The 112825-nt window shown below is 72.7% G+C and carries 110 protein-coding genes and 1 other RNA gene (2 of these 111 cut by a window edge); 53 read left to right on the top strand and 58 right to left on the bottom strand.

Features of this window, described 5'->3' with window-relative positions; genetic code table 11:
• Positions 1-941: the 3' portion of an acyl-CoA dehydrogenase family protein gene (locus FHX44_RS10405; RefSeq protein WP_147255300.1), read on the top strand. The gene continues 79 nt to the left of window position 1, outside the view; only the last 941 of its 1020 coding nucleotides appear in the window; the start codon falls outside the window, past its left edge; the stop codon is at positions 939-941.
• Between the two features lie 46 nt (positions 942-987).
• On the opposite strand, the gene FHX44_RS10400 is transcribed toward FHX44_RS10405, so the two are convergent.
• From FHX44_RS10400 to FHX44_RS10375, 6 genes are read right to left on the bottom strand one after another with little or no spacing between them, the layout of a single operon-like run.
• Positions 988-1899, bottom strand: a complete 912-nt coding sequence (locus tag FHX44_RS10400; protein ID WP_147255299.1) for a DUF3592 domain-containing protein — start codon at positions 1897-1899, stop codon at positions 988-990.
• 1 nt (position 1900) lies between these two features.
• Positions 1901-3589 (bottom strand): ABC transporter family substrate-binding protein, encoded by a 1689-nt coding sequence (locus tag FHX44_RS10395; RefSeq protein WP_147255298.1) that lies wholly within the window; start codon positions 3587-3589, stop codon positions 1901-1903.
• A 17-nt stretch (positions 3590-3606) separates the two neighbouring features.
• The gene (locus tag FHX44_RS10390; RefSeq protein WP_147255297.1) at positions 3607-5286 is read right to left on the bottom strand and encodes an ABC transporter family substrate-binding protein; all 1680 of its coding nucleotides are present in this window, start codon (positions 5284-5286) and stop codon (positions 3607-3609) included.
• A gap of 39 nt (positions 5287-5325) precedes the next feature.
• The gene (locus tag FHX44_RS10385; RefSeq protein WP_147255296.1) at positions 5326-7467 is read right to left on the bottom strand and encodes an ABC transporter ATP-binding protein; all 2142 of its coding nucleotides are present in this window, start codon (positions 7465-7467) and stop codon (positions 5326-5328) included.
• Positions 7464-8387 (bottom strand): ABC transporter permease, encoded by a 924-nt coding sequence (locus FHX44_RS10380; RefSeq protein WP_147255295.1) that lies wholly within the window; start codon positions 8385-8387, stop codon positions 7464-7466. The genes FHX44_RS10385 and FHX44_RS10380 overlap by 4 nt, the downstream gene beginning before the upstream one ends.
• 6 nt (positions 8388-8393) lie before the next feature.
• Positions 8394-9371 (bottom strand): ABC transporter permease, encoded by a 978-nt coding sequence (locus FHX44_RS10375; RefSeq protein WP_147255294.1) that lies wholly within the window; start codon positions 9369-9371, stop codon positions 8394-8396.
• Between the two features lie 183 nt (positions 9372-9554).
• Here FHX44_RS10375 and FHX44_RS10370 point away from each other — a divergent pair, with 183 nt between their 5' ends.
• The 9 genes from FHX44_RS10370 to FHX44_RS10330 all read left to right on the top strand — a co-directional run bounded on the left by FHX44_RS10370 (position 9555) and on the right by FHX44_RS10330 (position 16056).
• A complete protein-coding gene (locus FHX44_RS10370; protein ID WP_147255293.1) occupies positions 9555-10067 on the top strand; it encodes a helix-turn-helix transcriptional regulator in 513 nt (170 codons plus the stop codon).
• A 32-nt stretch (positions 10068-10099) separates the two neighbouring features.
• Positions 10100-11209: a peptide chain release factor 2 gene (gene prfB / locus FHX44_RS10365; protein ID WP_147255292.1), complete on the top strand. Its 1110-nt coding sequence runs from the start codon at positions 10100-10102 to the stop codon at positions 11207-11209.
• 49 nt (positions 11210-11258) lie between these two features.
• Complete coding sequence (gene ftsE, locus FHX44_RS10360) at positions 11259-11948, top strand: cell division ATP-binding protein FtsE (protein WP_147255291.1); 690 nt, start codon at positions 11259-11261, stop codon at positions 11946-11948.
• A gap of 4 nt (positions 11949-11952) precedes the next feature.
• Positions 11953-12855: a permease-like cell division protein FtsX gene (gene ftsX, locus FHX44_RS10355; protein WP_147255290.1), complete on the top strand. Its 903-nt coding sequence runs from the start codon at positions 11953-11955 to the stop codon at positions 12853-12855.
• A 40-nt stretch (positions 12856-12895) separates the two neighbouring features.
• Positions 12896-13381: an SsrA-binding protein SmpB gene (smpB, locus tag FHX44_RS10350; RefSeq protein WP_147255289.1), complete on the top strand. Its 486-nt coding sequence runs from the start codon at positions 12896-12898 to the stop codon at positions 13379-13381.
• On the top strand, positions 13378-14283 hold the full coding sequence (locus FHX44_RS10345; RefSeq protein ID WP_147255288.1) for an amidohydrolase family protein: 906 nt from the start codon (positions 13378-13380) through the stop codon (positions 14281-14283). The genes smpB and FHX44_RS10345 overlap by 4 nt, the downstream gene beginning before the upstream one ends.
• Positions 14284-14330: 47 nt before the next feature.
• The gene (locus FHX44_RS10340; protein ID WP_147255287.1) at positions 14331-14672 is read left to right on the top strand and encodes a hypothetical protein; all 342 of its coding nucleotides are present in this window, start codon (positions 14331-14333) and stop codon (positions 14670-14672) included.
• Positions 14673-14726: 54 nt separating this feature from the next.
• Positions 14727-15121, top strand: a transfer-messenger RNA (tmRNA) gene (ssrA, locus tag FHX44_RS10335).
• A 245-nt stretch (positions 15122-15366) separates the two neighbouring features.
• Positions 15367-16056, top strand: a complete 690-nt coding sequence (locus tag FHX44_RS10330; protein WP_147255286.1) for a helix-turn-helix domain-containing protein — start codon at positions 15367-15369, stop codon at positions 16054-16056.
• 28 nt (positions 16057-16084) lie between these two features.
• Here FHX44_RS10330 and FHX44_RS10325 read toward each other — a convergent pair whose 3' ends face one another.
• The 5 genes from FHX44_RS10325 to FHX44_RS10305 all read right to left on the bottom strand — a co-directional run bounded on the left by FHX44_RS10325 (position 16085) and on the right by FHX44_RS10305 (position 21133).
• The gene (locus tag FHX44_RS10325) at positions 16085-17113 is read right to left on the bottom strand and encodes a C40 family peptidase (protein ID WP_147255285.1); all 1029 of its coding nucleotides are present in this window, start codon (positions 17111-17113) and stop codon (positions 16085-16087) included.
• On the bottom strand, positions 17110-17592 hold the full coding sequence (locus tag FHX44_RS10320) for a poly-gamma-glutamate biosynthesis protein PgsC/CapC (RefSeq protein ID WP_147255284.1): 483 nt from the start codon (positions 17590-17592) through the stop codon (positions 17110-17112). Before FHX44_RS10320 ends, FHX44_RS10325 begins: the two co-directional genes overlap by 4 nt.
• Positions 17592-18785: a poly-gamma-glutamate synthase PgsB gene (gene pgsB / locus FHX44_RS10315; protein ID WP_147255283.1), complete on the bottom strand. Its 1194-nt coding sequence runs from the start codon at positions 18783-18785 to the stop codon at positions 17592-17594. The genes FHX44_RS10320 and pgsB overlap by 1 nt, the downstream gene beginning before the upstream one ends.
• Positions 18782-20212 (bottom strand): HAMP domain-containing protein, encoded by a 1431-nt coding sequence (locus FHX44_RS10310; RefSeq protein WP_147255282.1) that lies wholly within the window; start codon positions 20210-20212, stop codon positions 18782-18784. Before FHX44_RS10310 ends, pgsB begins: the two co-directional genes overlap by 4 nt.
• Positions 20213-20728: 516 nt before the next feature.
• Positions 20729-21133, bottom strand: a complete 405-nt coding sequence (locus tag FHX44_RS10305) for an SRPBCC family protein (protein ID WP_147255281.1) — start codon at positions 21131-21133, stop codon at positions 20729-20731.
• A 65-nt stretch (positions 21134-21198) separates the two neighbouring features.
• Between FHX44_RS10305 and FHX44_RS10300 the strand changes: the two genes are divergently transcribed.
• Complete coding sequence (locus tag FHX44_RS10300) at positions 21199-22533, top strand: MFS transporter (RefSeq protein ID WP_246170296.1); 1335 nt, start codon at positions 21199-21201, stop codon at positions 22531-22533.
• A 70-nt stretch (positions 22534-22603) separates the two neighbouring features.
• Positions 22604-23344 carry an SDR family oxidoreductase gene (locus FHX44_RS10295; protein ID WP_147255280.1) on the top strand — a complete coding sequence of 247 codons (741 nt, stop codon included), beginning with the start codon at positions 22604-22606 and terminating at the stop codon, positions 23342-23344.
• 41 nt (positions 23345-23385) lie between these two features.
• On the opposite strand, the gene FHX44_RS10290 is transcribed toward FHX44_RS10295, so the two are convergent.
• Positions 23386-24501 carry a winged helix DNA-binding domain-containing protein gene (locus tag FHX44_RS10290; protein WP_212612410.1) on the bottom strand — a complete coding sequence of 372 codons (1116 nt, stop codon included), beginning with the start codon at positions 24499-24501 and terminating at the stop codon, positions 23386-23388.
• Between the two features lie 162 nt (positions 24502-24663).
• Positions 24664-25515, bottom strand: coding sequence for a helix-turn-helix transcriptional regulator (locus FHX44_RS10285; protein ID WP_147255279.1), 852 nt, complete (start codon positions 25513-25515; stop codon positions 24664-24666).
• Positions 25516-25602: 87 nt separating this feature from the next.
• On the opposite strand from FHX44_RS10285, the gene FHX44_RS10280 reads away from it, so the two are divergent.
• Positions 25603-26385 (top strand): SDR family NAD(P)-dependent oxidoreductase, encoded by a 783-nt coding sequence (locus FHX44_RS10280; RefSeq protein ID WP_147255278.1) that lies wholly within the window; start codon positions 25603-25605, stop codon positions 26383-26385.
• Positions 26386-26430: 45 nt separating this feature from the next.
• Here the strand turns inward: FHX44_RS10280 and FHX44_RS10275 are convergent, their stop codons facing one another.
• Both FHX44_RS10275 and FHX44_RS10270 read right to left on the bottom strand, forming a co-directional pair.
• The gene (locus FHX44_RS10275) at positions 26431-27174 is read right to left on the bottom strand and encodes an SDR family oxidoreductase (protein WP_147255277.1); all 744 of its coding nucleotides are present in this window, start codon (positions 27172-27174) and stop codon (positions 26431-26433) included.
• Position 27175: 1 nt separating this feature from the next.
• Complete coding sequence (locus FHX44_RS10270) at positions 27176-28081, bottom strand: SDR family oxidoreductase (RefSeq protein ID WP_147255276.1); 906 nt, start codon at positions 28079-28081, stop codon at positions 27176-27178.
• Between the two features lie 112 nt (positions 28082-28193).
• Here FHX44_RS10270 and FHX44_RS10265 point away from each other — a divergent pair, with 112 nt between their 5' ends.
• Positions 28194-28772, top strand: coding sequence for a TetR family transcriptional regulator (locus tag FHX44_RS10265; RefSeq protein WP_147255275.1), 579 nt, complete (start codon positions 28194-28196; stop codon positions 28770-28772).
• A 12-nt stretch (positions 28773-28784) separates the two neighbouring features.
• Here the strand turns inward: FHX44_RS10265 and FHX44_RS10260 are convergent, their stop codons facing one another.
• Positions 28785-29660 (bottom strand): LysR family transcriptional regulator, encoded by an 876-nt coding sequence (locus tag FHX44_RS10260; protein WP_212612409.1) that lies wholly within the window; start codon positions 29658-29660, stop codon positions 28785-28787.
• A gap of 125 nt (positions 29661-29785) precedes the next feature.
• On the opposite strand from FHX44_RS10260, the gene FHX44_RS10255 reads away from it, so the two are divergent.
• Positions 29786-30694, top strand: coding sequence for an NAD(P)H-binding protein (locus FHX44_RS10255; protein WP_147255274.1), 909 nt, complete (start codon positions 29786-29788; stop codon positions 30692-30694).
• Here FHX44_RS10255 and FHX44_RS10250 read toward each other — a convergent pair.
• Complete coding sequence (locus tag FHX44_RS10250; RefSeq protein WP_147255273.1) at positions 30676-31086, bottom strand: RidA family protein; 411 nt, start codon at positions 31084-31086, stop codon at positions 30676-30678. The two genes, FHX44_RS10255 and FHX44_RS10250, sit on opposite strands and share 19 nt — an antisense overlap.
• A 78-nt stretch (positions 31087-31164) precedes the next feature.
• Between FHX44_RS10250 and FHX44_RS10245 the strand changes: the two genes are divergently transcribed.
• Complete coding sequence (locus FHX44_RS10245) at positions 31165-31551, top strand: winged helix-turn-helix transcriptional regulator (protein WP_147255272.1); 387 nt, start codon at positions 31165-31167, stop codon at positions 31549-31551.
• A gap of 34 nt (positions 31552-31585) precedes the next feature.
• Here FHX44_RS10245 and FHX44_RS10240 read toward each other — a convergent pair whose 3' ends face one another.
• Positions 31586-32284, bottom strand: a complete 699-nt coding sequence (locus FHX44_RS10240; protein WP_147255271.1) for an SDR family NAD(P)-dependent oxidoreductase — start codon at positions 32282-32284, stop codon at positions 31586-31588.
• A 113-nt stretch (positions 32285-32397) separates the two neighbouring features.
• Here FHX44_RS10240 and FHX44_RS10235 point away from each other — a divergent pair, with 113 nt between their 5' ends.
• A complete protein-coding gene (locus FHX44_RS10235) occupies positions 32398-33390 on the top strand; it encodes a helix-turn-helix transcriptional regulator (RefSeq protein WP_147255270.1) in 993 nt (330 codons plus the stop codon).
• A gap of 11 nt (positions 33391-33401) precedes the next feature.
• Positions 33402-34292, top strand: a complete 891-nt coding sequence (locus FHX44_RS10230; RefSeq protein ID WP_147255269.1) for a helix-turn-helix transcriptional regulator — start codon at positions 33402-33404, stop codon at positions 34290-34292.
• Positions 34293-34312: 20 nt separating this feature from the next.
• Here the strand turns inward: FHX44_RS10230 and FHX44_RS10225 are convergent, their stop codons facing one another.
• Positions 34313-35314, bottom strand: a complete 1002-nt coding sequence (locus FHX44_RS10225; RefSeq protein WP_147255268.1) for an SDR family NAD(P)-dependent oxidoreductase — start codon at positions 35312-35314, stop codon at positions 34313-34315.
• 73 nt (positions 35315-35387) lie between these two features.
• Between FHX44_RS10225 and FHX44_RS10220 the strand changes: the two genes are divergently transcribed.
• On the top strand, positions 35388-36314 hold the full coding sequence (locus FHX44_RS10220; protein WP_147255267.1) for an AraC family transcriptional regulator: 927 nt from the start codon (positions 35388-35390) through the stop codon (positions 36312-36314).
• 3 nt (positions 36315-36317) lie between these two features.
• On the opposite strand, the gene FHX44_RS10215 is transcribed toward FHX44_RS10220, so the two are convergent.
• The gene (locus FHX44_RS10215; protein ID WP_147255266.1) at positions 36318-37286 is read right to left on the bottom strand and encodes a GlxA family transcriptional regulator; all 969 of its coding nucleotides are present in this window, start codon (positions 37284-37286) and stop codon (positions 36318-36320) included.
• An 86-nt stretch (positions 37287-37372) separates the two neighbouring features.
• Between FHX44_RS10215 and FHX44_RS10210 the strand changes: the two genes are divergently transcribed.
• Positions 37373-38011 carry an HD domain-containing protein gene (locus FHX44_RS10210; RefSeq protein WP_147255265.1) on the top strand — a complete coding sequence of 213 codons (639 nt, stop codon included), beginning with the start codon at positions 37373-37375 and terminating at the stop codon, positions 38009-38011.
• A gap of 3 nt (positions 38012-38014) precedes the next feature.
• On the opposite strand, the gene FHX44_RS10205 is transcribed toward FHX44_RS10210, so the two are convergent.
• Complete coding sequence (locus tag FHX44_RS10205) at positions 38015-38293, bottom strand: hypothetical protein (protein ID WP_147255264.1); 279 nt, start codon at positions 38291-38293, stop codon at positions 38015-38017.
• A gap of 96 nt (positions 38294-38389) precedes the next feature.
• Here FHX44_RS10205 and FHX44_RS10200 point away from each other — a divergent pair, with 96 nt between their 5' ends.
• Positions 38390-38833: a hypothetical protein gene (locus tag FHX44_RS10200; RefSeq protein ID WP_147255263.1), complete on the top strand. Its 444-nt coding sequence runs from the start codon at positions 38390-38392 to the stop codon at positions 38831-38833.
• Between the two features lie 4 nt (positions 38834-38837).
• Here the strand turns inward: FHX44_RS10200 and FHX44_RS10195 are convergent, their stop codons facing one another.
• Positions 38838-39422, bottom strand: coding sequence for a hypothetical protein (locus FHX44_RS10195; RefSeq protein ID WP_147255262.1), 585 nt, complete (start codon positions 39420-39422; stop codon positions 38838-38840).
• Positions 39423-39552: 130 nt separating this feature from the next.
• On the opposite strand from FHX44_RS10195, the gene FHX44_RS10190 reads away from it, so the two are divergent.
• The 3 genes from FHX44_RS10190 (at position 39553) to FHX44_RS10180 (ending at position 41804) form a co-directional block, all read left to right on the top strand.
• Positions 39553-40155, top strand: a complete 603-nt coding sequence (locus FHX44_RS10190; RefSeq protein ID WP_147255261.1) for a dihydrofolate reductase family protein — start codon at positions 39553-39555, stop codon at positions 40153-40155.
• A gap of 103 nt (positions 40156-40258) precedes the next feature.
• Positions 40259-41497 carry a PP2C family protein-serine/threonine phosphatase gene (locus tag FHX44_RS10185; RefSeq protein WP_147255260.1) on the top strand — a complete coding sequence of 413 codons (1239 nt, stop codon included), beginning with the start codon at positions 40259-40261 and terminating at the stop codon, positions 41495-41497.
• 64 nt (positions 41498-41561) lie between these two features.
• A complete protein-coding gene (locus FHX44_RS10180; protein ID WP_147255259.1) occupies positions 41562-41804 on the top strand; it encodes a hypothetical protein in 243 nt (80 codons plus the stop codon).
• 25 nt (positions 41805-41829) lie between these two features.
• Here FHX44_RS10180 and proS read toward each other — a convergent pair whose 3' ends face one another.
• Together proS and FHX44_RS10170 are read right to left on the bottom strand one after the other, a co-directional pair.
• The gene (proS, locus tag FHX44_RS10175) at positions 41830-43239 is read right to left on the bottom strand and encodes a proline--tRNA ligase (RefSeq protein ID WP_147255258.1); all 1410 of its coding nucleotides are present in this window, start codon (positions 43237-43239) and stop codon (positions 41830-41832) included.
• A 37-nt stretch (positions 43240-43276) separates the two neighbouring features.
• The gene (locus FHX44_RS10170) at positions 43277-44269 is read right to left on the bottom strand and encodes a hypothetical protein (RefSeq protein ID WP_147255257.1); all 993 of its coding nucleotides are present in this window, start codon (positions 44267-44269) and stop codon (positions 43277-43279) included.
• A 176-nt stretch (positions 44270-44445) separates the two neighbouring features.
• Here FHX44_RS10170 and FHX44_RS10165 point away from each other — a divergent pair, with 176 nt between their 5' ends.
• Together FHX44_RS10165 and FHX44_RS10160 are read left to right on the top strand one after the other, a co-directional pair.
• On the top strand, positions 44446-45669 hold the full coding sequence (locus tag FHX44_RS10165; protein ID WP_147255256.1) for a sensor histidine kinase: 1224 nt from the start codon (positions 44446-44448) through the stop codon (positions 45667-45669).
• On the top strand, positions 45666-46346 hold the full coding sequence (locus FHX44_RS10160) for a response regulator transcription factor (protein ID WP_147255255.1): 681 nt from the start codon (positions 45666-45668) through the stop codon (positions 46344-46346). Before FHX44_RS10165 ends, FHX44_RS10160 begins: the two co-directional genes overlap by 4 nt.
• Here the strand turns inward: FHX44_RS10160 and FHX44_RS10155 are convergent.
• The 4 genes from FHX44_RS10155 to FHX44_RS42720 all read right to left on the bottom strand — a co-directional run bounded on the left by FHX44_RS10155 (position 46324) and on the right by FHX44_RS42720 (position 50760).
• A complete protein-coding gene (locus FHX44_RS10155) occupies positions 46324-46521 on the bottom strand; it encodes a hypothetical protein (protein ID WP_147255254.1) in 198 nt (65 codons plus the stop codon). The two genes, FHX44_RS10160 and FHX44_RS10155, sit on opposite strands and share 23 nt — an antisense overlap.
• Before the next feature lie 94 nt (positions 46522-46615).
• Positions 46616-47875, bottom strand: coding sequence for a kynureninase (locus FHX44_RS10150; protein ID WP_147255253.1), 1260 nt, complete (start codon positions 47873-47875; stop codon positions 46616-46618).
• Positions 47872-48738, bottom strand: coding sequence for a tryptophan 2,3-dioxygenase (locus FHX44_RS10145; protein ID WP_212612964.1), 867 nt, complete (start codon positions 48736-48738; stop codon positions 47872-47874). Before FHX44_RS10145 ends, FHX44_RS10150 begins: the two co-directional genes overlap by 4 nt.
• 48 nt (positions 48739-48786) lie before the next feature.
• The gene (locus tag FHX44_RS42720; RefSeq protein WP_147255251.1) at positions 48787-50760 is read right to left on the bottom strand and encodes an MFS transporter; all 1974 of its coding nucleotides are present in this window, start codon (positions 50758-50760) and stop codon (positions 48787-48789) included.
• Positions 50761-50999: 239 nt separating this feature from the next.
• Between FHX44_RS42720 and FHX44_RS10135 the strand changes: the two genes are divergently transcribed.
• Together FHX44_RS10135 and FHX44_RS10130 are read left to right on the top strand one after the other, a co-directional pair.
• Positions 51000-51893: a squalene cyclase gene (locus FHX44_RS10135; protein WP_425469183.1), complete on the top strand. Its 894-nt coding sequence runs from the start codon at positions 51000-51002 to the stop codon at positions 51891-51893.
• Between the two features lie 214 nt (positions 51894-52107).
• Positions 52108-52779, top strand: a complete 672-nt coding sequence (locus FHX44_RS10130) for a TetR/AcrR family transcriptional regulator (RefSeq protein ID WP_170308861.1) — start codon at positions 52108-52110, stop codon at positions 52777-52779.
• A gap of 93 nt (positions 52780-52872) precedes the next feature.
• On the opposite strand, the gene FHX44_RS10125 is transcribed toward FHX44_RS10130, so the two are convergent.
• The 5 genes from FHX44_RS10125 to FHX44_RS10105 all read right to left on the bottom strand — a co-directional run bounded on the left by FHX44_RS10125 (position 52873) and on the right by FHX44_RS10105 (position 59177).
• A complete protein-coding gene (locus FHX44_RS10125) occupies positions 52873-53505 on the bottom strand; it encodes a hypothetical protein (RefSeq protein WP_147255248.1) in 633 nt (210 codons plus the stop codon).
• Positions 53502-53747: a hypothetical protein gene (locus tag FHX44_RS10120; protein ID WP_147255247.1), complete on the bottom strand. Its 246-nt coding sequence runs from the start codon at positions 53745-53747 to the stop codon at positions 53502-53504. The genes FHX44_RS10125 and FHX44_RS10120 overlap by 4 nt, the downstream gene beginning before the upstream one ends.
• Before the next feature lie 118 nt (positions 53748-53865).
• Positions 53866-54735 carry a GlxA family transcriptional regulator gene (locus FHX44_RS10115; protein ID WP_147255246.1) on the bottom strand — a complete coding sequence of 290 codons (870 nt, stop codon included), beginning with the start codon at positions 54733-54735 and terminating at the stop codon, positions 53866-53868.
• 80 nt (positions 54736-54815) lie between these two features.
• Entirely contained in the window at positions 54816-56264 is a 1449-nt protein-coding gene (locus tag FHX44_RS10110; RefSeq protein ID WP_212612407.1) for an ATP-binding protein, read from the bottom strand.
• 114 nt (positions 56265-56378) lie between these two features.
• A complete protein-coding gene (locus FHX44_RS10105; RefSeq protein WP_147255244.1) occupies positions 56379-59177 on the bottom strand; it encodes an AfsR/SARP family transcriptional regulator in 2799 nt (932 codons plus the stop codon).
• Positions 59178-59371: 194 nt separating this feature from the next.
• On the opposite strand from FHX44_RS10105, the gene FHX44_RS10100 reads away from it, so the two are divergent.
• Both FHX44_RS10100 and FHX44_RS10095 read left to right on the top strand, forming a co-directional pair.
• Positions 59372-60286: an intradiol ring-cleavage dioxygenase gene (locus FHX44_RS10100; protein WP_212612406.1), complete on the top strand. Its 915-nt coding sequence runs from the start codon at positions 59372-59374 to the stop codon at positions 60284-60286.
• A gap of 76 nt (positions 60287-60362) precedes the next feature.
• The gene (locus FHX44_RS10095) at positions 60363-60881 is read left to right on the top strand and encodes a hypothetical protein (protein ID WP_147255243.1); all 519 of its coding nucleotides are present in this window, start codon (positions 60363-60365) and stop codon (positions 60879-60881) included.
• Between the two features lie 826 nt (positions 60882-61707).
• Here the strand turns inward: FHX44_RS10095 and FHX44_RS10090 are convergent.
• Positions 61708-63387, bottom strand: coding sequence for a choline dehydrogenase (locus tag FHX44_RS10090; protein ID WP_147255242.1), 1680 nt, complete (start codon positions 63385-63387; stop codon positions 61708-61710).
• 255 nt (positions 63388-63642) lie between these two features.
• On the opposite strand from FHX44_RS10090, the gene FHX44_RS10085 reads away from it, so the two are divergent.
• Positions 63643-64968, top strand: coding sequence for a lipopolysaccharide biosynthesis protein (locus FHX44_RS10085; protein ID WP_147255241.1), 1326 nt, complete (start codon positions 63643-63645; stop codon positions 64966-64968).
• A 241-nt stretch (positions 64969-65209) separates the two neighbouring features.
• Complete coding sequence (locus tag FHX44_RS10080) at positions 65210-65707, top strand: dihydrofolate reductase family protein (protein ID WP_342792476.1); 498 nt, start codon at positions 65210-65212, stop codon at positions 65705-65707.
• A gap of 34 nt (positions 65708-65741) precedes the next feature.
• Here FHX44_RS10080 and FHX44_RS10075 read toward each other — a convergent pair whose 3' ends face one another.
• A complete protein-coding gene (locus FHX44_RS10075; RefSeq protein ID WP_147255240.1) occupies positions 65742-66608 on the bottom strand; it encodes an NmrA family NAD(P)-binding protein in 867 nt (288 codons plus the stop codon).
• 78 nt (positions 66609-66686) lie between these two features.
• Between FHX44_RS10075 and FHX44_RS10070 the strand changes: the two genes are divergently transcribed.
• From FHX44_RS10070 to lexA, 3 genes are all read left to right on the top strand, one after another.
• Positions 66687-67292 carry a TetR/AcrR family transcriptional regulator gene (locus tag FHX44_RS10070; RefSeq protein ID WP_212612405.1) on the top strand — a complete coding sequence of 202 codons (606 nt, stop codon included), beginning with the start codon at positions 66687-66689 and terminating at the stop codon, positions 67290-67292.
• A gap of 88 nt (positions 67293-67380) precedes the next feature.
• Positions 67381-67980 carry a nitroreductase family protein gene (locus FHX44_RS10065; protein WP_147255238.1) on the top strand — a complete coding sequence of 200 codons (600 nt, stop codon included), beginning with the start codon at positions 67381-67383 and terminating at the stop codon, positions 67978-67980.
• A 39-nt stretch (positions 67981-68019) separates the two neighbouring features.
• Entirely contained in the window at positions 68020-68670 is a 651-nt protein-coding gene (gene lexA, locus FHX44_RS10060) for a transcriptional repressor LexA (RefSeq protein WP_147255237.1), read from the top strand.
• A 960-nt stretch (positions 68671-69630) separates the two neighbouring features.
• On the opposite strand, the gene FHX44_RS10055 is transcribed toward lexA, so the two are convergent.
• The 5 genes from FHX44_RS10055 to FHX44_RS10035 all read right to left on the bottom strand — a co-directional run bounded on the left by FHX44_RS10055 (position 69631) and on the right by FHX44_RS10035 (position 74345).
• Positions 69631-70395 (bottom strand): transporter substrate-binding domain-containing protein, encoded by a 765-nt coding sequence (locus tag FHX44_RS10055; RefSeq protein ID WP_246170922.1) that lies wholly within the window; start codon positions 70393-70395, stop codon positions 69631-69633.
• Between the two features lie 152 nt (positions 70396-70547).
• Positions 70548-71381, bottom strand: coding sequence for a class I SAM-dependent methyltransferase (locus FHX44_RS10050; protein WP_147255236.1), 834 nt, complete (start codon positions 71379-71381; stop codon positions 70548-70550).
• Positions 71378-72787, bottom strand: coding sequence for an APC family permease (locus FHX44_RS10045; RefSeq protein WP_147255235.1), 1410 nt, complete (start codon positions 72785-72787; stop codon positions 71378-71380). Before FHX44_RS10045 ends, FHX44_RS10050 begins: the two co-directional genes overlap by 4 nt.
• A gap of 32 nt (positions 72788-72819) precedes the next feature.
• Positions 72820-74004, bottom strand: a complete 1185-nt coding sequence (locus tag FHX44_RS10040) for an RNA polymerase sigma factor (RefSeq protein ID WP_147255234.1) — start codon at positions 74002-74004, stop codon at positions 72820-72822.
• Entirely contained in the window at positions 74001-74345 is a 345-nt protein-coding gene (locus FHX44_RS10035; RefSeq protein WP_147255233.1) for a YciI family protein, read from the bottom strand. The genes FHX44_RS10040 and FHX44_RS10035 overlap by 4 nt, the downstream gene beginning before the upstream one ends.
• A 235-nt stretch (positions 74346-74580) precedes the next feature.
• Between FHX44_RS10035 and FHX44_RS10030 the strand changes: the two genes are divergently transcribed.
• Together FHX44_RS10030 and FHX44_RS10025 are read left to right on the top strand one after the other, a co-directional pair.
• The gene (locus FHX44_RS10030) at positions 74581-76263 is read left to right on the top strand and encodes a choline dehydrogenase (protein ID WP_147255232.1); all 1683 of its coding nucleotides are present in this window, start codon (positions 74581-74583) and stop codon (positions 76261-76263) included.
• Positions 76256-77560: a lipopolysaccharide biosynthesis protein gene (locus tag FHX44_RS10025; RefSeq protein ID WP_147255231.1), complete on the top strand. Its 1305-nt coding sequence runs from the start codon at positions 76256-76258 to the stop codon at positions 77558-77560. The genes FHX44_RS10030 and FHX44_RS10025 overlap by 8 nt, the downstream gene beginning before the upstream one ends.
• Here the strand turns inward: FHX44_RS10025 and FHX44_RS10020 are convergent.
• The gene (locus FHX44_RS10020) at positions 77544-78224 is read right to left on the bottom strand and encodes a class I SAM-dependent methyltransferase (RefSeq protein ID WP_170308860.1); all 681 of its coding nucleotides are present in this window, start codon (positions 78222-78224) and stop codon (positions 77544-77546) included. The two genes, FHX44_RS10025 and FHX44_RS10020, sit on opposite strands and share 17 nt — an antisense overlap.
• 73 nt (positions 78225-78297) lie before the next feature.
• Between FHX44_RS10020 and FHX44_RS10015 the strand changes: the two genes are divergently transcribed.
• The 6 genes from FHX44_RS10015 to FHX44_RS09990 all read left to right on the top strand — a co-directional run bounded on the left by FHX44_RS10015 (position 78298) and on the right by FHX44_RS09990 (position 82538).
• Positions 78298-78888 (top strand): ArsR/SmtB family transcription factor, encoded by a 591-nt coding sequence (locus tag FHX44_RS10015; RefSeq protein ID WP_212612404.1) that lies wholly within the window; start codon positions 78298-78300, stop codon positions 78886-78888.
• The gene (locus FHX44_RS10010; RefSeq protein WP_147255228.1) at positions 78885-79652 is read left to right on the top strand and encodes an SRPBCC family protein; all 768 of its coding nucleotides are present in this window, start codon (positions 78885-78887) and stop codon (positions 79650-79652) included. Before FHX44_RS10015 ends, FHX44_RS10010 begins: the two co-directional genes overlap by 4 nt.
• Complete coding sequence (locus FHX44_RS10005) at positions 79649-80032, top strand: VOC family protein (RefSeq protein ID WP_147255227.1); 384 nt, start codon at positions 79649-79651, stop codon at positions 80030-80032. Before FHX44_RS10010 ends, FHX44_RS10005 begins: the two co-directional genes overlap by 4 nt.
• Before the next feature lie 77 nt (positions 80033-80109).
• A complete protein-coding gene (locus FHX44_RS10000) occupies positions 80110-81318 on the top strand; it encodes a glycoside hydrolase family 10-like protein (protein WP_147255226.1) in 1209 nt (402 codons plus the stop codon).
• Positions 81319-81401: 83 nt separating this feature from the next.
• The gene (locus FHX44_RS09995; protein WP_147255225.1) at positions 81402-81836 is read left to right on the top strand and encodes a hypothetical protein; all 435 of its coding nucleotides are present in this window, start codon (positions 81402-81404) and stop codon (positions 81834-81836) included.
• 180 nt (positions 81837-82016) lie between these two features.
• The gene (locus tag FHX44_RS09990) at positions 82017-82538 is read left to right on the top strand and encodes a hypothetical protein (protein ID WP_147255224.1); all 522 of its coding nucleotides are present in this window, start codon (positions 82017-82019) and stop codon (positions 82536-82538) included.
• Here FHX44_RS09990 and FHX44_RS09985 read toward each other — a convergent pair.
• The 3 genes from FHX44_RS09985 to FHX44_RS09975 form a co-directional block, all read right to left on the bottom strand.
• Positions 82528-83394 carry an MOSC domain-containing protein gene (locus tag FHX44_RS09985; RefSeq protein ID WP_147255223.1) on the bottom strand — a complete coding sequence of 289 codons (867 nt, stop codon included), beginning with the start codon at positions 83392-83394 and terminating at the stop codon, positions 82528-82530. The two genes, FHX44_RS09990 and FHX44_RS09985, sit on opposite strands and share 11 nt — an antisense overlap.
• Entirely contained in the window at positions 83391-84017 is a 627-nt protein-coding gene (locus tag FHX44_RS09980) for a class I SAM-dependent methyltransferase (protein ID WP_246170295.1), read from the bottom strand. The genes FHX44_RS09985 and FHX44_RS09980 overlap by 4 nt, the downstream gene beginning before the upstream one ends.
• A 150-nt stretch (positions 84018-84167) precedes the next feature.
• Complete coding sequence (locus FHX44_RS09975) at positions 84168-84665, bottom strand: MarR family transcriptional regulator (protein WP_212612403.1); 498 nt, start codon at positions 84663-84665, stop codon at positions 84168-84170.
• Between the two features lie 81 nt (positions 84666-84746).
• Here FHX44_RS09975 and FHX44_RS09970 point away from each other — a divergent pair, with 81 nt between their 5' ends.
• Complete coding sequence (locus FHX44_RS09970; protein WP_147255221.1) at positions 84747-85958, top strand: FAD-dependent oxidoreductase; 1212 nt, start codon at positions 84747-84749, stop codon at positions 85956-85958.
• 15 nt (positions 85959-85973) lie between these two features.
• A complete protein-coding gene (locus FHX44_RS09965; protein WP_147255220.1) occupies positions 85974-86591 on the top strand; it encodes a DUF1707 SHOCT-like domain-containing protein in 618 nt (205 codons plus the stop codon).
• Positions 86592-86626: 35 nt separating this feature from the next.
• Here FHX44_RS09965 and sigJ read toward each other — a convergent pair whose 3' ends face one another.
• Positions 86627-87514: an RNA polymerase sigma factor SigJ gene (sigJ, locus tag FHX44_RS09960; RefSeq protein ID WP_147255219.1), complete on the bottom strand. Its 888-nt coding sequence runs from the start codon at positions 87512-87514 to the stop codon at positions 86627-86629.
• Between the two features lie 131 nt (positions 87515-87645).
• Here sigJ and FHX44_RS09955 point away from each other — a divergent pair, with 131 nt between their 5' ends.
• A complete protein-coding gene (locus FHX44_RS09955; RefSeq protein WP_246170294.1) occupies positions 87646-88794 on the top strand; it encodes a serine hydrolase domain-containing protein in 1149 nt (382 codons plus the stop codon).
• Positions 88795-88878: 84 nt separating this feature from the next.
• Here the strand turns inward: FHX44_RS09955 and FHX44_RS09950 are convergent, their stop codons facing one another.
• Positions 88879-90933 carry an AfsR/SARP family transcriptional regulator gene (locus tag FHX44_RS09950; protein ID WP_147255218.1) on the bottom strand — a complete coding sequence of 685 codons (2055 nt, stop codon included), beginning with the start codon at positions 90931-90933 and terminating at the stop codon, positions 88879-88881.
• A 9-nt stretch (positions 90934-90942) separates the two neighbouring features.
• Here FHX44_RS09950 and FHX44_RS09945 point away from each other — a divergent pair, with 9 nt between their 5' ends.
• Complete coding sequence (locus tag FHX44_RS09945) at positions 90943-91821, top strand: alpha/beta fold hydrolase (RefSeq protein ID WP_147255217.1); 879 nt, start codon at positions 90943-90945, stop codon at positions 91819-91821.
• Here FHX44_RS09945 and FHX44_RS09940 read toward each other — a convergent pair.
• A complete protein-coding gene (locus FHX44_RS09940) occupies positions 91811-92677 on the bottom strand; it encodes a helix-turn-helix transcriptional regulator (protein ID WP_147255216.1) in 867 nt (288 codons plus the stop codon). The two genes, FHX44_RS09945 and FHX44_RS09940, sit on opposite strands and share 11 nt — an antisense overlap.
• Positions 92678-92742: 65 nt before the next feature.
• Complete coding sequence (locus FHX44_RS09935; protein WP_246170293.1) at positions 92743-93798, bottom strand: alpha/beta fold hydrolase; 1056 nt, start codon at positions 93796-93798, stop codon at positions 92743-92745.
• A gap of 84 nt (positions 93799-93882) precedes the next feature.
• Between FHX44_RS09935 and FHX44_RS09930 the strand changes: the two genes are divergently transcribed.
• Positions 93883-94932, top strand: a complete 1050-nt coding sequence (locus FHX44_RS09930) for a D-2-hydroxyacid dehydrogenase (protein ID WP_212612402.1) — start codon at positions 93883-93885, stop codon at positions 94930-94932.
• Positions 94933-94950: 18 nt separating this feature from the next.
• Here the strand turns inward: FHX44_RS09930 and boxB are convergent, their stop codons facing one another.
• From boxB to FHX44_RS09915, 3 genes are all read right to left on the bottom strand, one after another.
• On the bottom strand, positions 94951-96363 hold the full coding sequence (gene boxB / locus FHX44_RS09925) for a benzoyl-CoA 2,3-epoxidase subunit BoxB (RefSeq protein WP_147255214.1): 1413 nt from the start codon (positions 96361-96363) through the stop codon (positions 94951-94953).
• 7 nt (positions 96364-96370) lie between these two features.
• Positions 96371-98062, bottom strand: a complete 1692-nt coding sequence (gene boxC / locus FHX44_RS09920; RefSeq protein ID WP_147255213.1) for a 2,3-epoxybenzoyl-CoA dihydrolase — start codon at positions 98060-98062, stop codon at positions 96371-96373.
• Between the two features lie 158 nt (positions 98063-98220).
• Positions 98221-99816 (bottom strand): benzoate-CoA ligase family protein, encoded by a 1596-nt coding sequence (locus FHX44_RS09915; RefSeq protein WP_147255212.1) that lies wholly within the window; start codon positions 99814-99816, stop codon positions 98221-98223.
• Between the two features lie 153 nt (positions 99817-99969).
• Between FHX44_RS09915 and FHX44_RS09910 the strand changes: the two genes are divergently transcribed.
• The 4 genes from FHX44_RS09910 (at position 99970) to FHX44_RS09895 (ending at position 105238) form a co-directional block, all read left to right on the top strand.
• Positions 99970-101091 (top strand): NDMA-dependent alcohol dehydrogenase, encoded by a 1122-nt coding sequence (locus tag FHX44_RS09910; protein ID WP_147255211.1) that lies wholly within the window; start codon positions 99970-99972, stop codon positions 101089-101091.
• Positions 101072-102919, top strand: a complete 1848-nt coding sequence (locus FHX44_RS09905; protein ID WP_147255210.1) for an AAA family ATPase — start codon at positions 101072-101074, stop codon at positions 102917-102919. The genes FHX44_RS09910 and FHX44_RS09905 overlap by 20 nt, the downstream gene beginning before the upstream one ends.
• A 46-nt stretch (positions 102920-102965) precedes the next feature.
• Positions 102966-103277 carry a hypothetical protein gene (locus tag FHX44_RS42715; RefSeq protein ID WP_212612401.1) on the top strand — a complete coding sequence of 104 codons (312 nt, stop codon included), beginning with the start codon at positions 102966-102968 and terminating at the stop codon, positions 103275-103277.
• A gap of 71 nt (positions 103278-103348) precedes the next feature.
• Positions 103349-105238, top strand: a complete 1890-nt coding sequence (locus FHX44_RS09895) for a serine/threonine-protein kinase (protein ID WP_147255209.1) — start codon at positions 103349-103351, stop codon at positions 105236-105238.
• Between the two features lie 5 nt (positions 105239-105243).
• Here the strand turns inward: FHX44_RS09895 and FHX44_RS09890 are convergent, their stop codons facing one another.
• Positions 105244-106155 carry a TIGR03619 family F420-dependent LLM class oxidoreductase gene (locus FHX44_RS09890; RefSeq protein WP_147255208.1) on the bottom strand — a complete coding sequence of 304 codons (912 nt, stop codon included), beginning with the start codon at positions 106153-106155 and terminating at the stop codon, positions 105244-105246.
• 3 nt (positions 106156-106158) lie between these two features.
• Positions 106159-106932 (bottom strand): alpha/beta fold hydrolase, encoded by a 774-nt coding sequence (locus FHX44_RS09885; protein WP_147255207.1) that lies wholly within the window; start codon positions 106930-106932, stop codon positions 106159-106161.
• Positions 106933-106991: 59 nt separating this feature from the next.
• Here FHX44_RS09885 and FHX44_RS09880 point away from each other — a divergent pair, with 59 nt between their 5' ends.
• Positions 106992-107336, top strand: a complete 345-nt coding sequence (locus tag FHX44_RS09880) for a MerR family transcriptional regulator (protein ID WP_147255206.1) — start codon at positions 106992-106994, stop codon at positions 107334-107336.
• 10 nt (positions 107337-107346) lie between these two features.
• Here the strand turns inward: FHX44_RS09880 and FHX44_RS09875 are convergent, their stop codons facing one another.
• The 5 genes from FHX44_RS09875 to FHX44_RS09855 all read right to left on the bottom strand — a co-directional run.
• Positions 107347-108156: an anti-sigma factor gene (locus FHX44_RS09875; protein ID WP_147255205.1), complete on the bottom strand. Its 810-nt coding sequence runs from the start codon at positions 108154-108156 to the stop codon at positions 107347-107349.
• Complete coding sequence (locus tag FHX44_RS09870; RefSeq protein WP_246170292.1) at positions 108156-108761, bottom strand: RNA polymerase sigma factor; 606 nt, start codon at positions 108759-108761, stop codon at positions 108156-108158. The genes FHX44_RS09875 and FHX44_RS09870 overlap by 1 nt, the downstream gene beginning before the upstream one ends.
• A gap of 70 nt (positions 108762-108831) precedes the next feature.
• A complete protein-coding gene (locus FHX44_RS09865; protein ID WP_246170291.1) occupies positions 108832-110307 on the bottom strand; it encodes a nickel/cobalt transporter in 1476 nt (491 codons plus the stop codon).
• Entirely contained in the window at positions 110304-111638 is a 1335-nt protein-coding gene (locus tag FHX44_RS09860) for a tetratricopeptide repeat protein (RefSeq protein ID WP_212612400.1), read from the bottom strand. The genes FHX44_RS09865 and FHX44_RS09860 overlap by 4 nt, the downstream gene beginning before the upstream one ends.
• Positions 111639-111711: 73 nt before the next feature.
• Positions 111712-112825, bottom strand: partial view of a DUF4331 domain-containing protein gene (locus tag FHX44_RS09855; RefSeq protein ID WP_147255203.1) — the 3' portion only. It continues 566 nt past the right edge of the window; the window shows 1114 of its 1680 coding nt (coding positions 567-1680); the start codon falls outside the window, past its right edge — the gene reads right to left on this strand; its stop codon occupies positions 111712-111714.

The following is a 112825-nucleotide window of genomic DNA, read 5'->3' as shown; positions in this document are numbered from 1 at the left end:
ACGCCGTTCGCACCGTCTTCGAGGACACCGGAGGTGACGGGCACCCCGCTTCGCTGTGGAAGGCCGCGGGCGAGCAGGGCTGGCTCGCCGTGCTCGTTCCGGAGGAGCACGACGGCCTCGGCCTGGGCCTCGTGGAGGCCCAGGTGATCGCACGGGCGCTCGGCGCGGGCGTGGCTCCCGGGCCGTGGCGCAGCACCGTGCTGGCGGGCGAAGCGCTCCGCCTCGCAGGCTCCGACGAGCAGAAGGCGGCCTGGCTGCCCCGGTTCGCCGCGGGCGAGGCCGTAGGGGCGTTCACCCTGCGCGGCAGTGCCCCCGGCGCCCTGCCCGCCGTCGAGTACGGCGCGGTGGCGGACGTGGTTGTCGCGCGGTCCGGCGACGGGTTGACGCTGGTCCAGGGGGCGACCGCCACACCGCGCGGGTCCCACGACGGCACCACCCGGCTCGCCGACCTGGACGCCGCCACGGGGGAGCCGCTGCCGGGAGCGACCGCGGAGGTGATCGACGAGCTCGCAGCCCGGGCCACCGTGCTCGTCGCGGCCGACCTCGTCGGTATCGCGCGCGAGGCGATCACCCGCACCGTCGCCTACGACCGCGAGCGCCAGCAGTTCGGCGTGCCGGTCGGGTCGTTCCAGGCGATCAAGCACGCGCTGGCGGACCTGCACGTGGGCGTCACGATGGCCGAGCACGCGGCGCTGTACGCCGCGCACGCCGTGGACGAGCGCCTTGCGGACGCGCCGCTCGCCGTCAGCGTGGCGAAGGCGAAGGCGAGCGACGTGGCGCTGCAGGCCACGGGCGCGATGATCCAGTACCACGGCGGCATCGGCTACACCTGGGAGCACGAGGCGCACTTCTTCTACAAGCGCGCCAAGCGCCTCGCCGGGCAGTGGGGCGACGCCGACGCCCACCGCGTCCGGATCGCCGACCTGACGCTCCCGGCATAGCCCGCGGCGCACCGCGCTGCGGGGGCTACGCGAGTCGGGGAACGCGTCAGCTCGGGTCGGAGCCGCGGAGGGCGGCGAGCCACAGCCCGAGCGCACCGAGCAGGGCGGTCGTCGCTGTCCACGTGGTGATCCCGGCGCCGTCGACGACGGTCCACAGCAGGGCGGCGATCGGGGCCGGGAGCAGCAGTGGGAGGTCCGCGCGGAACTGCCGGCGCAGCGGCGCGAGGCGGGCCATCCGCTCGATCGTCGACGCGTCCGGCGCGGCCGGGTTGTCGGTGCGCCGACCGCGCGGCTCCCGCGTCCGGACCGGCCCGGACGGGTGCAGCACCCGCCCCTCCACGTCCACGGCGACGAGGCGGTCGCGCAGCGGGTCGCCGTGCACGCGCACGGTCGCGGGTGAGGGGAGCCCGACGAGCACCGGGTCGAAGTGGACCGGGATCCAGCGGTGGGGCGCCGTCTCGGTCTCCAGCCAGCTGCGGGCGATGAGCCCGGACTGGATCCGCACGCGGCGCACCGGGACGCTCCGCGCGGGGCGTGCGGCCGCGTGCCTGCGGCTCGAGAGCTGCCAGCCGCCCACGAGGACCACGAGGGCGGCGACGGTGGCCGCCAGGTACAGGGTGCCGAGCTCGCTGTCCGCATCGGCGAGGACGGCCGCTCCGGGCACGAGCGGCGTGCCCGGAGCGTCCGGGTCGTAGGCCACCTCGGTGCGGGTGCCGACCGGGGGTGCCGGGCCGGCGAGCTCGACGGGATCGGTCCGCTCGGTGCCGCCCTCCGGGGTCCAGCGCACCTCGACCCGGTTCCCGTCGACCGCGCTGACCGTGCCGACGGTCCGCCCGGTGAAGGGTGCCAGCTGCCGGGAGGCGGCCGTGAGCGCCGTGCCCGCGACGAGGGCGAGCACGGCGCACACGGTGAGGACGAGCCCGGTGGTGACCAGCCCGTACCGCAGGGCCCGGGTCACGTCACGCGGTGAAGCCGATCTCGGTGTAGTCGAGGTCGGCGAACCCCTTGGCGCCGAAGTTCGCGAGCGTGCTGCGCACCGCGACCGCTCCGGTGGCCTGGTACAGCGGCACGTAGGGCATCTGCTCCCAGAGCGCCTGGTCGATCCGTTGGCAGAGCTCGATGCGCTTCGCGTCGTCGAGCTCGGCGCTGGCCTGCGCGAACAGGGCGTCGATCTCCGGGGTGTTGATGCGGCTCACGTTCGACTCGCTGCCCGAGACGAAGACCTCGCGGCTGCTCGTGATCGGGAACGGCGAGCCGGAGTACGCGAAGCCGATCATGTCGAAGTTCCCGGGGTTCACGTACTGGTCGAACAGGTCCGCCGAGGCCACCGGGACCACCTCGACGCCCACCCCGATCGCCCGCAGCTGCTGCGAGGTGATGGCGACGATCCGCTCGCTGATGGGGTTGCCCGCGGTCGCGACGTAGCGCACGTCCAGCGGCTGCCCGTTGCGCACGCGGGCCTGGCCCTCGCCCGGTGAGACCCAGCCCAGCGCGTCGAGGGCGGCACCCGCGGCTGCCGGGTCGTACGCGACGCCCTGGGCGTGGTCGACGTAGTTCTCCGACCCCTGCACGAAGATGAACTGGTTGAGGGGCGTGATGGTCGGGACGATCTGGCCGACGAGGGCGGTCGCGATGGCCTGGCGGTCCATGCCCTGCACGATGGCCCGGCGCAGCGCGGGATCGGACAGGACGGCGCCCGGTCCGCCGTTGAACGTGATGTGGTTGAACAGGGGCTCGACGGCCTGCCGCACGACCACGCCGGGAATTCCCTGTGCACGGGCGGACAGGTTGACGTCCGATCCGATGCGGTAGCTGTCGATCTCGTTGTTCGCCAGCGCGTCGGCGAGCGCGCTCCGCTCGACGACCCGGAAGATGATGCGGTCCAGCTTCGCGGGCTCGCCCCACCACTTCTCGTTGCGGACGAGGGTGATCGTCTGCCCGGTGGTGTCGACGTTCTCGGCGCGGAACGGGCCCGCCGTCGTTCCGATCGAGGTCAGCCAGCCCCGGTTGAACGCCTCCGGGTCGGTGTTGGTTGCCGCCGGGTAGATGTGCTCGTACATCGCGCGCCACTCGGCGTAGGGGGTGGCGAACGTGACCACGGCCTGCTTGTCGTCCACGCCCCGCTCGACCGACGCCACGCTGTCGTACCCGGCGGTGTCGGCGGGCAGGTAGGCCGGGTTCGTGCCGTTCAGCGCCTGCCACTGGGCCTGCAGGTCGCGCCACGTGATCGGCGTGCCGTCGTCCCAGCCGGCAGCCGGGTTGATCGTGTAGGTCACGACCTGCGGGGCGGTGGAGGTGAGCTCGATCGAGGTGAAGTAGTCCTCGTCGAGGCTCACGGTGCCGTCGGCCTCGCGGACGAACGCGCCGGGCAGCAGGGCTTCGACGATCTCGCGGTTGTCGACGAGGTTGCCGTCGACGTGGTTGATGTTGAAGTTGTCCGGGATCGCGTCGATCGGCCAGCGCAGGTCCCCGCCGTCGCGGACCTGCTCGCGCGCGACGGGGTTGATGTCGTTGACACCCCGCTGCTGCTCGTCGATCCCGGCGAGCCCGCCGCCCGCGTCACCGGCGCCGCCACCTCCACCGCATGCGGTCAGCAGCAACGCCATGGCCACGGCGCCCACCGCGAGACGGCGCGAACGGGTTCTCATCGTTCTCCCTGGTCTGGTCAGCCGACGAAACCGATGTCGGCGTAGTCGACGGAGGCGAAACCCGGAGCTCCGTAGTTGGCGACCGTGCTGCGCACGGCGTAGGCACCGGTGGACTGGTAGAGCGGTAGCTGCGGCATCTCCTGCCAGAGCAGCTGGTCGATCTGCTGGCCGAGCTCGATCCGCCGGGCGTCGTCGAGCTCGCGGATCGCCTGGTCGTACAACGCGTCGATCTCGGGGGTGCCGATGTGGCCGTAGTTCTGCTCACCCGTGGTCGAGTAGACGTTGCGGGTCGACGTGACCGGGAACGGCGTGCCTTCCCAGCCGAACGTCACCATGTCGAAGTTGCCCGGCGTGACGTACTGGTCGAAGAAGTCACCTGCCGCGGCCTGCACGAGCTCGACGCCGATGCCGGCGGCGGCGAGCTGGGACCGGACCAGCGCCGTGACCCGCTCGGTGATCGGGTTGCCCGCGTCGGTCACGAGCCGCAGGGTGAGCGGGCGCCCGTTGTTCGTGCGGACCTGCCCCGCGCCGGGGGACGTCCAGCCGAGCTGGTCGAGTGCGGCGGCGGACGCCGCCGGGTCGAAGGCCACCACCTGTGAGTGATCGACGTAGTTCCTCGACCCCTGCACGTAGATGTAGTTCCCCAGTGGCGTGGTCTCCGGGACGATCTGGCCGATCAGCGCGCGAGCGATGGCCTGCCGGTCGATGGCCCGGGCGACCGCGCGGCGCAGCGCGGGGTCCGCCAGCGGGGCGCCGGGCGCGCCGCCGAACGTGATGTGGTTGTACCGCGGCTCGACGGCCTGCCGGATCTCGGTGCCCGGGATGGTCTGCGCGCGGGCGAACAGGTTGACGTCCGAGCCGATCGAGTACCAGTCGATCTCGTTGTTGGCGAGCGCATCGGCCAGCGCTCCGCGCTCGACGACCCGGAAGATGATGCGGTCCAGCTTCGGCCGATCGGCCCACCACTTCTCGTTGCGCGCCAGGGTGATCGTCTGGGCGGTGGTGTCGACGGTCTCGAACCGGAACGGCCCCGCCGAGGTCGGCACGGCGTTGATCCAGCCGCTGTTGAACACTGCCGGATCGGTGTTGGTGGACGCCGGGTAGATCGGGCTGAACAGGCTGCGCCACTCGCTGAACACCCGGGCGAACGTGACGACGGCCTGCTTGTCGTCCGCGCCGCGCTCGACCGAGGCGATGTCCTCGTACCCCGTGGTCGAGGCCACCAGGAACGCCGGGTTGCTGCCGTTCAGGGCCTGCCACTGGGCCTGCAGGTCGCGCCACGTGATCGGCGTGCCGTCGTCCCAGGCGGCCTCCGGCCGGAGCGTGTAGGTGATGGTCTGCGGCTCGCTGGAGGTCAGCTCGATCGAGGTGAAGTAGTCGGTGTCCACCTCGACGGTCGCGTCGGGCAGGGTGCGGTGGGCGCCGGGCATCAACGCCGACATGACCTCGCCGTTCACGCCGAGCGTCCCGTCGACCTGGTTGCGGTTGAAGTTGTCCGGGAGCTGGTCGAGCGGCCAACGCAGGTCACCGCCGTCCGGGATCTGGTCCCGCGGTACGGGATTGATCTCGTTCTGGCCCTGCTGCTGCTGGTCGGGCGCCACCACCGGGGCGCCACCACCTCCGCCGGAACCGCCGCCACAGGCGCTCACGGCGAGCGCGGTGACGAGCGCCATGACGGTCGTCGACCGGATTCGCATGGTGGTCCTTCCTGTCACGGCCCTCTCACAACTGCAACGTCACAGCACGGCGTGCGGTGCGGCGTAGTGGCAGGCCACCTCGTGGTCGTGGGTCTCGCGGGCCTTGCCGGGCGGCGGCTCCAGCCGCGGGTCGTCGGTCTCGCACCGCTGCCGATCGACGGCGTCGAGCGCGGCGTACCGGAAGCACCGGGAGCGGAAGCGGCACCCGGACGGTGGTTCGGCCGGGCTGGGCAGGTCGCCGGTGAGCAGGATGCGTTCGCGGGAGCGCTCGACCGCGGGGTCGGGCACCGGGATCGCCGAGAGCAGCGCCTGGGTGTACGGGTGCTCGGGCGCCCGGAACACGGTGCGCACGTCGCCGATCTCCACGATCCGCCCGAGGTACATCACGGCGACCCGGTCGGCGATGTGCCGCACGACCGACAGGTCGTGGGCGACGAAGAGGTACGCGAGCCCCAACCGGACCCGCAGGTCCTCGAGCAGGTTGATCACGCCGGCCTGGATGGAGACGTCGAGTGCCGACACCGGCTCGTCCAGGACGAGGAGCTTCGGTTCGAGCGCCAGGGCTCTCGCGATGCCGATCCGCTGGCGCTGTCCGCCGGAGAACTCCGCGGGGTAGCGGCTCGCGTGCTCCGGGCGCAGCCCGACCAGCTGCAGCAGCGCGGGAATCCGCCGCCGGACCTCGTCCCGCGGCACGTCGTGGGTGACGAGCGGCTCGGCGAGGATGTCGGCGACCGGCATCCTCGGGTCGAGCGAGGCGATCGGGTCCTGGAACACCACCTGGACGTCCCGTCGCAGCGCCCTGCGGTCCTTCGTGGTCAACGTGCGGACGTCGCGGCCGAGCACCTCGACCGTGCCGCGTTCGGGCGCCTCGAGCCCGAGGATCTCCATCAGGGTGGTGGTCTTGCCGCAACCCGACTCCCCGACCAGGCCGAGCGTCTCGCCCGCCCGGATGTCGAAGCCGACCCCGTCGACGGCGTGCACGGTGCCGACCCGCCTGCGGAAGACCGTTCCGGTCGAGACCGGGTAGTGCTTGATCATGCCGTCGACGCGCAGGACGGTGTCCCGCTGCTCGCGCGGCGTCTCCGGCGGCCCGGGCGGTGGTTCCGCCCCGTACACGTCGGCGGCGTCACGCCGTTCGAGCTCGCTGCTGCGGTGGCAGGCCGCCCGGTGCTCGTCGTCCCGGTGCTCGTCGTCCCGGTGATCAGCGCCCGCGACCGGCGCGAGCTCGGGCTCGACCTCGCGGCAGAGGTCGACGGCGAGGGGGCAGCGCGGGGAGAACGGGCAGCCCGGCGGCATGTCGGTGAGTGCGGGCGGTTGCCCCTCGATCGGGACGAGCGGCCGTCGCTCGTCCGCGTCGAGCCGGGGGAGTGAGCCGAGAAGACCGAGGGTGTAGGGCATCCGCGGGCGTGCGAACAGCTCGTCGACGGGCGCGGTCTCCACCGCCCGGCCCGCGTACATGACCATCACGCGGTCGGCGGTGCCGGCGACGACGCCCAGGTCGTGGGTGATCAGCATGATCGCCGCACCGGTGACCGCCCGCGCGGTCTTCAGCACCTCCAGCACCTGCGCCTGCACGGTGACGTCGAGCGCGGTGGTCGGCTCGTCGGCGATGATCAGGTCGGGGTCGTTGGCGATGGCCATGGCGATCACCGCGCGCTGCCGCATGCCCCCCGAGAACTCGTGCGGGAAGGCGCGGGCCCGCGCGGTGGCGTTCGGGATGCCCACGAGGTCGAGCAGCTCCACCGCCCGTGCGCGGGCGGCGGACGCAGACATGCCGCGCCGGTGGATCCGCAGGGCTTCGGCGATCTGGTCGCCGACGGTGTAGACCGGCGTGAGCGCGGACAGCGGGTCCTGGAACACCATCGCGATCTTGCGGCCGCGGATCCGGGAGAGCTCGGCGTCCGGCTTGCCGAGCAGTTCGACGCCCTGGAACCGCACGGAGCCGGTGACGCGCGCCTGGCCGGGCAGCAGCCCCATGACGGCCATCGAGGACACCGACTTCCCCGATCCGGACTCCCCGACGATCCCGAGCACCTCGCCCGGCGCGAGGTCGAGGTCCAGCCCGCGGACCGCCTCGACCCGCCCTGCCTCGCTGGGGAACGACACGGTGAGGTCCCGCACGGACAGCACGGGCTCGTTCGCCGCCATCGGCTCGTCGAAAACAGGTTCAGCGAGGCTCATCGGTCGCCCTTGGCCGCACGCTGGGAACTGGCGTCGAGCGCGTCACGCAGGCCGTCGCCGACGAGGTTCACCGACAGCACCGCCACCACCAGGAAACCCGCGGAGAAGAGGAAGAGCCACGGGTAGGTCAGTGCGGAGTCGGTGCCCGCGGCGATCAGCGAGCCCAGCGACACGTCGGGCGGCTGCACCCCGAAACCGAAGAACGACAGGCCCGTCTCGGCGAGGATCGCGGACCCGACGGTGATGGTCGCGTCGATGATCAGCAGTGACGACATGTTCGGCACGATGTGCCGGAAGATGATCTTCCAGGGGGGCACGCCCGTGAAACGGGCGGCCTTGACGAACTCCCGCTCGCGCAGCGAGAGCGTCATGCCGCGCACGATCCGGGCCGTGATCATCCAGCCGAACGCGGCGAGCAGCACGACGAAGACCAGCCACGTCTCGCCGCGGAAGGTCGGGGAGAGGATGGCTATGATCAGGAACGAGGGCAGGACGAGCAGCAGGTCCACGACCCACATCAGGACCCGGTCGACCCAGCCGCCGAAGTAGCCGGCCGCCGCGCCGACGACCGCCGCGAGGCCGGTCGAGATCAGGCCGACGAGCAGCCCGATGACGAGCGACTTCTGCAGTCCGCGCATGGTCTGCGCGAAGACGTCCGCGCCGACCTGCGTCGTGCCGAACCAGTGGTCCGCGGACGGCGCCTCGAGGAACGAGGTGTAGTCGAGCTGGTCGTACCCCCAGTCGTTCACCAGCGGGCCGATGTAGGCGAGCGCGAACAGCAGCACGATCGAGGTGAGGCCGAGCAGCCCCTGCCAGTTGCGGAGGAAGCGGCGAGCGACGAGCCGGCCGCGGGTGGTCCGTCCCGCCACGACGGGCTCGGCGGGCCCGACGGGCGCGGAGCTCTCGACCGGTGCGGACATGCCTTCTCACCTGATCCTGATGCGCGGGTCGAGTGCGGCGTAGAGGACGTCGGACAGCCAGCCCGAGACGAGGACGAGGATCGCGATGAAGAGCGTGACGATCGCGACGATGTTCGTGTCCTGCTGCTGCACGCCGTAGACCAGCCAGTCGCCCATCCCGAACCAGCCGAAGATGCGTTCGGTGAACACGCCCCCGGTGACGAGGAGCCCGAACCCGAACGCGAAGAGCGTGGCCATCGGGATGAGCGCGGTGCGCAGGCCGTGGGTGAACAGCGCACGGCGGCGGGTGAGGCCCTTGGCCTGCGCGGTGCGCAGGAAGTCGCTGCCGAGCACGTCGAGCATCGCGCTGCGCTGGTAGCGGCTGTAGTAGGCGATCTGGCCCAGCGCGATGGCGAGCGTGGGGAGCACGAGGTGCTGCAGGCGGTCGACCAGCTCGGCCAGTGCGCTGCCCTGGAAGCTCGGCGTCACCTCGCCCTGGAAGTAGAGGATCGTCGTCCCCGCTGCCTCGTTGAGCTGCAGGCCGCCGAACTTGAGCAGCTGTGCCAGCACGAAGACCGGGGTCGACAGCACGAGGAACGAGAAGAACGTGGCGGCGTAGTCGCCGAACCGGTACTGGCGCACCGCGCTCGCGACCCCGACGATCACCCCGGCCACGACGCCGAGCACCGTGCCGACGAGGAACAGCCGCAGGCTCACCCCGATGCGGCTGTAGAGCTGGTCCGAGATCGGCACACCGGTCACCGTCGTCCCGAAGTCGCCCTGCACGACGTCGCCGAGCCAGCCGACGAACCGCTGCGGGACGGGTTCGTCGAGCCGCAGCTCGGCCCGCTTGGCCTCGATCACCTCGGCCGGCGGCGGCGGGATGCGCTCGGCGAAGTTCGCCAGTGGATCGAACGTCAGTGCCGCGAGGCTGAAGGCGAGGAAGGTGGCGACCAGGCAGAGCGCGACGTAGTTGACGAGGCGGCGCACCAGGAACCGGACCATGCGTCTCCTTGCCTACGCCGGGCGGGTCTGATCTGGTGTCCATCCTCGCTCGCCGGGATGTTGGCGGGAACCTTGGGGCGCCGTCTGTGAGCTCGGCGTGAAGTACGAGCGCGCTGTGACGCTTCGTAACACGGCGATACACGGTCGTGGCGATCCGCGGCCCCGGATGGCACGGTGGCCCGCATGCCGGCCCCGCGAGCTCCCGCCGTGAACGCCACCGCCGCCGCGCTGCTCGGCCTCCTGCACGAGGGCCCCATGTCGGGCGGACAGCTCGTCACGGCCGCCAAGGAGCGCTTCGGCGCCTTCTTCTCGGTCACCCGCAGCCAGGTCTACCGGGAGCTGCCGGCGCTCGCGGCCGCCGGGTTGCTCGAACGGGGGGAACAGGGGCCGCGCGCGTCGCAGCAGTACGTGCTCACGGCCCAGGGGAAGCGGGCGTTCCGGGCGTGGGTGGCGGCCGGCCGGGGCGCGGACAGCCTGCGCAGCCCGCTGGTGTTGCGGCTGCTGCACGCCCGCACGCTCGGCCCCAAGCAGCGGGCCGAGCTGGTGCGTACCAGCCGGGAGGCCTACACCGAGCGGCTCGCGGCGGCCCGCGCGGCGGCCCGCGCCGAGCGCGACCCGTACCGGAAAGCGGCGGCCGACTTCGCGGTGGCCCACGTCCGCGCGGTGCTCAAGCTCATCGACGCCATCCCGGAGTGAGTGGCCCCCGCCTGCGCGTAGCCTGAAGTGTTGTGAACCCCGACGCCGCGGCCGATCTGAAGGACCTCTCCGCCACCCTGGAGAGCATCGAGGCGGTCACCGACCTGCCCGCGCTGCGCGCCGAGATCGCCGACCTCTCCGACCAGGCCGGCCAGCCCGACCTGTGGGACGACGCGGAGGCGGCCCAGCGCGTCACCAGCCGCCTCGCCCACGCACAGGGCGACCTGCGCCGCCTGGACGACCTGCGGCGCAGGCTCGAGGACCTGCCGATCCTCTACGAGCTGGCCGAGGACGAGGGCGACCAGTCCGCGATCGCCGACGCCGACGCCGAGCGGGCCAAGCTCCGCGAGGAGATCGCCTCGCTCGAGGTGCGCACCCTGCTGTCGGGCGAGTACGACCCGCGCGAGGCGCTGGTGACGATCCGCTCCGAGGCGGGCGGGGTGGACGCCGCCGACTTCGCCGAGATGCTCATGCGCATGTACCTGCGCTGGGCCGAGCGGCACGGCTACGGCGTCGACGTCCTCGACACCTCCTACGCGGAGGAGGCGGGCATCAAGTCGGCCACGTTCCAGGTGCACGCGCCGTTCGCCTACGGCACCCTCTCGGTCGAGCAGGGCACCCACCGGCTCGTGCGGATCTCGCCGTTCGACAACCAGGGCCGCAGGCAGACGTCGTTCGCCGGGGTCGAGGTCCTGCCGGTCACCGAGACCACCGACCACGTCGACATCCCGGAGAACGAGATCCGCATCGACGTGTTCCGCTCCTCCGGCCCCGGCGGGCAGAGCGTCAACACCACCGACTCGGCCGTGCGGATCACCCACCTGCCCACCGGCATCGTCGTGTCCTGCCAGAACGAGAAGTCGCAGATCCAGAACCGGGCGGCGGCGATGCGGGTGCTGCAGTCGCGCCTGCTGGAGCAGCGCCGCCGGGAGGAGAAGGCGGCGATGAACGCGCTGAAGGACGCCGGCTCGTCCTGGGGCAACCAGATGCGCTCCTACGTGCTGCACCCGTACCAGATGGTCAAGGACCTGCGCACCGAGCACGAGGTCGGAAACCCCTCGGCCGTGCTCGACGGCGACATCGACGGCTTCATCGAGGCAGGCATCCGCTGGCGCCGCAGCCAGGCAACGGCTGACGCATAGGCGGGTCGGTGCCCGGGGTGGGACCGACCCACGAGTAACCTTCCGCGTCGTGATCCGCCTGGAACGCGTCACCAAGCTGTACAAGACCTCGACGCGCCCGGCTCTCGACCGGGTGTCGATGTCGGTGGAGAAGGGCGAGTTCGTCTTCCTCATCGGCCCGTCCGGCTCCGGCAAGTCGACGTTCCTCCGGCTGTTGCTGCGCGAGGACGTGCCCACCAAGGGCGACATCTACGTCTCCGACATGAACGTCGCGAAGCTGCCGCGGCGCCGCGTGCCCAAGCTGCGCCAGCGGATCGGGTGCGTGTTCCAGGACTTCCGGCTGCTGTCGAACAAGACGGTCGGCGAGAACGTCGCCTTCGCCCTCGAGGTGATCGGCAAGTCGCGCAACACCGTGAACAAGGTCGTGCCCGAGGTGCTCGACCTCGTGGGGCTCACCGGCAAGGCCGACCGCATGCCGCACGAGCTCTCCGGCGGTGAGCAGCAGCGCGTCGCGATCGCGCGGGCCTTCGTCAACCGGCCGCAGGTGCTGCTCGCCGACGAGCCGACGGGCAACCTCGACCCGGACACCAGCCAGGACATCATGCTGCTGCTGGAGCGGATCAACCGGACCGGCACGACCGTGCTCATGGCCACCCACGACCACTCGATCGTCGACTCGATGCGCCGCCGGGTCGTCGAGCTCGACCTCGGCACCGTCGTCCGCGACGACGTTCGCGGCGTCTACGGCGTGGGGCGGTAGAGGTATGCGCACCGACTTCGTCGTCCGCGAGGTCGCCACCGGCCTGCGCCGCAACGTCACGATGACGATCGCGATGGTGCTCACCACCGCGATCTCGCTGGGCCTCGTCGGCACCGGGCTGCTCGCCGTCCGCACGATCGACCGCACCGAGCAGCTCTACAGCGACCGCTTCGAGGTGCAGGTCACCCTCACCGCGGACGTCTCGGCCGCCGACCTCGACTGCAGCCAGCCGATCTGCGCCGACCTGCGCGAAATCCTCGAACGCTCACCGGTCGTGGAGTCGGTGCGGTTCCAGAGCCAGCAGGAGGCCTACGAGCACTTCCAGGAGCTGTTCGCCGGGCAGGCCCTCGCCGAGGTCGCCCGCCCGCAGTCGCTGCCCGCCACGTTGCGGGTGCGGCTGGCCGACCAGTCGGCGGGCGCCGACGCCGTCCGCCAGGCCATGACGGGGCAGGTGGGCGTGCGCAACGTGATCGACCAGCGTGAGGTTGTCTCCAAGCTGTTCGACATGATCGGCAGCTTCCGCGACGTCACGTTCGCGCTCGCCGTCGTGCAGGCGATCGCGGCCCTGCTGCTGATCTCCAACACGGTGCAGGTCTCGGCGTACACCCGGCGCACCGAGGTGGGCGTGATGCGTCTCGTCGGCGCCACCCGCTGGTACACGCAGCTGCCGTTCCTCATCGAGGCGGTGGTCACCGGTGTGGTCGGCGCCCTGATCGCCGTCGCAGGCCTGCTGGCCGGGAAGTACCTGTTCGTCGACGAGCTGCTCTCCGGCATCGTGGCCAACGGTGTGGTGCCGCCGGTCGAGCTCGCCGACATCCTGTGGGTCGCCCCGATCCTCGTGATGATCGGTGGCGGGATCGCGGCGGTCACCGGCTACGCGACGCTGCGGATGTACGTGCGCCTCTAACCGCGAGCCTCCGATCCCTCCGTCCGCGTACGCTGGACCGGTGAAGGAGACGGGGCGCAAGGTGATCGCGCAGAACCGCAGGGCGCGACACGACTACACCATCCTCGACACCTACGAGGCCGGCGTGGCGCTGATGGGCACCGAGGTGAAGAGCCTGCGGCTGGGCCGCGCCTCCCTCGTCGACTCCTTCGCCACGATCGACGACGGCGAGGTGTTCCTCCGCGGCCTGCACATCCCGGAGTACACGCAGGGCAGCTGGACCAACCACGAGCCCCGGCGCACGCGCAAGCTGCTCCTGCACCGCGGCGAGATCGAGCGGCTCATCGGCAAGATCCGCGAGGGCGGGCTCACGCTCGTGCCGATGTCGCTGTACTTCAGCGACGGCAAGGTCAAGCTGGAGCTGGCGCTCGCCCGAGGCAAGCGGGACTACGACAAGCGCGCCGACCTCGCCAAGCGCGACGCCGACCGGGAGATCCAGCGGGCGTACGGACGCGCCGTGAAGGGACGGGCGCGGGAGATGCGGTGACCGTTCCGCCGCCTCCGGAGTCCGACGACGACGTCCCGCGGTTCCTCGCCGATCTCGGTGTGCCCGGGATCGTCGACATCCACGTGCACTTCCTGCCGGAGCGGATGCTGCGCAAGGTCTGGGCGTACTTCGACCAGGCGGCCACGCACTACGGCACGGCCTGGCCGATCCACTACCGCACCCCCGAGCCGGAGCGGGTCGCCACGCTGAAGAAGCTCGGGGTGCGGACGTTCGCGCCGCTCGTCTACCCGCACAAGCCGGGCATGGCGCGCTGGCTCACCGAGTGGGTCACGCAGTTCGCCGCCGCCACCCCCGACGCGGTGCCCACGGCCACGCTCTACCCCGAGCCGGACGTGGCCGACTACCTGGCCGCGGCCGTCGAGTCCGGAGCCAGGGCGGTGAAGGTGCACGTGCAGGTCGGCGCGTTCGACCCGCGGGACCCGATGCTGCGGCCGGCATGGGGGCTTCTCGCCGAGGCGGGCGTGCCCGTCGTCGTGCACTGCGGGCACGGGCCGATCCCCGGCGCCCACACCGGGCTCGACGTCTTCGGCGAGGTCCTCGCCGAGCACAGCCGGCTGTGTGCCGTCCTCGCGCACGCGGGGATGCCCGACTTCGGCACCGCGCTCGACCTCGTGCACCGCCACGAGGGCGTGCACATCGACACGACGATGGTCGGCACCGCGTTCAGCGGCCGGTTCGCACCGCTGCCGGCCGACTGGCCCGCGCGACTCGCCGACGTCGCCGACCGCGTGGTCTTCGGCTCGGACTTCCCCAACATCCCCTACCCGTACGCCGAGCAGGTGCGCGCGGTCGCGGAGTGGGCCTCCGCGGACCCGCGGCTCGGCGTCCCGTTCCTCCGCTCGGTGCTCCACACGGCTCCGGCCCGGCTTCTGGGCCTCTGACCAGCCCGGTTATCGATCCCGGGAAGCGGGTACACCCGGGAATGGCAATGGCGCTGACAATCGTCGTCGTCCTGGTGTTGCTCGCCGCGATCGCGATGGCCGCGATCCTCGCCGTGTACGGCAGCCGACGAAGGCGTGAGCAACAGCGCATCGAAGCCGCCATCTCCGACCAGCCCGCACCCGCCGACGAACTGCCGTTCTTGCCGGATCGGGCCGGTGGATGGCACGGTCCGAGCTGCAGCGGAGGGTTCCCCGCGGTCGACCCGGCCGCTCCCCACACGCGGGTGCCGGCGCAACGCACCGGCGACCACGACCGTGACGGGCGCGAGCCGGGCCGTGCCCTCGCCGGCCGTCGCCTGCGGCGACGCGGCTCGTCGGAACCGGGATGAACGACGGGTGTCCAGGCGTTACACTCGACGGACGCCCGACAGCCGGGCGTAGAAGGGGGTGAACGGTTTCGACTCCGGATGCGGAGCGAGGGGAAGCGTGCCGAGGAAGGCGACGATGATCTCGAAAACCATACGTCGCAAAAAAACAAGTGCCGCTAATACGCAGCACGCCCCGGCTAAGGCCAGCCAGCGCGACTTCGCGCTTGCTGCCTGATCCAGTAAGGGGCTGTCGGTCCGGGTGTGTTCCCGACCCGGGGTCCGGCATCAGCTAGGGGACTTACCTGTCCACCCGGTCGCGGGGTGGGCGGGGACACCGAACAGCGACTGGGATCGTCACACCGGCTCGTCCGCGTGACCGGTGGATCCGAGTAGAGGCACAGCGGACTGCGCACGGAGAAGCCCTCGTGAAGTGACGGAGGACCCGGGTTCGATTCCCGGCACCTCCACGCCCAGGCGCCCCCGGTCCGCGGAACGCGGACCGGGGGCGTTTCGGGTTTTTCTGGGGGCGCAGCCCCAGACCCCCGCCCGGAGGGGCGCCGCCCCCCGGACCCCCTGTCCCGGACCTCCCGGTTCCGCAGAGCCTCATGGCCCGGCCCTTCACGCACGAGGTGTCCACCGAAAGTGGGGAGCACGCCTCGTCCATCGCGTTTCTGGGGCCAAGGCCGGGCAGCGATGAGGTCTAGGATCGCGCCCGATGGGACTGATCTTCAACGCCGTCGCCGGCGAACTCCCGCTGGTGCAACGGGTGTGGTCGGCGAGCTGTGACGCCGCGACCGGCTTCACCTCGGCGGCGAAGGCCTCATCCATGATCGCGTTTGCCCGGAGCGGTGACGGGTTGACGGTGCACGTCCGCGGACCGGAGACGGCGGGCACATCGCTGACGTGCCCGGAGGGCTGCGAGTTCTTCGGCGTCGAACTGCGGCTCGGTGCTTATCTGCCGCTGTACCCGCCCTCCGGTCTGACCGACCTCAACGATGCGTTGTTGCCGACCCTGCCGGGCGGCCGGATCCTGCTGGCCAACCGGGACTGGGAGATGCCGACCGAGCAGAACGTCGATGTATTCCTCGACCGGCTGGTGCGCGCAGGTCTGTTGGTCTTCGACCCTCTCGTCGACGAGATCCGGCACGGCGAACGACCACGCGGCATGTCGGAACGGATCGCGCAGATCAGGTTCCGCCGGGCTGTCGGGATCTCGCACCGCAAGCTCGTCAGCATCGAGCAGGCACAGCACGCCGCGCGACTCCTCACGGCGGGGAGATCGATCGCCGACGTGGTGACCGCCGGCGGCTACTACGACCAGCCGCAGCTCGCGCGGGCGATGCGGTGGGCGACCGGCCACACCCCGGGCGAGTTGCGGTCCGGCATCCCGTTCCTGGCGTTGTGATGCGGCGTTACGGGCACGTGTGCAGGGGTCACAGCCGCTTCGCCGACCGGAACGACCGCGCGTAGTACCCCCCGTCGTCGAGCAGGGACGTCCCGCCGAGGTCACCGAGGGTCGGCCCGTCGGCGCGCACCCGGCTGGACACGAACCGGTGCCCGCCGGACTCGTCCCGTCCCAGGTAGATCGCCACGTGGTCGGTCCGGCCGTCGGCCGTCTTGTCCAGGTCGAAGAACAGCAGGTCCCCGGCCTGGAGCACACCGAGGTCCGTCGGGATCCCGCCGGTGTCGGGCAACAGGGTGACCCCCGGCCCGTTCTCCGACATGGCCCGCGCACGCCTCGGCAGGCCCGGCCCGCGGTCGTTGGTGGGGATCAGCGGGTAGCCGGCCCGGAAGCCGTAGACGAGCCGGACGAAGCCGGAGCAGTCGACGGTGCCGTAGCGCACCGGGTCGGGCTCGCGTCGCGCGCCGTCCGCGAAACTCCAGTCGACGCCCAGGTAGTCGTAGAAGTCGTTGTTCTCGATGGGTGGGCTGCCCGGCGGCGGAGGCGGGCCGAAGGCCGCGTCGCCCTTGAACCGCACCTCCTGGGCGTCCCGTTCCTCCGGCGCCCCGTCCAGGTAGTCCTGCGCGAACGCCAGCACGTCGGGCTCGGTGCTGCCGAGGTTCGTCTCCAGCCAGTCGCGCACCCAGGGCGCGTTCTCGTCCTCAGGGCGCCACTCCTGGGGCAGTAGCCGCACCCACACCCGCGTGGTCACCGCGCGGCCGGGGAACTGGGGTTCGGCGAAGGTGCGCTCCGGCCCGTCGAGGGTGACCGTGCGTGCGCCGTCGGTGAAGGTGGCGAGCACCGTGCCCGCCGCGTCGACCACGGTCGTACGAGCGGGCCCGTCGCGGCGCACGAAACCCAGCTCGGTCGACACGGGCGCGGGAGCCGACGGCGACACCGCGATCGAGGCCACGCGTGCCTCCTCCCGCTCCGCTCCGAGGACGATCCCGCCGACGCCCACCCCGACGGCCAGCACACCCATGAGAGCGCGGCGGAGGAGGAGCCTGCTCCGGCCGTTCACTGGACGGACACCGCCCCGAGCACCAGCCCGCTCGCGAGCACCCCGTAGCTGGCCAGGCTCACCGCCGACGTCGCGAGCACGGTGGCCGCCGGCGGCTGCCGCACCAGCTGGTAGGCGACGAGGCCCGGGATCACGAAACCGAGGGTCTCGTGCGCGAAGAGCAGGGGGTAGTCCCGCTGGACCAGCAGGAACAGGGCGGTCGAGAGCAGCACCGACAGCATCATGACGGCCGCGAACAGACGCTTGCCGTAGAGGATCACCAGTCGTTGCAGGACGCGCACCCCGAGGTAGGTGACCACCGTGACACCAGCGATCACCGCGACCTTCAGCGCGTCCTCCACGAGCGTGAGGGCCAGCCAGCCGGGCGTGATCATGCCGCCGGGCGAGAGGTTGGTGGTGAGGTAGCAGATCAGCGCGAACAGCAGCCCGATCGCGAGGGCGAGGGTCGCCGCCTGCGGCGCGAGGATGGCGGCGAACATCAGGCCGCCTCGGCAGCCACGGCCCGAGGCAGCGCGGCGATGTGGGAGAGCAGCACCTCACCCTGCCCGTGGATGTTGCCGACCGCGACCACGCACGCGTGTCCCCCGGGCCCGAACGCGACGCTGTCCAGGAAGGCGTCGACGTCGAGGTCACCGCCGAGGTCGAGGACCCGGTCGGCGAGCTCGCGCGGCACTCTGGCCCGGGCGCTGTGGGTCTGTTCCCCGATCAGCACGATCCGGTCCGGCTGGATCCGGCCGGTCAGCTCGCCCATCTGCCCGTTGCGCTCGATGCGGTCCGGACGGCAGTTGATCACGACCGTGAGCGGGTCGTACAGCAGGCCGCGGTCCTCGAGGAGATGGATGTTCATCAGCGTGGACTCGGGGTCGTTCGCGGCGAAGACGTTCGCGAACGCGAGCCGGCCGCGGCCGGTGGCGTAGGTGTCGACGGTGACCGTGCCGGGGTCCGGACGCGCCGCGACCATCCCGGCCATCGCCTCCCCCCGGCCGACACCGCACAGCTGCGCGACGGCCAGCGCGACGGCCACGTTCTCCTTGAACGTGATCCACCGGAAGCGCTCCATCTCGTCGTCCCGGACGGACTCGGGGTCCACGACGACGAGCTCGCAGTCCCGCTTCCGGGCCTCCTCCTGCAGGATGTGCAGCCGGTCGCGCTCGGCGGTGACGCAGATCCCGCCGACGGGCATCGACCGCGAGAGCGAGCGGGCGACGTCGTCGAGGGTGGGCCCCATCTCGTCGAGGTGGTCCTCGCGGACGTTGCAGATCACGCAGATCGTGGAGCGCACCAGCTTCTTCTCGTTGATCTCCTGCAGGTCCGGCAGCACGGCCATGCACTCGATCACCAGCGCGTCCGGCCCGCAGGCCGCCGCGCGGCGGATGATCCCGATCTGCTCGACGATGTTCGCGATCCCGAACTTGCGGTGCACCGGCTCCTCGGTGCCGTCCGGGAGGATGAAGCGGGCCGCCGTGCCGGTCGTCTTCGCGACCGTCCGCAGGCCGCCGCCGCGCAGCGCCCCGGCACACAGCCGGGTGATGGAGCTCTTGCCGCGGATGCCGTTCACGACGACCCGCTCCGGGATCGAGGCCAGGCGCCGGTGGTGGCCGCGCTGCTCGACCAGCCCGGCGACCAGGAGGAACAGGCAGCCGGCCACGTACACACCGAACAGGTACGTCACGGGCGGATCTCCCCGGCAGGACCGGTGTGCGTCACGGCGAAATGGTTGGTCGCCGCGACGGCGGTGCCGAGCTCGTCGAGGCGCTGCGGAGCGAGCGGGGGCACCTCGTCACCGGTGGCCAGCCGCTCGACGTGCCGGGCCAGCCTGCGGGCGGGCAGCACGACCGTGACCGTGGTCCACGCGAGTGCCCCGACCGCCAGGCTCGTGATCAGCGCGATCACGACGAGGGTGGCGCGCCTGCTGCCGTCGTCGGCCAGCGCGGCGACCGTCACGTCCTGCTCCTCGATGAGCACCCATCCGAGATCGGTGGGCGCGCCCGGGGCGCTCACGAGCCGGGCCGCGGCACCCCGCCCGTCGACCGGCTGCTCGGCACGGGGGGCGTCCGTGGACACTCTCGCGGCGAGCGCCCCGAGCGCCGGGTCGTCCAGCGGCTCGAACGCGGTGTAGCCGCCGGTGTCGAGCACGGTGGCGCGCTGCGGGTCGACCACCCGGGTGTCGCCGCCGGCCGCGCGGATCACGTCGTTCAGCGCGCGGGGGTCGAACTCGGCCACGAGCGCGGTCGTGCCGTCCATCGGGGCGGATGCCCGGACGAGCGGTTCGCTCCCGGAGGTGTTGGCCTGCACGACCCGTGGCTCGGCGGGCGGAACGGCGACCGGCTCGTCGAGCGCGGGACCCGCGGTCACGATCGGCCGGCCTGCCCGGTCGACGATCGACACCGACCGGAACAGCGGTTCCGCCGCGAGGATCCCACTGACGGTGGTGCCGGGGTCGGCGACGACCCCGCCGGTCGGCGGGTCGGCCGCCCGTTGGAGTGCGGTGAGCCCGCCGCGCAGTGCGGCGTCCAGTTCCGCGGCCCGTTCATCGGCCCGCACGCCCGCGGCACGGGCGACCTCCTCGATGGGCAGCGCGGCCCCGCCGACGGTCGCGATCGCGGTCGGCACCACCCAGCCGAGTACGAGCAGGGCGACGAGGCACGGCGCAGCGGCGAGCGGGACCACCAGGCGACGGGGCCGGGAGCTGCGCCGGCTGACGCCGCTGGGGTGGAACCGGTACAGCCCCAGCGCGACGCGGTCCAGCTCGGCGACCCGCCCACGGGGCACCATGTCGACCCGATCCTGGGCGGCCATGCGCGCCGTCGCGTCCGCGAACCGCCGGACCGGTACCACGAGACCGCCCCACAGCAGGACGTGCCCGACCGCAGCGACGAGCACGAGCGCGCCGGGGATCCGCAGGTCCGGCCACCTGCCGTCACCGGCGACCGCGATGGCGCTGAGCGCGGCCGCGCCCGCCTGCATCGCGAACAGCGCGACGAGCGGCCCACCGCTCACCCCGGCCAGGAAGCCGGGCTGCGGGAAGGGCGTGAACGGCGGGGCGGAGATCACCCGCATGGGGAGCGGCATCGTGGACGGGCCGGCGATCATCTCCATGTGGGGTGGGATCGTCCGCGGGGGGCAGGGCGTGCTCAACGAGCGTGTCCCTTCGCATGGTCCGGGTGCCGGTGGTCACACCCCCACGTGCCCACCGGCGCCGCATGGTCACAAGATCAATATCTGATCAATCACGATATCGGCACGATGCACCCCGGACGGTGCAGTTCCCGTCACCGAGCGATGACCGAGAGCCGTGGAATCGGCGAGCGGAGGGGAAGTCGATTCACTCGGAAGAGTGACACCCGGGCGCCTCGGCGAGCGGTCACTCCAGGACGGTCTCGGACATCCGCGGATGTAACACCAGTCGCCCGGTCCTCACGTCTCGGCGCGCTCGGCTGTCGCCGCCAATGCCGGGACGTGCACCTCGACGACTGCGGAAGCCTCGATCTGATCTGCGGCTCTGCGTCCTCGTGGGGGCGCCGGTGGGGAACCTCGGGTCGACCAGGGGCACCTGATCGGCCCGAGGTTCATGAGGGCACCCGTGGGCGGGCGCGCACATGGGGCTGGGAATGCTCAGGCGCTGGTCGCGACCACCTGTTCCAGGCGGGCCAGTGCGTCGTCCAGCCAGTTCCGCACCTCGTGGGCGGGAGTGCCGCCGTGGGTTTCGGGCTGGTCGCCGAGGAACGACAGGTGCAGGAGCACGGTCGAGCGGGTGCCCTCGGCGTGCTGCACCTGCAGCCAGCCCGCGTACTCGGGCGCGTGGGCCCATTCCACGCGCAGCTGCTCCGGACGCACCCGCACCGTGCCCTCGGCGTCGACCCCGCGCTCCGGGACGTCGGCGTGCACCTCCCCGTCGCCGGTGGGGCGAACCGCCACCGGTGCGGGCAGCCACTCCTGCAGCCGGTCCAGATCCGACACCACCGCGAACACCCGATCGGCGGTGGCCGGCATGCCGCGTTCCGCCTCGAACTCCGCCATGGCCCGCCTGTACCCGGCCCTCCGCTTGACCATCCGTCGGACCGTCGGGCGTAGGGTTTCCGGACGTGGTCGAGGTCGGACGGTCGAAGCCCGACCGCAACACGAGAGAGCGGATGCCCCGCGAGATCTGGGTCCTCGTCGGCACCTCGTTCCTCATCGCTATCGGCTACGGGATCGTCGCGCCGACGCTGCCGGTGTTCGTCCGATCCTTCGACGTCGGCATCACGGCGGCCTCCCTCGTCATCAGCGTGTTCGCGCTCGTCAGGCTGCTGTTCGCGCCGATGAGCGGACGCATCGTCGGGCGCATCGGCGAGGTGCCGACGTTCACGATCGGGCTCTCGGTCGTGGCCCTGAGCACCGGAGCGTGCGCGTTCGCGGCGAGCTACTGGCAGCTGCTCGTGCTGCGCGGGCTGGGCGGGATCGGCTCGACGATGTTCACCGTGTCGGCGCTGTCGCTGCTCATCCGGCTCGCGCCGGTGCACATGCGGGGGCGCGCCTCCGGGATGTGGGCAACCGGCTTCCTGCTCGGCAACGTCATCGGCCCGCTCGTCGGCGGCGGTCTGGGGACCGTGAGCCTGCGCGCGCCGTTCCTCGTGTACTCGGCGGTGCTCGTGATCGTCGTGTGCGTCGCACTGGTCCTGCTGCGCGGGCGTGAGGGGACGGACGCCGAGCAGGCGGGCACCACGGAACCACCTGCCCGGTTCCGCACCGCACTCGCCCATCCGACCTACCGCGCGGCGCTCGCCGCGAGCTTCGCCAACGGGTGGGTCGTGTTCGGCGTGCGCGTCGCTCTCGTGCCGCTGTTCGTGGTCGAGGCGCTGGGGCAGCCGGAGGCATGGGGCGGCATCGCCCTCGCGGTGTTCGCCGTCGGCAACGCGGCGACGCTCGTGCTCGCCGGTCGGTTGGCCGACCGGCGTGGCCGCCGCCCACCCGTGCTCGCCGGGCTCATCGTCTCGGCTGCCGCCACCAGCGTGCTCGGGTTCCTCACCGACCCGGCCCTGTTCCTGGCGGCCAGCCTGCTCGCGGGGATGGGCAGCGGGCTGGTGAACCCGCCCACGAACGCCGCCGTCGCCGACGTGATCGGATCCCGGGCCCGGGGCGGCACCGTCCTCGCCGGGTTCCAGATGGTCGCCGACCTGGGTGCCATCATCGGTCCCGTGGTGGCCGGCGCGCTCGCCGAGGTCGCCGGGTTCGGCGCCGCGTTCGCGTTGTCCGGAGCGACCGCGCTCGTCGCGCTCGGGTTCTGGCTCCGCGCACCCGAGACCCTGCCGTCGGCGTCGAGCCCGAAGGCGGCGGAGGAGTCGCTGGCGGAATGCTCGGAGTCGGCCTGCGCGTCCGCGTCGTCGGGGTCGGGATCAGCTACGTGGTTTCGACGCCGCCGTCCTCGCGCACGTCGCTGATGACGCCTGCTGTGTCGCCCGCCACGCACGCTTGCCCCTGACATCGGCGTGAGGTCTTAGCGTGCCGGCCATGGAGATCGAGAACCAGATCGCCCTGGTCACCGGGGCAAACCGGGGGATCGGCCGCAGCCTGGTGGCCGAGCTGCAGCGCAGGGGAGCCGCGAAGGTCTACGCGGCCGCGCGCCGTCCCGAGACCGTCGACATCCCGGGCGCCGTCCCGCTGCGCCTCGACGTCACCGACGACGCCTCGGTGGCCGAGGCCGCCGCGGTCGCCACGGATGTGACCCTGGTGATCAACAACGCCGGCGTCGCCACGCTGGCCAAGCTCGTCGACGGCCCGGAGGCCGACATCCGGCTGGAGATGGAGACCAACTACTTCGGGACCCTGCGGATGGTGCGCTCCTTCGCGCCGGTCCTCGGGGCGAACGGCGGCGGCGCGATCCTCAACGTGCTGTCGGTGATGGCGTGGACGGCGTACGAGCACTCCAACGGCTACTCGGCGTCGAAGGCCGCGGCCTGGGCGCTGACCAACGGTGTCCGGCTCGAGCTCGCCGGCCAGGGCACGCAGGTCACCGGGCTGGCCATGGCCAGCGTCGACACCGACATGATGGCCTGGGCCGACGGCATCGAGAAGACCGATCCGGCGGAGATCGCGCGGCTCGCGGTGGACGGCGTCGAGGCGGGTGCCATGGAGGTGCTCGGTGACGAGAACACCCGCCGGTGGAAGGCGCGCCTCGGCGAGGACCCCGCGCTCCTGTACCCGCAGCTCGTCGGCGTCCGCGCGAACGCCTCGGCGGGCTCGTCGCGCTGACCAGCACGCACCCCTGAGCCGAGGTCGCCCGGTCCGACCGGCTACTCGTGCGACGCCGCCACCCGTACGCGGTGGTGCGCGCCGTCGGAGAGGAACGCCGCGAGGGCACGCCCCTCCTCGGCGACGGCGGTGCGTTCGGCGCGGGAGAACCGGCTCAGGGGTGTGACGACCACGGTGTCGGCCCCGCCGTCGGCCACGACGGTCCAGGTCGCCGCGACCCGGCCGTCGACGAGGACGGCACGCTCGCCCGCCACGGACAGGCCGCGGTGGGCGTCGTCGATGATGCGGCTGCGGTCGTGGTAGCCGAGGATCGCGTTGTCGAACGCGGGGAGGAACCGCACCGGGGCCGGGGTGTCCGGGTCGGGTCGCGGCGCGTCCGGGAGGTCGAGCAGCTCGCGTCCGCGCTCGTCCCGGAACGCGACCAGATCGTCGCGGACCGCGGCCACCGCCCGGGGCAGCCCGGCCAGGCCGCACCAAGCGCGCAGGTCGGCCGAGGCCGCCGGGCCGAACGCGGCGAGGTAGCGCCGCACGAGTGCGGCCCCCACCGGGTCCGCGCCGTCCGCGGCCGGTCGGTCGATCTCCCCGCCGAGCCAGGACGCCATCCGGACGTTCCGCACGCCTGCGGTCACGCGCCACAGCCCGCGGGGCGGGAGCTGCACCATGGGGACGAGCGCGGCGACCACCGCCTCGCCCAGCGGTCGCGGTCCCGCGTCCGGCCAGCGCGTGGTGAGCACGCGCCCGATCTCGGCCATCGAGCGGGGCTCGCCGTCGGCCATCACCGCCCTGCCCGCCGCCGCGAGCTCGTCGAGATCGATCCCGCCGAGCTCGCGGCGGTACACCCCGAGCACCCGCTGGCGCAGCATCGCGTCGTGCCGGGAGCGCCAGGCCAGCGCGTCCTGCGCCGTCACCAGGTGGACCGTGCGCCGCATGAGGTGGGTCCGCACCACCCGCCGATCGACGAGCAGCTCCGACAGCTCCGCCGGGTCGAATGCGCGTAGCCGCGACCAGAGGCCGGCGAAGGGCTCCTGCGGTTCCTGGGCCTGCAGGCCGCACAGGTGCGCGACGGCGTCGAGGACCGGGATGTCCGCGCGGTCGAGGAGGAACTGCCGGGCGAGCGTCGCGCGGCCCAGCGCCCGCACGCCGAGTCGGGTGGGCACGGCCGGTCAGGCGGCGGCCGGCAGCACGGCGCGCCGGTCGATCGATCCGAACGCGGTGAGCACGGTCATCTCAGGTCCCTTCCTCTGCGCAGGTGACCACCCTCGCGCGAGAAGAGGCCGGTTTCTGTCCGCTAGCCGGCCGGAACCTCTGCCGTCCGTCACTCAGCTGCTGACATCCATGCGTTGGGTCCCGACGACCGACAGCAGGCGCAGCGCCTCCTCGGACGACGAGCCGGGGTCGGCCGTGTAGATGACGACGTGCTGGTCGCGGTCGGGGACGTCGAGCACGTCGCAGTTGACCGTGACCGGACCGACCATCGGGTGCTGGAAGGTCTTGCGCAGAGGCCTGGGGACGTCGATGTCCCCGGACGACCACAGTCCGGCGAACTCGTCGCTCCCGGCGAGCAGTTCGTCCACCAGCCCGGTCACCTCGGGCGAGTCGGGATACCTGGCCACGGCGGCGCGCAGGCCGACGGCCACCGAATGCGCGAACTCCCCGGCGTCGGACACGCCGAACAGCCGTCGCCCGTCGGAGTGGGGTCCGAGGAAGGCGCGGCGGGCCAGGTTCCGGTCACGGGGCGGCACCGCCGAGAAGTCCTCCATGAGGGCCGCCGCCAGGTCGTTCCACGCGAGCACCTCGTAGATCGCCGACATGACGCCGGCCGCGGCCAGTGGCAACCGCTGCACCAGGTCCAGGATGCTGGGCCGAACGTCCCGCGGCGGTCCCGGCGGCGGACCCGGCGGCGTTCCGGCCAGGTGGTGCAGGTGGACGCGTTCGGCGTCCGACAGCCGCAAGGCCCGTGCCAGGCCCGCCAGCACCTCGCGCGACGGGCTCGGACCACGCGCCTGTTCCAGGCGGGCGTAGTACTCCGTGGAGATGAACGCGAGCTGCGCCACCTCCTCCCGGCGCAGGCCGGGCGTCCGACGACGGCGCCCCGCGGGCAGACCGACGTCGGTAGGCGTGATGCGCTCACGCCTGCTGCGCAGGAACTCGCCGAGCCCGGACCTGGCCACGTACTCCAGTATGTGCGCGGCCGGGCGGCTCAGGCAGGTACAGCCAGTACATGGCTGAGACAGCAGCGCTCGGCGCAGGGTCGAGGCATGACCTCGACACAGAACCCGTCCACCGGCCTGCTCTCCGGCAAGGTCGCCTTCGTCACCGGCGCGGGCCGCGGTATCGGCGCCGCCGCGGCCCGCCTGTTCGCCCGGGAGGGCGCCACGGTCCTCCTGGCGGCCCGCACAGAGGCGCAGCTCGAGGCCGTCACCGAACAGATCCGGGCGAACGGCGGCACTGCCGACCACGTCGTGTGCGACCTGGCCGAACCGGCTGAGGTACGGGCTGCCGTCGACCGCGCCGTCGAGCTGTTCGGCCGGCTCGACGTCGCCTTCAACAACGGTGGGACGGCCACCCCGCCCGTCCCGGTCGACAGGGTTCCGCAGGCCGACTTCGACCACCTCTACGAGGTGAACCTCCGCGGGACGTGGCTGGCGATGGCCGCCGAGGTCGACGCCATCCGAGCGACTGCCGGTTCCGGTGCCATCGTGAACAACTCCAGTGTCGGCAGCCTGCGCGGCAACCCCGTGCTGCCCGCCTACGGCGCCATGAAGCGGGCCGTCAACAGCCTCACCGAGTCGGCGGCCGTCACCTACGGCCCCGAGGGGATCCGCGTCAACGCCATCGCGCCCGGGAACACGCTCACCGACATGATCCGCACCTGGGAGCAGTACACGCCCGACCTGCAGGAACGGCTCGTCGCGGCGACGCCCCTCCGCCGAGGAGCAGACCCCGACGAGATCGCCCAGGCCGCGGCATGGCTGCTCAGCGATCGCGCGTCGTTCGTCACCGGCGCCGTCCTGCCGGTCGACGGGGGCGCGCGGGCCTGAGCGTGGGACGTCTCCCGGGCGTGGCTACGGGAAGCGGGCGGTGGTTCAGGCGCGAAGCCCGCTGCCGCCGCCGACGACGATGTCCTGGCCGGTGACGTAGCCGGCCTTGTCGGAGGCGAGGAAGGCGACGACTTCGGCGACCTCGCGGGCCGTGCCGAACCGGCCGAACGGAATGGACGCCGCCATCTCCGTCGTGATCTCGGCGATCATCTCGGGAGGCGCACCCGACTTGGACCAGATCGGCGTGTCGATGGCCCCCGGGCTCACGGCGTTGACGCGGATCCGCCGCGGGGCCAGCTCGAGGGCGAGGGAGGGAATCATCGCGAGGAGGGCGCCCCGGCTGCCGGCCGTGACGCTGCCCCCCGGGATACCGCGGGTGGCGCCGATCCCGACGGTGAAGACGACCGAGGCGCCGTCGGTCAGCAGTGGAAGCAGCTTCACCAGGGTGAAGAGCTGGCCCTTGGTGTTGGTGCTGAAGGCGTCGTCGTAGGCCGCCTCGTCCAGGGAGGTCAGCGGGGTCGGTCGGGTGATGCCGGCGTTGAGGAACAGGGCGGTGAGCCCACCGAAGCGCGCCCCGACCTCCTCGGCCACGCGGTCGGTGTCTGCCAGGGTCCGTGCGTCGGCCCGGAGGACGACGACGCCATCGGGGAGCTCCCGTCGGGTGGCGGCGACCCTGGCGGGGTCCTGGCCGGTGACGATCACCAGGTATCCACGGTCGTGGAGCAGCTCCGCCGTCGCCCGGCCGATTCCGCTGGTCCCACCCGTGATCAGGACGGCGGGCTCGGGCATCTCAGGCGTCCTCGGGCTGGTCGTAGTGGCCCGCGGCGATGTCCTCCAGGAGGGTCGGGCCGGTGGGCTGCCAGCCGAGCAGGTTCCGCGTGATGTCGCTGGTGGCGGGGCTGTCGGCGGCCAGGAACCGGCCGACGAACGGGATCTCCTCGGCGATCTGCTCGGCCGGGGCCGACTTCGCCGACACGCCGAGCCGGGCGGCGAGCGCCTCGGCGATCTCCCGGACGGCCACGCCCTCCTCGTCGACGGCGTGCAGGATCGTGCCGGCGGGAGCCTTCTCGAGTCCGAGCCGGACCAGGCGTGCGGCGTCGGAGCGGTGGACCGCGGGCCAGCGGTTGCGACCCTCACCCGGGTAGACCGAGGCCCCGCGACGACGGGCGGCCCGGGCGATGATCGAGATGAATCCGTGGTCGCCCTCGCCGTGCACGGTGGGCGCGAAGCGGGCGGAGACGACGCGTACCCCCCGGTCCGCGTAGGCCAGGGCGAGGTTCTCGGCACCGCCGCGCGGTGAGCCCGGGCCGACGGCGGGACTGCGGTCCTGCTCCGTTGCCGGGCGTCCCAGGCCGGGCAGGATGAGGCCGGACGCGAACACGAAGGGCCGGTCCGAGCCCGCGAGCGCGTCGCTGATCGTCCGGACCGCGGCCCGTTCGGCGCGGTTGGAGACCTCGGGGTGGGTCCAGTCGTGCTTGTTCGCCAGGTGGACCACGCCGTCGGCCGCGGTCGCGGCCCGGCGGATCCCGTCGAGGTCGTCGAGGTCGCCGCGGTGGACGGCGGCCCCCAGGTCGGTGATGGCGGTTGCCGAGGCCGCCGAGCGGGCCAGGCCGGTCACCTCGTGTCCCGCGGCGACGAGCTCGGCGACGACGGCGCGGCCGATGAATCCGGATGCTCCGGTGACGTAGACGTGCAAGGTGCTCGTTCTCCTCAGTGATGCCGGAACCGATGTCAGAAGCTGACATCAGCGAGCCTAGCGGCGATGTCAGCTTCTGTCATCATCCGGTGGGCCGGATACGCTGTGGGGCATGGCACGGTGGGCTCCCGGGGCGTCCGATCGCCTGCAGCGGGCGGCGATGGAGCTGTTCGCCGAGCACGGCTACGAGGCGACGACCGTGGCCGGGATCGCCGAGCGGGCCGGGGTGACGGAGCGGACGTTCTTCCGCTACTTCGCCGACAAGCGCGAGGTCCTGTTCCCCGGTGAGGAGCAGCTCGAAGCGGTGTTCGTGGACGCGATCGCCGGTGCGCCCGCGGACGCGTCCCTGACCGGTCTGCTCATCGCGGCCCTCGACGCCGGCGGAGGGGCCTTGCAGGACCTGCGGGGCCGGGAGTTCGCCCGGACCCGCAACGCGATCATCGCTGCGAACGCGCAGCTGCAGGAGCGCGAGCTGCTCAAGCTCGCGAAGCTCTCCCGCGCCGTGACCGCCGCGCTCGTCGCGCGCGGCGTCGCCGATGTGCCCGCCCGCCTGGCGGGCGACCTCGTCGTATCGGTGTTCGGCACGGCATTCGCCCGCTGGATCGCCCCCGGCGAGACCCGCGACCTGGTCGAGCTGCAACGCGACGGTCTCGCTGTGCTCAGCGACCTGGCACGTGCCGACTCCGGGTGACGGCGGCCCGGGTCAGAGCGCGTGCTGTGCCGGCTCGGGTTCGGTGGCGGCGCGGACCAGGGCGGCGACGGCGGTCGAGCGGGACTGCTGGGGCCATGCGATGGCGAGGACGGCAGGCGGCGCGTCGGGCACGTCGAGGTAGGCGAGGCCGCGGCGGGGGTACCGGTCGGCGACGGAACGCGGCACGAGCGTGACGAAGCGGCCGAGCTCCACGAGGGCGAGGAGCTGGGCCAGGTCCCGGATCCCGTGCCGGTCGACCAGGTTGTCCTGGTGGCGGCGGACGCCGGCCAGGTCGGAGGGGCCCGTCATGGGCAGGCCCAGGTCGGCGAGCGTGGCGCGGCCCTCGTGCGCCAGCGGGTGGGTGGCCGGGACCGCGGCGACGGTGGGCTCGACCGCGACGGGTTCGGCGTCCAGGCCGGTGCGGTCGAAGGGCTCGTGCACCAAGGCGACGTCGGCTTCGCCCCGGCGCAGGAGGCGGGGTTGTTCGGCCCACCCGCACAGGCGGACGGTGACCGGCAGCGCCGGGTCCTGGGCGGCGTAGCGGGCCAGGATGGCGTCCAGCAGCCCGGCGTCGCTGTCCGCCTTGACGGCCAGCACGATCTGGGGCGTGGACGCGCCGGCGCGCTGGGCCCGGCGCACGGCGGCCTGCGCGGCGTCGAGCGCGGAGCGTCCCTCCTCCAGGAGGACGGCACCGGCCGGGGTGAGGGAGACGCCGTGGGTGCTGCGTTCCAGGAGGGTGACGCCCATGTCGGCCTCGAGCGCGCGGATCGCCCGGGACAGCGGTGATGCGGAGATGCCGAGCCGATCGGCGGCGCGGGAGAAGTTGAGCTCCTCGGCGACCGCGACGAAGTAGCGCAGTGCCCTGGACTCGATCGTCGGTCCGGTCATCCCACGAGCTCTCCGCTCCTGCTGCGGCCGGTGTGTCCCTGGAGGCAACACCGCTGACCCTCGTGATCCTTCCGTGCCGGGCGGGGAGGCGGCACCGTCGTCGTGACCGAGAGGGAAGGAACTTGATGATCATCGTCACCGGTGCCAACGGTGCGCTCGGCCGCAGCGTGGTCGAGCGCCTGCTGGACCGCGTCCCGGGGCACGAGATCGGGGTGTGCGTCCGCGATCCGCACGCGGCCCGCCCGCTCGCCGACCGCGGGGTGCGCGTCCGCAGGGGTGACTTCACCGACCCCGGCTCCCTCGCCCACGCCTTCGAGGGGGCCGACCGCGTGCTCGTGGTGTCCGTCGACACCACCGGACCCACCGCCGTCGGCATGCACCGCGCCGCCATCCACGCTGCGCGCGACGCGGGCGCCGCCCGCATCGTCTACACCGGTCACATGGGAGCCCGGCCCGGCTCGCCCTTCGCACCGATGCCCGACCACGCGGCCGCGGAGGAGGACCTGCGTTCGTCCGGCGTGCCGTTCACCTCGCTGCGCAACGGCTTCTACGCGTCGTCGGCTCTCATGCTGGTGCAGAGCGCGCTGGCCGCAGGCGAGCTCGCCGTGCCGGATGACGGCCCGGTCGCATGGACCGCGCACGCCGACCTCGCGGAGGCGGCCGCGATCGCGCTCACCGACGAGGCGCCGGCCGGTGCTGTCCTGGACGGACCGACACCCCCGCTGACCGCCTCCGAGGCGCTCGACACGGCCGAGGTGGCCGCACTGGCGTCCGACGTGACGGGCCGGACGATCCGCCGCGTCGTCGTGCCACCGGACGACTACCGGGCCGGCCTGATCGCCCACGGTGCGCCCGAACACGTGGCCGACATCCTCGTCGGCATGTTCGCCGCCGCCGCGAAGGGCGACTTCGCGACCGTGGACCCGACGCTGGCCGGCCTTCTGGGCCGCGCGCCGCGAACGCTGCGCGCCACCCTGGCGACCGCGCTCGGGCGAGGGCCGGGCCCCGTCGGCGTTCAGTCGAGGACGGCGTAGGCCTCGACCTCGACGAGCACGTCGGGCTCGAACAGGTAGTCGACGCCGATCGCCGACAACGGCGGCAGCGGTCGCGGGATCCCCAGCTCGTCCACGACGCGCTCGATGCCGGCGACGAAGTCGTCGTACTTGTCCGGACTCCAGTTCGTGACGAAGAACCGGAGGCGCACGACGTCGGCGAAGCTCGCACCGGCGCCTGCCAGGCCGCGCCCGGTGCTGCGCAGCGCGTGCGCGACCTGGCCTGCGAGGTCGCCCGTCGCGACCGGGTTGCCCTCGGCGTCGCGGGCGATCTGGCCGGCGACGTGCACGTGACGGGCTCCCGTGGCGATCGACACGTGGTGGTACGGAACGGGGGCGAACATGCCTTCCGGGGTCAGCAGTTGCACTGCCATGAGCGGTCCCTTCGCTGGTTGACTAGGTATCCAACGTCTACCTGGTGTCCGAAGGGAACTTCAACGAGACTAGGTGTCATGGCGGAAACCGCTCCATCTCCGTCGGGCAGCCCTCAGCTCACCGAGCGGCACCGCGAGCTGCTCGACCAGGTGCTCGACAAGTGGTCGCTCCAGGTTCTCGACGCCCTGTGCGAGCGGCCCTTGCGCTTCAACGACCTCCGGCGCGCGATCCCCCTCGTGACGCAGAAGTCGCTCACGGCGACCCTCCGGCGCCTGGAGCGCAACGGGATGGTCGAGCGCATCGTCACGAGCACGCGGCCCGTCGCCGTCGAGTACCGCATCTCGGCGCTCGGGAAGTCGCTGCAGGACCTCATCGACGCACTCCTGCAGTGGACCACCGTGACGCTGCCCGACGTCGAACGAGCACGCGCACGCTTCGACGAAGAGGGCACGCCCGGCCTCTGAGCGGCTCCCGGGAGGCGGCGATGCTGCCCAGGGATCAGGACCAGGTGATCTCACCGGTCCGGTCGACGAAGCGTCCGGAGCCGGCGCCCGGCTTCTCGGTTGCCAGGCCGACGATGGCGTCCGTGCCTTCGGTGACGGTCTGCGGGCCGCTGTGACCGTTGAGGTCGGTCGCCGTGTAGCCGGGATCGGCGGCGTTGATGCGGATGTCGGGCCACGCCTTGGCGTACTGCGTCGTCAGCATCGTGAGCGCCGCCTTCGAGGCGGTGTAGAGCGGCGCGACGACCTTGGACTCGGCCCGCGACGGGTCGTGGGTGTGGGCGAGCGAGCCCATCCCGCTGCTGACGTTGACGACGACCGGGTCCGGTGACCGCCGCAGCAGCGGCAGGAACGCGGTGGTCGTCCGGACCACACCGGCGACGTTGACGTCGAGGACACCGAGCACGTCGGCGCCGGTCAGGGTGCTGGGGTCGCCGGCGGGGCCGTGGACGCCGGCGTTGTTGATCAGGACGTCGATCGAGCCCTCGCGCTCGGCGACGTTCGCGGCCGCTGCAGCGACGGACGCGTCGTCGGTCACGTCGATGGGCACGAACCGTGCGCCGAGCGCGGCGGCGGCCGCTTCGCCCCGTTCGGGGTCGCGCGCTCCGATCAGCACGGTGTGTCCGAGTTCGATGAGGCGCCGTGCGGTCTCGTGGCCGAGCCCCTTGTTCGCGCCGGTGATGAAGGTGATCGTCATGTGTTCGACGTTCGTCCACGCCGGGGTGCTCTGCCAGGGACGCCTCGACGGTGGGAACGGCAGTACCACCATCATCGCCACCCGAGGCGGTCCGGATGCGGGACGCTGGTGACATGTCGGCGACACCCGGGACCGGGCTCGGTCCGATGATCCGCACCTGGCGGGACCGGCTGCCCCCGTCGGCCGCGGCGCTGCCGGTGGGCCGCACGCGCCGCGCGGTCGGGCTGCGCCGCGAGGAGCTCGCCGAACTCGCCGGCGTGTCGGTCGACTACGTCGTGCGTCTCGAGCAGGGGCGGGCCACGACGCCCTCGGCGCAGGTGGTGGCCTCCTTGGCACGCGCCCTGCAGCTGTCCGCCGCCGAGCGGGACCACCTGTACCGGCTGGCCCACCTCGTCCCGCCCGCAGATGGCGCGATCTCCGACCACATCCCGCCCGGCGTCCGCCGGGTGCTCACCCGGCTCGGGGACGTCGCGGTCGCCGTGTTCGCCGCGGATTGGCAGCTGATCTGGTGGAACCGGGGTTGGGCAGCGCTGCTCGGCGAACCCTCGTCGTCGCCCCCGCAGCTGCGCAACTTCGCCCGCGACAGGTTCCCGGTCGACACCGGTCCCGCTCACCTCGCCCGATGGCCGGTGGCCGAACGGGACAGGGACACCACGGACGCCGCCGTCGTGTCCGACCTGCGCCGCGCCACCGGCCGCTTCCCGCACGACACGCGCCTGGCAGAACTGATCCGCGGATTGCGTGCGGGCAACCGGCGGTTCGCCGAGCTGTGGGGCGCCGGTACGGTGGCCGCCCACCGTGAGGACCACAAAACCGTCGACCATCCATCGGTCGGGCCGATCACGGTGGACTGCGACGTGCTGACCGACGGTGACACCGAGCTCAAGATCGTGATCATGACCGCCGTGCCCGGCAGTGCGGACGAGACCAAGCTGCGGCTCGCCTTGATCGCTGGTCCGCCGGATAGGGCCGCGCTCCGTGGAGTGCACCGGTCCGTTAGACACGACGACTTCACCACCGTGCCGCTCGACGGGCCGGACCGGCCCGGCCGTGCCTGGGAACGGCACACCCCACCTTCCGCGGTCCGGAGCGGGCGTGTCTGGTGAACCATGGACGCATGGCCGGTCGTGAGCTGGGCGAGTACCTCAAGGCGCTGCGCGCCCGTACGCGGCCGGAGGACGTCGGCCTGCCACCCGCGGGGGTGAACCGTCGGGTTCCCGGTCTGCGGCGCGAGGAGCTGGCGCAGCTCGCGGGCGTCTCGGTGGACTACTACACACGGCTGGAGCAGGGCCGCCACCAGCACCCGTCGCACTCGGTCGTCGAGGCCGTCGCCACCGCGCTGCGCCTCGACGACGCCGAGCGGGCCCACCTGATCAACCTGGCGCGGGACGGGGTGCCCGAGCGCCCGCGGCCGGGCTCGCGGGCCCAGCGGGTGCGGCCCGAGCTGCTGGACCTGATGGACGGGCTGACCGGCCACCCCGCCTTCGTCGTCGGCCGGCGCACCGACGTGCTCGCCGCGAACCCGCTCGCCCGGGCGCTGATCGCCGACTGGCACGCGATGCCGGCCAGGGAACGCAACTACGTGCGCTGGCTGGTCCTGGCGCCCGAGGCGCGCGCGCTCTACCCGGACTGGGCGACGGTGGCGGCCGAGGCCGTCGGGACGCTGCGGCTCGACGCCGGCCGCTATCCCGACGACCCGGCCACCCGGGAGCTGGTCGGCGAGCTCGCGATGACGAGCGAGGACTTCCACCGCTGGTGGGCAGATCACCGCGTCGTCGAGCGCAGCCACGGCACCAAGCGCATGCGCCACCCGGTCGTCGGCGAGCTGGAGATCCACTACGAGGCGATGAACCTCCCCGGCGACCCGGACCAGACCCTGTTCGTCTACACGACCCGCCGGGGCAGCCCGTCAGAGGACGCGATGCGGCTGCTGTCGTCGTGGCTGGCCACGACGGACGAGCCGGCGGGACGGGAGATCCACTCCGAGGACGTCGATGCCGACCGGTGAGATCGACGTCCGTCCCGGGGCTACGCCCCGAGCAGCCGCTCGCTCAGCTCCCAGAGCCGCTTCGCCGACTCCGGGTCGATGGCGTGCGGCACGACGGTGGCCGGGGGAGCATGGCCGTTGGTGAGGTCGATGGGTTTCGGGTCCTCGTCCAGCGGTGAAATGTCGTTGTCCTTCAGGTAGACGCCGCCGATCCCGGCCAACATCGGGCTGGTCGCGGCGAACACGATGGTGCTCGCCCCCTGTTGTGGCGTCTTCTTCTCGTGGTCGGGGTCGATGATCGGCCGGCCGGACTCGTCGATGAGCCCCATGGCCAGGTTGGAGGCCCGCAGCTGCTCCTCGGACATCCAGCCACCCAGGTTCGTGCCGACGACGATGCCGGGGTGCACGGCGTAGCCGCGGATGGCCTGGCCGGCCCAGCGGCGATCGAGCTCGACGGCGAACAGGACGTTCGCGGTCTTGGACTGGCCGTAGGCGGTGTGGCCGTCGTAGCCGCCGGTGGTGAAGTGCGGGTCGTCCCAGCGGATGTCGGACATGCGGTGTGCGCCGGACGTCACGTTCACCACCCGGGCACCGTGCGCGGCGCGCAGTGCGGGTTGCAGGCCGAGGGTGAGCTGGAAGTGGCCGATGTGGTTGGTCGCGAAGTGCGACTCGTAGCCGCGCGCATCGCGGACCAACGGGCCGCCCATGATGCCTGCGCCGTTGATCAGGACGTGCAGGGGACGACCGGAGTCGAGGTACTCCGCGACGAAGGCGTCGATCGACGTCGGGTCGAGGAGGTCCAGGCGGCCGATCTCGACGCGCGCGATCCCGGCCAGCGCGCCGGCGGCGCGGTCCGGGTCGCGCGACGCGACGGTGACGGAGGCGCCTGCGCCGCTCAGGGCGCGGGTGGCCTCCAGGCCGAGCCCGACGTGGCCGCCGGTGACGACGACGTTCGTGCCGGACAGGTCGATGCCCTTGAGCACCTCGTCGGCCGTCGACGCCGCGGTGAACCCGGTTCCGATCGGGCGTTGCTGCTGTGTCATGTCGCCAGCCTGCGCCCCGCCCGCCGAACTCTGAATAGTTGTCAGTCCGGGTTTCTTTCGCGATAGTACGGGCGTGGTCGGTGACCAGCTGTCCGGGATGTTGGACCTCGTCGAGGTCCGCGGCCTGGTGACGGGCGGTTTCGCGGTGCGGGGCCCCTGGATCGCCCGACACGACGTCGAGGACCCGCTGAAGCTCATCGCGATGGTGTCCGGCCGGGGCCGGCTGACCACCGACGGCCTCGACGGGCCGATCGAGCTCGAGCCGGGCGACGTCGCCATCCTGAACAACCGCTCGTGGCTGGAGCACGAGGGCGGCGTCGGCGACGGACCGCGCCGCGAGATCGTGCCGGAGGCGGACTTCGCCCGTCTCGCCGGCGCCGACCGCGGTACCGACGACGTCGTCGTCGGCTGTCGCGTCGACATCGACCCGGCCGGGCAGGCGCTGCTGCAGCAGGCGCTTCCGCCGGTGGGGCACGTCCGGGCATCGGCCGCCACGGCGACCAACCTGCGCGGCACGCTCGACCGGCTCTTCGACGAGGTGACCGCGAACCGGGCGGGGTCCGGCTTCGCCATCCGGCAGTACGGCCAGCTCCTGCTGCTCGAGGTGCTGCGCGCGTACGTCGACCAGGCCGAGCTGCCCCCGGGCTGGCTGCGGCTGCTGACCGACGAGCGGCTGCGTCCGGCCATCGGCCTCATGCATGCCGAACCCGGAAGGCCGTGGGGCCTCGAGGAACTGGCGCGCGCCGCGGCGATGTCGCGGACGTCGTTCGCCGAACGCTTCCGGACGGTGGCGGGCGTTCCGCCCGTGACCTATCTCAACCGCTGGCGGATGCTGCTGGCCCAGCGGGCCCTTCGCGACGGCGATGTTCGCGTCGGGTCGCTCGCGGCCGAGTTGGGCTACGCGTCGGAGAGCGCGTTCAGCACCGCGTTCAAGCGGGAGATCGGGGAGTCGCCGCTGCGCTACCGCCACCGGGTGCGCGCCGGGTTGGTATCGGTATGACCGTCACCGCCCCTGAGATCGCGGCCTGTCGGTCGTCGATCCGAACCGCTGCTGGTACGTGCGTGGTGCGACGCCCACGCGCAGGACGAACGCCCTGCGCATCGACTCCGAGGTGCCGAACCCGGCAGCCCGAGCGGCACCCGCCACGCTGAACCCCTGTTCCAATGCACGCTTCCCGGCGTCGATGCGAACGTCCTCCACGTACCGCGCGGGCGTCAGTCCCAGCTCGGCCCGGAACAGCCGGGTGAGGTGACGCGGGCTGACGGCGGCCGTCGCGGCCATCCTGGCGATGGAGTGATCGCCTGCGGGGTCGGCCGCGACCGCGTCGGTGACCGCTCGCAGCACCTCGGACCGGGGGCGGGGGTGCGACGTGGAGGGTGAGAACTGCGACTGGCCGCCCGGGCGCTGCAGGAACACCACGAGTGACCGGGCGACGGCCCGGGCCAGCTCGCCGCCGGCGTCCTTCTCGATCAGCGCGAGTGCCAGGTCGATCCCCGCCGAGACCCCCGCGGAGGTGAACACCGGGCCGTCCTGCACCCAGATCGCGTCCGGCTCGACCCTGATCTCCGGATGGCTCGATGCCAGCAGACGGGCGTGCTCCCAGTGGGTCGTCGCGCGCCTGCCGTTGAGGGCCCCGGCCGCGGCGAGGACGAAAGCACCCGTGCAGATCGAGCAGACCCGGGGCGTGCGCTCGGCGAGCTCTCGCACGGAGTCCACGAGTTCCGGCTCGATCGGACGGCCGACGAGACGGTCGCCCCCCGCGACCAGCACCGTGTCCAGGTCGACGGTGAAACCGGCGTCGACGTTGATCGCCAGCCCGGTCGAGGACGTGACCTCACCCTCGCCGACCGCCATCAGCTCGTAACTCGTGCCGCCGATGCGGTTGGCCTCGGCGAAGACCTCCATCGGCCCGGCCACGTCCAGCAGCTTGACCCCGTCGAAGACCACCACACCGACCCGATGGCCCCTCATCCGCCCTCCCTCCCGCGTCCCGTTCCCTGCGAAGTATGTCCGTCAGGTGATGGGTCGCACGGGCCCGCGCGACCAGCATCTCGGGTATGACAGACGTGATCGCCGGGGTCGAGATCCCCGACTCCCCAGTTGCCCGGGCCGCCACCGAGCTGGTCCGCGAGGCCGCCGACGACCTGCTGTTCCACCACTCCCGACGGGTGTACCTCCTGGGCTCGCTCAAGGGCCGGTACCGGGGGCTGGAAGCCGACCCCGACCTGTTGTACGTGGGCGCGATGTTCCACGACCTCGGCCTGACCGAGAAGTACCGAACCACCAACCGCCGGTTCGAGATCGACGGGGCCGAGACCGCGCGGACGTTCCTGCTCGACCACGGCTACTCCGAGGCCGACGCCCGCCAGGTCTGGTACGCCATCGCGCTGCACACCACCCCCGGTGTCCCCGAGCACCTCGCGCCGGAGATCGGCCTGGTCACGCTGGGTGTGGAGGCCGACGTGCTCGGGCTCGACCTCGACCAGATCACGCCGGAGCAGATCGCCGAGGTCACGGCCGCGCACCCGCGCCCCGACTTCAAGAACCGCATCCTCAACGCGTTCTACCAGGGCATGAAGGACCGGCCGGACACCACCTTCGGCACCATGAACGATGACGTCATCGCCCACTTCGACCCGTCGTTCCGGCGAGCGGACTTCGCCGGGATCATCCTCGGCTCGGCATGGCCCGAGTGAAGGTCACAGCGGTCGTGCACCGCTGACCGCCCTGCCGACGAGCGGAGCGACATCCCGCCCGAATCGGACGACCTGGTCCGCGGTCTGCTGCTCCGGCCAGAACACGAAGCTCGTGAACGGCTGCTCGACGGCGAGCCGCGAGAGCACGGCCGCCCACTGCTCCGCGTTCCCGCGCACGGGCGCTGCACCGCTGTCGACCCGAACGTCGCCCGGCTCGTCGGTGATGTGGCCGACGAGCTGGGCGGTCCGCCGGATGTCGGCAGGCCGCCTGCGGACGGACACCGCCGCCTCGTCGAGGATCGCGTTGGCGGCAGGCCACTGCTCGTACGGCAGGTACGAGGGGATCGGCGCTGCCCAGCCGTCGGCGCGTTCGACAACGTGGTGCAGCGGACGTCGGCGGCGCTCGGTGTCGCCGTGCTCACCGCGATGCTGACCAGCACCCAGGCACAGACGATGGCCGGCCGGGCCGCGCTCGTCCCGTACGGCACCGTCCCGCCTGCCGTGGGCCCGCCGGGCACCCCGCAGCTGCTGGGGCTGTACGGGTGGTACCAGCAGACCAACCTGCAGGTGTACGTCGTCGCCCTGAACGACGTCTTCCTGGTGACCGCCGCCGTCTCGGTGCTCGGTGTGCTCGGCGCGCTGCTGTTGCGCTCCGGGGCGAGGGCAGCGGGCGGCGGGGGTGCGCCACCACCCGCCGAACCTGCGCCGTCGAACGTGTCGATCCCGTCTCCCCGGCCCGCGCCCGAGGCGGGTCCCCTGGGGGAGGACCGGCCTGCGACCGTCGGCGCGGCCGCTCGGCCGCACGCACGTCGCCGGCGGTAGCGGCCTACTCGCCGAGCCGCCTGCGAACCCGCTCGGTGGCGATCCGCTGCTGCACCCGGCCGAACGAGCCCGGCCGCGTGTAGGAGACCAGGAGGCTGCCGATGTCGCGCCGGACCACGACGGCATCACGCCACCGTCCGTGGATGTAGGCCAGCACCGCTTCGCCCGGCCTCACGTCGGTGCTGCGTGCGATCGGCTCCGTCCCCACGGGCGGCTCGTCGAGATCCGTGCCGCTGCGCGCCGTCTGATCCGGTGCCGACTCGGGCACGACGACGTCCGGTTCGATCACCGGCTCATCGGTGTCCGGCTGCTCGGTGTCCGGCTGCTCGGTGTCCGGCTGCTCGGTGTCCGGCTGCTCGGTGTCCGGTTGCTCGGGGCCGCTCACCAGCGCCGGCACGGCGATCGTCTCGCCCGCGAGCAGCAGCGCGAGCTCGTCACCGGTGAACTCGACCTCGACGAGCAGCCCGTCCTGCTCGTCCGCGACGAGGCGGGCGGTGACGGTGCCTTCGGGGTCCTGCTCGACGGTGAGCGAGACCTGCAGGTCACAGCTGATCGGCGATCCGCGTCCCATGCCACGTGTCGGTGACATGGGCCGACGGTACGGGCCCCGCCGCCCACCTGCGCCGATCTACCCCGTGATCCGTCCGAACGGGTGCGATGAGGTTTCGACCCCGGCCCGGTCTACCTTCCGGCACATCCGATGCGAAGGGAGCACCACGATGGCGAAGGTTGTCTCGACACTGTTCATCTCGGCCGACGGCGTCGCCGAGATCGACCCCGACTGGCACTTCCCCTACTTCGACGAGAACATGGGCCGCGCGGTCGTCGAGGACTACGACACCGCCGACGTGCTGCTCATCGGCCGCGAGACCTACGACAGCTTCGCCGGGGCATGGCCCGACCGGGAGACCGCGGGCGGGGAGGACGCGGAGTTCGCCGAGCGGCTCGGGGACACGCGCAAGGTCGTCGTCTCGCGCCAGTCGCTGGAGTTCTCGTGGCGCAACTCCGAACTGATCGAGGGCGATCTCGTCGAGGCCGTCGCCGCGCTCAAGGCGGATGCGGGGGTCAAGGGCATCCTCATCCCGGGCTCGATCTCCGTCGTGCAGCAGCTGCTCGCCGCCGGGCTGGTCGACGAGCTCCGTCTGCTGGTGCACCCGGTTGCGGCGCGCAAGGGCCGCAGGCTCTTCGACGACGGCGACGCGCCCTATCACCTGAAGGTCAGGTTGACCGAGGCGTACCCGACGGGCGTGATCCGCGTGATCTACACGCCGAGCGAGGCGCCGGGCAAGGTCGGCTACGAGGAGGTCAAGGGGCAGGTCTGAGCCTGCGCTGCCCGGGAGTGGGCGTCGAGGCGGCTGCGTGACCGTCCGCTACCGGCAGGGCCGCGGCAGCCCCGATCGTGCGGCGTGCGGCTAGTCTCCCTCCATGGCGACGGACGTCGAGCTGCCGCGCGAGCGACTCCGTCGCATCGAGGCGATCACGGATACGGCGCTCGGACATCTCGGGGTCGAGGAGCTGCTCGCCGAGCTGCTCGACCGGGTGCGTGATCTCCTCGAGGTGGACACCGCGGCGGTGCTCCTGCTGGACCCGTCCGGGCAGTACCTCGTCGCGACGGCGGCCCGTGGCATCGAGGAGGAGGTGCGCCAGGGCGTCCGGATCCCACTCGGGAGGGGGTTCGCCGGGCGGATCGCCGCGCTGAAGGCGCCGGTCATCCTCGAGGCGGTCGACCACTCGAACGTCCTCAACCCGATCCTGCGCGACAAGGGGATCCGCTCCCTCCTCGGTGTTCCACTGATGTCCGGCGGCGAGGCGATCGGTGTCCTGCACGTCGGAAGCCTGACCACCCGGCTCTTCACGCCCGAGGAGACCGAGCTCCTCCAGCTCGCGGCCGATCGCGTGGCGCTCGCCACCCAGGCGAGGCAGATCCAGGTGTCGCGGGCTGCCGCCGCGACGCTCCAGCGCAGCCTCCTGCCCGCGAAGCTGCCTGCCGTGCCGGGCATGGAGTTCGCTTCCCGGTACGCACCCGGCGGCGGAGGACAGGTCGGGGGCGACTGGTACGACGTCTTCGACGTTCCGTCGGGGCACGTCTTCGTCGTCGTCGGCGACGTGGCCGGTCGCGGCATTCAGGCCGCCGTCGCGATGGGACGGCTCCGCACGGCCCTGCGCGCGTACGCCCTGCAGACCGACGACCCGGCCGACCTGCTCGCGCGCCTCGACGCGCACGTCCGGCACTTCGAGCACGGGATCATGGCCACGGTCCTGTGCGCGGTCCTGTCGCCGTCCAGTGATTGCCTGGTCGCGTCTTGCGCCGGCCACCCGCCACCGGTGACCACGCCACCCGATGCGCCGGCCCGCGTGGTGGACCTGCCGCCCGACCTGCCGCTCGGCGTCGACCCCACGCGCCCGCGGCGCGCCACCCCGATCCCGCTTCCGGCCGGGCACGCGCTCTTCCTCTACACCGACGGCCTCATTGAAAGGCGAGGGTTCTCCCCGGACGTCGGGATACGGAGGCTGTGCGCGGCCCTGTCCCCCGGACCGGCGGACGCCATCTGCGGAAAGGTGATGTTCGAGCTGCTCGGCGCCGAGCCGGCCGCCGACGACGTCGCCGTGCTGATGGTGTCGCGGCTGCTGGTGGACGGCGCCGGATTGTCGATGCCGACCTGAGCTCACGCATCCCGACCGGCGCTACGGTGGAGCGGGTACGTCGAGACGGGCGGGGGTGGATCGCGTGACGGTGGACGAGCTGGTCGTCGAGTTCGCGCTGGTCCGCCTCGACCACCCGGGCCTCGACCTCGAGGAGATCGCCGCGATGGTCGTCCGGCGGGCCGGGCCGGACCGGACCCTCGAGTTCGCGGCGCGGAACCTCGCCACGCGCGACGAGCTGCGGGGCGGCGCGTTCGAGTCGGCCGTCGAGTACGTGCTCCGGACCGTGCTGACGCTGCGCGACGAGGCCGACCGCGAGTGGATGTGAGCGCGGGATCGGTCGGCGACGCGCGTCAGTAGGCCCGGCCGATCAGCACGGTGTGCTCGGCGGGCATGCCGGTGATCAGGCAGGTGGGTGCGGGCGGGTCGGCGTCGACGATGCAGCGGATCGTGGCGCTGGTCCGCTCGCGGAGTGCCTGTTCGGACTCCTCGGTGCCGGACCAGGCGGCGAGGAACAGCCCTCCGTCACCGAGTCGCTGCGTGAAATCGTCGAAGTCGGTGACGGGGTGGGTGTTCTCCTCGCGGAAGGCCCGCGACCGGGTGAACAACGCCTGCTGGATCTCGTCGAGCAGGGCGATGGCAGCACGCGCGGCGCCGTCGAGCGGCACCTTGCTCTTGCTGCGGTCGTCGCGGCGGACCAGCGTGGCTTCACCTGCGGCGAGCTCCCGCGCGCCCAGCTCGATCCGGACGGGCACGCCCTTGATCTCCCAGTCGACGGACCGGCGTCCGAACGAGGTGTGGGTGCGGTCGTCGAGGTGCGTGCGGACCCCGGCGGCGCGCAGCTCGGCCTCGACGCGCCTTGCGGCCTCGCCTTCGGAGTCGAGCTGCATGATCACCACCTGGTGCGGCGCGATCGTCGGGGGCAGGCGCAGCCCGTGGTCGTCGCCGTGGACCATGATCGTCCCGCCGATCATGCGCGTGGACGTGCCCCATGAGGTGGTGGCGGCGTGCCGCCGCTCGCCGCCCGCGTCGAGGTACTGGATGTCGAAGGCACGCGCGAAGTTGTGGCCCAGGTTGTGGCTGGTGCCCATCTGCAGCGCCTTGCCGTCGCGCATCAGCGCCTCGCAGGTGAAGGTGTGGTCGGCGCCGGCGAAGCGCTCGCCCGGCGACTTCTCTCCCACGGCCACGGAGATGGCGAGGGTCTCCTCCATGAACCGCCGGTAGACCTCCAGCATGCGCCGGGTCTCCTCGACCGCGTCCTCGTAGGTGGCGTGGGCGGTGTGGCCCTCCTGCCAGAGGAACTCGGTGGTGCGCAGGAAGACCCGCGGGCGCAGCTCCCAGCGGACCACGTTGTTCCAGAGGTTGATCATCAACGGCAGGTCCCGGTGGGACTGCACCCACTTGGCGAAGTAGTGGTTGATGACCGTCTCCGAGGTGGGCCGCACCACCAGCGGTTCGGTGAGCTCCTCCCCGCCGCCGTGGGTGACCACCGCCAGCTCCGGGGAGAAGCCCTCGACGTGCTGCTTCTCCTTCTCCAGGAAGCTCATGGGGATGAACAGCGGGAAGGCGACGTTCTGGGCTCCCGTCGCCTTGATCCGCCGGTCCATGTCGGCCTGCATGAGCTCCCAGATCGCGTACCCCCACGGTCGGATGACCATGGTCCCCCGCGCCGGACCGTTGTCGGCCAGTTCGGCGCGCGCAACGACGTCCTGGTACCAGGCGGGGAAGTTCTCCGCCTGCGGGGTGAGTACGACCTTGGCCACGGTGGTGACGGTAGCCGTGCCGGCAAACGCTTATCGGCTAGCTGGGAACCGCGAAGACGTGGGTCATCGCGGAGTCGTGCTTCGGGTCCGAGGTGATCGGGCCGGTCTTGTCGGGGAGCTTCACCTCGCCGCCCACGGAACCGGGGTCGCCTGCCAGGTGGGTGGTCGTCACCTTGGCCTGGAAGTCCGTGCAGCCGGCCTTGAGCGGGACGATGGTGTAGAGCGGTACCGCGGCGTGGTTGACGCCCCGTTGCAGGGTCCGCTCGATCTGGGCGACCGGAGCGGACGGGCAGTTCGCGCCGCCCGAGGTCGACACGCTCAGCGCGAAGCGGGCCTTGACCGTGCACTTCGACGCGGTGTTGCAACGGTGGAACTCCACGTCGGCGATGACGGCCAGCTCCTTGAGACCGGCCGGGATCCTGCCGCTGAGGACGGGGGTCGTGACCGAGGACGTCACGGGCGTGTTCCCCGGCGGCAGGGAGCGCTGGAGGGCCGCGCCGTTCACGTCGCCGATGACGTCCTCGGACGCGAACCGCAGCTCGCTCTTCACGGTCTCGCGGGAGACGTTGGGCGAGGTGGACGCCGTGCGCAGGTACTGGTTGCACGTGAGCTCGCCGGAGGTTGTCGCCTTGACCAGGAACCGGGTGACGACAGTGATCGTGCTGAGCGGGGATCCGCTGGTCCGCGGCATCACGTTCTCGCCCATGACGACGTTCGCCTTGCCGGCCCCCGAGCACCGCACCTCGTTGTCGATGAGGTTGACGTCGTCGGCCTCGGAGGCGGTCACCGTGGAGTAGACGTACGCGGTTCTGCCGGCCTGGAGCGTGGTGTCGATCGTGGCGAGCGCCACCACCTTCTGGATCGGCTTCTCGCCCTTCGTGGTGTCCGGAGCCTTAGGGACATCGGTGATGACGGCCGGACCGAACGTGTCGGACTTGGCGGACGTGGTGGCACTCGCCTCGAAGGCGGTGCCCCCTGCCATCACGGTCGCCACCGCGAGCACGGCGGCACATCGTCGGAAGAGGTTCACGGATTCCCCCGTGTTTGCTGTACTGGATCGACCCGGCGTGTCGACGTTCGTCGAGCGGATCATGACGGCGCGCAGGATCTAATGATCAACGCACCGGCGCGTCCTTCCCCGGGAGGACATGACTCGTCCGCCCGGGGGCGGACGACGGGACGCATCCGGTGCGAAATGATGCGATCATGACGTCCGCCCCGACCCGGATGCAGTGGCGCGACCGGGCCCGCGACCTCGCCGTCGTGGTGGGCGGATGCGGGCTCGACCTGGTCGGGTTCTCTCAGGTCTTCTCGGGCGCCGAGGCGTTTCCGGCCTGGGTCGCCGGATACGCGGCCGCCGGGTTCGTCGCGCTGTTCTGGCGGCGCCGAGCACCCCGCGTGGTGTTCGCGGTGATGTGGCTGCACGCGGTGATCGCCGCGGTCGCGATCCCGTCGTACGGGCCCGTGGTCGGGTTGATGATCGCCCTGTTCGCCGTGGCGAACCGGTCATCGCGCGCGGCGGGGATCTGGGCGCTCGCCCTGAGCCTTGTCCCGACGGTGATCCTGACCGCCGGTGAGGTCGCCGGGTCCCCGCCCGAGCTGGTGCTCTCCGTGCTGGTGGCGTCGTTGACGCTGCTCTCGCTGGTCAATGCCGGAGCGTGGAGCCTCGGCCGGTGGGCGCGCGCGCACCACGAGCGGCTCGACCTGCTCGAGCGGCAGCGCCGCCGCGAGGCGCAGGACGCCCTCGCCGCCGAGCGCGCCCGCATAGCCCGTGACCTGCACGACATCGTCTCCCACTCCGTCGGCGTGATGACCCTGCAGGCCGCGGGCGCCCGCCGCGTGCTGGCGGCCGGGAAGCAGGACCGCGCTGCCCAGGCCCTCGCCGACATCGAGGGAGCCGGCACGCAGGCCATGACCGAGCTGCGACGCATGCTCGGCGTCCTGCGCGTCGACGGGCGACCGGACGACGACGGGTCCGGCGACGCGGACGAGCCCGAGACGCAGCCCCGGGTCGGGCTCGACGAGCTCGAGCCCCTCGTCCAGCGCGTGCTCGCCGCCGGCGTGCCGGCCCGCGTCGTGCGGCACGGGCGGCCGCGCGCCCTCGACCTGGGGGCGGACCTGACGGCGTACCGCATCGTCCAGGAAGCCCTCACCAACGTTCTGAAGCACGCAGATGTGGGCGTGCCCACCGTCGTCGAGCTGCGGTGGGGCGGCAGCGAGCTGGAACTCTCGATCACCAACGACGCGCCGACCGGCCCGGTCGAGCCGCGGCCCGCGTCCGGCTACGGCCTGATCGGCCTGCACGAGCGGGTGGCGGCCGTCGGTGGCCACTTCGCCGCGGGCCCGCTGCCCGACGGCGGGTTCCGGGTCGCTGCCACGCTGCCCGCTGCCGTCCCGGCCCCCGCGGTCGCCACCGCGGAACGCGCATGATCCGCGTCATCGTCGCGGACGACCAGCCACTCGTGCGAAGCGGTCTGGCGATGCTGCTCGACGCCGAGCCCGACGTCGAGATCGTCGGGGAGGCCGCCGACGGCGCCGAGGCCGTCGATCAGGCCGGGCGCCTGCAGCCCGACCTCGTGATCATGGACGTGCGCATGCCCGTGATGGACGGGGTGGAGGCGACCCGGCGCGTCACCGCGGATGCCTTCGCCGGGGACGCCGACCGGCCGGTGAAGGTCCTCATCCTCACGACGTACCACGTCGACCGCACGGTGCACGAGGCGCTGCGCGCCGGGGCGTCCGGCTTCCTGCTCAAGGACGCGGCACCCGCCGACCTCCTCGCGGCTACGCGGGCCGTCGCCGCCGGTGACGCCTGGCTCCAACCGGCCGTCGCCCGTGATCTGCTCGCCGAGTTCGCCGCGCGCCCCGAGCAGCGTTCACCCGCTCCGGAGGTGATGGCGCGGCTCACTCCGCGCGAGACCGAGGTGCTCGTCCACATCGCACACGGCCTGACCAACCCGGAGATCGCCCAGCGTCTCCACGTCAGCGAGGTCACCGTGAAGACCCACGTCGGACGGATCTTCATGAAGCTCGATCTCCGCGACCGCGTGCACGCGGTGATCACGGCCTACGAGACCGGGTTGGTCACTCCCAGCAGGCGCGGGTGATCCGGCACAGCCCCACCGGGTCGCCCGGGTCGGTGTCGGCCGCTGACACCGACGTGATCGGGCGCGGCGCGGCGTCGATGACGTGCGCCGAACCGACCACGGCCGCCAGGCTCCCGAGGAGCAGGGCCAGCCCGACGATCGACGATCGCCTGCGACCACGCACGATGTTGGTCATAGTGCCTCCAGACGCACTCGGCCGGAGCCGTTCCCCGGCCGGGTGACCCTACTGATCAACAGCCCGCCCGGGCCGACCGACCCCGATCACGGAGTCAGCCGATCCGCCCTTCGAGGATGTCGCGCAGCACGGCGAGCCCGTCGTGGAGTTCGGTGAACGAGGTGGACAGGGGTGCCGGGCCGATGCGGATGGCGTCGGGTTCGCGGTAGTCGGGCAGCACGCCGCGGGCCCAGAGCTGGTCGACGACGTCGCGGAAGCCGGGCCGGTGGATGGTGATGTGTCCGCCGCGGCGCTCGGGCTCGCGGGGGGAGATGACCCGGACGCCGTGCGGGACGAGCCAGGCGTCGACGAGGTCGAGAGCGTATCCGGTGAGGGCGAGTGACTTGGTGCGCACGGCCGTGATGCCGGCTTGCTCGAGCAGGTCGAGGGAGGCGAGCAGGGGGACGGCGGCGAGGATCGGTGGGGTGCCGGACACCAGGTGCCGGATGCCGGCGGCTGGGACGTAGCCGGGGCCCATGGTGAACGGCTCCGCGTGCCCCATCCAGCCCTGGATGGGCTGGCGCAGCCGGTCGTGCAGGTCGCGGCGGAGGTAGGCGAAGGCGGGGGAGCCCGGCCCTCCGTTGAGGAACTTGTAGGTGCAGCCCACGGCGAGGTCGACGCCCCACTCGTCGAGGGCGAGCGGCACGGATCCGGCGGAGTGGCACAGGTCCAGCAGCACGTACGCGCCCGCGTCGTGGGCGGCCGCGACGATGGAGGGGGCGTCGGCGAGCCAGCCGGATCGGTAGGCGACGTGGGAGATCAGCACCAGCGCCGTGTCCGGGCCGACGGCCCCGCCGATCTGGTCGGGGGTGACGCCCGCGGCGATGTCGGCGTCGAGCCGGCGGACGGTGCCGCCGCGCTCGGCGGCGATGGCGTCGACGATGTAGCGGTCGGTGGGGAAGTCGTCGGCGAAGGTGACGATCACCCGCCGGGCCGGGTCGGCGGCGGTGGCGGCGTCGACGGCGGCGCGGGCGAGCTTGTAGAGCAGCACGGTGGTGGAGTCGGCCAGCACGGTCTGCCCCGGTGCGGCGCCCAGGGCGAGTGCGGCGATGCGGTCCCCGACCCGCTGCGGCCAGTCCATCCACGGGCCGTCCGGGCCGTCCTCGGTCCAGCCGCGGATCAGGCGTTGCCCCCAGGCGTGGTGCACGAACTCGCCCAGCCGGTTCGCGGCGTCGGCGACCGGGCGGCCGAGGGAGTTGCCGTCGAGGTAGGCCACGACCCCGGGCGCGGGCAGGAACCGGTCCCGCAGTGCGGCGAGGGGGTCGGCGGCATCCAGGTCGGCGGCGCGTTCCGCCCACGTGCGCGTACCGGTCATGCGTGGATCTCGGTGCGGACGGCGAACAGCTCGGGGAAGAAGGTGAGGTCGAGCGCGGCGCGCAGGAACGCGACCCCGCTGGATCCGCCGGTGCCCCGGACGGTCCCGATCGTGCGCTCCACCGTCTTGAGGTGGCGGAAGCGCCACAGCTGGAAGTTCTCCTCCAGATCCACCAGCTCCTCGCAGGTCTCGTAGGCCTCCCAGAACTCCCGGGAGTGCTCGTAGATGCGGCGGAACACCGGCACCAGTTCGGGGGTGAAGGTGTGCGGCTGGGTGACGTCGCGGCTCAGCAGGGGTTCGGGCACGGCGTGCCCGTGCCGGTGCAGGTGGTGCAGGAACTCGTCGTAGACGGTCGGCTCCGTGAGCACGGTCTGCAGCAGCTCGCGGGCGGACTCGTCGTGGGCGAACAGCTGGATCATCGCCTGGTTCTTGTTGCCCAGCACGAACTCCACCGCCCGGTACTGGTAGGACTGGAACCCCGACGACGTGCCCAGGAACCGGCGGAACTCCGCGTACTCCGACGGGGTCAGCGTCGCCAGCACCGACCACTGCTCGGTGAGCTGGCGCTGGATGTGCTTCACCCGGGCCAGACCCTTCAACGCCGGGCGCAGCTCGTCGGCCTGCAGCCGGTCCCGCACCGCCCGCAACTCGTGCAGCACCAGCTTCAGCCACAGCTCGGAGGTCTGGTGCGCCGCGATGAACAGCAACTCGTCGTGGTGCACCGGACGGCTCACCGGATGCTGGGCCGACAGCAACTGATCCAGGTGCAGGTAGGCCCCGTAGGAGAGGTTCACCCTCTCCCCGGTGCCCCCGAACTCCCGGACCACACCCTCCTCGAGGGGCCGGAGGTTCTCGCCGTTCACCGTCACCCCATCACGGTTCCAGAACTTCCCGGCGTGCGCTCGTGCTACTCACCGTCTCGGCGCGAGGAGGAGCTCGTCGGGGTAGCACCAGGCCCAGTCCTCGCCGGGCTGGAACGACTGGACGAGCGGGTGCGAGGTGGCGTGCCAGTGCCCGGTCGCGTGGCGGCCGGGGGAGTCGTCGCAGCACCCGACGTGCCCGCAGCTCAGGCACGTGCGGAGGTGGACCCACGTGCCGCCGTCGCGCAGGCAGTCCTCGCATCCCTGGGCGGTGCCGGGGGACACGCCGGGGGAGATCTGGTCCAGGTGCGTGCAGGTCGCATCGGTCGGCCGTCCGCCCGCGTCCCCGACGACGGTGAACCCGCCGGTCCGGACGGATGCGGTCGCCGGTGCGCCGGCCGGACGGATCAGGACGGCGGCCACCAGGACACCGAGTGCGATGACCCCGATCCCCACGAGGAACACGATCGTCAGCGCCTGCGAGAAGGACGTCGTGTACGCGGGGACGAGTGCGGTCGCGGCGCGGCCGAGCGAGCGCGCCGCGCCGTCGACGTCGCCCGATGCGGCCAGTTCCGCCGCGGCGACGGCCTGCGGCCCCGGCACCCCACCTGCGGCGAGACGGGAGCCCGTCCCGTCGGCGAGCCGGGACTCGAAGACGGCGCCGAGGCCTGCGATCCCGGCCGCGATGCCGAGTTGGCGGGCGGTGTTGTTGATCCCGGACGCCATGCCGCTGTGCGCGGCGTCCACCGTGCTGAGCGCCGCGACGGTCATCGTCGGGTTGACCACGCCCGCGCCGATGCCGAAGACCAGTAGCGCCGGAAGCAGCCGCAGGCCACCGGACTCCGCGCCCAGGTCGAGCATGAGCGCAAGGCCCACGCCGCACAGCACCAGGCCGCCGACCAGGGAGACCCGCACGCCGAGCCGGGCCACCACCCGGGCCGCCAGCAACGACACCACCAGCGAGGCCACCGCGAACGGTGCGACCTCCAGGCCGGCGACCGTCGGGCTCGAGCCGCGCACCTGCAACAGGAACAGGGTGAGGTACACCAGCGGGGCGAACCCGGCGGCGGCGAACACCACGGCCACCAGCGTGGCGCCGAGGAACGTCGGATTGCGCATGAGCGCAGGCGCGATCAGCGGCGTCCTGCTGCGGAACTCGACCAGCGTGAACAGCCCGAACAGCAGCAGCGCCCCGCCGGCCATGGCGAGCGTGACCGGGGCGAGCCAGCCCACCGCGTTGCCCCGCTGGATCAGCACGATCACCAGCACCATGCCGCCCGTGAGGAGCGCGGCGCCCGGCCAGTCCAACCTGGTCGCGGCGCTGTCACGGCTCTCGCGGAGGTGCCGCAGCCCGACCACGGCGGTGGGGAGGACCAGCACCACGGCGAGCGCGAACTGGGCGCGCCAGGAGATGGCCTCCACGAGGATCCCGCCGAGCAACGGGCCCAGCGCGATCGCGCCCGACACGCTCGCGCCCCAGACCCCGATCGCCCTGGCCCGCGCCGGCCCGTCGAACTCCGCCGCGATCAACGCGAGCCCGGACGGGAAGAGCGCCGCCGCGCCCGCGCCCTGCACCAGCCGTCCGAGGATGAGCAGCCCCGACGTGGGCGCCAGTGTGCACAGCAGGGACCCGGCCCAGAACCCGGCGAGGCCGAGCAGGAACAGCCTGCGCCGGCCGTACCGGTCGCCGAGTGCGCCGCCCGCCAGCAGCAGCGAAGCCAGCACCAGCGCGTACGCCGACAGGACCCACTGCTGCGCGCTGAACCCGGCGGACAGCTCGGCCGCGATCGCCGGCAGCGCGACGTTCGGTGCGGTCACGTTGAACAGCAGCAGCGCCGAGGCCAGGCACACCACGGCCAGCGTCCACCGCTGGCAGCGCCGGGCGCCCTCCGTGGTCTCGCCGGGCGGCCGCGCCGCCGCCGGCACGTCCGGATGTGCCGGGCACGCCCCCAGCCCGGCGGCCGGGAACAGCCGTGCCACGCCGTGGCGCCGTGACTCGAGGTTCGCCTGGCCTGACGCCGTCATCACGCCTCGCCCCCTCCCGGGCTGCCGTGCCAGGTCGGATTACACCCTTACGCCGCGGCCGGGACAACCGCCCGAGGCGCCCGGGCGATCGCCGGCACCGGAAGCGCAGCGACGGATCTGCTGTCATGGCACGGCATCGCACTGACTTGCGCTACGGTCGCCACGTGCCGAGCGAGGCCCTGCTCACATGGCTTCGCGACTCCGACCCCGCATTGCGCTGGCAGGTCGAGCGCGACCTCATGGGTGAACCGCCCGAAGTCTGGGAAGAGACCCGGGCACGGGTCGCGACGGAGGGCTTCGGCGCCCGGCTGCTGGCGCTCCAGGATCCGGACGGGCAGTGGGCGGGCGGCGCGTTCTTCCCCGCGGATTTCGATCCCGAGACGGGCGAGACCGGGCAACCGTGGACGGCGACGACGTGGACGCTCAACTCGCTGCGCGAGTGGGGCCTCGACCCCGCCGTCCTCCGGGAGCGCCGCACGGCCGAGCTGATCGCCGAGAACAGCCGCTGGGAGTACGAGAACCTCCCGTACTGGGACGGCGAGGTCGACTGCTGCATCAACGCATGGACCGTCCAGAACGGCTTGTGGCTCGGCGCCGGGATCAGCGGCATCGTCGACTGGTTCGTCGAGCACCGGCTGCCGGACGGCGGCTGGAACTGCGAATGGGTCGAGGGCTCGACGCGATCGTCGTTCCACTCGACGCTCAACTCCCTCAAGGGGTTGCTCGCCTACGACGCCGCGACCGGGGGCACGGACGCCACGCGCGCGGCCCGGCGGTCCGGCGAGGAGTACCTGCTGCACCGCGGGCTCTTCCGCCGTCTCTCGACCGGCGAGCCGGTGGCACCGTGGGTGGACCGGTTCGCCTATCCGTTCCGCTGGTCCTACGACGTGCTGAATGCGGCCGAGTACTTCCGGGAGGCGTCGCTGCTCGACGGCAGGGCACCCGACCCGCGCATGGCCGACGCGATCGAGCTCGTCCGAGCTGCGAGGCAGCCGGACGGCACCTGGCTGCAGGCGCGCCGGCACCCGGGCCGGGTGTGGTTCGAGGTCGACGTGCCGGCGGGAGAGCCGTCGAAGTGGCTCACCCTGTTCGGCACCCGCGTGCTCGCCTGGTGGGACTCCCGCATTCCCTGAGGGCCGGGTCTTTGTCCCTCGTACCGCGAGATCTTGTCGGCCGTGAGCGGGCGTGCCGGCCCGCCGGGGCACGCGCGCGGGCCGGGTGGGCAGCTGCCGCTCGGCTCGGGCGAGTTCAAGGTCGAGTACCGGCCCGGCGTGCGGATCCACTGTTGTACCGTCAGCGCGGTTCGGGGGCGGCACGGGTGGTCGGACGACCGGGAGACGGTGGATCGTGGACGAGCGGCCGGCCGACCCGCGGGTCCGGGCCGCCCGGACCAAGCGGATCCGCACCCGCGCCGCGCTGATCGCGGCGGCCGACTCCGCCTTCAGCCGCCGGGGCTGGGCCGCGACGCGCATCGAGGACATCGCCGACGCCGCAGGGGTCAGCCCGGCCACGGCGTACAACCACTTCCCGACCAAGCACGCCCTGCTCGGCGCCGTGTACGAACCCCACGTCCGCGGCCTCGTCCACCAGGCCGAGCAGGACATCGCCGCCGGACGCCCCGTCGTCGACGCGCTCGTCGACCAGGTCAACGCGCTGGCGCGCCTCAGCTGGTACCACCGCGGGCTGACGGCGTCGTTCACGGCGGCCGTGTTCGACTACACGATCCGCACCGGGAAGGCGCCGGATCCCGATGACGAGGCCGACCCGCGGATCCTCGCTCCCCTCAACGTGCCACTCCTGCTGCTCGTCCAGCACGGGCAGGCCACCGGTGAGCTGCGCTCCCACCCGCCCGCCAACGAGATCAGCGGCATCGTCGTCAACCTGCTTCTCGTGCGGAGCATCAACCGCAAGGAGGAGCCGCCTGCCGTCATCGCCGACCTGATGCTCACGCTGCTCTTCGGCGCGCTCCGCCCCGAACTCGTCGTCGCCCGCGACGGCGACGGTTCGGTGTGGGGCTGAACTCGTCAGCCGGACCCCCGCTTGTAGAGGAAGCCGCTGGAGCCGGGCGTTGTCGTGGTGGATCGTGATGCTCGGCGTCGGGTCCCTCCACCCTCACCGAGCGCGCGAGACGAGGCGCGTCAGGAACGGTGTCGCGAGGTCGAACGCCGTCGCCATCAGCGCCGGTGGCCTCTGGTTGAGGGTGTCCTCGCTGGGCAGCTCGGCGAAGTCGACGTGCTTGGCCGGGACGCCCGCGGCCGCGAGGACCCCGACGAGCTCGTCCGCGACGATCCCGTACCCGCAGGTCGTCGGGTGTATGCCGTCGAGCCCGAAGAGACCTCCCTGCAGCCTGCCGGTCCGGTCGGAGCGGAAGAAGCGGGTGTCGAGGTCCGCGAGGTCCGACGGGAGCCGCTGGGGCTGCCAGGCGTGGTGTTCGCCGGCCTCGGCGTCGGTGACGAACCGGCGGTACGCCAGGCCGTCGAGCACCCCGCACAGGTCGAAGAGGAACCAGTCCCGGCCGTGGCTGCGGGCATGGCGGACGGCGTCTGCGATGGTGTCGTTGTACTGGTCGATCGCCGAGTCCACGGCGCGCGCCTGCTGGTGGGTGAGGTGCCGGTGCTTGGCGGGGTCGAAGCTCGCCTCGCCGATCCAGGGGTCGGTGTAGAAGGGGAAGTACCGCGAGCCGGGGCGCCACTTCTGGCCGGGTGCCTGCGGGTTGACCCCCTTGGCGATCGGGGCGATGGTCACGTGGGGCACTGTGGCGAGGACGACGCGCCGCGTGTCGATCGCCTCGACCGCGCGCACCAGCTCGGCGAACCGACCGTGACGAGCCGGTGGACGGGGTCGGTCGGTGGGGCCGGGACGTCCGGGTCGCGCGGACCGAGCTGGACCCCGAGCGTCGGGTCGTCGACGCGCGGTCGCAGCAGATCGGTCACCACGACGTCCGGCGGGGTGTTCGGGTCCAGATACTCCGGTGGCAGCGCAGCCATGTCCCCTCCTCGCGATCGCTCGCCGGCTCATCCTGGTCCGGCGGTGGAGGAGCGGAGACCGCAGCGGGGTGATACCGCGCGCGGCCGGGGCCGGACCGAGCGGCCCGTGCCGCGTTCGCTATCCCGCGCGGCTGGGCAGATCGACGTGCTCGCGCTCGCGCGCCGCGCGCCGGTACGACTGCGGGGACTCACCGGTGACGCGGGTGAACTGCAGCCGGAAGTTGCTCGTGCTGCCGAAGCCGGTCATCCGGGCGATCCGCTCGACCGGTTCGCAGGTGGTGTCGAGCAGGTGCTGGGCGCGGCGGATGCGCTGGGCGAGCAGCCACTGCATCGGGGAGGTGCCGAGCGCGGCCTCGAACCGCCGGGCGAGGGTGCGGGAGCTCACGTGCGCGGCCCGCGCGAGGTCGGCGAGGCTGAGCGGTTGGGCGAGCCGCGCGGTGGCCCACTCGATCACCTCGGCGAGGTCGTCGGCGCTGGCGGGACCGTCGTCGTGCCGCGCGAGCTCCCGGCACAGCTCGATGGTGGTGGTGCCGCCCGCACAGGTGCGGATGCCGCCGTCGACGACGGTGGGCGCCGAGCCGTCGACGAGGACGCGCGGGAAGCGGCGCCGCAGGTCGTCGGCGAGATCGTGGCGGGTGGTCGCGCGGCGGCCGGTGAGCAGGCCTGCTGCGGCGAGGACGAAGGTGCCGGAACCAGTCCCGACGATCCGGGCACCCCGGCCTGCGGCGGTGCGGAGCGCGTGGGTGATCGCGGGCGGCGGGTCGATCGGCCGGCCGGAGCCGCCCGGGACGATCACCGTGCCCGCTGCGGCCAGCCGGTCGAGGCCGTGCGGCGCCTCGATCGAGAAGCCCGACGCGAGCGTGACCCGGCCCGGTGTGGCCGCGCAGAACCGCATCGCGTACCGCTTGTGCGCGAGCACCTCGGCCGGCATCCCCAGCTCGACGATCGATGCGTTCGGCGTCGTCAGCAGCGCCACCGTGTGTTTCACAGCGTGTCGTTCTCCCGGCACGGCGTGACTCTCCGCGAGCACGTGGCCCGAGGCCAGGCCATCCGGCGGTCACCTACCGGTCAACCGGCCCGACGCCCAGGAACGCCTCGATTTCCTCCGTGCTGACCTCGCCGTCCGTGGTGTTCTTGCGGCTGAGTGCGAGCGACGCCGGACCTGCGGACGCCCTCGTACGGGTAGGCGGTGCCCATGGTGACGGCAGCGCTGTGGCGGTAGTGGGCGAACAGCCTGGTGAGCGCGTCCCGCCGGGCGGGCTCGGGCTCGTCGAGGTCCGCTCTCGCGCGGCTGTGGGACCGGACCAGGTCGTGGAACCGGTGCCGACCGGGAGCCGGCTCCTGCAGGAGGTGCGAGTCGAGCAGGCCGTCGATCAGCCGCTCGGCCTTCTGCCGGTCCGTGCCGAGCAGCGCGGCTGCCGCCGACACGGTCAGATCGGGTCCGGGGTGGAGGCCGAACAACCGGTACGCGCGCTGCTGGTCGGCAGGCAGCTGCTGGTAGGACAGGTCGAGCGCGGCGGTGACGCTGCGTTCGCCCGCCTCGAGCTCGGCGAGCACGTGCCGGCGCACCCGCAGGCGTTGGATCAGGTGCGTGACCGTCCAGGACGGCCGGGATCTCAGACGTGCGGCGGCGACCCGCACGGCGAGGGGGAGCCGCCCGCACAGCTCGACGAGCTCGTCGGGTCGGCCGGGCGCCTCGTCGCGTACGCGGTGGTCACCGGCTGCGCGCCGGAAGAGGGCGACGGCGTCGGCAAGGGGGAGCACGTCGAGCGAGAGTGCGTGGCTGTGGTCCAGCCCGGTGAGCAGCCGCCGGCTCGTGACGAGCACGAGGCAGCCGGGCGTTCCCGGGAGCAGCGGAGCCACCTGCTCCTCGGACGCCGCGTTGTCGAGCAGGATCAGCGCGCGGTGATCGGCGAGCCGGCTGCGGTACAGCCCGGCGCGGTCCTCGGGATCGGTTGGGATCTGCTCGGCGGGCACGCCGAGGGAGAGCAGCACGCGTTCGAGCGCTTCGCCGGGCTCGACCGGGCGCCCATCCTGGGTGTACCCGCGCAGGTCGAGGTAGATGTGCTCGTCGGGGTAGTGGGGCGCGACGAGATGGGCCGCCTGCACCGCGAGGGCCGTCTTGCCGACACCGGCCATGCCGGCGATCGTGACGATCACGAGGCGGTCCGGGTCCCTGATCCGGTCGAGGTCGGCGAGTTCGGCCTCCCTCCCGGTGAAGAGGGGAGACGGGCCCGGGAGCTGACGCAACCGGTCCTGAGCGGGTTCGCGGGTCGCCGTGACGAGCGCCGCGCGCTCTTCCGGGCTCAGCCCCAGCGCGTCGGCGAGCAACCGGATCGACGTGCTCTGCGCGGAGCCACCGCGCTCGAACCTGCGGATCGAGCGCACGGAGAGCCCGGCCCGCGCGGCGAGCTGCTCCTGCGTCAACAGCGCCCGCTCCCGCCATTCCCGCAGCAGTCGCCCGGTGTCGGCGCGGGTGTCCGGCGAACGGGTGCCGTTCGTCGGATGGTCCGACACGGTTCTCGACGTGACGGCAGATCCCTCATCCCGTTGCGGTCCGATGACCGTCGCGTCGCCCCGCATCCCGCGAGCATCGCCGGTGGATCTGGCAAAACCTTGCGGAAGCGAGGATCAGGTGTTGTCGAGGATGATCGCCGGGGTGTCGGGGACGGGCAGGCGGCGCAGCAGGCCGGCCTGTTCGTCGTCGATCGCGCCGATGTCGCCGAGGATCGTGACGGACCCGTTCCAGTAGGCGCGGGCCTCGTCGAGGTTGCCGAGCGCGTGGTGCGCGTCGCCGAGGCCCCACAGCGTCTCGGCCTCCTGGTAGCGGTCGCCGGCCTCCCGGGCCGGCGCCAGGCTCCTGCGGAAGCACTCGACGGCGTCCTCCGACGCGCCCGCGCGGTGGTGGGTCCATCCGAGGTTGGCGAGAGCGACGGCCTGACCGCTGCGGTCGTCCAGTTCCTCGTTGAGCGCGAGCGCTCTGGTGTGGCAGGCGACCGCATCGTCGAACCGTCGGAGGTGCTTGTGGACCAGGCCCAGGTGGTTCAGCGTCGCGGCCTCGCCGTACCGGTGGCCGATGTCCTGGCAGATGCCGTGCGCGCGTTCGAGAGCCTCGACGGCCTCGGTGTGGCGGCCCAGCTGGCGGAAGGCGTAGCCGAGGATGTTGAGGCAGGCCTGCTCGCTGCGGCGGTCGCCGACCTCGCGCCAGACGTCCAGGGCGCGTTTCGTCGTGGCGATCGCGTCGTCGGCGCGGCCGAGGCGCACCTGGGTCCACGCGACGTCCTGCCATGCGAATGCCGCGCCCGTCCAGTCCCCGAGGCGGTGTGCGGTCTCTGCGGCCTGCCCCCGCACGGTGACGAAGCCCTGCCACCGGCCCAGGATGTCGAAGGGACGGTTCAGGGCGGCGGACAGGCGCACCGCGAGGGCCGGCGCGTCGCCCGCGGCGTCGAACGCCCTGCCGAGCGCGCCGACGAGGTTGTCGTGCTCGGTGGCGGCCCACGCACCGGCGTCCGCAGGCGTGGACAGGGGGAACCTGCCGCGCAGCCGGAACCCCCTCCCGCGAGGGCGGTGCCGGCTCATGGGGTTCACCAGGAGGTTCGCCCGCTCGGCCGCGTCGACGTAGCAGCGCAGCACGCGTTCCAGTGCGTCCGCGCGGTCGTGCTCGGAGTCCTGCTGGGCGAGCTCGCGCGCGTACAGGCGCAGGAGATCGTGGGTGTGGTAGCGACCGGGTGCCGCGGACTCGAGCAGTTGGTCGTCGACGAGGCGTTCCAGTGCGCTCTGCGCCCGGTGCGGGTCCGCGTCGAGCAGGGCGCACGCGACCGGCACGCTCATGTCGACCCAGTCGAGCGCGCCGAGGAGCCGGAAGGCCCGTGCCGCCTCGCGATCGACCGGGTCGGCGCTGGTCAGCAGGGCCCGGTGGCTGACCTCGAAACCGGTGCGCACCGCCCGATCGCCCACCGCGAGCTCCTCCAGCCGACGCTCCTCGTCGGCCAGGAGCGCGGCCAGGGTCGCGACGCTCCACCGTGGCCGCGCGGCGAGGCGGGCGCCCGCCAGCCGGATCGCCAGCGGCAGCCGTGCGCACATCCGGACCACGGCCGACGCCGCGTCCGGGTCCGCGTCGGTGCGATCCCGTCCGACCAGCGTGGCCAGCAACGACAGCGCCTCCTGCTCGGACAGCACGTCGAGGTGGATGTGATCGGCGTTGTCCAGGGTGGACAGGATGGTGCGGCTGGTGACCACCACGAGGCAGCCGGGGGCGCCGGGCAGCAGCGGCCCGACCTGCTCGGCGGTCCGCGCGTTGTCCAGCACGACGAGGACATGCCTGCCCGCGAGGTGCGAGCGGTAGGTCGCGGCGAGCTCCTGGACGTCCGTCGGCATCTGGTCGGGCGGCCTGCCGAGGCCGCGCAGCATGTGGCCGAGCGCCTCGACCGCGGTCACCGGAGGCGCGGTTCCGTTGCCGCGCAGGTCCAGGTAGAGCTGCCCGTCGGGGAACCGGTCGGCCACCTCGTGCCCGAAGTGAACGGCGAGCGCCGTCTTCCCGACGCCTGCCGTTCCGGCGATCGCGGCGACGGCCGGAGCGTCGCCGCTGCGCGAGCGCTCGACACGAGTGCGGAGCTCGGCCATGTGCCGATCCCGCCCTGTGAAATGGGAGATGCCCGCGGGGAGCTGCCGTGGTGCCGGGATGGGTTCGGCCCGCCGGACCCGCGCCGCGACCCCGCCCGCGAGGATGCGGTGGTGCAGGTCCTGCAGCTCCGGACCCGGCTCCAGGCCCAGCTCGTCGACGAGCGCGGTGCGGGTGTCCTGGTAGACCTGCAGCGCCTCGGGGCGCCTTCCCGCCTGGTGGAGGGCGAGCATGAGCTGTCCGGCGAGGCGTTCGTCCAGCGGGTGTTCCGCGGAACGTGCGGCGATCCCCGTGAGGACGTCCGCGTGCCTGCCCTGGCTCAGCATCAGATCGTTCCAGTCGAGCTCGGCGGCGCGCCGCTCGAGATCGAGGGACGTGCGCATCCGGCTGATCCAGTGCGTGTCGAGGCCGGCGAACGCCTCGCCCCGCCACAGCCCGAGCGCCGTCCGGTAGTGGGCGGCGGCCTGTCCGGGATCGGTCGCCCGGTGCGCGGCACCGATCAGGTGGCGGAACTTGTGCAGGTCCACGTTCATGGGGTCGACCGTCAGCAGGTAGCCGCCCGATCGGCGCGTCAGCTCCACGTCCTCCGCAGCCGCCAGCGCGCTGCGCAGCCGGGAGACGTGGCTGTAGAGCGTTCCACGGCGGGCGGAGTCCCCGTCCCACACTCGGTCCAGCAGCTGCTCGACGGGCACGACGTGGTTGGCCTCGAGCAGCAGGGCGGCGAGCACGCACCGCCTGCGAGCAGGACCGAGATCGACCGCTCGACCACCGACGCGCGCCTCGACGGCACCCAGAACGCGGAACTGCATCGCAATTCTCTCCCCGGCGCTTGCCCGGGACGATTGAACACGGTCGTGGACGACGATGCCGCGGCGCCGTTCACTCCGGGTACGAGCCCTGTGTCGCGCCGGCACCACAGGGAGCGGACAGGAGACGCACAGGAACGCCCCACATCCCGTTCCTACCTTGGGGACCGACCAGCGATGCCACCACCGGAGGAACCGTGAGACACGAGCCCGCCTACGAAGGACGCCCACTCGTCCGGCCCGGCGAGGAGGTCGTGGACCAGGGCCTCGGCTTCGACATCACGACCCTGATGAGCCGCAGGCGGATGCTGCGGGCGCTCGGACTCGGCGCCGCCGCCGCGGGCCTGGCGGCCTGCGCGAGCAACCCGGGCACCTCGTCCGGCTCCACGAGCGCCACGACGACCGCGTCGGGCACCGGCCTGGTGGAGATCCCCGACGAGACCGCGGGTCCGTACCCGGGAGACGGCTCGAACGGCCCGAACGTGCTCGCGGAGAGCGGCATCGTCCGCAGCGACATCCGGTCCAGCTTCGGCGGGGCGAGCGGCACGGCCGACGGGGTCCCGCTGACCATCCGGCTGACGATCCTCGACATCGCGAACGGCGGGTCCGCCTTCGCCGGCGCGGCCGTCTACGTCTGGCACTGCAACCGCGAGGGCGGGTACTCGATGTACTCGAGCGCGATCGAGGACCAGAACTACCTGCGCGGCGTCCAGATCGCCGACTCCTCCGGCCGCGTGAGCTTCATCAGCATCTTCCCGGCCTGCTACTCGGGACGGTGGCCGCACATCCACTTCGAGGTCTACCCGGACCAGGCCGGCATCACCGATGCCTCGAACGCCATCGCCACGTCGCAGATCGCGCTTCCCCAGGACGTCTGCGAGGCGGTGTACGCCCAGCCCGGGTACGAGCCGTCGGTCGGCAACCTCGCACAGGTCAGCCTCACCACGGACAACGTCTTCGGCGACGACGGCGGCGTGCACGAGCTCGGCGCCGTGACCGGCGACGCCAGCGGCTACACCGTGTCCCTGACGGCCCCGGTCGACACCACGACCACCCCGACCGGCGGCAGCGCCCCCGCGGGCGGGCCGGGTGGGCCGCCTCCGTCACGCTGACGGGGGCACGGCCCGGCGCTCACCTGCTGCCGGTTCTCCCTGTGTACGGACGGAAACTTTCCGTAGAGTCCCCGCCGTGGGCGGCCGTCGCAGATCTCTCAGCCTGGTGCTCAACGGCACGTTCGACCGCGCCCTCCAAGTGGCGGCAGAGCTGGAGGACTGCCTCCTGCTCGCCCGCGACCGGGGTAGCGGGGGCGCGGACGGCACCCTGTTCCGGGCGCGTGTACTGGCCCGCGACCTCGAGAACGCATTCATGGACGCCCTGGCCATCCGCGCCCCGCTCGTCGGCGACTACGACGGCGCGCTCGGCTCGGCCCGCGACCTGGTCACCGTGCTGCGGCGGGTCTACCCGCTCGCATTCGAGCTCGACGACGGCCGCTACGCCGGGGTCAAGAGCAACGTCGACCACGCCTTCGCGTGCGCCCAGGTGTTCGTCACCGTGCTGGAGATGGCGCAGGAGCGGGGGCCGGGGGAGCCGGACCTCGCAGTGGTGTCGCCGTCACCGGACGGCTCCGCCGACGCCGAGGAGATGGAGGAGCAGGTGCGGGAGCAGTGGGCCCGCATCCTCCCCTTCGAGGGCGACCGGGACCGCTGACACCGCAGCGTGTGCTCCCGCCTCGCTCGCCTGCGTTCCAGTGTCGATCGTTGTGTGGAGGGCTTACCGCCCCAGGCTGGTGCGGAACGCACCCGGGCCGCTGCGGGGGTGGTCCGTCTCGTGGGCGCGCCGTTCCCGGCTCGGGTCGCCCTGCCCTGCGCACCGACCGGGGCTGCTGTCGTGTCGATCCGGTTCGCCTCGAGCCCGCATCGGTGCGGGGTGGCTGGGCTGGGTTCACTACCGACGCCTGGGGTTGCGCTGGGTGCCGTCCCCGGCCAGGGGGCACGCCCGTTGGGGACGAGATCGCTGCGGTCGGGTGCCACGTGACTGGCTGTGGCCCGATCGAGCGGCGCTCGACCTGGGCATCTGTTGCGATCGGTCCGTCTCATCGGTTTCCCGGGGCCGCAGTGACGGGTCGGGACCACCGCCGGCTGAGTGGCACCCGGCAGCGACGGCCTCGTCGGGAACGGGCGTGCCCCCAGGTCGGGAACGGCCACCCACGCAACCCGGGAGGTCGGTAGTGGACCCAACCAGGCCACCCCGCACAGGCGAGCGGTGCGACGCGAACCGTGGGACCAGGCGAGAGGCCTGGATGGTGGGCGAGCGCCGGGTGGCCCGGGCCGGGAACGGCGCGCCCACCGGAACCCGGCCCGACCAGGCCGATCCGGCGGCCTCGATCGAGGAGATGCCCGCGCTCAGGCCCGGCGGGTGACGGCCTCACCGGCCCGAGCGCCATGATCCGAACCGTCGGTTGTCCATGGCTGCTCCTACGACCATGAGCACCCGCTACTGCGGATCATGAGCGCGGTTGAGCCGTTCAGGTTTGCTAGTCAGGCGTGGCAACGCGCAGTTCGGTGGTCCGGGTCTGGTCCCGCCGGAAGTACTCGGTGTGATCCGGGGGCAGCGGCGGCTGGTCGAGGATGATGTCGGCGGCCTTCTCCGCGATCACCATGACCGGTGCGTAGGTGTTGGCGTTCGTGACGACCGGCATCACCGACGCGTCCACGACGCGCACGCCGTCCAGGCCGTGCACCTTCATCGTGTCCGGGTCGACGACCGCCTGGTCGTCGGTGCCCATCTTGCAGGATCCGGAGTAGTGCATGGCCGACTTGGCGTTCGTCACCACCCATTCCCAGATCTGCTCGTCGGTCTGGACGTCCGGGCCGGGGGCGGCTTCCCCGCCGTCGTAACGGGCGAGCGAGGACTGCGCCATGATCTCCCGGGTCACCCGGACCGCGTCGATCCAGTCCCGCCTGTCCTGCTCGGTGGACAGGTAGTTGAACTGGATCGCCGGGGGCGTGCGCCAGCTCGGCGAGGTGAGCTTGATGCTGCCCCGCGAGTCGGAGTTCATCACCCCGACGTGCACCTGGTACCCGTGCGGGCCGGTGGGCGACGTCGGGTACGACTTCGACGCCAGCGGCAGGAACTGGTACATGAGGTTCGGGAATGCCAGCTTGTCGTTGCTGCGCGCGAAGCCGCCTGCGTCCCAGTGGTTGGTGGCGCCCGGGCCGCTGTGCAGGAACAGCCATTGCGCCCCGATCCACGGCGCGTTCTTCAGATTGGCGGTCGGCTGCAGCGACACCGGCTTGGTGCAGGAATGCTGGATCTGGATCGCGAGGTGGTCCTGCAGGTTCGCGCCCACCCCGGGAAGGTGGTGCACCACGGGCACGCCCGCCGATTCCAGGAGCGCGCCGTCGCCCACCCCGGACAGCTGCAGGATGTGCGGGCTCTTGATCGCGCCCGCGCACAGGATGGTGTCGCGGCTGAGCACGTGGTGCACGTGCCCGCGCCGGTCCACGAACTCGACCCCGACCGCCTGCTTGCCGTCGAACATGATCTTCGAGACGGTGGTGCCGGTGCGGACGACCAGGTTGTGGCGGTCCATCGCCGGACGCAGGTACGCGCGGGTGGCCGACCAGCGCCGGGACTTGCGGATGTTGTGGTCGAGGGCCCCGAAGCCCTCCTGCCGGTACCCGTTGACGTCCGGGGTGGCGTAGTGCCCGGCCTCCTGCGCGGCCAGCAGGAACGACTGGGCGAGGACGTTGCTCGGCCGCGCCTTCGACACCGTCAGCGGGCCTCCGCGGCCCCGCAGCGGTCCGCCGACCTCCGCGTCCTCCATGCGCTTGAAATACGGCAGCACGTGGGCGAAATCCCAGTTCTGCATCCCGGGCTGCGCGGCCCAGCCCTCGTAGTCCAAGGGATTACCGCGCTGGTACAGCATCCCGTAGAGGTTGCTCGTGCCACCCAGCATCCGGCCGGCCGGCAGATTCATCCGCCGACCCCGCAGGCCCGGCTCGGGCTCGCTGCGGTAACGCCAGTCGTAGAAGCTCACGCCGCGCGTGAACGCGATGCCGGCCGGCATTCGCATGAGCACGTCCCACGAGTAGTCCGGTCGGCCGCTCTCGAGCACGAGCACCCGCCGCGCCGGATCCGCGGACAGCCGGTTGGCCAACGCCGAACCCGCCGAACCACCCCCGACGATGACGTGATCGAACGACTCGGTCACTCGGTCCCCCTCATGGCAATGCCGGCCACCACGCGTCGTTTCACCCGATCGTGATGCGAAGCGGCTCTTGACGGCGAAGGACGCTACACCGGCTCAGGAGGCCGCGGAGAGCCGACCCGGCGGGGCTAACGCAGAGGTGGACGGCCCCGATAGACGGCACGATGGGCGCTGTTCAGCGCTGTTGCGGGGGAGCTGTTGCGGGGGAGGCACGACCTGCATGCCGTCACGTCGAGGGCCGGTCGGATGATGGGCCGCGTGCCGCCACCGGATGAGCTCGACGCCCCGACCGTTCGGTTCGAGGCCTTGACCCAGCCGCTGCCGCTCGGCGCGGCGGCGGATGACGGCTGGCGTGCCCCGCAGCACCGCGACGGTATGGCGCTCGTGCTCAGCTCGGCCGCGTCGTCGGGCATCGGGATGCTGTTCTGGGTGCTCGCCGCGCGGCTGTTCGACCCCACCACCGTCGGGCTGAACTCCACGGCGCTGTCGGCGATGACGCTCCTCGGCTCGGCCGCCCACCTGAACCTCGGCAACGCGATCCTGCGCTTCGTCCCGGTCACCGACCGGCGCGGCGCGATCATCGCCGGATGCTTCGCCGTCGGCATCGGGGTGGCGGCGGTGCTCGGCCTCGGGTTCGCGGTCGGTGCAGGCGTGTGGGCTCCCGAGCTCGTGGAGGCGGTCGGGTACCCGATGCTGATCGTCTTCTTCGTGATCAGCACCCCGCTCTACACCGTGTTCGTCCTCCAGGACGCCGCCCTCACCTCGATCAAGCGTGCCGACCTCGTGCTGTGGGAGAACCTCGTGTTCTCCCTGCTGAAGGTCGCCCTGCTCGCGGTCGCGGCCTGGCTCGCCGTGGAGAGCGGGATCGCGATCGGGTGGGTGGTGGCCACCCTGCTCGTCGTCCTGGTCGTCACGAGCTGGGTCACCAGGGCGGTGCGCAAGGCCCCGCCCCCGCCCACCGTCCACCCGGTCACGGTGCGGGACCTCGGCGAGTTCGTGGGCGCCGACTACGCGGGCAACATCTTCTGGCAGGCCGCGGTCTTCGGCCTCCCGCTCGTCGTGATCAACCTGGCCGGGCCCGACGGCGCCGCCGTGTACGGCGTGGTCTGGCAGATCGCGTTCGCGTTCTACCTGGTGGCGATCGGCATGGGGAAGTCGATGGTGGCGCACAACGCCGCCGCCGACCGTGCCGCGGCCGACCGGGCCCGGCGCGGGATGGAGCGCAAGGCGCTCACGCTGATCGTCCCCGCGGCCATCGTGACCGCCGTCGCGTCCTACCCGATCCTGTGGGTGTTCGGGCCCGCCTACGCCCAGACCGGCACGTTGTTGCTGATCCTGCTGGCCCTCTCCGCGATCCCGAACGTCGTCACGAACTCGACGGTGTGGGAGGCGCGCGTCAGCCGCCACCGCGCCGTGCTGGTCGGGCTGCCGGCCGGGCTCTGCGCACTGGTGATGATCGGCACCTTCGTCCTGGTGCCGATGATGGGCATCACCGGTGCCGGATGCGCGTGGCTCGGCGCCCAGTGCGTGGTGGCCGCGGGGGTCCTGCTGCGGCGCCGGGCAACGCGGGTGACCGCCGCGTAGCGGTCCCCACGCGCCGGTCGGACTCCTCCGGAAATCTTCGCCTGCGATGTCGAAGGGCGCCGTCCTGCTCCGACCAGATGGCGAGGTGGGGGAGAACCGATCCCCCGCGCGACGCGAGGAGTCGAGATGGGCAAGGTCACCTGCGGGATGGCGATCTCTCTGGACGGCTACACGGCCGGCCCGAACCAGCGCGCGGACGCCCCCTTCGGCGACGGGGTCGGCGAGAGCCTGCACCGGTTGGATGTTCGAGGCCGCGGAGGAGAACGCCGCCGAGATCGAGACGCTCACCGCCGCAAGCGCGTACATCATGGGCCGCAACATGTTCGGGCCCGGCCGTGGCGAGTGGGACCTGGACTGGACCGGGTGGTGGGGCGAGGAGCCGCCCTACCACGCCCCGGTCTTCGTCCTCACCCACCACGAGCGCGAACCCGTCGAGATGAAGGGCGGAACGACGTTCCACTTCGTGACCGGCGGGATCGTCGAAGCGCTCGACCGGGCCCGGGCCACCGCGGGGGACCGGGAGGTCGCGATCGCGGGCGGCGCCGCCACCGTCAACCAGTACCTCGCCGCCGGCCTGATCGACGAGCTGTACCTGCACATCGCGCCCGTCGTGCTCGGGCGCGGCGAGCGCCTGTTCGAGGGCGTGGGCCGGCTGGAGCTGACCCCGGTCGAGGCCCGGCACACCGCACTCGTGACGCACGTGCGCTACACCGTCGGCGGTGCGAACCGGTCGTCGTGATCCGGGACGCCCGCCGGCGCTCTACTGGAGGCGATCACGCCGCCTCCGCGACGAACTCCGCGAACGTCTTCGGCCTGCGCCCGCTCAGCTTCTCGATCGTGTCGGTCACCTCCACGTCCTGCGGCCCGCTGCGCAGCGCCGCCCACAGCTTGGACAGGTGTGCGACGGCGTGGGCGTTGATCCGGCTGCCCGCCGCCTCGGCCCACGCCTCGTCGGTGACGTTCTCGTAGCCGATCTCCCGGCCGAGCCCGGCGGTCAGGGTGGCCACGATCTCCTGCACGGTCAGGAGCTGGCCGACCACGGGGTACGCGCTTCCCGCCGGCACGTCCGCCGCGGTGAGCACGCCGGCCGCGACCCGGGCCACGTCCTCCCCGGCGACCAGGGGAATCACGGTGCTGTCGTCGCCGAGCGGCATCGCGAGCGCTCCGGAGGCGGTCGCCAGTGCGTGGATGTTCTCGAAGAACACCGTGGCCCGCACGTGGGCGGCCCCGATCCCGGCCCACTCGAAGACCTGCTCCGACAGGTAGTTCTCCCGCATGCGCGGCGTCGGCGCGTCCGGGGTGGACAGCAGCATCACCATGTCCACGAGTCGCTCGACACCGGCGTTCCGGGCCGCGACCGCCATCTTGACGGTCGCGTCGAGCAGGCCCTCCTGCACCGGATAGGCGAAGTAGACGGCGGAGACGCCCTCGACGACCGCCTGGATCGACCGGAAGTCGAGGAAGTCGCCCACCACCACCTCCGCGCCGATGCTGCGCAGGTGGTCGGCCCGCTCGTCGTTCGTACGCACCATCGCACGGACCGGCACGTCGCGTTCCCGCAGCAGCTCGGTCACGCGGCGTCCCGTCCTTCCCTGCTGCCCGCCTGCCGCTCCGGTCACGAGCACGGTTCCACCGTTCATGACGTTCCTCTCCCTCTGGTACCGACTGGTACCAGCTACTGTGGTACCAACTGGTACCCGATGTCAAGGGAGGGGTCGATGCCCACAGCGGACGAGGCGCCCGCACGCGAACGCATCCTCGGCGCCGCGTTCTCCGCGTTCATGGAGGCCGGGTACGCCGCGACCAGCACGCTCGAGATCGCCACCCGGGCGCGGGTCTCCAAGCGGGAGCTCTACGCCCTGGTGGGCAACAAGCAGCAGATGCTCGAGGCCTGCGTCCGCGAGCGCGCCACGCGGCTGCGGGTACCCGCCGACCTTCCCGAGCCACGGGACACCGAGACGCTCGAGCGCGTCCTGGTCGGGTTCGGGACGCAACTCCTGCGCGAGACCACCGATCCCACCGTCGTCGCGGTCTTCCGGCTGGCGATCGCAGAGGCCGTGCGCGCCCCGGAGGTCGCTCGCACGCTGCATTCGCTCGGGCCGCAGACCAGCCGGGCCGCCCTGACCGCGATCATGGAAGCGGCCCACGCCCACGGTGTTCTCCCGGGCCGCGCAGCCGAACAGGCCGAGCAGTTCGCCGGTCTGTTGTGGGGCGACCTGATGATGAGGTTGCTGCTCCGGGTCGCCGATCCACCGACGGCCACGGAGGTCGACGCGCGGGCGCGCGCCGCGGTGTCCGCCTTCCTGCAGCTGCACCGCCCATGACGCCCAGTGCTGATGTCGACGAACGGCGCGTTCGTCGGTACCTATCCGACGAAGGCGCCGTTCGTCGGTGTGGGGCAAGGTGATCGGCGTGGAGTTCGCCGAGGTGGTCCGCCGCCGCCGCATGATCCGTGACTACGACCCCGACCGGCCGGTGCCGCCCCAGGTGCGGGAGCGGTTGCTCGAGCACGCGATCAGGGCGCCGTCGGCGGGGTTCAGCCAGGGGTGGGCGTTCCTCGTGCTGGAGTCGCCGGACGAGCGCGCGCGGTTCTGGGCGGCCACCGTGGACGACGGCGAGCCGGACCGGTGGCTCGTCCGGATGCGCCGCGCGCCGCTGCTGATCGTGCCGCTGTCGCACAAGGCGGCCTACCTGGACCGCTACGCCGAACCGGACAAGGGCTGGGCCGACCGCGACGAGGCCCGCTGGCCGGTGCCGTACTGGGACATCGACACCGGGATGGCCGCCCTGCTCATGCTGCTCACCGCCGTGGACGAGGGGCTGGGCGCCTGCTTCTTCGGCATCCCACCCGGTCGGATCGATCCCTTCCGGCGGGAGTTCGGGGTGCCGGAGGAGTACCGGCCCATCGGTTGCGTCTCGGTGGGCTACGAGGGCGGGCACGACAGGCGCTCGCCCTCACTGAGGCGAGGCCGCAGGGGCGTGACCGAGGTGGTCCACCGCGGCCACTGGTAGCTCGAAAGTGCGTTCTCCCGGGACCTCTAACATCCGCACGTGACCCTCGTCGATGACCTCGAGTTCCTGGATGCCTCCTCGCTGCCCGTGCGGCAGCAGCGGATCCTCCTGACCATCCGGGACTGGGTCGTCCGGTACGGGTACGCGCCGAGCACCCGCGAGATCGGTGAGGCCGTCGGGCTGCGGTCGCCGTCGTCGGTGTCGAAACACCTCGCGAGCCTGGAGGAGAAGGGCTTCCTCCGGCGCGGGACGGTGGTGTCCCGGCCGATCGACGTGCGCGCGTTCCTGCAGGAGCCGCAGGCGCGGGACACCAGCGACTCCGTGCCCGTCCCCGTGGTCGGTGACATCGCCGCGGGAACCCCGATCCTGGCCGAGGAGCACGTCGACGACGTCCTCACGCTGCCCCGCGAGCTGGCCGGGCGCGGCAACGTCTTCGCGCTGCGGGTCCGCGGCGACTCCATGATCGACGCCGCGATCTGCGACGGCGACACGGTGGTGGTGCGCCAGCAGTCCGAGGCACACTCGGGCCAGATCGTGGCCGCGATGATCGACGGCGAGGCCACGGTGAAGGTGTACCGCCGCCGGAACGGCCACGTGTACCTCGAGCCGCGCAACCCGGCCTACGACGTGATCGACGGCGACGAGGCCGTCGTGCTGGGGGTCATCGTCTCGGTGCTGCGCAGCGTCTGACCACTGGCCGAGCAATTCCGAACTCGATGCCCACGGGCCGAGCCGGCCCTGCAGGTGTTGTTCCGAGCGGTTGCGCCCGAGATACTCGCGATCTTGCGCTCATGATCCGCAGTAGCGGGTGCTCATGGTCGTGGACGCAGCCATGGGCAAGCGACAGTTCGGATCATGGGCACCGGAGGCCCGTGGCCAGCCCGGTCACCGGCCGGGCGTGAGGCCATCCGTCGATCGGTTCCCGTCGAGTCGGCCTGGTCCGGCTGGGTTCCGGTGGGCGCGCCGTTCCCGGCCCGGGCCACCCGGCGCTCGCCCACCATCCAGGCCTTCCGTGTGGTCCCGCGGTTCGCGCCGCCTCTCACCTGAGCGGGTGGCCGGGTTGGGTTCACTACCGACCTCCCGGGTTGCGTGGGTGGCCGTTCCCGACCTGGGGGCACGCCCGTTCCCGACGAGCCCGTCGCTGCCGGGTGCCACTTGAATGGCGGTGGTCCCGACCCCTTACCCCCAACCCTTCCCCTGGCGAGGCACGGTGAGATCACCCCGGATCCGTGCCGATGCTACCCCTCATGATCAGCGGAAACGGGACACCAGCTGGGAGTCGCGTGGGCACCCGACCGCGTCCCCAACGGGCGTGCCCCCTGGCCGGCGACGGCACCCAGCGCAACCCCGGGGGTCGGCAGTGGACCCAGCCCAGCGACCCCGCCCAGATGCGGGCTGGAGGCGAACCGGATCGACACAACAGTGGTCCAGGGCCGGGCGTGAGGCGGTGCGGCCCGAGCCGGGAACGGCGCGGCCACGAGACGGACCACGCCCGCAGCGGCCCGGGTGCGTTCCGCGGAACGCACCCGGGCGGAAGCCGTGATCAGCGGCTCGGCGTGCCACCGGACTACCCGCCGATCACGACGATGCCAGCGCCGCCTGCGGCGGGAAGCCCTCCACACACGGGCACGACGATCGACAGCCGGAGCACTAGCCCAGGCGGGGCTGGGCGAAGCGGGTGTACGTGCCGTCGTTCTGCGCGATGCGCAGCCAGCCGTTCACCCACTCCTGCAGGACCACGTCGCCGCGGGGCAGCAGGTAGGCCTTCTCGGAGAACGTGAACGGCGCCTCGGGGTGCACCGCGCACAGCTCGGGGTGCTGCTGCTGTTGCCAGCGGGTCTCGGTGGCGTCGGTGATCATCAGATCCGCGCGGCCGGCCAGGATCTCCTCGAAGATCGTGTTGTTGTCGGGGTGCGGGACGATCGTGGCCCGGGTCAGGTTGGCCTTGGCGAACTGCTCGTTCGTCCCGCCCGGGTTGACCACCGCGCGCACGCCTGGCTGGTTGATCTGCTCCAGGGTCTGGAACCGGGCCGCGTTCTCGCAGCGCGTGATCGGCGTCTTGCCGTCGACGAGGTACGGGTCGCTGTAGAACGCGCGCTTGGCGCGGTCGGTGGTGACCGAGATGCCGCCCATGGCGATGTCGCAGGTCCTGCCGAGATCGTCGACGAGCGTGCCCCATGTGGTCTTCACGATGGTGAGCCGGACGCCGAGCTTCGCGGCGAGGTCGGCTGCCATGTCGATGTCGATGCCGTCCCAGCGCCCCGTGGACTCGTCGAGGTGGGTGAACGGGCGGTAGTCGCCGGTGCTGCAGATCTTGATCTCGCCGTTCGCGAGCACGGCGTCGAGCACGCTCTGCGCCGGAGCGGGCTCGGATGCGGGTTCCGGCTCTGCCGAACACCCGGCCACGAGAGCCATCGCGGCCAGGCCGCCCGCCATGATCCGTGCCACCCGATCCGCGATGATCATGAGTGGAACCTACCCCGTCGGGGAGCGGGCCGGACCGGTGTCGCCCGGTGCCGGACCATCACCCGGCAGAGCCACGGTGAGCTCGACGACGTCGAAGAGCTTCATCGGCGCGCCGTCACGATCCACATCGCCGACGGGTACGTGACGCCCTCGGGTCCGAGGTGCTCCTCCAGCGTGGCGCGCAGCGCGGCGCCGGCCTCGGCGCGGGTGGTGTCGTCGAGCTCGGCGAGCGGCCCGCGCATCATCGCTCGCACGTACCGCTCGGCGGCGGCCACGTCGGGGCCGTAGAACATCGGCGCGCGGACGCCCGCGAAGTCCGGTTCGGGGAAGCCGGCGGCGCTCAGCAGCGTGCGGACGCGGTCCGGGTCGCCGAACGCGAACGGGCCGGGGCCGTCCGGCGGCGGCAGCGGGAGGTCCCGGCCCACGGCGACGGCCCGGCGGAACGCCGTGAACCACGGGTTCTCGGCCATGGCCTGCCAGACCAGCAACACCATGCGCCCGTCGGGCTTCAGCGCACGGGCGAGGTTGGCGAACGCGGCGACGGGATCGCCGAAGAACATCACGCCGTTGCGGCTGATCACGCGGTCGTAGCGGGCCTCACCGAGGTCGGCGACCTGCACGTCGGCCTGCACGAACGAGACGTTCGCGAGCCCGTCGGCGGCGGCGCGCGTGCGGGCGGTGTCGAGCATCCTCGCGGACAGGTCCACGCCGGTGACGCTCGCGGCCCGGCGGGCGGCCTCGCGCGTGGTGACCCCGTTGCCGCAGCCGACGTCGAGCACGTGGGCGGTGGGCTCGATCGCCGCCGCATCCAGGAAGGGCGGCAGGTAGCCGGCGACGCCCGCGTCGAACATGTCGGCGTGGTCGGCCCAGAGGTCACCGGTGGGTCCGTCCCACGCGGTGGCGGCCTCGGCGTTGGACGGGTGGATGCCGGTCATCGGTTCTCGGTGGCCGCGATGAGCTGATCCTCGGCACCGGGCCCCGGGGCGATCCGGGGCAGCCGCAGCACGAACCACAGGCCGACGAGCCACCAGAGGCCGACGATCAACCACTCCGCGGGCCAGACGAGCGCCGCCGGCATCCCCGGCAGGTAGAGCACGGCGAGCACGAGGCTCAAGCCGGCCGCCGCCCAGCCGACCAGCGGCCCGGCCGGCACCCGGAACGGCCGCGGCATGTCGGGCTCGCGGCGGCGCAGCACGAGGAACGACAGGGAGACGAGGAAGAACGCGACCACGATGTTGATGCCGCCCGCGTCGACCAGCCACACCAGCATCTGCCGGCCGAACAGGGGGGCGATCACGGACAGGCCGCCGATGACCAGGATCGCGTGGGTGGGTGTGCGGTAGCGCGGGTGCAGGTAGGCGAACCAGCGCGGGAGCATCCCGGACTCGGCCATCGCGTAGATGATCCGGCTCGCCCCGATGAGGAAGCCGTTCCAGCTGGTGAGGATGCCCGCGATGCCGCCGAGGACGAGCAGGGTGCCCATCGCGGGGCTGTTCCACAGCGCGGCCATCCCGGCCGCGCTGGCGAGCTCGGCGTCGGCCAGCTCGGCGTGCGGGAGCGCGGAACTGACGCTGATGACCACCACGATGTAGAAGGCGGCGGCCATCAGGACCGAGACGACGAGCAGCTTGCCGACCTGCCGCTGCGGCAGGTTGATCTCCTCGGCGGACTGCGGGATCACGTCGAATCCGACGAACAGGAACGGCGTGGCGACGAGCACCGAGATGAACCCGGCCAGCCCGCCGGTGAACCACGGCTCGAAGTGACGGGCCTCGCCGCCGACGAACATGCCCGCGAGCAGGACGAGACCGACGCCGATCAGGAACGCGACGGCGATCGTCTGCGCGACGCTGGCCGGGCGGATGCCGATGTAGTTGATCCACGTGATCAGGACGGCGCCCACGATCCCGACCAGCGCCCACGTCGCGTAGACGTCGTAGCCCGCCACCGACCACAGTCGTCCGGCGAGCATGTCGGGAGCGAGGTAGAGCAGCGTCTGCGGCAGCGCGACCGCTTCGAACGCGACCACCGAGACGTACCCCAGCACGATCGCCCACGACGTCACGAACGCGGGTCGGGAGCCCAGCGCGCGCAGCGCGTAGTTGTGCTCGCCGCCTGCCCGCGGCATCGCGGCGACGAGCTCCGCGTAGGCCAGCCCGACCAGCGTCATGACCAGGCCGCCCGCCACGAACGCGAGCGCGGCGCCGAGCGTGCCTGCGTCCTCGAGCCAGCCGCCCACCAGCACGACCCAACCGAAGCCGATCATCGCACCGAACCCGACGGCGAGGGTGTCCCAGCGGCCGAGGGCCTTGATGAAGCCGGTTTCTCCGCGGTCGGTCACGGGGCCCCCTTCTCCGGACGAGAGCCCGATGATCACATCTCCGGGCCGTCTCGGCCAGACCTGCCGGACGATCCGCAAGCCGCGAGGCGGCGTTCGAGGAACCGCCGTTCGGCGTCGGTGGTGGTGAGCTCGAGTGCCCGACGGTAGGCCGTGCGGGCGCCTGCCTCGTCACCGAGGCGGCGCAGCAGCTCGGCGCGCGTGGAGTGCAGGTAGCGGTAGCCGTCGAGATCGACGGCGACGGCGTCGACGACCGCCAGTGCCGCGCGTGGGCCGGAGGTCTCGGCCACCGCGACGGCGCGGTTGAGCTCGACGACGGCGCTGCCGGTGAGTTCCCTCAGCGTGGCGTAGAGGTCGGCGACGCCCGCCCAGTCGATCGGGTCCTCGGTCTGCAGGGCGGCGATCGCGGCCTGCACCGCGTAGGGGCCGCGGGTGTCGCGGAGCAGGGAGCGACCCTCCTCGATCTGCGCGGTGTTCCAGTGCGAACGATCCTGGTCGGCCAGCAGGACGAGCTCGCCGTCCCGGGTGCGGGCGTCGCGGCGCGCGTCGTGCAGCAGCATCAGGGCGAGCAGTGCGCTCGGCTCCGGCTCGTCGGGCAGGAGTTCCACCAACATCCGGCCCAGGTGGATCGCCTCGGCGGCGAGGTCGACGCGCTGGTCGCCGTAGCCCTGGTTGAAGATCAGGTAGAGGACGGCGAGGACCGTGCCGAGGCGGGCCGGCAACAGGTCCTCGTTCGGCACCGCGAACGGGACACCCGCCCCCTTGATCTTCGTGCGGGCTCGGGTGAGCCGGCGCTTCATGGTCTCCTCGGACACCAGGAACGCCCGCCCGATCTCCGCGGTGGTGAGCCCACCCAGTGCGCGCAGCGTCAACGCCACCCTGGCCTCGGGGGCCAGCGCGGGGTGGCAGCACAGGAAGATCAGCTCGAGGCGTTCGTCGGGGATCGCGGTAGCGGGCATCGGCGTCTCCGCAGGTGGCGGCAGGAGCTGGAGCTTCTCGGCGTGCCGGCGTTCGCGCCGGAGCCGGTCGATCGCCTTGTTCCGCCCGACGGTGACGAGCCACGCTCGTGGCTCGTCGGGCAGCCCGTCCCGGGCCCAGCGCCGCGTGGCCAGGGCGAACGCCTCCTGGGCGGCCTCCTCCGCGACGTCGACGTCGCGGCAGAAGCCGACCAGGGAGGCGACGACCCGGCCCCACTCGGCCCGGAAGATCTCCTCGATCACCGTGACGGCGACCCCAGCGGACGCACCTCGACCGACCCACCGAACCGCAGCGCCGGGACCCGGCAGGCCACCTCGAGCGCGCTGTCGAGGTCGGGCGCCTCCACCAGGAAGTACCCGCCGAAGATCTCCTTTGTGTCCGCGAACGGGCCGTCGGTCAGCAGGATCTCGCCGTCGGCGATCCGGACGGTGGTGGCGGTCTCCGCGGACTGGAGGTGCTCCCCGCCGATCACGCGCGGGTCGTCGTGGAACGCCATGTACTCGGCGCTGAGGGCCGCGCGCTCGTGCTCGTCGAGCGGGTCGTCGGCCCCGGGCCGTTCGTTGATCAGCAGTGCGTACCGCATCAGCGCTCCTTCACCATGGCCATGTCGTCCTCCTCGATCGGTGCCTGTCGCGAGGGGGACGACCGGGTTCGGTCGCAGGGGACAACGCCTTCGTGTGACGCCAATCACATATTGTCACGTGCCATGCAGCCGTCGGCGGGCGTTCGGCAGCCGTCCATCCACAGTTTGCTTTCAGCGTCCGCGGCTAGCCTGGCGGCCGTCCAGCGAGAGCGTGAACCGAGGTGTGAAGGCCTGCATGTCCGAGCAGACGTACGACTTCGTGATCGTGGGCGGCGGCGCGGCCGGCTGCGTGCTCGCCAACCGGCTGAGCGCCGACCCGAACACCAAGGTTTTGCTCCTCGAGGCGGGCCGTCCCGACTACTGGTGGGACCTCGCGGTTCACCTGCCGCTCGCGATGGGCATGCCGGTGGGCAGCCCTGCGCACGACTGGCGTTACGTGGGTGAGCCGGAGCCGCTGCTGCAGAGCAGGCGGATCGAGCACCCGCGCGGCAAGGTTCTCGGCGGCTCCACCAGCATCAACGGGATGCTCTACACCCGGGGCAACCGGGCCGACTACGACCGGTGGGCGCAGGAGACCGGTACCGGCGAGTGGGATTACGCCCACTGCCTGCCCTACTTCCGGCGGCTCGAGCGGCGGGTCGGCGAGGCCGAGGACGCCTTCCGCGGGCGCAGCGGCCCGCACACCCTCGCGCCGAGCCCCACGGACGGCCCGATCTTCCAGGCGTTCTTCCAGGCGGTCCGCCAGGCCGGCTACAAGGTCCTGAACGACACCAACGGTTCGGAGCAGGAGGGCTTCGCGCCGCTCGACCAGGGTGTCCGCGGCGGGCGGCGGGAGTCGGCCTCGCGGGCCTACCTGTGGCCGGTGCGCAAGCGCCCCAACCTGGACGTCCGCACCCGCGTCATGGTCACGAAGGTCGAGATCGAGGACGGCCGCGCGGTCGGTGTGCGGTTCCGCCACGGCGCTGACGAGACGGTCGTGCGGGCGGGTGAGATCCTGCTGTCGGCGGGGGCGATCGGTTCGCCGCAGATCCTGCAGCTGTCCGGGATCGGCGACAAGGCGCACCTGGAGGCGCTCGGCGTGCCCGTGGTGCAGCACCTGCCGGGGGTCGGCCAGTCGCTGCAGGACCACTTCGCCGTGCACATCCAGCACACCTGCCTGCTGCCGGTGTCGATGGCTGCGGTCCGCCGCAAGTCGAACTGGCCGAAGATCGTCGGTGAGGCGCTGCTGTTCGGCCGCGGGCCCGGTGCCTGGAACCCGATGCGGGTCGGCGGGTTCGTCCGCAGCACCCCGGAGCAGGGCTACCCCGACCTGTTCTTCGTGCTCGCCCCGCTCGCCATGCAGAGCGAGGAGCGGTCGATGCCGGTCGACCAGCACGGCTACCAGATGCACGTCGAGGTGATGCGCTCCGGGGCGCGCGGGTCCGTCCGGATCAGGTCCGCCGATCCCGATGCGCACCCGGCGGTCCAGCTCAACTTCCTCACCGGCTCGGAGGACCGCACGCGCTGGCTCGCCGCGGTGCGGCTGGCCCGTGAGCTGCTGTCCCAGCAGGCGATGCAGCACCTCGACGGCGGCGAGTGGCTGCCCGGCGCCGACGTCGGCTCCGACGAGCAGGTCGTGGAGTGGGTGGCCCGCACCGGCCAGCCGGGCCTGCACCTGTCGTGCAGCGCGCGGATGGGGGCCGACGACGACGCGGTGCTCGACCCGGCCACGATGCGGGTGCGTGGGGTGGACGGCCTGCGCGTGGTCGACGCCGCCGCATTCCCGTCGATCACCAACGCCAACACCTACGCGCCCGCGCTGATGCTCGCGGAGAAGGCGGCCGACATCGTCCTCGGCAACACCCCGCTCGCGCCCGAGTACCCGACCGTGCCCGCGCGGGCAGGGGGCACCGCGGGAGCCGACGCGGGCGATGCCTGACGGTACTGCGCACGGCCGGTCCGGCCTGCGAGGGGTTCTCGCAGGCTGGACCGCTCCGCAGCACCGCGACGGGCTCGCGCTCGTGCTCAGCTCGGGTCTCACGTCGGTCATCGGGTTGCTCTACTGGGTGGTGGCCGCCCGGCTGTTCCCGCCGGAGATCCTCGGCGTCAACAACACGCTGATCTCGACGATGACGCTGATCGCGGTGGGCGCGCAGCTCAACCTCGGCAACGCGCTGCTGCGCTTCGTGCCCGTCGCCGAGCGTTCGGCCCGGCGGATGGTGTTCACCTGCTACGCGGTGGGGATCGCGGTCGCAGGCGTGGCGGGCGGGATCTTCGCGCTCGGTGCCGGCTGGTGGGCACCCGTGCTGCAGCACGCGGTGGGCGGCGGCCCGCTGGTGGCCTTCTTCGTGCTGTCCACGCCGGTCTGGACGGTGTTCGTCATCCAGGACTACGTCCTCACCGCGGTCAAGCGGGCCACGCTCGTGCCGCTGGAGAACCTGGTCTTCTCCCTGCTGAAGATCGCGCTGCTCGGCGCGGGGGCGCTGATCGCGTTCGACCTCGCCATCGCCGTCTCGTGGATGGTGGCCACCGCGCTGATCGTGCTCGCCGTCACCGGCTACCTGCTGCGCGTCCTGCCTGCGCCCGCCGCCGGCGAGCCGCCCGTGGCGTCGCCGGTGCGGCCGCGGGCCGTCGCCCGGTTCGTGTCGGCGGACTGGACGGGCGGGCTGTTCACCAACGCCGTCGAGTTCGGGCTGCCGCTGCTCGTCCTCGTGACGCTCGGCGCCGAGCAGGCCGCGACCTTCGGCGTCACGTGGGCGATCGCATACGGGCTGTACCTCGTGTCGCACGGGATGGGGCAGTCGCTCGTGGCGCACGTGGCGGCCGACCCCGCGGCGCTGGACGCAGCCCGTCGCAGCACGGTGACGCGGTCGCTCGCCCTGATCCTGCCCGCGGCGTTGGTCATCGTCCCGGGGGCAGGGCTGATCCTCTCGATCTTCGGCGCGCACTACGCCGCCACCGGCACCACGCTGCTCGCGCTCGCCTCGCTCTCGGCGGTGCCGAACGTCATCGTCACGGCGGCGCTCTTCGGGGCCCGCGTCCAGCAGCAGCACGCCGTGTTGCTGGGCGTGCCCGCCGCGGTCGCCGTGCTGGTCATCCCGGCCGCGTTGGTGCTCATGCCCGTGCTGGGGCTCACCGGCGTCGGTGTCGCGCTGATCGTCGGGCAGACCGTGGTGGCCGCCGCGATCCTGATCCGCTACCGGATGTCGAGGAGGCGGTTCACGCGGTCCGCGTGAGGCGGTGGATCCAGATCTTCGGCAGCCGGGTGGCGGAGGTCTGAACCGACGCCCACCGGGTGCGGGCGATCGCCAGGAACTCCTCGGTGAGCGGGCGCTCCGGGTCGGCGATCCACACCTGCCCGCCCTCGCCGACGAGCCGGGGCAGCAGGGCGTGCATGTCGTCGACGTTGCGCTGGCCGTACAGGACGTCGGACGCGAGCACGAGCTGGAAGGGGCCACTGGCGACCAGGGCGTCGGGGGCGTCCCACGAGCATCGGGCGGTCTCGATGTGCGCTCCGTTCTGCTCGGCGTTCACCGCGGCGAACGCGAGCGCGTCGGCGGAACGGTCGGTGGCGAGCACCCGCGCTCCCGCGAGCGCGGCGGCCACGGCGGGGAGGCCCAGCCCGCAGCCCAGCTCCACGGCGTCCGTTCCGGTCCAGTCGCGCTGCGACACGGCGTGGGCCAGCTCGATGCCGCTGGGCCACAGCTCCGCCCAGTACGGGGGGTAGGCCTGGTCGGCGGCGACGTCGTCCTCGTAGAGCAGGGCGGTGGGGTCGCGCGGGTGGACGAACCGGATGCGGCCGTGGAGCAGGTCGATGGAGCCGGCGACGAGGTCGAGGCGCGGGTCGGCGGGCCCCGGCCTCCGGGCGATCTCGGTCGGGGACGGCCGCCGCTGCTCCATCCGGCCAGTGTGCACTGCGGGTCGGCGCAGCCCAATCCTTGACAAGAATATTTGTCGGTGGGACCGTCGGGGAGTGCAGGAGCTCACCGTCATCGACGACCCGGCAGCCGCGGGGGTCTCGCTCGACCCGGTCCGGGCCCGGCTGCTCGCCGAGCTGGCAGAACCGGGGTCGGCCAGCAGCCTCGCGGGGAAGATCGGGCTCGCCCGGCAGAAGGTCAACTACCACCTGCGGACGCTGGAGCAGCACGGCCTGATCGAGCTGGTCGCCGAGCGGCGCAAGGGCAACATGACCGAGCGGGTCATGCAGGCCACGGGCGCGAGCTACGTCATCTCGCCGGCGGCGCTCGGCGCCGTCGCGCCGGATCCCGGGCGCGCGCCGGACCGGCTCTCGGCCCGCTGGCTCATCGCCGTCGCCGCGCGGACGGTGCGGGAGGTCGGCGAGCTGCTCGCGGGGGCGACGAAGGCCGGGAAGCGGCTGGCGACGTTCGCGATCGACGGCGAGGTGCGGTTCGCCTCGGCGGCCGACCGCGCCGCGTTCGCCGACGAACTCGCGCACGCCGTCACGACTCTGGTGGGCAAGTACCACGACGAGAGCGCCCCGGCCGGGCGCCGGCACCGGGTGGTCGTGGCGATCCACCCCGAGCTCGCGAGGACCGACGCGTGACGGACCGTCGGCTGGAGAAGCACGTCGAGCTGGATGCCACCCCCGAGCAGGTGTGGCAGGCCGTCGCGACGGGGCCGGGGATCGCCACCTGGTTCGTGCCGCACGATGTGGAGCCCCGCGTCGGCGGCACCGTCGAGCAGGACTACGGCGGCGGGTTCACCACGCGGGGCCGGGTCACGGGATGGGAGCCGGGCCGCCGGATCGCCTACGGCGCCTTCGAGCAGCCCGCGGACGGGCGGCCGAGCTACGCCTACGAGTTCCTCGTCGAGGGCCGCGACGGCGGCGGCGCGGTGCTGCGGTTCGTGCAGAGCGGGTTCCTCGACGGCGCCGACTGGGACGGCGAGTACGACAGCTTCGACGCCGGTTGGTCCCTGTTCTTCGACAACCTCCGCAGCTACCTGCGCCACTTCGCCGGGCTGCCGGCCCGGAACGCCGTCGCCATGAGCTACACCGCCGGGAGCGCGGGCGAACTCCGGCCGGTGGTGTTCCGCGCGCTCGGCCTGGCCGGGCCCCCTGCCGTCGGCGAGACGGTCACCCTGACTCCCGCCGGCCCCGATCCGATCACCGGTGTCGTGGACGTCGCGAACGAGGAGTTCCTCGGGGTGCGGTCGGAGCACGGGCTGCACCGCATCGGCGTCGAGGGCGCAGACGGGTGCGGCGTGAGTGTCTACCACTACGTCTACGGGCGCGACGTCGACACCAGGGCCCTCACCGCGGACTGGCAACGGTGGATCGAGAAGACGATCGAGGAGAGGAAATCATGAGCGAGGACTGGAAGGCCGGCACGTTCGTGCACCTGGACCTGACCGTGCCCGACGCGCCCGGCATGCGGGACTTCTACTCCGCCGTCGTCGGCTGGAAACCCGAGCCGCTCGGCGAGGACTGGATGATGCTCGCGCCCGACGGCACGCCCGTGACCGGGATCTGCCACGCGCGCGGTGAGAACGCCGACCTGCCGCCGCAATGGCTGGCCTACATCGCCGTCGACGACCTCGACGCGTGCCTCGATGCGGTGCGCGAGCACGGCGGCGAAGTGGTGGCGGGCCCCAAGGGCGGGGGTGAGGGCGCCTACGCGGTGATCCGCGACCCCGAGGGCGCCGTGCTCGCGCTCATCCGACGGGGGACGACCTGCACGCCCCCGTAACCTCGGGCGGGGGAAGATCTCGACTTCCGGGTGTTCATTGCAGTGCGCGCGACCTTCGACGCCCGATACTGGCGATCATGCGGGCACGGGTGGTGCAGTCGGGTGTGGCGGCCCTCGTGATCGCGCTCGGTGCGTGGGGTGCCGTTCCGGCCGACGTCCCCGTCTCCTGTGACGGCGCGGAGATGCGGGCGGCGTGGGTCGCCACCGTCCAGAACATCGACTGGCCCAGCAAGCCGGGCCTCTCCACCGCCGACCAGCAACAGGAGTACCGCGCGCTCCTCGACGACGTGCAGCGGCACGGGCTGAACACCGTGATCGTGCAGGTGCGTCCCACGGCGGACGCGCTGTGGCCCTCGCCGTACGAGCCGTGGTCGCACTGGCTCACCGGCGAGCAGGGGAAGGACCCCGGCTACGACCCCCTCGCGTTCCTGGTCGAGGAGGCCCATGCACGCGGCCTGCGGTTCCACGCCTGGTTCAACCCGTTCCGCGTGAGCAGGCAGGCCGACCCGGCGCAGCTGGTGCCCGGCCACCCGGCCAGGCAGCACCCGGACTGGGTGTTCGCCTACGGCGGCCAGCTCTACTACGACCCGGGTCGCCCCGAGGTCCGGGAGTTCGTCACCGACGTCGTGCTGGACGTGGCGACCCGCTACCCGGTGGACGGCGTGCACTTCGACGACTACTTCTACCCGTACCCCGTCGACGGCGAGCAGATCCCGGACGCCGGCACGTTCGCCGCGCACGGCGGTGGCTTCGCCGACATCGCCCACTGGCGGCGCCACAACGTCGACGAGCTGGTCAAGGGCGTCTCAGAGCGGCTCGCCGCGCAGAACGGCGACGTCGAGTTCGGGATCAGCCCGTTCGGCATCTGGCGCAACCGGGCCGCGGATCCGCGCGGGTCGGTGACCACCGGCATGCAGTCCTACGACACGACCTACGCCGACAGCAGGACGTGGGTGCGTGCGGGCTGGGTGCACTACATCGTCCCGCAGATCTACTGGGAGATCGGCCACCCGACCGCGGACTACGCGGTGCTCGTTCCGTGGTGGGCCGGGGCCGTGGCCGGCACCCGGGTGAAGCTGTACATCGGGCAGGCGGCGTACAAGGTCGGCAGCAGCCCCGCATGGGGTGACGGCGAGCTCAGCGCACACCTGACCCTCGACCGCGAGCATCCCGCGGTGGGCGGCGAGGTCTACTTCAGCGCGCGGTCCCTGTCGACGAACGCTGCCGCCGCGATGGCGCGGGTCAAGGCGGACCACTACTCCTGCCTGCCGGCAGGCAGCGGCTGATTCCGGGTAGCACTACTCGTCCGGCCCGTGCATCGCCACTAGGCTTTTCGTGATCCAGGCCACGATCCGGGCGGGTGAATGCGATGGCGAGTCAGCAGCGGCCTGAACGCGTGCTCGCCGACCTGCTCGCTCTCCTCGCCATCGCCGACCAGGCCATCCTCCTCCAGGAGCGGGCCGAAGCCGTGCTGCAGGCGTGCGCGGAGCCGGGGGGGTCGGCGCAGTTCGTCGCGCGGGAGGGCGCCCGGGTAGCGGGCGAGTACCAGCGGCTGTGGACCTGGTCGCTCGACTTCGCGCCCACCGCGGGCGACGGCTCCCTGGAGCGGCGGCTGTCCGACCTCGTGCTGCTGCACTTCCAGATGCTGCACGTCGCGGTGCGCCTCGCCTTTCCGCGGCAGGGCCCGCCGGGCGCGTACCGGTCGGTGCGTGCGGTGGAGGACCTCGAGCCGTGGGTCGCGGAGCTGCGCTCGGTGCGCGACCAGCTCAACCTGTGGATCACCGCGCTCACCCCGGCGCGGTGAACGCGGCGCTCACCGTGCCGAAGCGGCGGACTCGCCGTGCTCGGATGCCGGACTCGCCGCGGGCGTGTGGTGCGTACGCCCGGCGGCGTAACGGCCGCCGCCGGGCTACTCCGGCGGGCGCACGTCATCCGCAGCCCTCGCCCGGACGCGGAGCGCGCTGGCGCCCGTCACGATGGGCCCATGGCGACGACGCTGGTCGAGGGGCGGTTGCGGTGGCGGATGCGGCCGCGCACCCGCAAGGGCGTGCTGGTGGCGCACATCGTGGCGGCGGGGGCGTGGATCGGGCTCGACGTGATGCTCGCCGTGCTGGTCTTCACCCCGCTGCTCGGCTCCGACACCGCCGTCGCCGCGCTCTGCTACCAGGCGATGCCGCTGCTGTTCTGGCCGATCGTGGTGAGCGGGCTGACGAGCCTCCTCACCGGGGTCGTCCTCGGCCTGGGCACCCATCACGGGGTGGTGCGCCACTGGTGGGTGCTGGTGAAGCTGGTGCTGAACGTCGTGCTGACGTCGCTGGTCGTCGTGCTGCTGGGACCCGCCATGGATGACGCGGCGGAGGCCGGCAGGCGGCTCGCCGCCGGCGGCCCCGTCGGCACCGACCTGGCGAACCTGGTGTTCCCACCGATCGTCTCCGGCACGTCGCTGGTGGTCGCCACCGTGCTGGCGGTCTACAAGCCGTGGGGCCGGGTGCGCACTACGCGGTGACCGGGGCGTCCGCCCACCGGTGCACGACGAGCTCGTCGCCCACGGTCAGCTGCCCGGTGCGGACCACCGAGAACTTGGCCCCGAACGCGACGCCCTTGTCCGTGACGCGCCGGTAGTCCGCCAGCGTCCGCAGCGGCTCGGGACCGGACCGCACCCCCGTGCGCTGGTCGACCAGCGTCACCGCGCACCGGATCGCCTGCTTGGCGAACGCCAGGTCGGCGTCGCCGACGGACATCTCGCGGACCTGGTCCTCGACGTGCGGCTCGGCCCACCCGTCGACCACGACGTTGGGACGGAACCGGTCCATGGGCACCGTGCCCACCTTCGCTGGCTGCCGTTCCCCGGCGCCTGCGCCGCGCGCGGCGATCCGCCGGTCCAGCTCGGCCCAGGACGCGCGGCTCGCGAGCAGCAGTGCGCCGCTGTCGGCGAACCCGGCCCGGCCCGGCGTCTCACCGTCGGTGATGCGGTCGTGCTCCGGCGGGACCCGCACGAGCCGGCTCGGCCTCCCGAGCACCTCGGTGAGCCACCCCGCGACGGCGTCGCCCTGGTCGATGCCCCGGTAGGGGTTGCCGAACATCTCCACGGGACGCCGCGGCCCGTCGATGTCCACCATGACCCGCACGGCATCGGCGCCGGGTGCGTGCAGCTCCAGCTCGCGGCCCTCGCCGAAGATCGCGGGCCGGATCGTCGCGAGCAGCGGGTCCCGGCGCTGGCTGCGGAAGACGCCCTCCTCGTCGACGACCATGAACGTCCGGTCGTGGGCGAGGCCGGCGGGGGCCAGGAACGCGCTGGTCAGGCTGGTGCCGGCGCAGCCCTTGACCGGGTAGGTGTGCAGCGCGACCACGCGGGCGCTCATGCGGCCAGGTCCGCGAACACGAGGAAAGACCGGCGCGGGGCGGGCGTGGTCGTCACCCGCACGGACTCGAACCCGGCCGCGCGGGCGATGCGCTCGGCGCCCTCCTCGTCGGCCGGGACGGCGAGGTCGGCGGGCAGCGATGCCGCGAACTCCGGGGAGGGGTGGAAGTGGGCGGCCACCGGGATGCTGAACGCCGCCCGCCCTCCCGGCCGCAGCACCCGGCGCCACTCGGCCGGGGCGGAGGCGCCGATGAGGTGCAGCGCGGACGCGCAGAGCACCACGTCGACCGTTCCGTCCGGCAGGTCGAGCGGCACGGCGGGCCCCACCCGCCACTCGACCCGGCCGTCGGTGGCCGCCTTCGCCGCGGCCTTCTCGATCATCCGCGGCGAGATGTCGATCGCCAGGACGCGCCGCGGCGCGAGCGTCTCGAGCGCGGCGAGGGCGGCGAACCCGGTGCCCGTCGCGACGTCGACGACCAGCTCGGGTGCCGGTACCGGCCGCAGGCCGGCCACCAGCTGCCGGGCGATCGCGAGGTGGTGCGGGTCGTCGTCGTAGGCGTCGGCGGCTGCATCGAAACGAGCGGCATCGAAACGGGCGGCATCGGAGGGCGCGGGGACGGGCACCTCGGCCATCCTAGGAGCGAGCCCGGATTGTCCGACCCCCGTGGTGAACTCGGTGCCGGAGGTGATGGGCGTGTCGTTCGTCCGCGGGCATCCCCGCCGCACCGGGTGGGTGATGGGTCACGTGCGGCGGCCCAACCGTGCGGCGCCGGGTCAGCTGCCGTTGCTGGTCGTGGTGCCGCTGCCGCGCCCGCCTGCCGAGGGCGGTGGTGCCACCAGCGCTCCGGCGTCCGGGCCGGCCAGGTCGGCGAGGAAGTCGGCGATCACCCGCAACTGAGCGTCGTCGCGGGTGCTGAGCACGGCGTCGAGCTGCTCGCCGTGGTGGCGGTAGTGCTCGCCCAGGGTGGCCATCGTCTCGGGCACCGGCGTCACGAGCACCTTCCGCCGGTCCGTCGTGTCCCGTTCGCGGCGCACGAACCCGGCACGCTCCAAGCGGTCGATCACACCCGTCACGGTGCCGGTGGTGAGGCCGGTCAGGTCCGCGAGCCGGCCCGGGGTCAGCGGGCCGTGCAAGTTGAGCAGCGAGATCAGCTGGGAGTCGCTCGCCCCGAGCCCCATCCGCTGCGCCACGGCGTGGTTGTGCAGCACGACGCCTGCGATGAAGCGCAGCGTCGACCGCTGGATGTCGGCGCGCAACTCGTCGGTGGACACCCGACCTCCTTGACACTTCTCTCGGACTGCCGAGATACTCGGACTGACGAGATATTTGGTGGTGCGAGGAAAGGGTAGGACATGCGGACGGCACTGGTGATCGGTGCGGGGATCGCGGGGCCGGTCGCGGCCGTCGCGCTGCAGCGGGCGGGCCTCACGCCCACGGTGTACGAGGCCCACGAGGGCCCGGCGGACGAGGTGGGTGCGTTCCTGACGCTGCAGGTCAACGGCATCGATGCGCTGCGCACGCTGGGCATCGGTCATGTGGTGTCCGAGATCGGGTTCCCCACGCCGCGCATGCGCTTCCGCAGCGGCACCGGGAAACTGCTCGGCGAGGTGAGCACGGGAGCGGCCCTTCCGGACGGCACGGTCGGCGTCACGCTGCGGCGCAGCGACCTCTACCGCGCATTGCGTGACGAGGCCCGCCGTCGGGGCATCACGATCGAGCACGGGCGCAGGCTCACCGACGCGCGGGCGGTGCCCGGCGGCGTCCGGGCCGAGTTCGCCGACGGCACGACGGCGACGGCCGACCTGCTCGTCGGCGCCGACGGCATCCGGTCCAGGGTCCGGCGGGCCATCGATCCGGCCGCGGCGCCCGCGCGGTACGTGCCGGTGCTCAACATCGGCGGGTTCGCTCCGGCACTGGACGTCGGCACCGCGCCCGGCGGCTACGAGATGATCTTCGGCAAGCGGGCCTTCTTCGGCCACGTGGTCGCGCCGGACGGGGCCGTCTGGTGGTTCGCGAACCCGCCCCGGCGCTCCGAGCCCGCGCCCGGCGAGCTCGCCGCGCTCGGCACGGCCCACTGGCGCGCCCGGCTGAACGACCTGTTCGCGGGCGACCGCACCGCGGCCTGCGCGATCATCGCCGCAACCCCGGGGGAGCTGGAGGCCTGGGCGACCTACGACCTTCCATCGGTGCGCCACTGGCATCGCGATCGCATGATCCTCATCGGCGACGCCGCGCACGCGACGTCGCCCGCGTCCGGGCAGGGTGCCTCGATGGCGATCGAGGACGCCGTCGAGCTCGGCCGGTGTCTGCGCGACGTGCCCGAGCCCGACGCCGCGTTCGCCGCCTACGAGCGGCTGCGGCGGTCCCGGGTGGAGCAGGTGGTGGCCGACGGCGCGCGATCGAGCAACGCGAAGGCGGCGGGGCCGGTGGTGCGGGTCCTGCGCGATGCGCTCCTGCCGATCTTCCTCCGTAGGCAGGGGGACCGGGCCGCCGCCTGGCTGCACGGGCACCACATCGACTGGGATGCTCCGGTCACGACCACTGCGGGCGCCGGCCACAGGTAGCGGCACTATGGGTACGTGGACGAACCGCCAGGACGGGAGCTGCGCATCGGCGACCGCGAACGCCGCGCCGCCGACGCGCACCTGCAGCAGGCGCACGCCGATGGCGTGCTCACCCTCACCGAGTACGACGAGCGCGCCGCGCTGTGCTGGGCCGCCCGCACCCAGAGCGAGCTGGACGAGCTGGTCCGCGACCTGCCCCCGTACCGGCCGGGCCCCGATGAGCAGCCCACCGCCGTCGTAGCGGCACCCGAGAGGGGGCCGTCGAAGAGCCTCGGGCAGCGGGTCGGCGGAGCCGTCGGCGCGGTGGCGGCCACCGCGGCGCTGCTCTTCGTCGGTTCGCAGGTCGTCACGGCCGCCGACGGCGCGGCCGTCTTCGGCAATCGGGAGATCACCGTCGCGCCCGGCCAGGACCGCGTCGAGGTGGGCATGATCTTCGGCAGCGTCGACGTCGTCATCCCGGAGGGGATGCGGGCGCGGCACACCGGCACGATCATCTTCGGCAGCACCGACTGCGCACTGGCCTGCACCGGCACCGGCCCAGAAGTGGTGGTGGATGCCACCGGCGCGTTCGGCAGCGTCGACATCCTGCGCCCCGGCGAGCCGGAGCGCGACGACGACGAGGACGACGACTAGCTCCGGCGTGGCCGGGCTGCAACTCGGGCGCGGGGTCAGGACTCCAGGCCCGTGCCCTCGAGGTGAGCGAGGCGGTCGGGGTCGGAGAGGATGTCGATCGTGGCGATCTTGCCGTCGGCGATGGTGAAGCTCATGATCGAGATGAGTTCGCCGTCGATCGTGTTGACCAGTCCGGCCGCTCCGTTGATCTCGGCGGGGCGGGTGGTGGAGATGGTGGCCATGCGCTGGAAGGTCGCGAGCTGTCCGGCCACGGCCTCGGCGCCGTGCAGGACGTTCATGCCACCGGGGAGCAGCCTGCCGCCGTCGGCACGCAGCACGACGTCCGGGGCGAGGATGGCCAGCAGGCCGTCGATGTCGCCGCCGCGCGCGGCTGTCAGGAACGCGTCGACGACGCGACGCTGAGCAACCGGGTCGGGGTCAGGGGCGGGAGCCGCGCCCTGCACCCGCTGCCTGGCCCGGCTGGCGAGCTTCCTGGCCGCGGTGGGGGTGCGGTCCACGATCGGGGCGATCTCCTCGAACGACATGCCGAACATGTCGTGCAGCACGAACGCCAGCCGTTCGGCCGGGTTCAGCGATTCCAGGACCACCAGCAGTGCCAGCCCCACCGAGTCGGCGATCAGCGCTTGGTGTTCGGGATCGGAGTCGTCGGTACGGACGACCGGGTCCGGCAGGTGGGACTCGAGCGGAGCTTCGCCGCGCAGCCGGCGGGAGCGCAGCATGTCCAGGCAGACGCGGCCGACGACGGTCGTCAGCCAGCCGCCGAGATTGTCGATGTCGCTGCTCTGGCCGCGCGCGAGTCGCAGCCATGCCTCCTGGACGGCGTCGTCGGCCTCGGCCAGGGAGCCGAGCATCCGGTAGGCCACGGCCTTCAGATGTGCGCGGTGCTCTTCGAACTGCTCGGCCAGGAGGTCACGCTCGTTCATGATCGCCCTTCGGTGTTGATGGTCGCAGTCTTGACGAACGGCAGCCCGGCGATGTGACCACCCGGGAGCCGGTCACATCCCTGGCGGCCCGTTCGTCATGCCCGCGATCGATTCGACGAACGGAGCAGGAAGTGACGAGCGAGATCGAGATCCACGGGACGGTGGCCGACGGGTTCGAGGCGGTGCGCGAGGAGTTCGCCGCCGCGGTGGCCGAGGAGGGCGGGTCCGGCGCGCAGCTCGCGGCGTACGCGGATGGACACGCGGTGGTCGATCTGTGGGCCGGGGCCGAGGTGACCGGCGACACCCTGACCGGCGTCTACTCCTCCACGAAGGGCGCCGCGACACTGGTGGTCGCGCTGCTGGTGCAGGACGGTGTGGTGGAGCTGGACCAGCCCGTCGCCCGCCTCTGGCCCGAGTTCGCCGCCGCGGGCAAGGCCGGGATCACGCTGCGGGACGTGCTGTCCCACCGGTCCGGCGTGATCGGCGTCGACGGCGGGTTGACGGCCGCCGAACTCGCCGACGACCGGGCGATCGCGGGGCGGCTGGCCGGGCAGCGGCCGTACTGGAGGCCGGGATCGGCCTACGGCTACGGCGGGTTCGTGTCGTTCGCGCTGGTCGGTGAGGTGGTCCTTCGGGCCACCGGCCGCTCGCTGCAGGAGATCTTCGAGGAACGGGTGCGCGCGCCCTACGGGCTGGACGTGCACCTCGGGCTGCCCGAGGCGCTGGAGGACCGGTACCGGGAGGTGCTGCCGGGGCTCGCCGATCCGGAGGAGCTCGCCGCGTTCTGGGCGAACGTCCCGGGACCGCACAGCATCACCGGGGTCGGGTACGGCCTCAACTCCAGGCCGCCCCTGGATCAGGTCGCCTTCATCAACACGCGGCGGGTGCGCGCGCTCGGGCAGGCCTCCGCCGGTGGGGTGGGCAGCGCCCGGGGGCTGGCCGGCATGTACGCGGCGGCGGTCTTCGGCCTCGACGGCCACGCCCCGCTGCTCGAGCCCGAGACCATCGGCGAGTTCGCCATGATCCACTCGACCGGCGGCGACCTGGTCACCGGTCCTCGGGGCCAGTACGCGCTGGGATTCCAGGCCACCGGCCTGCGCTACCCGTTCCTGAGCGCGAACGCGTTCGGCCACGGCGGTTCGGCGGGCTCGGAGGCCTTCGCCGACCCCCGCAGCGGCATCGCGTTCGGCTACACCCGCCGCCGCTTCTCCTTCGACTGGTCCTACCCCGAACACGACCGGCTGGTCGCCGCGGTCCACCGCGCGGCCACCGCCTCCTGAGGACGCGCACGTGGCTTCGCACACCTTGCGCTCGCCACGCTCACGATGGCGATCGGCCAGGTCTGCTCCTTCATCCCCCTGCCGTCATCGGCAAGCCCCTCCCCGGCGTGTCGCCCGCAGAGCAGTGAAGGGAGTGGACGGGTTCTCGCCGGTCCGCGTCGCACTCCGATCGAGCGCCACCAGCAGGTCGTCCACCGGACCGAAGGTGATCATGGCGGTCGTTCCGCCCGCGATCTCGCCGCGCAGGGGGTGGAGTGCCTCCCGTGCTCGGGCGGCGAGGGAATCGTCCTGCAGCAGGACCGCCGTGTGTGCGTTGACGGCCCAGAGCGAGTCGTACAGGTGGTCGGCAGCGGGTCGGGGCAGGGTGCCGGCGGCGCGCCGGGCCGCGGCGAGGTCGCCGCGGGCGTGGTCGAGGAGGGGCTGCACCCAGGGGCGGTAGGGGCCCCAGTCGAGATCGGGGTCGGTCGGAGCCGGACGTCGGTGACGCATGCGCAGCGAGAGGAGCGCGAGCGGGAAGAGGCCGGCCTCCACCCCGGGCATGCCGGCGCCGGCGAGGTCGGCGGCGACGGCGCGATAGGCCCGGGCGACCTCGGCGGGGACGTTCGAGCGTGCTGCCAGCCGCATCGCTCGGAAGGCCCCGGTCAAGACGTGGACGAGCGGGGTCTCGTGGATCGTGGCGAGCCGCTCGGCCGCCACGACGTGGGGCTCTGCCGAGTCGAGGTCGCCGCGCGCCGCGTGCACCTGGATCTTGATGAGATGGCCGAGGACCTCGAACGTCGGGAGGTCGTGTCGGGTGGAGAGCTCGATGAGCTCGCCGGCCACGGCGTCGCGCTCCCCGGTGCGCCCGGGGTGCTGGAAGGACTGCACGAACCGGGCGTTGAGCGCGAGCGCCAGCACGCCTGCGTCCTGCAGGTCCCGGGCGAGCCGTTCGGCCTCGGTCGCCGCCTCGGCGGCCCAGCGGTCCCGGGTCCCGCGGTGCTCGAGCCCGATGGTGGCGAGCAGACGTGCTCGAAGCGCAGGTGGAGCGCCTGCTCCGAGCCGGTCGAGGGTGCGCCGGGTCGTCGCGACGAGGGCCTGGGAGCGTCCGGGATCGTCGGCGCGGGTCCAGATGGTCGGGACGTCGTAGGCCGCGATCACCCGCGCGGTGAGCACGGGGTCCCCGGTGCGTTCCGCCTCCGCGACCGCGGCGGCCCGCTGGTCCTGGGCGAGCACCAGGTTGGCGCCACCCGTGATCGCGGCGGCCCCGGCCACGGTGCTCATCGAGCGGAGCCGGGTGAAGGTCCCGGTCGCCTCCGTGCGCGTGAGCAGGCGCAGCCGGTCCTCGTCCCGCGGCGCGGGCCTCAGGTGCGGGGCGTGCCGGAGGATGTCGCGTTCGAGGTGGTCGAGGCTGTCCGCCGACTCAAGCCCGTACCGATCCAGCAGCCTCGCGCGCGCGTCGCGCAGTGAAGCGAGCGCGTCGACCTGGCGGTCGGCCTGGTAGAGAGCATGGGCGAGGAGGACCCAGGCCTGTTCCCGCCACGCGTGCGTGGCCGCGAACGCGTCCAGCTCCGGGACGAGGGGCGCGCCACGCCCGAGGTCGAGCTCCGCCCGGGCGCGCAGCTCGACCGCCTGGCGGTGGAGCTCCGCCAGGCGGGCCCGCTCCTGCGTCAGCCACGGCGAGGCGTCGAGGTCCGCGTACGGCTCGCCCGTCCACCACGAGAGCGCATCGCTCAACGCCGGGGCGACCCGGCCGCCGGGTTCGTCGCGCACGGCCCGGAGGGTGTCCTCGAAACGGTGGGCGTCCACTCGTTCCCGGGGAACCCGCAGGGCGTATCCGGTGCCGACGGTCTCGATGACGTGCGACCGGCTCCGCGGCGGACGATCCGGTTCGAGTGCCCGGCGCAGCTCGGCGACGAAGGTGCGGACGGTCCCGGCCGCCGTGTGCGGCCGGTCCTCCCAGAGATCCGCGACCAGCACCCCGAGCGGGACGGGCCGGCCGCCGGCCGCGACCAGGCGACCGAGGAGCTCGCGGCGCCGCCGGCTGCCGACCGCGATCGGCGCGCCCTCGGCATCCCGGACCACCACCGGTCCGAGCACCTCGACGTGGATCTCCACGTGCCCATTGTCGCCGCTGATCCGCTGCTGATCCGGCTCGCGCATCCTCGGGCCATGGGCACCACCGTTCCGGGATTCGAGACCAGGTCGATCGGCGTGGCCGACGGCATCGAGCTCAACGCGGCGGTCGGAGGGGACGGGCCGCCGCTCGTGCTGCTGCACGGCTTCCCCGAGACCCACCTGATGTGGCGGCACGTCGCTCCCGTCCTCGCCGAGCACCGCACGGTGGTCTGCCCCGATCTCCGCGGCTACGGCGCCAGCAGCAAGCCGGAGGCGGTCGACGACGACACCTACTCGAAGCGGACGATGGCCGCTGACGTCGTCGGCATGGCCGACGCCCTCGGGTTCGCGCGGTTCGCGCTGGTCGGGCACGACCGCGGCGCGCACGTCGCGTTCCGGGCCGGCCTGGACCAGCCGGATCGGGTGAGCCACCTGGGGATCCTGGACATCCTCCCCACCCTGGACACCTGGAACGTGCTCCACGGGGTGAGCGCGGCCGTGGCCTTCCACCTCTACCTGATGGCCCAGCCGCCCGGCCTGCCCGAGCAGATGATCCGGGCCAGCTCCGACGCGTTCTTCGGGTACTTCCTCGACGCCTGGTCCTCGAACCCCGACGCGATCCCGGCGGACGTGCGCGCCGAGTACCTGCGCGCCTGCCGGGACGCCGTTCCGTCGATCGTGGCCGACTACCGGGCCACCGCGACGGTCGACATCGAGCACGACCGGGCCGACCTCGACGCCGGCAACCGGCTCACGATGCCGGTGACGGTCGTCCAGCAGGACTGGGGAACGCAGCTGGGGTTCGACGCTGCCGCGACGTGGCGGCCGTGGGCCACCGATCTGCAGCACGTCACCACGCGAGCGGGCCACTTCATGGCCGAGGAAGCGCCGCAGGACGTCGCCGAGCTGGTCCTGGACCTGGTCAAGCGGTGACCGGCCCCCCGTTCACCGCTGTCCCGATCGCCTGCGGCCCCACCACGCCGAGCAGCGCGAGCGCCTCGGCCTCCCGGCTCCCCGGTGGAGCCGAGTAGAGCAGCAGCACCTGGTCGTCGCCCTGGACGTGCAGCACGTTGCAGTCCAGCTCGATCACGCCGAGCTCGGGGTGGCGGATGCGCTTGGTGTCGCCGTGGCGTTCGTCGAGCTCACGCAGGGTCCAGAGGCGCTCGAACCGGTCGCTCCCGGCGCGCAGCTCGGCGACGAGCCGGGCGAGGCCGGGGTCGTCCGGGTAGCGGGCGGCCGTGCGGCGCAGGTCGGAGACGATCGCCCGGTCGAGCCGCGCCCGGTCCTCGGGGTCCACGTCGACGCGCCCGTGCCCGCCGAGGAACGCCTGCCACACCAGGTTGCGCTGCCCGGGCGGCACGGCCGACATGTCGCCGAGCAGCGCGGCGGCGAGGGGGTTCCAGGCGAGCACGTCGCACTTGGCGTCGAGCAGCACGACCGGGAGGTCGGTGAAGCCGTCCATCAGCCGCTGCACGCTCGGCCGCACCGCGCTGCGGATCCGTCCCGGCGGCGGTGGCGCGACGCCGGCGAGCGCGAAGAGGTGGTCACGCTCGGCGTCGGTGAGGCGCAGCGCCCGGGCGAGGCCGCCGAGCACCGCCTCGGACGGACGAGGGCCACGGCCCTGCTCCACGCGGGTCAGGTAGTCCACCGACATCCCGGCGAGGCCGGCGACCTCCTCGCGCCGCAGGCCGGGGGTGCGTCGCCGCGCACCCGGCGGCAGGCCGACGTCGGCGGGGCGCAGTCGCTCCCGCCACGTGCGCAGCGCGATCCCGAGCTCGGTCCGGTCCACCCGTCCAGCATGCCCCGCCGCCCGGACCACGATCCGCGTGACGCCGGCGCGGAGGTGTGTCGTCCCTACCGGATGTGTGCGGTCGACAAGAAGTCGGTGAAAACCGCGAGCCAGGCGTCGGCGGCGTCGAGGTGCGGGCCGTGGCCGGAGCCGGCGAGGACCTCGGTGCGCACCGTGCCTCCGGCGGCCGCGTAGCGGCCGAGCACCTCGCGGATCTGCGTGACCATCGGCTGCGCCGGGAAGGCGTCGGGCCCGGGCCAGCCGGGTACCGCACCGGACGCGCCGACCGTCCCCATCTCGAGTGGTGACCCGTCGGCCACGACGAGGTCGGCGCTGCCGTGCGTCCACAGCACGGGCGGCTTCGGGGCCAGGTCGACGATCCCGGTCCAGTCGCAGTACTTCGGGGAGAGCGCGTTGAGGACGCCGGACGTGCCCGGGGCGGTGCCGGGCCAGTGCGGCGAGGCCTCGGCGTCGCCCGGGTAGCCGGTCGGGCCGGTCAGGGTCCGGAGGATCTCGTCGACGAGCAGGTCCTCGCGCTCGGGCGGCTCCCGGTGGGTGGGGGCGAAGTAGAACGCGTTCATGACGTTGCGGATCGACGCCGGGCTGTCGGCCGACGCGTCGCCCTCGGCGATCCGCCGCACGACCTCGGGGTTGGCCGTGCCGCCGCCGGACCCCGCGAAGTCCGGGGCGCACGGGCGGCCGTCGGCGTGGACGCCGCCATAGCCGTACGGCGAGACCGGGCCGATGAGCGTCAGCGAGGCCACGGGTCGGTCCAGCGCGTACCGCGCGATCGCCGCGGCGCCCGTCGACCACCCCACGAGGTGCGGCGGGGCGTCGATCCCGAGCGCTCGTAGCAGCGCGTCCAGGTCGTCGGCCCAGTCGGCGAGCCCGCGCGTGGCGTCCAGCGGGGCCGGTTCGGAACGGCCGAACCCGCGCATGTCCGGAGCGAGCACCCGGTACCGCGGTAACCGCGGCATGAGGTGCTCGTAGAAACGCCCGGTCGAGAGATTGCCGTGGACGAACACGACCGGGACGCCGTCGGCGGGGCCGGACTCGAGGACGTGCATCCGGATGCGGTCGGTGTCGACGAGCGCGGCGCGGACGCCGGGGAGCAGCTGCACGACGGCATGCTCGCGGGCCCGGCCCGTCGGGGTCAACGGCGCACTTGACATGCTGGCTGCGGGTCCCGGCGATCGGAGGTACGGGTGGGGGAGCGGCTGCAGGTCGCGGTGGTGACACCCCTGAGCGCGGAGCTGTGTGCGCTCGTGGAGGAGCGGGAGCCGCGGGTGGAGATGCTGTTCGAGCCGGAGCTGCTCCCGCCCGAGCGCTACCCCGCCGACCACCACGGCGACCCCGCCTTCACCCGCACCCCGGAGCAGGAACGCCGGTTCGCCGAGATCATCGACGGCGCGGACGCGCTCTACGGGGTGCCCGGCGAGGATCCGGCGGCGCTGCGGCGTGCCGTCGAGTCCAACCCGCGGCTGCGGTGGGTGCACACGATGGCGGCCGGTGGCGGCGCGCTCGTGAAGGCCGCGGGGCTCACCGCGGAGCAGCTCGCCCGCGTCATGTTCACCACCTCGGCAGGCGTGCACGCGGGCCCGCTCGCCGAGTACGCCCTGTTCGGCCTGCTCGCGGGCGCGAAGAACCTGCCGCGGCTGCAGGCCGACGCCGCCCGGCACGCGTGGCCGCCGCGGTGGCTGATGGGGCAGCTGCGGGAGCAGACCGTGCTGGTCGTCGGGCTCGGCGGGATCGGGCGCGAGGTGGCGCGGGTGCTCGCAGCGCTCGGCACCCGGGTGATCGGCACGAGCCGGCGGGGCGAGCCGGTCGACGGGGTCGCCGAGCTCGTGCACCCGAGCGAGCTCGCGGCCGTCGTCGGACGGGTCGACGGCATCGTCGTCACGCTGCCGGCCACCGCGGCCACCGACAAGCTGGTGAGCGCCGAGGTGCTGGCCGCCGTCCGCCCGGGCACGACCCTGGTCAACGTCGGCCGCGGCACCGTGGTGGACGAGGACGCGCTCGTCGCGGCCCTGCGCGACGGGCGCATCGGGTTCGCCGCCCTCGACGTGTTCGCCGTGGAGCCGCTCGACCCCGCGAGCCCGCTGTGGGACCTGCCGAACGTGCTGATCAGCCCGCACAACGCCACGCTCACCCCGGCAGAGGGGCGGCGGATCGCGGAGCTGTTCGCCGACAACGCCGGCAGGCTGCTGGACGGCCTGCCCCTGCGCAACGTGGTGAACACCGTGGAGTTCTACTGACCGGCTTCGGCCGGGTCGTCAGGGGAAGTGCACGTACTCGTAGTCGACCGGCTTGTCGTTGATGCCCTTCGACGGCGGCGCGATCCAGCCGGCGATCTTGCCCGGCTCGTAGACCGGCCGCATCAGCGACCGGACGTGGGTCTTGTCGGCCTCGCTCGGCAGCCACCTGTCCCGGTTGGCCTCCCAGACGTCCTCGCCGACGAGATCGCCCTTCGGCGTGACGTGGTGGTCGGCGAACACCCCGACGTGGCGGTTGAACCCGAGGTGCGGCAGGTACAGGCGACGGTCGATCCCGCCCTTCTCCAGCACGCGGTTCCAGCGCTTGAGCCCGGTCTCGCAGTCGGCGATGTACTCGCGGCGCAGGTCGTGGTTGAGCGCGAGCAGCGCCGACACCTCGTCGGTGGTGATCTCGCCGTCCCGCACCACGTCGATGTGCGTCGCGTCCTCGGTGAGCACGTGGTCGTCCTTGCGCCGCTCCTCCTGCCAGCGGCCCTTCAGGCCCGCGGTGAAGTAGTTGGCGGCGTTCGTGGAGCGCTCCGAGCCGAAGAGGTCCAGCGACACCGAGTAGTGGAAGTTGATGTACTTCTGGATCACGTCGAGGGGGATCCCGCCGCGCGGCGCGATGTCGTCGGTGTCGTGCTCGCGCATCAGCTCCGCGGTGCGCGCGACCACCCGGTCGACGCCCGTGGTGCCGACGAACATGTGGTGCGCCTCCTCCTTGAGCATGAACTCGCAGGTCCTGCTCAGGGGGTCGAACGCCGACTCCTTCAGCGTGCCGAGCTGGTACTTCCCGTCCCGGTCGGTGAAGTACGTGAACATGAAGAACGACAGCCAGTCCGGCGTCTCCTCGTTGAAGGCGCCGAGGATGCGCGGCGAGTCGATGTCACCGGAGTTGCGCTGCAGCAGCGCCTCGGCCTCCTCGCGCCCGGCGCGGCCGAAGTAGGCGTGCAGCAGGTACACCATCGCCCAGAGGTGCCGGCCCTCCTCCACGTTGACCTGGAAGAGGTTGCGCAGGTCGTACAGCGACGGGGCGCTCTCGCCGAGGCGGCGCTGCTGCTCCACCGACGCAGGCTCGGTGTCGCCCTGGATGACGATGAGCCGTTGCAGGTCGGCGCGGTACTCGCCGGGCACCTGCTGCCACACCGGCTCGCCCTTCTGCTCGCCGAAGGCGATGCGGCGGTCGGTGTTGCGTTCGGCGAGGAACACGCCCCACCGGTACTCGTCCATCGGAACGTGGTCGAAGTGGGCCCAGCCCTCGCGGCCGACCGCGACGGCCGTGCGCAGGTACACGTCCTCGGTGGGCACGGCGGGGCCCATGGTCTTCCACCAGTTCAGGAAGTTGGGCTGCCACGACTCGAGGGCCCGCTGCAGCTTGCGGTCGCCCGCCAAGTCGACGTTGTTCGGGATCTTCTCGCTGTAGTCGATGCTCATGAAGTGGTCACACCCGCCTGCGGTCGAAGTCGGCCCTGCGGCCCGTGCCGTACCGGCGCAGCGCGCCCTCCGGGCCCGCCGCGTTCGGTCGTACGAAGATCCAGTTCTGCCACGCCGTGAGCCGCCCGAAGATCCGCGACTCCATCGTCTCCGGGCCGACGAACCGGTGGTTGGCCTCCATGCCGGTCAGCGCATCCGGGGAGAGGGAGGCCCGCTCCTCGATCATGATGCGGATCTCGTCGTCCCAGTCGATGTCGTCGGGCGCGTCGGTGACCAGGCCCAGCTCCAGCGCCTCGCGCGCGTCGATGCGGCGTCCCGCCTCCTGGCGCAGCTTCGCCACGTGGTCGTCGTCGCCGTAGAAGCGGCTCTCGAGCCGGGACAGGCCGTTGCCCATCGGGAAGGTGCCGAAGTTGCTGTCGGACAGCACGATCTGGGCCGGCTCGCCCTCCTGCGAGTCCTCCTCGAGGAAGCCGTCGAGCATGTACTGCCGGTCGCAGGCCAGGGCCAGCTCCAGCAGCGCGCCTGCGAAGCACGAACCGGGCTCGATCAGCGCGATCAACGAGCGGGACGTGACGTCGAGCCGCTTGAGCACCCGCTTGAAGTAGTGCCGGATCTCGTTGACCAGCCAGTCGTCCCGGGAATGCTGCGCGATCACGCGCTCGAACGCGAGCGCGTCCTCGACATCGCCCCGCGTGCGGATCACCCACGTGCCGAGCTCCCGCTCGTTGGCGCGCAGCCGCAGGACCAGGTCGTCCAGCTCGCGGGTCATGGCCAGCGGCCAGAACCGCGCGCCCAGTTCGTGGACGCGCTCGACGGTGTCGGGGACGTCGCCCTCCGGTCCGTGCACGGTGATCTCCACGATCCCACCGGACCGGTCGTACCGCGCCTCGACGTGCTGGTAACGCACGCCGTCGGGCGACTCCTCGCGCTGCAGCGGCGGCAGCTCGATGCCCCGGGCGTCGGCGGGCCGGGTGGAGCGGGCGGCGACCGCGGCGGCGCGCTCGGCCACGGTCTCGTCCCACTGCCGCTTGGGGATCACCTCGTCCACCAGCCGCCACTCGACGGCCTGCCGCCCGCGGATGCCCTCGGCGCGGGTGGCGAACACGTCGGCGCGGTCCTTCCGGACCTTGCGCTTGTCGGTGACGCGCGTGAGCCCGCCGGTGCCCGGCAGCACGCCGAGCAGCGGGACCTCCGGCAGTGCGACGGCCGAGGAGTTGTCGTCGACGAGCAGGATCGTCTCGCAGGCCAGCGCGAGTTCGTACCCGCCGCCCGCTGCCGTGCCGTTGACGGCCGCGATCCAGGTCTGCCCGGAGTTCGCGGTGGCGTCCTCGATCTCGTTGCGCGTCTCGTTGGTGAACTTGCAGAAGTTCACCTTCCACGGGTGGCTGCTCTGGGCGAGCATCCGGATGTTCGCGCCCGCACAGAAGTTGCGATCCCGCGCGCTCGTGAGTACGACGGCCCGCACCTGCGGGTGGGAGAAGCGCAGCCGCTGGACGGCGTCGTGCAGCTCGATGTCGACGCCGAGGTCGTAGCTGTTCATCTTCAGCTCGTAGCCCGGCACGAGCCCGCCGTCCTCGGCGACGTCGAGGCGCAGGTACGCCACCTCCCCCTGCACGTCGAGCCGCCAGTGCCGGTAGCTCGCCGGATCGGCGTCGAACGAGACCTGGGGTTCTGCGGCGGGCTCTGCGTTGCTCGTCATCGGCGACGGACCTCCCGAGGGGACTGAGCGTCATTCTACAGTGGCACGTCTATTGGGCAAGCAGGTGTAGAACATCGACACTTCACAGACCCTCGGTGTCCTTCACACAAGGCCGGCCCTGTGTGAAGCAGGCACTGGAGCTGTGAAGTCGCGCCGGGTCAGGCCTTCGCCTCCGCCACGTCCTTCGCCGTGTCCTGGGGCGGTGTCACCGTGGCTGCGGCTCGTTCCCGCAGTCGGTAGCGCTGGATCTTGCCCGTCGCCGTGCGGGGCAGCTCGTCGACCTGGACGACCAGGCGGGGGCGTTTGAAGGCCGCCAGCCCGGCCCGGCAGAACTCGACCACCTCGTCCGGGTCGACGACCGAGCCGGGGCGGGCGACGACGTAGGCGACCGGCTTGTCCAGCCCGTCCTCGTCCGGCACCCCGATCACGACGGCTTCGGCGAGCGCCGGGTGCTCCAGCAGGCGCGCCTCGACCTCGGAGGGGCTCACCCAGATCCCGCCGACCTTGAGCACGTCGTCGGCGCGGCCGAGGCAGGTCCAGCTGCCGTCGGAGTTGCGGACGTACTGGTCCCCGGTGCGCATCCACTCCCCGTGGAACACCGTCCGGTTGACGCTGGTGCGGCACCAGTAGCCGGTGCAGAGCGACTCGCCTGCCACGTAGAGCATCCCCGGCTCGCCGGTCCCGTCGATGACGCTCCCGTCGGGCCGGCGCAGCTGCACCTCGTAGCCCGGCACCGGGAACCCGGAGCTGCCGGGCACCACCTTCCCGGGGACGTTGGAGATGAAGATGTGCAGCGCCTCGGTCGAACCGATGCCGTCGAGGATCTCGAAGCCGTACAGGTCGCGCACGCCGTGGAACATCCGCGGCGGCAGCGCCTCGCCGGCCGAGACCCCGTTGCGCACGGTCGCGAACGTCTCCCGCGGCAGGTCGGCGGCCATCAGTGGACCCCAGAAGCTCGGGCCCCCGAAGAAGAGCGTGACGCCGTGCGCGGCCACGCGTTCGGCGTACAGCGTGGGGTTGGGCCGCGACGGCTCCAGCACGCTGCTCGCGCCCACCGAGAGGGGGAAGAACAGCGAGTTGCCGATGCCGTACGCGAAGAACAGCTTCGCCACCGACAGGCACACGTCGTCCGGGCCCATGCCGAGCACCTGGGCGGCGTAGGTCTCGCACACGTAGCGGATGTCGGTGTGGCGGTGCATCGCACCCTTGGGTCTGCCCGTCGTGCCGGACGTGTAGAGCCAGAGGGCGGGCGACTCGTCCCAGGTGGCGTACGGCGCCGCGAGCGGCTCGGCCGTTCGCAGGTCGTCCCAGGTCAGGCCGGTCATGCCGGGGACATCCGGCGGGGTGTCGCCCGTGAGCACGACGTGGCGCAGGTCCGGTGCGTCGGCGGCGGCAGTGGTGACCGCGTCCGCGAACTGCGGGCTGCCGACGATCACCCGGGCCCGGGAGTCGCGGACGAGCGTGGCCAGCTCACCGCCGGTGAGCATCGTCGAGGCCGGCACCGCCACGGCGCCCACGTACATCGCGGCGAGGATGCCGGTGGCCAGCTCGACGTCGTCGGCCATGCACAGGAGCACACGCTCCTCGGGGCGCACGCCGATGGCGACCAGGCCGGCGGCGACGCGGCGGACCTCAGCGGTGAGCTGGGAGTAGGTGTGGGTACCCCGCGGGTGGCGGAGGGCGATCCGCTCGCCGTCACCGGCGTCGACACGGCGCTCGGAGAGGTAGGCGGCGGCGTTGAACAGTTCCGTCATGGGAGCGGCTCCGGTCCGAACGGGTGGGTCCGAACTCTACTGCTTGCTCACGCTCCGTCAACGATTCGTAGAAGATTCCCGCCAGCCCTGCTTTCACATCCATGCACACGCTGCTATGAACGAGACCCGGCCGCTCGTCAAAGGAGATCAGCGATGCAGACCCGTGGCGCCATCGTCCGGCAGGCACCGGGCAAGTACGAGGTCGTGGACCTCGAGGTCGACGACCCGCGCGAGAACGAGGTCCAGGTCCAGATGGTGGCGTCGGGCCTGTGCCACTCCGACGACCACGTCGCCACCGGCGACATCCCGGTCGGGGTCTACCCCTTCGCCGGCGGCCACGAGGGTGCCGGCATCGTCACCAAGGCGGGGGTGAACACCAAGGGCCTGAAGGAGGGCGACCACGTCGTCTTCTCGTTCCTGCCGGCCTGCGGGCACTGCCGCTGGTGCGCCTCGGGCATGCAGAACCTGTGCGACCTGGGCGCGGGCCTGCTCGCCGGCTCCCGGTGGGGCGACCCGACCGACTTCCGGCTGAAGCTGGCCGACGGTGGACAGCCCGTCGGCCAGATGTGCGGGATCTCGACGTTCCTGCAGACCACCACGGTGTCCGCCGACTCCGCGGTCAAGGTGCCCGACGACATCCCGCTGGACAAGGCGTGCCTCGTCGGGTGCGGCGTGGGCACCGGCTGGGGCTCGGCGGTCAACTCCGCGCAGGTCCAGCCCGGCCACACCGTGATCGTCATGGGGATCGGCGGCATCGGCATCAACGCGGTGCAGGGCGCCGCGCACGCCGGGGCGTCGAACGTGATCGCGGTGGACCCGGTGGCGTTCAAGCGGGAGAAGGCTCAGGAGCTGGGCGCCACGCACGCGGTCGAGAACATGGACGAGGCCACCGAGCTGGCCAAGCAGTTCACCAACGGGCAGGGCGCCGACTCCGCGATCGTCACCGTCGGCGTGACGAAGCCCGAACACGTCGCGCAGGCCTTCGGGGCTATCCGGAAGGCGGGGACGTGTGTGGTGACCGGACTGGGTGACATCAGCGAGGTCGGGCTGCCCATCGCGATCTCGGAGCTGACGCTGTTCCAGAAGCGCCTGCAGGGCGCGATGTTCGGTGCGTCCAACCCGAACTGGGACATCCTGCGGCAGCTGCAGCTCTACCGAGAGGGCGTGCTCAAGCTGGACGAGCTGGTCACGAAGACCTACTCGCTGGACGAGATCGGGCAGGGCTACCAGGACATGCACGACGGCAAGAACATCCGTGGCGTCATCGTCTACTGAGCGGAGCGCAGGCGGAGCGAACATCGGCACTGAGGTCGCACCGGTCGGGCTGCGTCGCGAGCGCGAGGTCCTCACCGTCGCGCTCGCGACCGGCCGGCACGTGGTCATCGAGGGGCCGCCCGGCACGGGCAAGTCGACGCTGCTGCGCTCGATCGCCCGGGCCAACGGGCGGGCCGTCGTGTTCGTCGAGGGCAACGCCGAGCTGACCCCGGCCCGGCTGGTGGGGCAGTTCGACCCGGCGCAGGTGCTCGCCGAGGGCTACCGCCCTGCGAGCTTCGTGGACGGCCCGCTGCTCACCGCCATGCGCGAGGGCGGGTTGCTGTACCTGGAGGAGCTCAACCGCGTCCCGGAGGAGACGCTCAACGTCCTGATCACCGTGCTCGCCGAGGGCGAGATCGCGGTGCCCCGGCTGGGCCCGGTGCGGGCAGGGCCGGAGTTCCGGCTGATCGCGGCGATGAACCCGTTCGACGCGATCGGCACCGCGCGCGTGAGCCAGGCGATCGCCGACCGGATGTGCCGGGTGGTGCTCGGCTACCAGGACGAACCGGCGGAGCGTTCGATCACGACCGCGGTGACGGGGCTGAACGGCGCGGTCGTCGAGCTGGCGGTGGGCATGGCCCGCGCCACCCGCACGCACCGGGACGTCCGGATGGGCTCATCGGTGCGCGGTGCGATCGACATGGCGCTCGTGCTCACGGGGCTCGCCGAGCTGCGCGGCGAGCGGAACCCCGAGCGCGAGACCGGCCGCGACGCCGCGTACGCCGCGTTGTCCGGCCGCATCCGGATCGCCGACGGCGTCGACCGGACGCCGGAGTCCGTCATCGACGAGTTGCTGGACGCCCTGTGGCCCGTGGACGAGCCCTCGGACGACCCGGGAAAAGCTGAGGGCCCGCCGGACACCCCGGCGGGCTTCCGGCCGCGGTCGCGCCCCGGGCGCGACCGGGCGGGCCGCACCCAGGGTCGCGCCCAGCTCGCGGCGCAGCACGCCGCGTTCGCCGACGTCTCGCCGGAGGTGGGCGCGCTCGACACCGCCGCGTTCGATGCGCTGCTCTCCCGCGACCCTGAGGCCGCCGCCGCGCTGCTCGCCGACCTCGCCGTCGCCACCGACGAGGGGTTGCGGGCCGCCGCCCGGCAGCTCGCGGGCCGGGTGTTCCTGCGCCTGGGCCGCGTCGGCCCGGCCCGCGCCCGCGGCACCCGGCGGCTCGCCCCGTCACCGGGCGGCGACGGCGACCTCGACCTCGACCGCACCCTGGACGCATGGGAGCCGGGGCCGAGCCGCCGTCCCGGCCCCGCCGACGTCGTCACCCGCAACTGGACGGCGTCGCGACGGGCGGTCGCGCTCGCCGTCGACGTGTCCGGCTCGATGCAGGGGCAGGCCGTGGCGCTCGCCGCCGTGGCGGCCGCCGGGGTGGTGCTGGCGGCGGGGGACGGTCTCGTCCCGGCCGTCGTCGCGTTCGGATCGGGCGTCCGGGTCCTGCAGGCCCACGGCGTGCGGCGCCCGCCGGAGGAGCTGCTGTCCGACCTCGTCGCCCTGCGTGGCCACGGCACCACCGACCTCGCCGCCGGGCTGCGCGAGGCGGCCGGGCAGCTCGCGGCCGCGGTGGCCGACGAGCGGCTCGTCGTGCTGCTGTCGGACTGCATCCACACCGCGGGCGGCGATCCGACCGCGGCCCTCGGTGGCATCGACCGGCTGCAGGTGCTGGTCCCGCTCGGGGGAGCCGACGCCGAGGCCGCCGCGGCAGCGCTCGCGGCCAGGCGGGGAGGGCGGGCGCAGACGGTGCGGCGGCTCACCGAGGTGGGCCCGGCGCTGACGCGCGTGCTGGCCTAGGAACGTCCTGCGGGAGCCGCGCCGGGTGGGACATCTCTTTCGTGCGGTGGCGCACGAGGGGGTAGGCGAGACCGACCGGTCCTGGGCCGAGCCGTTGCCGCCGTCGGTGGGCAGCCTGGCCCGCGGGATCTGGTCCACCACGGCGGGCACGTTGATCGCGAAGTCGGTGGACGGCGGGATCAGGCACCTCGTCGGCAGGGTGCGCGCCCGGCTGTCGCGCGCCGGGGTCGCGGGTCTCACGAGGGAGGAGGTCAGCGGACCCGTCGGCAACGCCCTCAACCACAACCTCATCACCGAGCTCGTCCGTTCCACGACCCTCGTGCCGCCGGACCTGCGCCGCCTGGAGCTCCCGGGCTGATCCCCGCGAGGCCGCGGTGGCCCGGGTGCACTGTTCTATTCTCCGTGCGGTTTCACCTGGGGGGAGTACGGATGACCGGGATCCCGGACGGTGCTCCGGTCGCTGTGGTCGCGGGCCGTTACCGGCTGCGCGAGCTCGTCGGGACCGGTGGCATGGGCGCCGTGTGGCGGGCGGGCGACGAGCTGCTCGGCCGCGAGGTGGCGCTCAAGCGGGTGCGCCTGGCCGACCAGCCGGCCACCGACATCGCGCTCGCCCGCGAGCGGATCATGCGCGAGGCCCGGATCGCCGCAGCCCTGCACCACCCCCACATCGTCTCGATCTTCGACGTCGTCCTCGAGGACGGCGAGCCGTGGCTCGTGCTGGAGTTCCTGCCCTCCCGGAGCCTCGGCAGCGTGCTCACCGAACGCGGCACCCTGCCGCCCGCCGAGGTCGCCGCCATCGGGGCCGATGTGGCCGCCGCGCTGGCCGCCGCGCACGCGGCCGGCATCGTGCATCGCGACGTGAAGCCGGACAACGTGCTGCTGTCGCGCCCATCGGCCGCGGGGCCGGTCGTCAAGCTCACCGACTTCGGCATCGCCCACACCGCGGCGTCGCCCGCGATCACGGCCACGCACGTGCTCACCGGCACCCCCGCGTACTTCGCGCCCGAGACCGCGCGCGGCGAGGGAACCGACACGCGCAGCGACGTCTACTCGCTCGGCGCCACCCTGTACGCCGCCGTCGAGGGGCACCCACCGTTCGGCTCCGACCCGGAGAACGTCCTCGCGTTGCTGGCCCGAATCGGACGCGGCGGGGCGCCCCTTCCGCAGCACGCCGGACCGCTCACCGACCTGCTGCGCCACCTCACGGCCGACGACCCGGCGGCACGGCCCACCGCAGCGCAGGCCCAGGCCGCCCTCCGGATGATCGCCGGCGGCGGGCCCCCGGCCGGTCCGCCGCCCGCCGGGCTCGACGCGGTGCTCACCGGGAAACGACCGCGTCGGGGACCGCGGGTCGCGGGTGCCGTGGTCGCCACCCTCGTCGTGGTGGCCGGTGTGATCGCGGCCGTCGCCGTCTCCCGCCCCGGCACCGGGCCCTCCGGCCCGTCGTCGACCCCGCCCACGACCACGACGGCGTCCGGCACCGCGACCATCGCGAACCCCGACACGGCCGACCCCTGCTCCCTCCTGGACGCGGAGTCGGTGAAGGGCTTCGGCGCCGTCTCCGTCGACCCGGACAACGTCCTGTTCGCCGGGTGCCGCGCGGACATCGCGCGACCCGACGGCGGTGCGGTCGGGTTCACGGTCGCGTTCGAGAGCCAGGCCGAGACCAAGCAGATCGCCGGTGCCTCCCGCTCGGAGGAGTCCGGCTACCCGATCATGCGCTACCCGTCCGGCGACGACTACTGCGAGCAGCGGATCGGGCTGGGCGACGGGAACGCCGTGCTGGTGTCCGCCGTCGAGTACGAAGACCCGTCCGGCACGACCGATCTCTGCGCGATCGCCGAGGCCGGGCGGGCCGCCGCGCTCTCCCGGCTGGTGAACCAGGGCATCGGTGAGCGCCAGCCGCTCAGCGCCACCAGCCCGCTGGCCGGCATCCCCGCCTGCGGGCTGCTGACGAGGGAGGAGATCGTCGCCGCCCTGGGAGACCCCTCCCCGGAGCAGCCGCATTTCGGTGGGTGGGGCTGCAACTGGAACGACTACGGGCTGGGCGACCGGGTGGGGTTGACGTACTACCGCGGCTTCGCCCTCGGCGAGTCCGACGGCACGCCCGCCGAGTTCGCCGGCCACCAGGGCGCCGTGCTCGCGCGCGAGGGGAACTGCTGGGTGCAGTTCGTGCAGCGTTCCTACACGGCGAGGGGCAGCGACCGGGTCGAGGCCGTCTGGGTGACGTACTGGGGGTCCGGCAGCGGCGACGAGCTCTGCCGGACCGCCACCACCCTCGCCACCGCGGCAGCAGGCCGGCTGCCCCCGCCCAGCTGACGGTCTCAGACCCGGAAGGCCGCCGCGAACTCCGCCATCCGGTCCGCGGCACCGTCGGCGCCGCCGAACCAGACCGCCACGGCGTCGGCTCCCGCCTCGGCGAGGGCGTGTGCCTCCTCGACTGTGCGCTCCAGCTCGTCGCGACCACCGCTCCAGGCGAGCCGGGTACCGAGCCGGGGAGTGCGCTGAGAATGTGTTCGAGAAGCACGAATGTGGGCCGCAGACGTCGGTGATCCAGCAGGTCCCGGCTGCCCTGGGCGACCCGCTCCGCGCTTCTCGAACACATTCTCCGCCAGCTCGCGCAGCCGCGCCGCGCAGCGCGCGAACCCGCCCGCGTCGATCGCGAACCCCTGCCACTCGTCGGCCACGGCCGCGGCCCTGCGCAGCGCCGCCTCGCTCGTCCCGCCCACCATGATCGGCACGGACCGCGCCGGCACTGGCGCGAACACGCCCTGCTCGACGTGGTGGAACCGGCCGTGGAACGCGCCGCCGTCGCGGAAGAGGTGGCGCAGCAGGGCGATGTCCTCGTCGGTGCGGGCGCCTCGGGTGGCGAAGTCGGCGCCCACGGACGCGAACTCGGTGCGGTCCCAGCCCACCCCCACCCCGAGCACGGCCCGGCCGCCGGAGAGCCGGTCGAGCGTGGCCACCTGCTTCGCGACGACGAACGGGCTGCGCAACGGCAGCACCAGCACCGACGTCCCGAGCCGGATGACCGACGTGCGGGCCGCGATGTGCGCGAGCGTCACGAGCGGCTCGTACACGCCCCCGTACGTGGCGCCGTACGGCTCGGGTGGGAGCAGGTGGTCGGGCAGGTAGAGGGTGCGGTAGCCGAGCCGCTCGGCGGTCCGGGCGAGCTCCACGAACGCTTCGGGTGCGATGTCGGGCGACTCGTCGGGCAGCACCACCTCGAGATCCACGGCTCAGCCTATCCGCGACAGGTGTGAGCGGATGGCCGCGAGCCACTCGTCGCGGGCCTCCACCCCGATGCCGTGGCCGGCCGCGATCTCGACGAGCTCGGCGCCCGGGATGCCGGCGGCGAGCTGCCGGGAGTGCTCTGGGGTGGCGAGCCCGTCCTCGGTCGTCGCGACGACGAGGGTGGGCACGGCGATCTTCGGCAGGTCGGCGCGCGTGTCGACGGCCGCCACGAGGTCGACGTGCTCCGGGCTGCCCTCGGGGATGTAGTCGGCGAGGGCGGCGACGGCCGCCTCGACGTCGGCGGGTGAGAGCGCGTTCAGGTGGCCGGGACCCGTGCCGACCAGGGTGAGGAAGCGGGCGAGCAGCGTCCGGTCGCCCGCGGCGAGCAGGTCCTGCCATATCCGTACGGCGAGCCGGATCCGGTTGTCGGGGTACGTGAAGCCCGCCGTGAGCACCAGCCCCGTGACGCGCTCCGGGTGCCGCACCGCGATCCGAACCGCGACGGCGGTGCCGACGGAGTAGCCCAGCACCGTGAAGCGTCCGACCCCGGCCTCGACGGCGGTGCGGACGAGGGCGTCGGCCACCTCGTCGAGGACCAACGGCTCGGGACTGCGCGGCGTGTCCCCGGATCCCGGGTAGTCGGGCCCGACCACGGTGTGGGTGGTGGCGAGGTCGTCGAGGATCGGGCCGTAGTTGCCCGCGATGCTGCCGCCCCCGCCGTGGGCGAGCAGGAGCCCCGGGCCGGAGCCTTTGACGACGTGCGCGAAATGTTCTGCCATGCCGCTGATGTTGGGGTTTGACATCGGTGTCAGGGCCAACGCCGAGTGGGAGGGATCACGTGCTGATCGGGGAGCTCGCACAGCGCACCGGAGTGAGCCAGCGGTCGCTGCGCTACTACGAGCAGCAGGGCCTGCTGTCCGCCGAGCGCGACGTGCACGGCTACCGGCGCTACGGCCCCGACTCCGTCCGCACGGTGGCCCGGATCCGCGCCCTGCTGGCCGTCGGCCTCTCCACCGACGTGATCCGCGAGGTCCTGCCCTGCGTCGCCGGCGGCGACCCGATCGAGCTGGAGCTGTGCCCCGACCTGGTGCGCACCATCCGGCGCGAGCTCGCGGACCTGGACGCGCGGATCGGGGAGCTGCAGTGCAGCCGCAGCACCCTGGCCGGCTACCTGCCGCGCTAGATCTGGGCCGTCAGGCGTCCACCGGCCCGCTCGCCACCACCGTGGTCGGGACGGCGGGCATCGTGCGCCCGGGCTCGAGGGAGACCGCGTAGGCCCCGAACGGCGAACCGTCACCGGTGCCGATCTCGTGGAACCCCGGGCCGGGTGCGGTGACGTCGAACGCCGCGAGCGGGCGCGGGTCGCCCGCGCCGAGGCCCCACACGACGTAGGTGGTGGCGCTGGTGTCGTTCGGGTCGAGGCCCGCGGTGACGACCGTGCGGCCCGCGGCGGTGACGAGCACGGCCGCCACCGGCTGCCCGGAGTCGGTGCTGAGCGTGGCGTGGCTGTTGCCCGGGGCGTCGAGCTGCGTGACGATGCCGGCGAGTGCCTGAGCCTGCGCGGCCAGCGCGTCCCGCTCACGCTGCACCTGCACGGTGTAGGCACCCAGGCCGCCGACCCCCAGCACCACGGCCGCCGCGGCGGCCGCGATCAGGAGTCGTGCCCTGGCCGGTCGGCGGGGCTCCGCCGACCGGGGATGGGCGAACCGCGGATGCGGCTGCGGCGGGCCGGCCTGTGGCGGGCCGGCCTGTGGCGTCTCGGCCGCCATGGCCATGAGGTTGGAGCGCAGCCGCGACGGCGGATCGACCTGCTCCACCGCCCCACCCACCGCGGCCGCGACGAGCTCGGTCTCGCGCACCGTCTCCGAGCACGAGCGGCAGCGCTCGATGTGGCTGCGCATCGCCGCCTCCTCGTGGGGCTCGAGAGCGTGCAGGGCGAACGCGACCGCGTCCTCGCCGAGCGGGCAGGGCGTGGCGCCGTCGAACCGGGACCGGTCGTCCATCACGCGCCTCCTCCCGCGTCGCTGGAGATCTCGCGAAGCACCGGACCCAGTGCCCCGCGCAACCGTCGCATGCCGCTGAACATCCGCGACTTCACCGTCCCCAACGGCACCCCGGTCAGCGTGGCGACCTCACGCTGCGAGTACCCGCCGAAGTAGGCGAGCGCCAGCGCCTCCCGCTGCTCGGCGGGCAAGCCGCTGAGCGCATCGCGGACCTGCCCGGCCTCCATGGCCTGCAAGGCGCCGTGGTCGGCTCCCGGCCCGGGAGCCGACCACTCCTGCGCCTCGTCGACGACCGCCACCGTGCGGCGGCGGATCGCGGCCTCGCGCCGCACGGTGTCGACCGACTTGTGGTGCACGAGCGTGAGGATCCACGTGCCGAAACCGCCCCTGGCGGGATCGAAGCGCCTCGGCTCGCGCCAGAACGTGAGGAAGACCTCCTGCACGACGTCCTCGGCGAGGTTGTCGTCGCCGCAGATCCGGCGGGCGAGCGAGTACGCCCGCCGCCCGTACCGGTCGTAGAGCGCCGCCAGCGCGGAGTGCGCGCCTGCCACCACCGCCCGCACGAGCGCCTCGTCGGGCTGGTCGAGCGCTTCGGCATCGGCCACCGGCGCGGTCCTCACATCACGTCGTTCGCACCGGAGCGGTCACCGGTTCGTGTGAGGTGAACCATAGGACTCAGAGAGCTCCTGCCAAGCCCCGAACGGCGATACCGACACCGACCACGAGGACGAGTGCGGCCGTCAGCACCGGTGCGCCGGCAGCGAGCCGCCCCGCCCGCCGCCGCAGGCCGTCGGACAACCGGACCCGCTCGATCCGGTCCCGCAGACCCACGAGCAGCAGCCCGGCCGCGGTGAGGGTGGCCGCCATCCCGAGCCCGTAGCAGAGCACGAGGACGATGCCGAACCAGCTCCGGCCGAGCCCGATCGCGCCGAGCAGGACCAGCAGCGCCGTGGGGCTCGGCACCAGCCCGCCCGCCACGCCGAGACCGACCAGCGCGGTTCTCCCGAACCGTTGCGCCGGGTGCCCGTGCCCATGTCCGTGACCGTGCCCATGTCCGTGTCCGTGACCATGACCATGACCATGACCGTGTCCGTGACCGACCGGCACGACCGCCTCCCCGCGCACCGCCGAGCGCAGCAGGCCCACCCCGACCCCGGCCACGAGCAGGCCGCTGGCCACCGCGAGTCCGCGCAACACCCCGTCGGGAGCGAACGCGGTCGAGACGCTGACCAGGGCGCCGAGCACCAGCACACCGGCGGTGTGGGTCGCGGTCACGGTGGCGCCCACCAGCAGCGCGTCCCTCCGCGTTCCGCGACGACCCGCCAGGTAGGCGGCCATCACCGTCTTGCCGTGGCCGGGTAGCAGCGCGTGCGACGCCCCGAGCACCAGCGCCAGCGCGACCGCCAGCAGCCCGATCCCGCCCGTCAGCTCGGCCGTGCCGACGAGACCGGTGAACCAGCCGTCGAGCGCGCCGAGCAGCCGCTCGACCGGCGCGAACACCGGCGGACCCGCGCTCCCGCCGCCTCCGACACCGGGTTCCACGTGCATGGCCGCGGCGCGGACGTCGAGGGGATCCGCGAGGAGGTCGATCGGGTACGCACGCAGTCCGGCACTCACGCTCTCCGCCGGCACGGTGGAGTCGGCCAGCCGGACGCCCGAGCCGGTGGCGGTGATCTCCCGCCACCCGATCCGGTCGGCGAGGTAGGTGTCCACGAACCGCACGTCCGCGTCGGCCTCCATGGCGGCGCCGGCCAGCAGCTCGCACTCGACGCGAGTGGTGGGGAGACCGGCCTCGCCCCGCGGCATCGTCAGGCCCGCCCGCACCACCGTCCAGGCCACCTCGGACCCGTCGACGGTGAGCGACACCGCCTCGGACACCGCGGCGCATTCGCCATCGGCGCCGCCCTTCGCCTCGGCGGGGGAGACGGCGCCGTCGGCGTCGCGGTCCAGAACGGGCGCCAGTTGCAGGGTCGGGATCTCGGCGTGGTCGACCACCGCGGACAGCTCGACCCGGTCCGGGTACAGCCGCAGCCCGTCGTAGTGGTTGACCGTGACGTTGCCCAGCGGGTGGGCCGCGGCGGTCCCGGCGGGCACCGCCAGCGCGGCCATCGAACCGATCACGACGGCGACCCGCCACCACCAGCGGTTCATCGCTTCGCCCCGAGCGCGTCGAGGGCCTGCAGCGCGACCGGGGCGTGCAGCGGCGAGAAGTGCGGGTTGGTGCGCAGTGCCTGCTCGAGGGTTGCGATCGCGTCGCCGGTCCGGCCCAGAGCGGCCAGGATCATGCCGCGGTGGAAGGTGGCGGTGGCGTCGCGCCTGCCGAGCTGCGCGGCTCGCTCCGCGTACGGGAGGGCATCCGCGTGGCGGCCGGCCCGGTGCAGTGCCCACGCCAGCGCGTCGGCGGTGAACACGCTCTGGCGCCGGTCCCAATCCGCCTGCGCCAGCCGGACCGCCTCCGCCGGGTCGCCGTGGTCGGCCGCCACCTGCGAGGCCATGAGGTCGTCGGTGGATCCCTGCGCCGCGTCGAGCCGCTGCTGGTCGGCGATCAGGCGGTACTGCGCGCGCGCCTCGTCGGCCCGGCCTGCCGACTCCAGCAGCTCGCCGTACTCCAGCAGGTACTGCGGCAGCGGCACCCGCTCGGTCAGCCGCCGGTAGCCCTCGATGGCCTCGTCGGTGCGTCCGCGTGCGGCGAGCACCTTCGCGCGGCCCTGGAGCAGCGCCGGGTCACCGGGCACGGCGGCGAGGCCGCGGGTGTACTGCGCCTCCGCCTCGTCGAGGTCGCCGCCGCCCCAGGCCAGCTCGCCCAGGTGGTAGTGGCAGAACGCCAGCTCGTCGCGGCTGGTCGCGGCCTCGAGCGCACGCTGCATGGCCGCCCGGGCGTCGTCCGTGCGTCCGTGCAGCTCCAGCTCGTAGGAGGCCCGGGTGAACGACGCGACACCGGGGCGCAGGTCGAGCATGCGCTGCACCGCTGCCGTGGCGGCGGCGGTGTCGCCGAGCTGGGTCGTGGCGTCCGCGAGCACGCCGTACGCCTCCACGCTCGCCGGGTTGAGCGCCACCGCGTCCTCGGCGTGACGGCGGGCGGCCGCGAAGTCGTGCCGGGCGTTCGCGAGGGCGCCGAGACCGACGAGAGCGGCGGCATTCCCGTCGGGTTGCAGCTGGACGGACCGGTCCAGCGCGCCCTGTGCCTGCGGGTAGTAGGCCGGGTTGGCGAGCGCCCGAGCCTGCTCGACGTACGCGGCGCCGAGGTTCGCCCACGTCGTCGGGTCGTCGGGCGCCCGGCGGATGCGGTCGCGCAGCTGTTCGATCGTGGCGGTGAGCCGATCGCCGACCGGCTGCGGGGTCGCTGCTCGTGGGGCGGCCGGCTGGAACGCCATGCCGACGACGAACAGGCCCGCGATCACGAGGGCGGCGACGGGGAGGACCCGGCGCCACATCGGGCTGGAATCGGGTGGCGTGGGCGGGGGCAGGGTGGATGTCGACATGCGAGGTCCAGTCCGTGGGCGGGGAAGTGGGGGCACGGGGGCGGCCCGGTCGGTCCGAGCCGCCCCCGGCCGGTCACCGGGGCGGAGCCGGCGGGCGGGCGTGGTCGAGCGGTGCGGTCCGGCCGCGCCGCCGCACGGCGAGCAGCACCACGGAGGCGAGCAGCGCGCCTCCGATCCCGGCGCCCAGCGCGATCGGCATCATGGGCGAGCTGAACGCCGCGTTGCCGATCCAGGAGTCGCTCTCCGTCGGGACGCTGGCGGCCCCGCTGCCCGTGTCGGACGACCCGGTCGCCGACGGCTGGGCACCGGCCGCGTCGGCACGGGTCTCGTTGCCCGGCAGCGCGACGTAGGGGAACTCGTCGAGGAACGCGACGTCGTTGGCGTCCACCCCGTCGCCCGCCGCCAGCGCGTCGACCAGCTTTCCGGCCTGCGCCGCGCCCGCGACCGCCTGCACCTCGATGTCGATGACGTCGTCGGTGAGCCGTCGCCCGTTCGGGAAGCCCTGCAGGTCCCCGCCGAGGACACCCAGCCGGTTCGGGTCGGCCGCAGGCGCGATCGACGTGTTGAGCCGCAGCATCTCCGACGGCTGGAACTGCTTCGGGTCGGTGTCGGCGTTGAGGACGTGGCTGTTCAGGTCCGCCTGGATCGGGGCCTGCGTGCCGTCGAGCGTCGGCGCGTCCTTGGCGATCCCGGTCAGGAAGATCTCGACCAGGTCGTTGCGCGGCGTCGCGGGCGCCGGCACCCCGTAGATGCCCTCGAGGAGCCGCGCGACCTCCGGATCGGTCACCCGCTTCACGACGTCGGGGATGGTCGCGTCCTTCACCGGCGCCAGCCCGTTGAACGCGTCCTTCAGCCCTGCCGGCAGCACGACCTCGTTGACCAGCGGGTTGCCCAGCCGGGACACCTGCACCGGCTCGCCCACCGCGGTGGCCATGCCCGGGGAGAGCTGCAGGGAGCGGCGCTCCGTGTCGCTCCAGACGCCGATCACCGGGTTGCGCTGCGGATCGCCCCCGGCCGTGACCTCCGACAACGGCACCTGCAGCGCCCAGGTGTTGACGTTGGTGCCGGCGAGGGTGTCCTGGCCGACCTCGGAGAGGTCACCCCCGTACAGCAGGTCGAACACGCGCAGGTCGGCGAAGAACGGGTCCTCCGCGGAGCCGACGTAGACCTGGCCGCCGCCCGGCACG

The sequence above is a fragment of the Pseudonocardia hierapolitana genome (assembly GCF_007994075.1).
Classification (GTDB): Bacteria; Actinomycetota; Actinomycetes; order Mycobacteriales; family Pseudonocardiaceae; genus Pseudonocardia; species Pseudonocardia hierapolitana.
Note: the sequence above shows the minus strand (reverse complement) of the source record. Positions and strands in the feature narration are given on the sequence as shown.

Coding starts and splice junctions, on each gene's coding strand:
- FHX44_RS10395 (WP_147255298.1), bottom strand. CDS start 3,589: ATGAGAACCCGTTCGCGCCGTCTCGCGGTGGGCGCCGTGGCCATGGCG.
- FHX44_RS10390 (WP_147255297.1), bottom strand. CDS start 5,286: ATGCGAATCCGGTCGACGACCGTCATGGCGCTCGTCACCGCGCTCGCC.
- FHX44_RS10385 (WP_147255296.1), bottom strand. CDS start 7,467: ATGAGCCTCGCTGAACCTGTTTTCGACGAGCCGATGGCGGCGAACGAG.
- FHX44_RS10380 (WP_147255295.1), bottom strand. CDS start 8,387: ATGTCCGCACCGGTCGAGAGCTCCGCGCCCGTCGGGCCCGCCGAGCCC.
- FHX44_RS10375 (WP_147255294.1), bottom strand. CDS start 9,371: ATGGTCCGGTTCCTGGTGCGCCGCCTCGTCAACTACGTCGCGCTCTGC.
- FHX44_RS10370 (WP_147255293.1), top strand. CDS start 9,555: ATGCCGGCCCCGCGAGCTCCCGCCGTGAACGCCACCGCCGCCGCGCTG.
- ftsX (WP_147255290.1), top strand. CDS start 11,953: ATGCGCACCGACTTCGTCGTCCGCGAGGTCGCCACCGGCCTGCGCCGC.
- FHX44_RS10340 (WP_147255287.1), top strand. CDS start 14,331: ATGGCGCTGACAATCGTCGTCGTCCTGGTGTTGCTCGCCGCGATCGCG.
- FHX44_RS10330 (WP_147255286.1), top strand. CDS start 15,367: ATGGGACTGATCTTCAACGCCGTCGCCGGCGAACTCCCGCTGGTGCAA.
- FHX44_RS10320 (WP_147255284.1), bottom strand. CDS start 17,592: ATGTTCGCCGCCATCCTCGCGCCGCAGGCGGCGACCCTCGCCCTCGCG.
- FHX44_RS10310 (WP_147255282.1), bottom strand. CDS start 20,212: ATGGAGATGATCGCCGGCCCGTCCACGATGCCGCTCCCCATGCGGGTG.
- FHX44_RS10305 (WP_147255281.1), bottom strand. CDS start 21,133: ATGGCGGAGTTCGAGGCGGAACGCGGCATGCCGGCCACCGCCGATCGG.
- FHX44_RS10295 (WP_147255280.1), top strand. CDS start 22,604: ATGGAGATCGAGAACCAGATCGCCCTGGTCACCGGGGCAAACCGGGGG.
- FHX44_RS10280 (WP_147255278.1), top strand. CDS start 25,603: ATGACCTCGACACAGAACCCGTCCACCGGCCTGCTCTCCGGCAAGGTC.
- FHX44_RS10275 (WP_147255277.1), bottom strand. CDS start 27,174: ATGCCCGAGCCCGCCGTCCTGATCACGGGTGGGACCAGCGGAATCGGC.
- FHX44_RS10265 (WP_147255275.1), top strand. CDS start 28,194: ATGGCACGGTGGGCTCCCGGGGCGTCCGATCGCCTGCAGCGGGCGGCG.
- FHX44_RS10260 (WP_212612409.1), bottom strand. CDS start 29,660: ATGACCGGACCGACGATCGAGTCCAGGGCACTGCGCTACTTCGTCGCG.
- FHX44_RS10255 (WP_147255274.1), top strand. CDS start 29,786: ATGATCATCGTCACCGGTGCCAACGGTGCGCTCGGCCGCAGCGTGGTC.
- FHX44_RS10250 (WP_147255273.1), bottom strand. CDS start 31,086: ATGGCAGTGCAACTGCTGACCCCGGAAGGCATGTTCGCCCCCGTTCCG.
- FHX44_RS10245 (WP_147255272.1), top strand. CDS start 31,165: ATGGCGGAAACCGCTCCATCTCCGTCGGGCAGCCCTCAGCTCACCGAG.
- FHX44_RS10240 (WP_147255271.1), bottom strand. CDS start 32,284: ATGACGATCACCTTCATCACCGGCGCGAACAAGGGGCTCGGCCACGAG.
- FHX44_RS10235 (WP_147255270.1), top strand. CDS start 32,398: ATGTCGGCGACACCCGGGACCGGGCTCGGTCCGATGATCCGCACCTGG.
- FHX44_RS10230 (WP_147255269.1), top strand. CDS start 33,402: ATGGCCGGTCGTGAGCTGGGCGAGTACCTCAAGGCGCTGCGCGCCCGT.
- FHX44_RS10225 (WP_147255268.1), bottom strand. CDS start 35,314: ATGACACAGCAGCAACGCCCGATCGGAACCGGGTTCACCGCGGCGTCG.
- FHX44_RS10215 (WP_147255266.1), bottom strand. CDS start 37,286: ATGAGGGGCCATCGGGTCGGTGTGGTGGTCTTCGACGGGGTCAAGCTG.
- FHX44_RS10210 (WP_147255265.1), top strand. CDS start 37,373: ATGACAGACGTGATCGCCGGGGTCGAGATCCCCGACTCCCCAGTTGCC.
- FHX44_RS10195 (WP_147255262.1), bottom strand. CDS start 39,422: ATGTCACCGACACGTGGCATGGGACGCGGATCGCCGATCAGCTGTGAC.
- FHX44_RS10190 (WP_147255261.1), top strand. CDS start 39,553: ATGGCGAAGGTTGTCTCGACACTGTTCATCTCGGCCGACGGCGTCGCC.
- FHX44_RS10185 (WP_147255260.1), top strand. CDS start 40,259: ATGGCGACGGACGTCGAGCTGCCGCGCGAGCGACTCCGTCGCATCGAG.
- FHX44_RS10165 (WP_147255256.1), top strand. CDS start 44,446: ATGACGTCCGCCCCGACCCGGATGCAGTGGCGCGACCGGGCCCGCGAC.
- FHX44_RS10160 (WP_147255255.1), top strand. CDS start 45,666: ATGATCCGCGTCATCGTCGCGGACGACCAGCCACTCGTGCGAAGCGGT.
- FHX44_RS10155 (WP_147255254.1), bottom strand. CDS start 46,521: ATGACCAACATCGTGCGTGGTCGCAGGCGATCGTCGATCGTCGGGCTG.
- FHX44_RS10150 (WP_147255253.1), bottom strand. CDS start 47,875: ATGACCGGTACGCGCACGTGGGCGGAACGCGCCGCCGACCTGGATGCC.
- FHX44_RS42720 (WP_147255251.1), bottom strand. CDS start 50,760: ATGACGGCGTCAGGCCAGGCGAACCTCGAGTCACGGCGCCACGGCGTG.
- FHX44_RS10135 (WP_425469183.1), top strand. CDS start 51,000: ATGGGTGAACCGCCCGAAGTCTGGGAAGAGACCCGGGCACGGGTCGCG.
- FHX44_RS10120 (WP_147255247.1), bottom strand. CDS start 53,747: ATGGCTGCGCTGCCACCGGAGTATCTGGACCCGAACACCCCGCCGGAC.
- FHX44_RS10105 (WP_147255244.1), bottom strand. CDS start 59,177: ATGCAGTTCCGCGTTCTGGGTGCCGTCGAGGCGCGCGTCGGTGGTCGA.
- FHX44_RS10080 (WP_342792476.1), top strand. CDS start 65,210: ATGTTCGAGGCCGCGGAGGAGAACGCCGCCGAGATCGAGACGCTCACC.
- FHX44_RS10075 (WP_147255240.1), bottom strand. CDS start 66,608: ATGAACGGTGGAACCGTGCTCGTGACCGGAGCGGCAGGCGGGCAGCAG.
- FHX44_RS10070 (WP_212612405.1), top strand. CDS start 66,687: ATGCCCACAGCGGACGAGGCGCCCGCACGCGAACGCATCCTCGGCGCC.
- FHX44_RS10055 (WP_246170922.1), bottom strand. CDS start 70,395: ATGGCTCTCGTGGCCGGGTGTTCGGCAGAGCCGGAACCCGCATCCGAG.
- FHX44_RS10050 (WP_147255236.1), bottom strand. CDS start 71,381: ATGACCGGCATCCACCCGTCCAACGCCGAGGCCGCCACCGCGTGGGAC.
- FHX44_RS10035 (WP_147255233.1), bottom strand. CDS start 74,345: ATGCGGTACGCACTGCTGATCAACGAACGGCCCGGGGCCGACGACCCG.
- FHX44_RS10030 (WP_147255232.1), top strand. CDS start 74,581: ATGTCCGAGCAGACGTACGACTTCGTGATCGTGGGCGGCGGCGCGGCC.
- FHX44_RS10025 (WP_147255231.1), top strand. CDS start 76,256: ATGCCTGACGGTACTGCGCACGGCCGGTCCGGCCTGCGAGGGGTTCTC.
- FHX44_RS10020 (WP_170308860.1), bottom strand. CDS start 78,224: ATGGAGCAGCGGCGGCCGTCCCCGACCGAGATCGCCCGGAGGCCGGGG.
- FHX44_RS10005 (WP_147255227.1), top strand. CDS start 79,649: ATGAGCGAGGACTGGAAGGCCGGCACGTTCGTGCACCTGGACCTGACC.
- FHX44_RS10000 (WP_147255226.1), top strand. CDS start 80,110: ATGCGGGCACGGGTGGTGCAGTCGGGTGTGGCGGCCCTCGTGATCGCG.
- FHX44_RS09995 (WP_147255225.1), top strand. CDS start 81,402: ATGGCGAGTCAGCAGCGGCCTGAACGCGTGCTCGCCGACCTGCTCGCT.
- FHX44_RS09990 (WP_147255224.1), top strand. CDS start 82,017: ATGGCGACGACGCTGGTCGAGGGGCGGTTGCGGTGGCGGATGCGGCCG.
- FHX44_RS09985 (WP_147255223.1), bottom strand. CDS start 83,394: ATGAGCGCCCGCGTGGTCGCGCTGCACACCTACCCGGTCAAGGGCTGC.
- FHX44_RS09970 (WP_147255221.1), top strand. CDS start 84,747: ATGCGGACGGCACTGGTGATCGGTGCGGGGATCGCGGGGCCGGTCGCG.
- sigJ (WP_147255219.1), bottom strand. CDS start 87,514: ATGAACGAGCGTGACCTCCTGGCCGAGCAGTTCGAAGAGCACCGCGCA.
- FHX44_RS09950 (WP_147255218.1), bottom strand. CDS start 90,933: ATGCGCGAGCCGGATCAGCAGCGGATCAGCGGCGACAATGGGCACGTG.
- FHX44_RS09945 (WP_147255217.1), top strand. CDS start 90,943: ATGGGCACCACCGTTCCGGGATTCGAGACCAGGTCGATCGGCGTGGCC.
- boxB (WP_147255214.1), bottom strand. CDS start 96,363: ATGAGCATCGACTACAGCGAGAAGATCCCGAACAACGTCGACTTGGCG.
- boxC (WP_147255213.1), bottom strand. CDS start 98,062: ATGACGAGCAACGCAGAGCCCGCCGCAGAACCCCAGGTCTCGTTCGAC.
- FHX44_RS09915 (WP_147255212.1), bottom strand. CDS start 99,816: ATGACGGAACTGTTCAACGCCGCCGCCTACCTCTCCGAGCGCCGTGTC.
- FHX44_RS09910 (WP_147255211.1), top strand. CDS start 99,970: ATGCAGACCCGTGGCGCCATCGTCCGGCAGGCACCGGGCAAGTACGAG.
- FHX44_RS09895 (WP_147255209.1), top strand. CDS start 103,349: ATGACCGGGATCCCGGACGGTGCTCCGGTCGCTGTGGTCGCGGGCCGT.
- FHX44_RS09885 (WP_147255207.1), bottom strand. CDS start 106,932: ATGGCAGAACATTTCGCGCACGTCGTCAAAGGCTCCGGCCCGGGGCTC.
- FHX44_RS09875 (WP_147255205.1), bottom strand. CDS start 108,156: ATGGACGACCGGTCCCGGTTCGACGGCGCCACGCCCTGCCCGCTCGGC.
- FHX44_RS09865 (WP_246170291.1), bottom strand. CDS start 110,307: ATGAACCGCTGGTGGTGGCGGGTCGCCGTCGTGATCGGTTCGATGGCC.
- FHX44_RS09860 (WP_212612400.1), bottom strand. CDS start 111,638: ATGTCGACATCCACCCTGCCCCCGCCCACGCCACCCGATTCCAGCCCG.